Source organism: Streptomyces sp. NPDC127100 (genome assembly GCF_042724095.1).
GTDB lineage: Bacteria > Actinomycetota > Actinomycetes > Streptomycetales > Streptomycetaceae > Streptomyces.
Genome location: NZ_JBHXFL010000027.1, coordinates 1 through 98,008, shown reverse-complemented (window position 1 = coordinate 98,008; position 98,008 = coordinate 1). Strand labels below are relative to the sequence as shown.

Here is a 98,008-nt window from a genome sequence, read left to right as displayed (position 1 = left end):
CCCCGCGGCCGGCCCGGGGGCGCGGGCCGCCCCCGACGGGGCGGGGGGGGGGGGGGGCGGCCCGCGGGCCGGGGGGGGGGGGGGGGGCCCCGCCCCCCCCCCCGCCCCCCCCCCGCCGCGCTGGGCAACGCGTTGCGCGCCCGGTACGGCCTGACCGGCGATCCCGCCGATCTGGACGCCGCGATCGCGCATCTGTCCGCCGTGGCGGCCTTCGCCATGGAGGAGCCGACACCCCGCGCCGCGTCGCGGCTGCTCGCGCCCGCGATGGCCCTGCACGCCCGCTACCGGCTCGACCCCGACGGCAACCGCGCGGACCTGGCCGAGGCCCTCGCGCTGCTGCGGCGGGCCGAGGGTCTGCTGCCGCCGGGTCACCCGGAGCGGCCCGTGGCCCTCTGCGACCTCGGGCTGGTGCTGAGCGACCGTCACGAGCACAGCGGCCGCCCGTCGGACCTCAACGAGGCGATCGAGGCGCTGCGGGAGGGCGTGGCGCTCACCCCGGAGGGGCACGAGGTGCTCGGCGTGCGGCTGCTCAACCTGGGGATGGCCCTGGGCCTGCGCCACGGCCTGTCGAGTGACGGCGAGGACCTGCGCGAGGCGCAGGAGTGCCGGCGCCGTGCCGGGCAGCTGCCCGGTCTCGGTCCCGCACACCGCGCGACGCTGCTCGGCTCCACCGCGGTCGGCGTGCTGACCGGCTTCGAGCGCGCCCCCGACCCGGACGCCCGGCTCGACGAGGCCGTCGGGCTCTTCCGGCAGTCACTCGCGCTGACCCCGGCGGACGACCCCCGCCTGCCGCGCCGGCGCCACAACCTCGCCATGGCGCTGATGACCCGGTGCGAGAGGGCGCGGCGGCCCGGCGACGCGCGCGAGGCACGCCGGCTGGCCGACGCGGTGATCGCGGCGCTGCCCGACGACTCGCCCGAGCTGCCCGCCGCCCTGACGGTGGCCGCCGAGTCCCGCCTGGCGGGCCTGGGTTCCCTGGTGTCGCCGGGCGCCCGGAGCGAGGCGATGGCACTGCTGCGCCGGGCGGTCGAGCTCACCCCGCCCGGTCACGCGAGGCGCGCGCTGCGGCTGACGAACCTGGGCGTCGTCCTGCGCGACCGGAGCACCGGCCGGCGCCGCGACGCCGACCCGGCGGAGGCGGCCGAGTTGTTCCGGACGGCCGCCATGGAGCAGCAGTGCCCGCCGTCGGAGCGGCTGAACGCCGCGCGGGCCTGCGGTGACCTCTGGGCGGAACGCGGCGTGTGGGACCGTGCGGTGGACGGCTATGTGCGGGCGGTCGACCTGCTGCACTCCGTCGCGCCGCGCCACCTGCTGCGCGACGACCAGGAGTTGCTGCTCGGCCGGACCGTCGGTCTGGGCGCCGCCGCGGCCGCCTGTGCGGTGCGCCGCGGCCGGCCCGGGCTCGCGGTCGGGCTCCTCGAGCAGGCCAGGGGCGTCCTGCTGTCCCAGGCCTTCGACGCGGACAGCGACCTCACCCGGCTCCGGGAGAGCGCACCCGAGCTGGCCGACCGGTTCGAGGAGCTCCGGGCGGCCCTCGACACGGCCACCGAGGAACAGGGGGAACTGAGCGCGGAACTCGTGGACGGCCTCCCGGACGGCGCGGTCCGCCCGTCCGGCGCCGCCGACGCGCGGGCCGACCGGCGCCAGCGGCTGGCCGCCGAGTGGCAGGAACTCACGCACCGCATCCGTACCGGACATCCGGGCCTGGGCCTGCTGCGCCCCGTGCGCGAGTGGGACGAGAGCGAACTGCGGGCGACGGCCGCGGCCGGCCCGGTGGTCCTCGTCAACGTCTCCCCCCACGGCAGCGACGCCCTGGTCGTCACCGGGCGTTCCGTCGACGCCGTGCCGCTGCCCGGCCTCGATCCGCGGACGACGGCGGCACGCCGGGCGGCGTTCGAGGAGGCACTCGTGCGCATCGGGGCGCCCGGTACCCCGCGCGCGCAGGCACGGCGCGCCCAGGAGGTCGTCCGGGCCACGCTCGATTGGCTGTGGCGGACGGTCACCGGCCCCGTCCTGGACCACCTGGGCCTGCCGGCCCGGCCCTGCGGACCGTGGCCCCGCGTGTGGTGGTCGCCCGGCGGCGCCCTGGGCACGCTGCCGCTGCACGCGGCGGCCCCCGCCGACGGCTCCCCCGGCGCGCTCGACCGGGTGACGTCCTCGTACACACCGACGCTGCGGGCCCTGCACCACGCCCGGCAGCGCGTCGCGCGCCCCGCGGGCACCACGGCGCTCGTGATCGGCGTCGCGGAGGCCGCCGGCGCCGCTCCCCTGCCCGGCGCGCGCCGGGAGACGGAGCACCTGGCCGGGCTGCTGCCCGGGGCCGCGGTGCTGACGGACGCGGCCGCCACGCGTTCGGCCGTCGTCTCCGCCCTGCCCCGTCACGCCCACGTCCACTTCGCCTGCCACGCCCTCAGCGACCTGGCACGGCCGTCCGAGAGCCGGCTGGTGCTGCACGACGCCACCGAGCGTCCGCTGACCGTCCGCGACCTCGCCCGGCTCCGGCTGCCCTCGGCCCGGCTGGCGTACCTGTCCGCCTGCGACACCCTGCGCAGCAGCCCGGAGCTCGCCGACGAGGCCGTCCACATCGTCAGTGCCCTCCAGATGGCGGGATTTCCGCACGTCGTGGGCTCCCTGTGGCACGTCGTGGACGCCGTCGGCGCCGAGGTCGCGCGGGGCGTGTACGAGGAGCTGCGCACGGGCGGCGGCGCGCTGGACGTGTCCCGTACGGCCGGGGCCCTGCACACGGCGGTGCGCGCGCTGCGGGACCGGTACCCCGGGACGCCCAGCCTGTGGGCCTGCCAGGTGCACGCCGGTCCCTAGGACCTGCTCGCCCCGCACCGAGACGCACCGTCTCTCTGCGGCCCGGCCCTGGGCCCCGCGCCCCGCATACCCTGTCCCCGTGTCAGCCCCCCGTCTGCGTCGCGTCGCCGTCCTCGTGCTCGAGGGCGCCAAGCCGCTCGACGTCGGCATCCCCGCACAGGTGTTCACGACCCGCGCCAGCATGCCGTACGAGGTGCGGGTGTGCGGCGCGGTGCCCGGTCTGGTGACCGGCGGCGACGGCCTGTCGTACCACGTCGCCCACGGCCTCGACGCGCTCGCCTGGGCCGACGTCGTCTTCCTTCCCGGCTACCGGTTCCCGGACCGCGAGGACCCGCCGCCGGCCGTCCTCGACGCGCTGGTCGCCGCCCACGACCGGGGCGCGCGGCTCGCGGCCATCTCGACGGGCGCCTTCGCGCTCGCCGCCACGGGCCTGCTCGACGGCAGGCGGGCCACGACGCACTGGCACTACACGCGGGCCCTGGCGGCCAGGCATCCGCTGGTCCGGGTCGACGAGAACGTCCTGTTCGTCGACGAGGGCCGGGTGCTCACCTCGGCGGGCGCGGCCTCCGGCATCGACCTGTGCCTGCACGTGCTGCGCGGCGACCTCGGGGTGGCCGCGTCGAACCACGCGGCCCGGCGCCTGGTCGCGGCGCCCTACCGCAGCGGGGGCCAGGCGCAGTACGTGCCGCGCAGCGTGCCCGAGCCGCTCGGCGAGCGGTTCGCCGCCACCCGCGAGTGGGCGCTGCACCGGCTGGGTGAGCCCCTCACCCTGGAGACGCTCGCCCGGCACGCGGCCGTGTCGCCGCGCACGCTGTCGCGGCGCTTCGTCGAGGACACGGGGTACACGCCGATGCAGTGGGTCATGCGGGCCCGCGTCGACCTGGCGCGTGAACTGCTCGAACGGTCGCAGCGCAGCGTCGAGCAGATCGCCGACGAGGTCGGCCTCGGCACCGCCACCAATCTGCGGCTGCACTTCCAGCGGATCCTCGGCACCACGCCGACCCAGTACCGGCGCACCTTCGCCCAGGGCGAGTGACGCCCTCCCGCCCTTTGGCGAGATCCTTTCGAACCGTGGCGATCACGCCGCTGTCCCGGAGGTCCACCGCGCGACAGCCTGGGTGGCGAGACGAAGGGACACCACTCATGACTCGCATCGCCATCAACGGATTCGGCCGCATCGGACGCAATGTGCTGCGCGCCCTGCTGGAGCGCGGCAGCGACCTGGAGGTCGTCGCCGTCAACGACCTCACCGAGCCCGCCACGCTGGCGCGACTGCTCGCCTACGACACCACGGCCGGCCGGCTGGGCCGCCCGGTGACCGCCGACGGGGACGCCCTCGTCGTCGACGGCCGCCGGATCAAGGTGCTCGCCGAGCGCGAGCCCGCGCGGCTGCCCTGGGCCGAGCTGGACGTCGACATCGTGCTGGAGGCGACCGGCCGCTTCACGTCGGCCAAGGCCGCCCGCGCCCACCTCGACGCGGGCGCCCGGAAGGTGCTCGTCAGCGCGCCGTCGGACGGCGCCGACGTCACGCTCGCGTACGGGGTCAACACCGATGCCTACGACCCGGACGTGCACACCGTCGTCTCGAACGCCTCGTGCACCACCAACGCGCTCGCGCCGCTGGCCGCCGTGCTCGACGAGCTGGCCGGTATCGAGCACGGCTTCATGACGACGGTGCACGCCTACACGCAGGAGCAGAACCTCCAGGACGGTCCGCACCGGGACGCCCGCCGCGCGCGTGCCGCCGCCGTCAACATCGTGCCGACCACCACGGGCGCGGCCAAGGCGATCGGCCTGGTGCTGCCGAACCTCGACGGCAAGCTGTCGGGCGACTCGATCCGGGTGCCCGTACCGGTCGGGTCGATCGTCGAGCTCAACACCACCGTCTCCCGCGAGGTGACGCGCGAGGACGTGCTGGCGGCCTACCGTGCCGCGGCCGAGGGCCCGCTGGCCGGTGTCCTGGAGTACTCGGAGGACCCGCTGGTGTCGTCGGACATCACCGGCAACCCGGCCTCGTCGGTCTTCGACGCGGAGCTCACCCGCGTCGACGGACGCCACGTCAAGGTGGTCGCCTGGTACGACAACGAGTGGGGCTTCTCGAACCGCGTGATCGACACGCTGCTGCTGCTCGCCACCCGTTGAGGGGACAGCCGGTTACCGGTCCGCGGACTTCACCCGTCACAATGGTGGGATGAGCAATTCCAAGGTTTTCTTCGACATCGACATCGACGGCAAGGACGCGGGCCGCATCGTCTTCGAGCTCTTCGAGGACGTCACCCCCAAGACCGCCAAGAACTTCATCGAGCTCGCGACCGGCGAGCACGGCTTCGGCTACAAGGGTTCCCCGTTCCACCGGGTCATTCCGCAGTTCATGCTGCAGGGCGGTGACTTCACCGAGGGCAACGGCACCGGCGGCAAGAGCATCTACGGCGAGAAGTTCGCGGACGAGAACTTCCAGCTGAAGCACACCGGCCCGTACCTGCTGTCGATGGCGAACGCGGGTCCGAACTCCAACGGCTCGCAGTTCTTCATCACCACCGTCCCCACCCCGTGGCTGGACGGCAAGCACGTCGTCTTCGGCAAGGTCGTCGAGGGCACGGACGTGGTGGACCGGATCGAGGGCTACGGCTCCTCCCCGTCGGGCCGCACCTCCGCGACCATCACGGTGCGGGAGTCGGGCCGGCTCTGAGCCCGCCCCCGGCTGGGCGAGGGCCCGCCGGACACGGCGCCCGCCGCACTCGGTGCGGCGGGCGCCGTCCCGTTCCCGCCGTCCGCTCGCCGCCCGCGTGGTGAGGGGCGCCCCGCGGTGCGACGCTGGGGTGGAGAGGCGTCCGAGGAAGGGAACCGGGAGGGCCGATGGGGCGTGACGTCCCGGCGCTGGTCTTCACCCGCGAGGACCGCCGCCGGTACCGGATCAAGATGCAGGAGTGCCTGGAGGCCTTCGCGCAGATGCTGCGCGAGTCGCGGTTCGAGACCGAGCGGCCCCAGGTCGGGCTGGAGATCGAGCTCAACCTGGTCGACGACCGGGCCGAACCGGCGATGCGCAACAGCGACGCCCTGGAGGCCATCGCGGATCCCGCCTGGTCCACCGAGCTGGGCCGGTTCAACCTGGAGATCAACGTCCCGCCCCGCCGGCTGACCGCGGGCGGTCCCGACGCCTGGGAGACCGAGATCCGCGCCGCCCTGAACCACGCCGAGGACCGGGCGAAGTCCGTCGGCGCGCATCTGATCATGATCGGCATCCTGCCCACGCTGCGGCAGTCGGACGTCGGCGAGGCGGCACTGTCGGAGAATCCGCGGTACCGGATGCTCAACGACCAGGTGTTCGCCGCCCGGGGCGAGGACCTGCACATCGAGGTGGACGGGGTCGACCGGCTGCGGACCTATGCGGACACGATCACTCCGGAGGCCGCGTGCACCAGCACCCAGTTCCACCTCCAGGTGGCGCCGGAGGAGTTCGCCGGCTACTGGAACGCCGCGCAGGCGATCGCCGGGGTGCAGGTCGCCCTCGCGGCGAACTCGCCGTTCCTGCTCGGCAAGGAACTGTGGCACGAGAGCCGCATACCGCTGTTCGAACAGGCGACCGACACCCGGCCGCAGGAGATCAAGGCGCAGGGCGTACGGCCGCGGGTGTGGTTCGGCGAGCGGTGGATCAACAGCGTCTTCGACCTGTTCGAGGAGAACCTGCGCTACTTCCCCGCTTTGCTGCCGCTGTGCGAGGAGCAGAACCCGGCGGAGACGCTGGACCGCGGTGACATCCCCGAGCTCGGAGAGCTCACCCTCCACAACGGCACCATCTACCGCTGGAACCGCCCGGTCTACGCCGTCGCCCACGACAAGCCGCACGTCCGGGTGGAGAACCGGGTGCTGCCCGCCGGGCCGACCGTCGCCGACACCCTCGCCAACGGCGCCTTCTACTACGGGCTCACGCGCGCCCTGGTGCAGGAGGACCGGCCGGTGTGGTCGCGGATGTCGTTCTCGGTCGCCGAGGACAACCTGCACACCGCGGCCCGCAACGGCATCGAGTCGCTGCTGTACTGGCCCGGCATGGGCGAGGTGCCCGTGGCCGAGCTCGTGCTGCGGCGGCTGCTGCCGCTGGCGCACCTGGGGCTTGAGCTGTCCGGCATGGACGCGGCCTGGCGGGAGCCGCTGCTCGGCATCATCGAGCAGCGGTGCGTCACGGGGCGCAACGGCGCGGTCTGGCAGAAGGAGACGTTCCATCACATCGACGACTCCACGCACGTCGGCCGGCACGAGGCCCTGCGGCGGATGACCCTGCAGTACATGGACTACATGCATCTCAACGCCCCGGTCCACACCTGGCCGGTCGACTGACCAGGGAGGCGGCAGACGATGTGCCGATGGCTGGCCTACTCGGGCGCGCCGGTGCTGCTCGAGACCCTCCTGTACAGGCCGGAGCACTCGCTGATCGACCAGAGCCTGCACTCCCGGATGGGGGTGGAGACCACGAACGGGGACGGGTTCGGCGTCGGCTGGTTCGGTCCGGAGATGCGGACACCCGCGATCGTGCGGGAGACCGGCCCGGCGTGGAGCAACCGCAATCTGCGGGAGATCGCCGGGCACGTCCGTTCGTCGCTGTTCTTCGCGCACATCCGGGCCTCGACCGGCAGCGCGGTCCAGCAGACCAACTGCCATCCGTTCCGGCACGGCCGCTGGATGTGGATGCACAACGGAGCGATCGCCGAGTTCCACCGGATCCGGCGGGACCTCGCCCTCGCCGTGGACCCGCGGCTCTTCCTCGACATCGAGGGGTCGACGGACTCGGAGATGATGTTCTTCCTGGCCCTCACGCTCGGTCTGCGGGACGATCCGCCGGGGGCGGTGGCGCGGATGGCGGGGCTGGTGGAGGAGATCGGTCACGAGCACGGCGTGGAGCATCCGCTCCAGATGACGGTCGCCGTGACGGACGGGCGCCGGCTGTGGGCGTTCCGCTACTCCAGCCAGGGGGACTCACGGTCGCTGTACTACAGCTCCCGGGTGGAGACGCTGCGCGCGCTGCATCCCGGGATGCCGTTCCTGCGGGAGGCGTCCGACGAGACCCGGCTCATCGTCTCGGAGCCCCTGGGCGACCTGCCCGGCGTCTGGAACGAGGTTCCCGAGGGCAGCTGCGGGGTCGTCCGGCCCGAGGGCGACGACCTGCTCCCGTTCGCGCCGCGGGCCGCCTGACGCCGGCAGCCGGGCGGGCGGGCACGCCCGCCCTCACCGGGTCCAGTCGCGCGGGCCGCCGCCGCGCCACTCGATCCACTCCGCGGCCTCCACGTCCGACGCCTCCACGTCCTCCATCCCGGCGCGGCGCAGGAACTCCGCGATGTCGACGAGCGTGTAGGCCAGCCCGATGAAGGCACCGTCGAAACGGACGCGCCGGCCCCCGTCCCGGGCGGGCGGGTAGATGACGAGGGCGGGGTCACTGGGCATGCTCCCAGGGTGTGGCGGATGCCGTCCGGGCGCACCCGGGGACCGCCGGTGGGGCCGGCGCGCGGAGCCGGGGCGCACGGCCGGTCAGTGCTCCCCCTCCTCGAACGGCCGTTTGCGGGCCGACTCCCCCGCGGACAGGTGCTGCAGGGCCTCGACCAGTTCCTGGCAGGCGCGCTCCACCGAACGCCGGGTGTTGCGCTGTTCGGTGATCACCGCCGACAGCAGCAGCGCGGTCAGACCCATGACCCCGTTGAAGGCCTGGAGTTTGGTCATCACCTCGATGTCGGTCAGCCGCGCGAAGGAGCCCGACCGGTCCGTGGCGGCGACGGTGGCCGTGACGGAGGCGAAGAGCGCGCACGGCAGGCTGCCCGCCAGCTGGAACCGCAGCGCCGCCCAGATCAGCAGCGGGAAGACCAGGAACTGGAGGCCGGCCGGGCTCTGGGTGATCGGCGGCACCGCGGCGCCGACGACGAGGACCAGTGCCGCCGCCTCCGGCCACCGGGCGCGCGAGGGCGGCCAACGGGCCTCGTACAGGAGCAGGATCAGCGGGGTGACGAGGACGACGCCCATCGCGTCGCCCGCCCACCAGGCCAGCCAGACGGGCCAGAAGCGGTCCGAGGCGAGGTCGCCGGTGAGGACCGCCATGCCGACGCCGACGCCGGCGCTGATGAGCATGGCGGTGAGAGCGCCGAGGAAGACCAGCGACAGGCCGTCGCGCAGCCGGCTCAGGTCGGTGCGGAAACCCACCGCGCGCAGCAGCAGGTACGCGCAGACGGGGGCGGCGGTGTTGCCGGCGACGATGCCGAGCGCCGAGGGCTGCAGCGGGGAGAGGGACACGACGACCAGGAGGGCGCCCAGGGCGATGCCGGGCACGCAGCGCGGCCCGAGGATCAGCAGGCAGGCCACCGCGACGCCGGTGGGAGGCCACATGGGGGACACCACCGCGCCCTCCACGACCAGGTGCCGCAGCAGCCCGAGCCGTCCCGCCGCGTAGTAGCAGCCCGCGACGAGCAGTGTCTCCATGACCCGGACGAGCGGGCGCGGCCAACCAGCGATACCCACCACAGCAGCCATCAGACACCGGCGCCGCCGCGTCGGCGAGGCGAGCGGCGCACCGCCCGTCCTACGGCTGAGCGGCCCGCCCGTCGTGGCCCACGACGAGCACGGCCGCGTCGTCCTCGTGTCCGACCAGTGCCGCGTTCTTGATCACGGCGGCCGCCAGCGAGGCGGCCTCCATGCCCGCGACGGCCGCGATGCCGGCGAGCCGCACGACCCGTTCGAGGCCCTCGTCGACCGGCAGTGAGGGGCCCTCGACCACACCGTCCGTGAGCAGCAGGAAGACGCCGCCCGTGGTGAGCCGGTAGCGGGTCACCGGGTACTCCATGCCCTCCAGGACTCCCAGCGGCGGGCCTCCCTCGTCCTCGGAGACCCCGGACTTCCCGTCCGCCGTGGCCCACACGCAGGGGATGTGCCCGGCCCGCGCGCTCTCCAGCGTGCCGGTGCCGGGGTCGAAGCGCATGAAGGTGCAGGTGGCGAAGAGATCGGTGCCCAGCGTCAGGAGCAGGTCGTTCGTACAGGCGAGCAGTTCGCCGGGCTCGCTCGTGACGGAGGCCAGTGCGCGCAGGGCGACGCGGATCTGTCCCATGAAGGCCGCCGCGTCGATGGTGTGGCCCTGCACGTCCCCGACGGACAGGCCTATGCGCCCGTCGGGCAGCGTGAAGGCGTCGTACCAGTCGCCGCCGACGTTGAGCCCGGCATAGGCGGGCGCGTAGCGGGCGGCCAGGTGGAAGCCGGGGACCTCGGGCATGTCGGCCGGGAGCATGCCGCGTTGCAGGGCGATGGCCAGTTCCACCCGGGAGCGCTGGAGCTCCGCTAGCTCGCGCGCCTGTGCGGTCAGCGATCCGAGCCTGGCCAGCAGCTCGTCGCCGTCGTGTACGGGGCGCTTGCGGAACATCGACCGCTCCAGCTCCAGAGGATGAGCCCGCGGGGGACACGTATCACTATGGCACCGTTCGTCCCCCCTGCGCGGCGGGAGGGAGTCGCCGGGCGGTCCCCCGCGATCGGCGGCGACGGGTGCGCGCGGGCCGGAACGCGGCGCCGCGGGCCGGGAGGCCGCTTGGGCGGGGAGTGGGCCGTCCGGGTGGGACGGGCCGCGGCGGAGTGCCGCGGGGCCGGCGGGGCGGGACGGCACGGTGGCCGGCGAGCCAACAAATGGTATTCCATTTACCGCGAACCTCTTGACGGTGCCGTTTGGCGAAAACTACGTTCTGGGACACGGAATCCCGGTTCCACTTCATGGAAACCGCCAACTCCCCCTGCACCCCGACCAGGAGTCCCCGCATGACTGCCCTGGAAGACCGCCGTGCGTCCGCACCGACGGACGACACCGCCACCAGCTCCGGCCTCTACACCTACGACCTGGCCCCGACGAAGCGGGAGGGGCGCCGCTGGGGCGCCTACAACGTCTTCACGCTCTGGGCCAACGACGTGCACAGCCTGGGCAATTACGCGTTCGCCATCGGACTGTTCGCCCTGGGGCTGAACGTCTGGGGCATCCTGGCCGCCTTCGCGCTCGCCTCCGTCCTGCTCTTCCTCCTGCTCACCCTGTCCGGGTTCATGGGACACAAGACGGGCGTCCCGTTCCCCGTGATGAGCCGTATCGCGTTCGGCATCAAGGGAGCGAAGATCCCGGCCGCCGTGCGCGGCGCCGTCGCCATCGCCTGGTTTGGTATCCAGACCTATCTCGCCTCGGCCGTACTCAGCGCTCTGCTGGTGGCGCTGTTCCCGGATCTGAGCCGGCTGGACACCGACTCCCTGCTCGGCCAGTCGACGCTCGGCTGGATCACTTTCCTGGTGCTGTGGGCGCTCCAGGTGCTCATCGTGAGCTACGGGATGCAGATGATCCGGCGGTACATGGCCTTCGCGGCACCCGTCACGCTGCTCACCATGTGCGCGCTCGCCGTCTGGATGTTCGTCCGCGCGGACGGTTCGGTCTCCCTGTCCGACGGCGATCCGCTCACCGGCGGCGCGATGTGGCTCCAGGTCCTCCAGGCGGCCGCGCTGTGGGTGGTGATCTACGGGACGTTCGTCCTGAACTTCTGCGACTTCACCCGTTCCGCCAGGGACCGGGGCTCCATCGTCCGGGGCAACGTGATCGGCATCCCGGTGAACATGCTCTTCTTCGCCTGCATCGTCGCGGTGCTCAGCGGGGCCCAGTTCAGCCTCGACGGACGCGTCATCACCAGCCCGACCGACATCGTCAGGTCCGTGCCCAACATGTTCCTGCTGGCGGTCGCCTCGCTCGCCCTCATCGCCCTGACGGTCGCGGTCAACCTGCTGGCCAACTTCGTGGCGCCGATCTACGCCCTGGTCAACCTCTTCCCCCGCCGGCTCGACTTCCGCCGGGCCGGTCTGGTGAGCGCCGTGCTGGGCCTGGTCATCACGCCCTGGAACCTCTACAACAGCCCGGTCGTCGTGAACTACTTCCTCGGCGGGCTCGGCGCCCTGCTCGGCCCGCTCTTCGGCGTGATCATGGCGGACTACTGGCTGCTGCGGAAGGCCCGGGTCAACGTGCCCGCCCTCTACACCGAGGACGCGGACGCCGAGTACCACTACCGGCGGGGCTACAACCCGCGGGCCGTCGCCGCCTTCCTGCCGAGTGCCGCGATCGCCGTCGTGGTCGCCCTCGTGCCCTTCTTCCACGCCGCGGCCGGGTTCTCCCGGTTCGTCGGCGCTCTCGTCGCCGCCGCCCTGTACGCGGCGGTCGCCGACCGTGCCGCACCGATCCGCGACGTGGACGGCGAGGCCATCGCCGTCGCCGCCGAATGACCGACTCGAACCGAAGGCCCCACCCCATGCGCATCCTCGTGGTCAACGTCAACACCACACGGTCCATCACGGACGCGATCGGCAGGCAGGCGACGGGCGCCGCCTCACCGGGGACCAAGATCGTCCCCCTCACCCCCTCCTTCGGTGCCGAGTCCGTCGAGGGGAACTACGAGAGCTACCTCGCAGCGGTGGCCGTCATGGAGACCGTCCGCGCCCACCCCGAGCCGTTCGACGCGGTGATCCAGGCCGGATACGGCGAGCACGGGCGGGAGGGACTGCAGGAACTGCTCGACGTCCCCGTCGTCGACATCACCGAGGCCGCGGCGAGCACCGCGCAGTTCCTCGGCCGCCGCTACTCCGTCGTCACCACCCTCGACCGCACGGTGCCCCTCATCGAGGAGCGGCTGGCGGCGGCGGGGCTGAGTGCCCGGTGCGCGTCCGTGCGGGCCAGCGGACTCGCCGTCCTGGAACTCGAGCGCGACGAACGGTCGGCCGTGGACGCCATCGCCGAACAGGCCGCCCGGGCGGTGGAGGACGACCGGGCCGAGGTGATCTGCCTCGGCTGCGGGGGGATGGCCGGCCTCGCGGAACGCGTCGAGGAGCGCACCGGGGTTCCCGTCGTCGACGGGGTGACCGCCGCCGTGACCGTCGCGGAGTCCCTGGTCCGTCTCGGCCTGTCCACGTCCAAGGTCCGCACGTACGCGGCGCCGCGCCCCAAGCGGATCGTCAACTGGCCCCCGGCGACCGGCTGACGGCCCGCGTCGTCCCGCCTCCGTCCGGGCCGCCCGCAGCGGTCCGGACCGCTGGCCGCACCGGCCGCGCGGTATCCTGACGGGCCGCTCCGCTGCCGCGCCGCACCGCCGCAGCCGGTGCGCCGTGGAACGGGACGAACGACGAAGGACGGCGATGACCGCGGCAGGGGAATTCACGCCCGAGTCCGAGCGGGTGACCCGGCAGTTGCGCGACGAGATCCTGGACGGGGTGCGACGGCCGGGGAGCAGACTCGTCGAGCGGGAGCTGGCCGAGGCACTCGGTGTGAGCCGGCTGCCCGTCCGCGAGGCCCTGCGGACCCTCGTGTCCGAGGGGCTGGTGACACCCAGGCCACGGACATGGGCGGTGGTACGCGAGTTCACCGCGAGCGACATCGCCGATCTCGACGAAGTCCGCTCGGGCCTGGAGACCCTCGCCTTCCGGCTCGCCGCGCAACGGCACACCCGCGCCGGGCTGGAGAAACTGCGCACGATCGTGGACACCGAGCTGGCGGCGGCCCGGGCCGGCGACGCGGTACGGGCCCACCGGGCGGCGGCCGACTTCCACCAGACCGTCATCTCCCTCGCCGCCAACGAACTGCTCAACGAGCTGGAAGGCGTTCTGCGCAGCCGGCTGCGGTGGCTCATGGGCCGGCACGACGACCTCGAGGGCGTCGCGCTGGAACACGAGGCCCTCTGCCGGGCGATCGCGGAACGCGACGTCGACCGGGTGCAGGAGCTCGTCCTGGCCCACCTCGCCACGAGCCGCAGCGCCGCCCTGGGCCACCACGCCCGGCAGGACGGGGAGCAGGAGCGGACCTGACGACCGCCGGCGCCCGGCCGCCGGGGGCACCGCCGCGCGCCGGTCCGCCGGACGTCACAAGGTCACGTCGGACCACTGGTCGAGCGGGTCGGCGTCGTCGGAGAACCCTCCGGGACCGCCGTCCCGGCGGTCCAGCGTCTGCTCGGTCCAGATGACCTTGCCCGTGGGGGTGTACCGGGTTCCCCAGCGTTCGGCGTACCGGGCGACGAGGAACAGGCCGCGTCCGCCCTCGTCCGTGGCGGCCGCGTGGCGCAGGTGCGGGGAGGTGCTGCTGCCGTCGGCCACCTCGCAGATCAGACCGCGGTCGCGCAGCAGGCGGACGTTGATGGGTGCGCTGCCGTAGCGGATGGCGTTGGTGACCAGTTCGCTGAGGATGAGCTCGGTGGTGAAACCGGCCTCCGCCAGGCCCCAGGTCTCCAGCTGCCGGCCTACGTCGGCGCGGACCGCGGAGACGGCCGCGGTGTCGCGGGGCACGTCCCATTCGGCGACCTGCCCGGGGTCGAGCACCCGGGTGCGGGCGACCAGGAGCGCGATGTCGTCGCGCGCGTGGTCCGGCGGGAGGGCCTGGAGCACCGCGCGGCAGGTCTGCTCGGGGGGCCGGTCGGGGTGGGACAGCGCGGCGCGCAGGATGTCGAGGCCGACGTCCAGGTCCCGGTCGCGGTCCTCGACGAGCCCGTCGGTGTAGAGGACGAGCTGGCTTCCCTCGGGCACCTGGAACTCGGTGCTCTCGAAGGGCAGGCCGCCCAGGCCCAGCGGCGGGCCGGCCGGCAGGTCGGGGAAGGACACGGTGCCGTCCGGGAGGACGAGGGCGAGGGGCGGGTGTCCCGCCCGGGCCGGACAGCAGGTGCCGGCGACCGGGTCGTAGACGACGTAGAGGCAGGTGGCGCCGATGAGTCCCTCGTCCTCCCCCTGGGCCGCCCGCTCCCGGTCGAGCCGGGCGACCAGGTCGTCCAGGCGGGCCAGCAGTTCGTCGGGGGCCAGGTCGAGGGTGGCGAAGTTGTGCACCGCGGTACGCAGCCGTCCCATGGTGGCCGCCGCGTGCAGCCCGTGTCCCACCACGTCCCCGACCACCAGCGCCACCCGGGCGCCGGACAGCTCGATCACGTCGAACCAGTCGCCGCCCACCCCCGCCTGGGCCGGCAGGTAGCGGTGGGCCAGTTCCAGGGCGCTCGGTTCCGGCAGGTCACGGGGCAGCAGGCTGCGTTGCAGGGTGACCGCCATGGCGTGCTCACGGGCGTAGCGGCGGGCGTTGTCGAGCGCGACGGCGGCACGGGCGGCCAGTTCCTCGGCGAACGGCACGTCCTCCTCGTCGAACGGCTCCGACCGGCCCGCGCGCCAGAAGCTCACCACGCCGAGCACGGCGCCGCGGGCACGCAGCGGCACCGTGATCAGGGCGTGGACGTCGTGGTCCGGCGGGGGCGCCGTGTCTGCGCCGTCCGGCGCGAGTCCCGCGCCGGCCGCGCTCAGGTCCGTCTCCAGTACCGCCCGGCCGCTCGCCACGCACCGTGCCTGGGGTGTGGAGTCGGCGAAGCGGACCGCACGGCCCACCGGCAGGGGTACCGGCCCGGTGCCGCTCCCGCTCACGGCGGCACGGCGCATGTCGGTGGCCATGGCCACCGGTTCCCTGCCGCTCAGCACCTCCTCGGTCAGTTCGACGGTGACGAGGTCGGCGAAGCGCGGCACCGCCACCTCGGCCAGCTCCCGTGCGGTGCGCTCCACGTCCAGGGTGGAGCCGACGCGTACCCCGGCGTCGTAGAGCAGTGTCAGGCGCTCGCGCGCCACCTCTGCCCGCCCGGTCAGGGCGCGCAGCTCGGTGGTGTCCCTGAGCGACACCACGCTCCCGGCGTACGCGCCGTCGGGGGCCGTGGGGCGCTTGTTGACCGCGAGCAACCGGTCGGCGGTCAGGTGCACCTCGTCGGTGGCCGTCCGGTCCGACGTCAGCAGGTCGGTGATGCCCGCGTCCAGGCCCAGGTCGGTGATGCGCGGCCGGTCGAGATCGGGCGGCAGGTCGAGCAGGCGCCGCGCCTCGTCGTTGGCCAGCAGCAGTCGCCCGTCGCCTCCCGTGATCAGCACGCCTTCGCGGACCGCGTGCAGCACCGCGTCGTGGTGGTCGTACATGCGGGTCATCTCCACCGGGCCGAGGCCGTGGGTCTGGCGCAGCAGCCGGCGGCTCACCAGTGCCGTGCCGCCCGCGCACACGACCAGTGCCCCGGCCGTGGCGCCGAGGAGGATCGGCAGCTGCCCGGCCGCCATGTCCGCCACCTTGCGGACCGTGATGCCGACCGTCACCGCTCCGACGGCGGTACCGTCGGCCCTGGTCACGGCGACGGTGGAGACGACCGAGAGCCCCACGCTCGTTTGGGCGGTCCGTGTCTCGGGCCGGTTCGGCGGTGCGGCCGGACCGCTGGCGAGCTCGCCGATCCGGGCGGGGTCGGGGTGGGTGAAGCGGACCCCTTCCCGCGACTTCACGACGATGAGGTCGACGCCGGTGTCGTGTCTGATCCTCTCCGTGATGGGCTGCAGTACCGCGGTGGGGTCGGATCCGGTGATCGCGGCCTGTGTGCCGGGCGCGTGCGCGAGTGTGCTGGCGATGTCCAGGGACCGGTGCCGGGCCTCCTGGGTGCTGTCGTTCCGGGACTGGAGCACGAGGGCCAGGAGTGCGGCGGCCACGGTGAGGACGACGACGATCACCTGGAACAGGAGGACCTGGCCGGCGACGCTGCGTACGTCGAACAGGGACCGCAGCCGTCCCCCGGGACGCGTCGGCCGGAAACCGTCACCGCGCCGCCGGGACTCCCGGTGCCGGCCGGTGGCGGTGCGCGGAGGCCGCTCGTCGGCGGGGCGGGGGGACGGGGCCCGGGGGCGACCGGGGTGTGCGCTCACGCTCCGTGTTCCTCCCTCCCAAGTGTCCGGCCCTGGGTGGGGTGCCTCCGTTTCACGGCCGGGGAGCCGCCGGGGGCGCTCGCCGCGCGGAGCGGGTGACGTCGCGGCGGTCGCCTGCCGGGTCACTTTCCAGGATGCTCGTCGCATTCCTCACGAATGAGTCAACCGTACCCGCTCGGGCCTCACGGCGCGGTGCGTCGAGGGCCGCCCGGCACAGCACACGGCGCCCGGAAGCGTGAGGCTTCCGGGCGCCGTGGTGGGTTCAACGCGTCCCGGTCAGGCGGGGGTGATGTTCTCCGCCTGCGGGCCCTTCTGGCCCTGGGTGATGTCGAAGGTCACGGCCTGGCCTTCCTGGAGCTCGCGGTACCCGCTGGCGTTGATGTTGGAGTAGTGCGCGAAGACGTCGGGGCCGCCGCCGTCCTGCGCGATGAAGCCGAAGCCCTTTTCCGAGTTGAACCACTTGACGGTACCGCTGGCCATGCCTTTGCCTTTCAGCCGATATCGGATCCGCACCGCGCGGACCCGGAGGTGGTCGTCCTGGTCCAAGGCACTGCACAGCAGACCGCCCGCACCACGGTGCGGGCGGTCGGGTCGAACCACGACATCTGACGATGACGCTACACGGCATGTCCGCGCCCCACCAGTGAGTAAGGCCCTCGAGAGCGAACGGTGTTGCGCCCGCGGGGCCCCGCCGCACCGGTGCGCCCCCGTCCGGCGGACGCCGCGGTGTCCTCTTCCGTCACTCCCCGCGCACGGCGTCGTCCGTGCGCCATACGGGCGAGACCCGGGGCATCGGCACGACCCGGCCGCGCGGGTGGTCAACCAATGAGGTGCCCACCTACCGAACCGGAGGTTGAGATGAGCGTCAGGAAAGCCCTGGCCCTGGTGATCGGCGCGGTGTTGTGCACCGTTCTGCTGGGAACGGGCTGCTCCACGCGGACGCCCGACGGGCCCCCCGCACGACCGGCGCCCCCGCGCCCCGCCCCGGCGGTCCCGACCGCCCGCCCGCTGCCCGGGCTGGGACCCGCCGTCCGGGCACTCGTGCCCGCCGCCACCCGGCAGGCCCTGGTGGTCCGGGGTGAGACACCGGACTCCAACCGGGCCCAGGTGGTGCTCTACGAACGGCACCCCGCACGGGGCTGGCAGGCCGTGGCCGGCCCCTGGTCGGCCCACAACGGGCTGCTCGGCTGGACGGAGGACCACACCGCGGGCGACCTGCGCACGCCCGTCGGCGTCTTCCGGATCGGCGACGCGGGGGGCCGGCTGCCCGATCCGGGGACCCGGCTCCCCTACGACCAGGACCCCGAGTTCGCCCTCTCGGGCACCGGCCACCTGGGTGAGGACCTGGAGGGCTCGTTCGACCACGTGATCGCCGTCGACTACAACCGGGTGCCCGGCACCACCCCGCTGGACAAGACACGGCCGCTGGGCGAGGACAAGGGCGGCGGGGTGTGGATCCACGTGGATCACGGCGGGCCGACCAACGCCTGCGTGTCCCTGGACGAGGAGCACCTGGTCGCGCTGCTGCGCGCCCTGGACCCCGACCTGAGACCGGTCGTCGTCATGGGGCCCGCCTCGGCACTGGCGCGGTAGCGGGCGCGGCGGCAGCGGTCCCGCCGCGGCCCGGTACGGGTGCCGTGGCGGGACCGGTGGGTGCGCGCCGGGTCAGCTGGGCGTGGCCCGCCAGCGCTGCCGGGCTCCGCCGTCGTCGGTGGACTGGACGACGAGGCCGTCGGCGGTGGCGGTGAGGGACTGCCCGCTGTGCCGTGCCGTCAGCATGAGCGTCCCGTCCCGCGAGGTGACGGTCCACCGCTGGTTGGCGGTGCCGGTGCAGGTGAACTGGACCACCGCGGCTCCGGCGGCCTGCGAACTGCCGGCCACGTCGGCGCAGAGGCCGCTGCCGGCGTTCTTCAGCTCGTAGGTGCCGTCGTCGCCGCGCGTCACGTTCCACTTCTGCGACGGCGACGTGGAGGCCGCGCCGACCCGCAGCGGGCCGGCCTCGCCGTCCCCGGGCGCCTCGAGCCGTTCGTCGCCGCCGGTGTGGGCCAGGGCGTACTGGCCGTCCGGGATCGGCGGGGGAACGACGTCCTCGTTGCCCACGTCCAGCGCGAAGACGTGCACGGCGCTGTTGGCCGGCAGGGTGACGGCGGCGACGTCCTTGCCGGGATCGATACGCAGCGTCGTGGTGTAGAGGCGGTAGTCGACGGTGTCGTAGGCGGGCCCGGACGGGGTGTTCTTGCCCTTGGTGGTGATCGCGGTCCTCGCCCCGTACCGGTCGGTGGGCAGGCAGCACCAGTTGGGGAAGCCCAGCTCGGCCTCGGTGGTCGTGCCGTCGGTGTAGTGGACGGTCGCCGTGCCCTCGGCGCTGGCGCTGGTCCCGGTGCCGAGGAAGGCCAGCGCGTTGCCCTTCTCGCCGCCGGATACCTGGACGGTCTGGCCCTTGCCCGTGACGTTGTCGGGGGTGCCCGGTGCCGCGGCCGGCCAGGTGAAGGAGAAGCCGTTCGCCTCCACGGTGGCGCCCGGGGAGGCGCCCTGCCGGGCGAGGCGTTCGGCGATGAAGCTGGAGCCGCCCCCGTCGATGTCGCCCGGCGCGGGATCGTCCTGGGCCGTCACGCCGACGTTGTCGGCCGCCGAGGCGAGCGACGGGTGCGCCAGTGTGGTGTCGGTCCGGGTCCTCACGGAGTAGGTGCGGTGCTGCCGCGCGGTGTAGGACGCCTCGGCGGAGATGCCGTAGCTGCCCGGCGCGGCGTCCTTCGGGGGCGTCACGGTGAAGCGCGCCGTGAAGGTGCCGCCGTCCGGCAGGGCCCGGGTGCTTGTCGGCCCGGTCGCGGCCACCCGCCAGCCCTCGGGGGCGGCGACGGCCGCTCCGGTCACCGCGACCGGCTTGCCGGTGCTGTTGGTGACCGCGACGTCGACCTGCTGGGACGTGCCGACGGTGCCGACGGCCGCGGTGCGGGCGTCGAGGCCGACGGCACGGTCCTCGGGGTGCGTGCCGCCCACGGAGCCGGCTCCGTCGACGCGCACCGTCACCGGCCGGTCCGAGGACACCTGGGCGGTCCTGACGTGGACGACGCCGGTTCCTGCGTCGTAGTACCAGCCGGACGGGGCCGCCTCCAGTTCGCGTGCGGACGCCACCTCCCGCAGCCGCTGCCCTGCGGCCCGGACGCCGGACGGGTCGGTGTCCGTGTGCACGGTCAGGCCGTAGCGCCGCTGTGCGGGCTTGCCGTCGTACGCGCCCCGGAGCGCGCCGATGCGGATGTCCACGGGTCCGCGGTCGCGGGCGTCCGGCGCGGTCACCTCGATGCGCTGCGTGGCCGACTCGCCGTCGGCGTGGGCGCGGGTACGGCCGTCGTCCTCGTAGAGGGTGAAGGCGGAGTCGCCCTCGGGGTAGATGTCGAGGTCGAGACGGCCCGCCTTCTTGCCCTGCGCCCAGTCGGTCGTGCCCTCGGGGAACATGGGCACGATCGCGCCGGCGCGCACGAACAGCGGGAGCGTGTCCAGCGGGGCCCTGTAGCCGTCCAGGGTCCGTCCGCCCTCGTGGACACGGCCGGTCCAGTAGTCGACCCAGCGGCCCTCGGGCAGGTGGATGCCGTCGCGGACGTCGCTGTCCTCGTGGACGGGGGCGACCAGGAGGTCGTCCCCGGCCAGGAACTCGTACTTCGCCTCGTCACCCCAGGTGGCCGGGTCGTCGGGGTAGTTGAGGTACAGGGGTCGGGTGGGACCGACGCCCGTCCTCGTGGCGTTCGCCAGGTGTGTGTAGAGGTAGGGCAGCAGCCGCTCGTGCAGCAGCAGGTACTTCTTGTTGATCTCGGTGTACGGCGCGCCGTACCGCCAGGGCTGCTTGTCGCTCGCCGCCCAGCCGCTCATGGCGTAGGTCGTCGGCAGGAGCATCTTCCACTGCAGGTCGCGCACGTAGGTCTCGGCGCTGCCGCCGAAGATGCCGTCGACGTCGCCGGTGGTGACCGGCTGGCCCGACATGGTGGAACCGGCGTAGGTGGGGATCTGCCAGCGGATGTAGTCCCACGAGCCCGACTGGTCGCCGCTCCACAGGGCGCCGCAGCGCTGGGTGCCGGCCCAGCCCTCGATGGTGAGCACGGTCGCGCGGTCGGCGCTGTGCTCCTCGATGCCGTCCCGCGCCTTCTCGCAGGCGTCCAGGGCGAAGCGGTAACCGGGGCCGACCCAGGCGACGTCGGTCTTGCGCACCCGCACCCCGGCGGCGACCTCGGCCTGCTGCCCGGTCAGGTCCGCCTCGGTCCACAGCCCGAGTTCGGCGCCGTTTCCGTGCAGCATGGCGCCGGTTTCGGGGAGGTCCTCATAGCCGCAGCCGTAGCCGTCGTTGACGAGCATCCAGCCGAGCGGCATGCCCTGCCGGGCGTAGCCGTCGGCGATCTCGCGGGAGTCGCGCAGCGTCCGGCGTTCACCGCGGTTGGCATTGTGGAGGTAGCAGTCGGCGTCGCCGAGTTCCATGGCGTACATCGGCAGCAGGGCGGGGCGGCCGGTGAGCTCGGTGTAGCCGTCGATGACCTGCTTGGCGTCGCCGACGAAGTAGTAGGCGTCGAAGCGCTGCTCCTGGTGGGTGGTGCGCACCGGTGCGCCGAAGTCGTAGCGCCCGGGGGCGAAGGTGTTGCGCAGGACGCCGTAGCCGTTGCTGGAGAGGTAGAACGGCGCCGCGTTCGGGTTGCCGCCGTCGTTCCAGTCGTAGTCGCGGCTGATGTCGATGCTCCGGCCGCGGTGGCTGAAGCGGCCGTTCTGCATGCCGCCGCCGAAGAACTGCTCCCGCGCGCCCTGTCCGAGGGTCTGCGCTGTTCCGTCGGCGGACCAGGACAGCGGTGCGGTCTCCCGCCACAGCTGTCTGCCGTGCTCGTCGGCGAGGGCCAGGGTGACGGGCGACTTGGTGACCGTCAGGGTCGCCGCGTCGGTGCGGACGACGTACGCGTCGTTGGTCTCGGTGTGCGTCGAGTGGGCGCCCTGGTAGTCGGTCTTGACGACGATGTCCGCGTCGGGGGCGGAGGGGTCGGCGGGGTCGTCGTTCGCCGGGTCGGTGAAGTGCCCGTCCGGGGCGAGGCGGACGCGCAGGAGGTCGTCGTCGGGGAAGCTGAGGCGGAGTTTCGCGTCGCCCGAGGTGACGGTGTAGGTGTCGCCGTCCGCGGTGAAGCCGGTGGCCTCGCCGAGCCGGCCGCCGGTGGCGGCGGGCGCGTCACGGGTGCCCGCGTACGACGGCACCGCGACCGCGAGCAGCGCAGCGGCCAGGGCGGCGGCGAGCAGGCGCGCTCGGGACTGACCGGTCATGGTGCCCTCCGGGATCGGTCGGCGCTGCGGCCGCGTGCGCGTCGGTGGCGGCGGTTGCGCGCCGGGAGGACGGGCCGGACGCAGCGGGCATGTCGGGCATGACGGCAACGCCCCCCCAGCGGGCTGTCCGCGTCACAGCAGGAGCACTGTCGGTGCACGACTCTGGCGGGCCCGGCCCGGACATGTCAATACGTGCTCGATGCAAAGCTGTTTCGAGCAGTTCCGAGCACGATAGCTCGACTCGACGGGCTGGACCGCGCCGGGCGCGGCCGATACTCCGTCGGCACCCGACAAAGGCGGTGCGGTTGCTGTCGGGTGACCGGGGCGGGGTCGCCGCACGATGGAGGGCATGGACGACACGCTCTTGGTATCCCGCTTCCTCCGCGACGGCTTCGTGAAGCTGGAGGGCGCCGTCGCGCCGCGCGTGGCCGTGGACTGCGCGCGGCTGCTGTGGCGGGAGACGGGCTGCGACCCGGACGATCCGGCGACGTGGACGCGGCCGGTGCACTGGGTGCCCGGCATGGGGCAGGGGCCGTTCGCCGCCGCACCCAACTCCCCGGCCCTGCACCGCGCGTACGACCTGCTCGTAGGCGCGGGGCGGTGGGAGCCGCGCTACTCGCTGGGCACGTTCCCGTTGCGCTTCCCGCACGAGGAGGAGCCCGACGACGCGGGCTGGCACATCGAGGGCAGCTATCTGCCGGAGGGCGAGAGCTGGTACTTCACGAATCTGCTCTCCCGGGGCCGGGCGCTGCTGATGCTGTTCCTGTTCAGCGAGGTCGGTGAGGAGGACGCCCCGACCCGGATCCGGATCGGCTCGCACCTCGACGTGCCGAAGGTGCTGGAGAAGTACGGGGAGGACGGGGCGAGCGGGTTGACTCTCGCACCCGATCTGGCGGCGGTGTCCGGCGACCGGCCCGTCGCCCTCGCCACCGGGTCCCCGGGCGACGTCTTCCTGTGCCACCCGTTCCTGGTGCACGCGGCGCAACCGCACCACGGGGTGCGGCCGCGCTTCATGGCCCAGCCGCCGCTGATGCCGGCCGCGCCGTACGAACTGGAGCGAGCCGACGGCGCCTACTCACCGGTGGAGATCACGATCCGCCGGGGACTCGGACGGGCCACCCCCTGTCCGGACGGGGACGGCACCGACCGCAGCGCCGGCTAGGCATCCCTCCGCAGGACGTTCAGTGTGCTGCCGCGTCCAGCCACGGCTGGTGTCCCGGTCCGGTCGGATGGGTGCCCGTGACCCCCATGACCAGGGAGTAGAGGCTGGTCTCCGCGGTGATGAAGAGTCGGTTGCGCTTGGCGCCGCCCCAGGCGATGTTGGAGACCGCCTCGGGCACGTCGAGCCGCCCGATGAGCGTGCCGTCGGGGTCGTAGCAGTGCACTCCGTCGTTCATCGCGGCAGCCCAGAGCCGGCCCCCGTCGTCGAAGCGGAGATTGTCGAAGCGGGCGTTCGTGCGGCCGGCGGCGTCGGCGAAGACCTTGCCCTCGGACAGCGTGCCGTTCTCGCGCACGTCGAAGACCCGGATGCAGCCGGCCCGGGTGTCGGAGACGAAGAGCTGCTGCTCGTCGGCCGAGAAGACCAGGCCGTTCGGGGCTGCGAAGCAGTCGGCGACCAGGCGCACTTCGCCGCTGTCCGGGTCGACGCGGTAGACGTTGTTGGCGCCGATCTCGCTCTCGGCACGGTGGCCCTCGTAGTCGCTGGTGATACCGAAATCCGGGTCGGAGAACCAGATCGAGCCGTCGGACTTCACGGCCGCGTCGTTCGGGCTGTTCAGACGCTTGCCCTGCCAGCGATCGGCCAGCACGGTGCGGCTGCCGTCGTGTTCGGTCCTGGTCACCCGGCGGTTGCCCTGTTCACAGGTGATCAGCCGGCCCTGCCGGTCGAGGGTGTTGCCGTTGGTGTGCCCGGCGGAGCGGCGGAAGACGCCGACCTCGCCGGTCTCCTCGTCCCAGCGCAGCATCCGGTCATTGGGGATGTCGCTCCAGACCAACTGCCGCCAGGCGGGCACGTAGACCGGCCCTTCGGCCCACCGGCAACCGGTCGCCAGCACCTCGAGGCCGGCGTCACCGTTCATGCATCTCCCGGTACGGAACCGGTCGTCGAACATCTCGTACAGCTCGTCGGCCACGACTCTCCCCTTGTCCTCGCCAGCACCGAATCATATGCGGCACATCGGCAAGATTGCTGGATCGGATATGGTCTGATCAAGCAGAAGCCGAATGGAGAGTCGTGGATCACATCGATCGTGTCCTGCTGGAGCTGCTCCAGCAGGACGCCACCCAGTCCTACGCCGTTCTGAGCCGGGCAGTCGGCCTGTCGGCGGGAGCCGCCCACGAACGCGTGCGCAAGCTGCGCTCGCGCGGCGTCATCCGGCGCACCGTCGCCGAGGTGGACCCGGCGACGGTCGGCGGCGGTGTCCTGGCCTATGTGACGGTCGACTCGACCGCGTGGATGGGTGATTCCTCGGAGGGCTTCGCCGCGATCCCCGAGATACTCGAGGCGCACATCACGGCCGGCAGTGCCTCGGTGCTGGTGAAGGTCAGGACCGCGACCACCGAGCAACTGCAGGACGTGCTCCGCCGGATCTACGCGATCGACGGCGTCAGCGGGACGCAGGCCACCGTCGTCCTGGAGACCTTCTTCGAGCGGGCTGTCTCCCCCAGAGCCACCGAACAGCCCTGATTCTCGGGCCGTGCCGTCCCGGCGCTCCCGGAACTCCCAGGCGTCCGGTGCGGTCCGGCAGCAGGCCACGGCCGCGACGCGGCAGACCGTAGAGGCGGCCGTGTTGCACGTCGATGCCGGGCAGGCGGCGGCCGAGCAGGTCAGGACCTTCGCCGAAGTCGTAGCGGATGCCGAAGGCGGTGATCTTCTCGATGAGATGGCGGTTCACCTCGTCGAGGTCCATCAGCTCGGTCAGCAGCCTGCCCCGTGATCATGGCTCCCGGGTCAGAACAGGCGTTCCTGCGCGCCAGTCGGTCTGGCCCGCGGCCGGTCCCGGCGCGGGGTGGTCCGCTCGGGTGCCGTGTCCCCGAACAGGGGGGCCGTGCCGTACTCGTCCGGCTCGGCCGGAACGGTGGTGGGACCGGTGCGCACGTTCAGCCGCAGCGGGGCCTCCACGTCGAAGTCCCCCGGGGTCATAGCGGTCCACTCCCGGTCCTGCCGCTCACCCACGCACCGACCCCTCTCGAACCGCGAGCGGCGGTGGTCGCCGCTCGGCCTGTTGTGAGGGATTCTGCCCGTTCCGCGTCCCGCCTCACCGGGCACGTCGACCGTCGCGAGGCTCCGGCCGTCGGTGTGGCCCCGCGCACGGGGGAGAACGCGGGGCCACGCGAGAAAGCTATCGGAGTGGTCCGCCGCCCACCAGACCCGCCCCCGTGCCGCCGCCCGTGGCCACCGCGGGGCCCCTCACCCGGACGGCGGACGACCGCGGACGCCGGCCGGGGCCCTGCCGCCCGGCGTCCCGCGTTCCCGGCCACGGGGGCACACACTGGAGACATGGACCATCCCGATCCGCCGGAGGCCGTGTCACAGCGCTTTTCCGGGGAGCCGCGGAGCGCCGCGGCGGCTCGAGGGTTCGTGCGCGCGGCGCTCGAGCGCGTCGCGCCGGACCTGAGCGACACCGCCCAGCTCCTCACCGGCGAGCTGGTCACCAACGCGGTGCTGCACACCGGCACCGGGATCGAGGTGGAGGTCCGCGTGCACGACGGCCGGGTACGCGTGGCGGTCGGCGACCGCCGGCCCCTTCGCGGTCCCGTACCGCGCAACTCACCGCCGTACGCCGGTACGGGGCAAGGGCTGCCGCTGGTCGAGCAGTTGGCGTCGCGGCACGGGACCGACGCGGGTGACGCGGACAAGACCGTGTGGTTCGAGCTGTGGCCCGACGGTCCGCCGCCGCCGTCGCCCGGGTGGGAGGCCGACGCCCCGCCGGATCCGCACGGGAGGACGGTGAGCCTCGTCGACGTGCCCAGCGCCCTGTGCTCGGCGGCGCAGCAGCACCGGCACGCCCTGCTGCACGAGCTGACCCTCGCCGCGTTCGCCGGGGACCACCTCGACGTGCGGCCGCGGGACCTCGCCACCGCCCACGACACCAACAACCTGATCAGCGCCGGTCTGACGGCCACCCCGGCCCAGCCGGCCGCCGACGCGGACCTGCGCTCCGTGTTCCTGGCACTCCCGGCCGACGCGGCACCGGCGGTGCGCACACTGCGCCGCGTGCTCGAGACGGCCGAGGAGGCGGCCCGGGGGGAGCGTCTGCTGACCCTGCCCGCGCTGCCGCGCGGACGCGCCTTCCAGGACTGGCTGTTCGACGAGATCGCCGGTCAGCTCGCCGGGGACCGGCCGACCGCGTGGACCGTGCTCCCCCGCGAGCCGGAGGTCACCTCCTCGGACCTGCTGCCGTGGGACGTCTCCCACGTGCGGGCCGGCCGGCTCCCGACCATCGCAGCCGACGAGACCAACCGCATCATCGCGGCGAACGGGCCGGCGGCGGACCTGCTCGGCTGGAGCCCGGACGATCTGGTCGGACGCAAGCTCACCACCCTCATCCCCGAGCACCTGCGTGAACGGCACACCGCGGCCTTCACGTCCATGCTGCTCACCGGACGCACCCGCATCGTGGGCCGGTCCGTGCCGCTTCCGGCGCTGCACCGCGACGGCCGGCTGCTTCCGGTCCGGCTGTACATCCAGACGCAGGAGACGGCCGACGGCCGCACCGTCTTCGTGGGCCAGCTCTCCCCGCGGGCCACGACGTCGCTCGACTCGCCGGGGCGGGTGCACGGACACCGGCGGGCCCCGCTGCCGGACCCGGGCAGGGACCGCTCGCCGGCCGCTCCCCCGCGCGCCCGGCCGCCGCAGGGCGCCGGTCACGCCATGACGGCGTTGGACCGGCTGTCCCTGCTGGCCGACACGGCGGCCGAACTCTCCAACACCCTGGACCTGGACGAGGGCCTGCGGCGCGTCGGCGGGCTGCTCACGCGGCGGATGGCCGACTGGTGCGCGGTGGACCTGTTCACCGAGCACGCCCAGGTGGACCGGGTCTGTGTCGTCCACCGGGACGCGCGCGGGCTGCGTCCCGAGGCGTGCGAGGGCCGGCTGCCGCCGGTGTCCGAGGTCTCGCGCGGCCCGCTGGCCCGGGCGCTGCGCGGGGCGGGACCCCTGCTGCTCACCGGGCCCCCGACCCCCGGGCAGGCCGTGAGCGAACTCGACCGGGACTACGCCGACCTGTTCCGGCGGCTCGGCGCGGGCAGCGCCGTCGTCGCCCCGCTGCGGGCCCGCCGGGACATCTTCGGCGCGCTGACGGTCACCCGGACCGGCGGCGCCCCGCCCTTCGGCGAGGAGGACCTGTCCCTCGTCGACGACCTGGTGCACAGCCTGGCCCTGGGCGTGGACAACGTCCGGCTGTACCAGCGGACCCGCAGCATCGCCGAACGGCTGCAGCTCTCCCTGCTGCCCGTGCTGCCCGACGTCGGGCATCTTCAGATGGCCGCCCGCTACGCCGCCTCCTCCACCACCGCGCAGGTCGGCGGTGACTGGTACGACAGCTTCGTCGTGCCCAGCGGGGACACCGCCGTGGTCATCGGCGACGTCACGGGGCACAACCTCGACGCGGCCATCGCCATGAGCCAGCTGCGGAGCATGCTCCGGGGCATCGCCGTGGACCGCCGGGAACCGCCCGCGGAGGTGCTGCACCGGCTGGACCTGGCGAACCACAGCCTCCACCGGGAGGCCACCGCCACCTGCGTCTACGGCATCGTCAAGGGCCCCGCCGAGGGCCCCTGGGAGCTGCACCACTCCTCCGCCGGTCATCTGCCGCCCCTGCTCACCACCCGGGACGGCGGGACCCGCTACCTCGAGCAGGGCGCGGGCCTGCTCCTCGGCATGGATGCCGACGTGGCCCGCCGGACGGCGTCCGACGCGCTGCCGGCCCACTCGACGCTGCTGCTGTACACCGACGGTCTGGTCGAGCGCCGCGACGAGGTCCTCGACGTCGCCCTGGACCGGCTGAGCCGGTACGCCGCCGCCCTGGCCCGCGAGCCCCTCGACACGTTCTGCGACGAGCTGCTGATCGGGCTGGGCGCCGACAGTGCCGACGACATCGCGGTCCTCGCCGTCCGTCCCGTCCCGCCCGCCTGATCCGGGGATGCCGGGAGGGCGGGTGGGTCGATCACGGCGTGACGACGGCGAAGCGGGGGTCGGGACGCTCCATGAGGCCGGCCAGGGTGGTCAGGGCGGTGAGGTCGCCGTCCGTGGTGATCGTCCCGGCCTTGACGGCCTCGGGGAACGTGGTGGCGCGGCCGACGACCGCGTCGAGGGTGGCGCGGGTCAGGCGCAGGGTGAGGTGCGGCGCCTCGCCGCGCGGGGCGTCTCCGGGCATCGGGGTGAGGGCGCCGTTGGACAGCAGCAGTGACCACACCTCGGCGGAGGCGCCCGGCGCGGGGTCGTCACCGGTGATCTCCCAGCGCAGCATGAGCCGTCCGGCCGCGGCGGCGCGGAGGCCGTCGATGCGGACGGCCAGGGACTGGAAGATCTGCTCGACGGTCAGCGCGGCGGTGATGCCCGACGACGCGCCGCGGCCGGGCGGGGTCAGGACGCCGTCGCGCAGTTCGGCGGCGCCGGTCAGGTAGAAGTTGCGCCAGGGGCCGCACTCGGAGCCGTGTCCGAGCCGTTCGAACGTCTGGGCCTGGAGGGCGCGGGCCCCGGCGTGTCCGGGGTCGGCGAACAGGACGTGGTTCAGCACCTCGGCGACCCAGCGCAGGTCACCGCCGTCGAAGGACGCGCGTGCCCTGGCGACCACGGCGTCCGCTCCGCCCATGTACTCGGTGTAGCGCAGGGCGGCTTCGCGGGGCGGGTGCTGCCACAGGTGCGCCGGGTTGCCGTCGAACCAGCCCATGTAGCGCTGGTAGACGGCCTTGGCGTTGTGGCTGAGGGAGCCGTAGTGGCCGCCGATGTGCGCGCGTGCCTCCAGCGCGGGCGGGAAGCGCAGTTCCTCCGCGATCTCGGCGCCGGTGTGTCCGGCGTTGATGAGGCGCACGCACTGGTCGTGGAGGTAGGCGTAGGCGTCGCGCTGTTCCTCCAGGAAGCGCAGGGCACGGTCCTGTCCCCAGGTGGGCCAGTGGTGGGAGGCGAAGACGACGTCCGTAGTGTCGGCGAAGAGGCGGAGCGTCTCGGTGAGGTACCGGGCCCAGGCGCTGGGGTCGCGGACCAGGGCGCCGCGCAGGGTGAGGACGTTGTGCAGGGTGTGGCAGGCGTTCTCCGCCACGCACAGCAGCCGCAGGTCGGGGAAGTGGATGTTCATCTCGGCCGGTGCCTCGGTGCCCGGGGTGAGCTGGAAGACCATGCGGACGCCGTCGACGGTCTCGCCCTGTCCGGTGCGGTGCACGTCGAGGGTGGGGGCGATGAGGCCGACGCGGCCCAGGGACGTGGTCTGGCCGAGGCCGCAGCCGATCTGGCCGTCGGGCGCCTTGGGCAGGGCGGTGCCGTACATGTAGACGGAGCGGCGGGCCATCGCGGGGCCGGTGACGACGTTCTCGCCGGCCGCGTGCTCGAGGAATCCGGCGGGGGCGATCACCGGGAGCCGTCCGGCCGCGGCGTCCGCGGGGTCGGCGACGCCGAGGACGCCGCCGAAGTGGTCGATGTGCGAGTGGGTGTAGAGGACGCCGGTGACCGGGCGGTCGCCGCGGTGCTCCCGGTACAGGGCGAGCGCGGCGGCCGCGACCTCGGCGCTGATCAGCGGGTCGATCACGAGGACGCCCCGGTCGCCCTCGACGAAGGTGATGTTCGACAGGTCCAGGCCGCGGACCTGGTAGACCCCGGGTACGACCTCGTACAGGCCCTGGCGGGCCGTCAGGCGGCTCTGTCGCCACAGGGAGGGGTTCGCGGTGGGCGGGCAGTCGCCGTCGAGGAAGGCGTAGGCGTCCGCGTCCCAGACCGTGCGGCCGGCCGCGTCCCGCACCACGCCCGGCCGCAGCCGGGCGACGAATCCGCGGTCGGCGTCGGCGAGGTCCTGGTCGTCGTCGGCCGGTCGGTGGGCGGGGGCGGGCGTGGTGCCGGGCATGCGGTCTTCCTCTGGTCGGGGTACGGGACGGTCGGCGGGCGGGGCGGGGCGGGTCAGGCCAGGGTCGCCAGTCCCTTGGCGATGCCGTTGCGCTGGATCTCCGAGGTGCCGGTCAGCACCCGGAACATGCGCAGTTTGCGGAAGAGGTACTCGATCTCGTTGCCCTGGGTGAGCCCCTCCTTGCCGTGGATCTGCACCGCCTCGTCGAGGAGCCGGAAGGCCGACTCGGCCACGAAGAGCTTGCACATGAACGCCTCGGTCCGCACGTCCTCGCCGCGGTCCAGGGCGGCCAGCGCGGCGTAGGTCATGGAGCGTGCCGCGTACAGGCCGGCGGCCATGTCGGCGAGCTTGTGCTGGATGGTCTGGAGGGCGAGCAGGGGCTTGCCGTTCACGGTCCGGGTGAGGGCGCGGTCCCGGGAGAGCTGGAGGGCGCGGCGGGCGGCGCCGACGGCCGACGGGCAGTGCAGGAGGCGGTTGACGGTCACGCGGCCCAGCGCGATGCGCAGACCCTTGCCCTCCTCGCCCAGCAGGTTGGCGGCGGGGACCCGGCAGTCCTCGAGGACGATGTCGCTCTCGATGTGCTCGCCGGACATGGGGGTGGCGCCCTCGGCGACCGTGCATCCGGGGCTGTCCAGGTCGACGAGGAAGGCGGAGTAGGACTCCTCGGTGTCCGCCATGCGTGCCACGACGACGGCGAAGTCCGCGAAGGGCCCGGCGGAGCTGAACACCTTGTGTCCGGTGAGCCGGTAGCCGTCGCCGTCCCGGACGGCGGTGGTGCGCATGGCACGCACGTCGGACCCGGCGTCCGCCTCGGTGAGGGAGAAGCAGCAGGCGCGTTCGCCGCGGACGAGGGGCAGCAGGTAGGTGTCCAGCTGGTGGGGGGTGGCGTGACGGAGGATGTCGCCGGCGCGCAGCGGGCCGCCCATGTCGCCGAGGACGCTGTGGCCGAGTACGCGCCCGCTCGCCGCGACCTCCTCCTTGAGGACGGCCAGTTCGGTGTAGGTCAGGGCCTGGCCGCCGTACTCCTCGGGGAGGTGGATGCCGTAGAAGCCGAGTTCCCGGCAGCGTTTCCACACCGGTTCCAGGTCGGCACGGGTGAGGCGGGAGGTGTGGGTGATGCCGTTGTCGTGTTCGTACTGGGCGAGTTCGCCGTCCAGGTAGGCGCGCAGGCGGGTGACGAGGCCGGCGAGCCGGGGTTCGTCGGGGACGGGACGGAAGGAGAAGGTCATGGCGGGGTGCTCCGGGTCTTCGGTTCGGTTCAGTGCACGCGGCGGGTGGCGTGCGCCCAGTACGGTTCGCGGACGGCCTTGCGGTCGAGCTTGCCGTTGCGGTTGTGCGGGAGTTCGCCGACGAAGTCGACCGACCGCGGCTTCTTGAAGCGGTCCAGGCGCCGGGCGCAGAAGTCGGCCAGTTCGTCGGAGGTGACCTGCGCGCCGGGTTGGGTCACGACGACGGCCTTGACCGCCTCGCCCCACTTCTCGTCCGGGACACCGACCACGCAGGCCTCCTGGACGGCGGGGTGCTCGTACAGGACGGTCTCGACCTCGGTGCTGTAGATGTTGAACCCGCCGGAGATGATCATGTCCTTCTTGCGGTCGACGAGGAACAGGTAGCCGTCCTCGCGCATCCAGGCGAGGTCGCCGGTGTGCACCCAGCCGTCGCGGAAGGTCTGGGCGGACAGTTCCGGTGCGCGCCAGTACCGGCGTACGCAGTCGGGGCCGCGCACGATGATCTCGCCGACCTCGCGGGGCGGGAGGGTGCTCCCCCGCTCGTCGACGATCCTGACCTCGGTGTCGTAGGCGGCCCTGCCGCAGGACTGGAGGAGTTCGGGGTCCTCGGTGACGGCCCGGGCGATGTCGGCGCCGGAGAGGCCGGCGACCACACTGGTGGTTTCGGCCAGGCCGTAGCCCTGGGCCACGACGGGGCCGAACAGGGCGACGGCGTCGCGCAGCCGCTGCGGGGAGACGGGCGCTCCGCCGACGCGGACGCTTGTGAGGCTGGACAGGTCGCGGTCGGCGGCGCCGGGGTGGGCGAGCACCGTGTTGAGCATCGCCGGGACCAGGAAGGTCGCGGTGATGCGCTCGCGTTCCACGGTGTCGAGGAACGTTTGCGGGCTCCAGTTCGGCAGAACGTGCGTGGTGGAACCGCCGAAGACGCCGGCCAGCAGGACCATGCCGGTGGCGTGCGTGATGGGGCCGCAGGCCAGGTAGCGGGTGTCGGGGCGGGGGCGCGACTCGTCGTTCATGAGGGTCTTGCGCATGTTGGCGAGCCGGTTGCCGACGGTCTGCACCGCCGCCTTGAGCGAACCCGTCGATCCCGAGGTGAAGTTGAGGACGGCGGGCGTGTCCTCGGTGACGTCGACGGCCACGGGGGCGGCGTCGCCCTCGGCGAGCAGGTCCTCGTACGGCAGGGGTTCGCCGTCGGTCCCGCCCGTGCCCTTCTCGCCGTCCAGCGCGACCGCTACGCAGTCGGTGCCCGCCGCCGCCAGGGCCGCCAGGGCGTCCTCGCGGTGGGCCTCGTCGAAGACCAGGACGCGTACGGGGGCGTCGAGCAGGATGTGCTCGATCTCGCCCCGGCCGAGGCGGGCGTTGACCGGGACCCTGATCAGTCCGGCCTTGTACAGGGCGAACTCGACCTCGACCAGTTCGCCCCGGTTCCAGCCGAGGCAGGCCACGGCGTCGTCGGGGCCCAGACCGCGCCGTACGAGCGCGGAGGCCAGCCGGTTGGCGCGCTCCTCCAGGTGGGCGTAGGTCCACATGCGGTCGTCGCAAATCAGAGCGGGGTGTTCGGGCCAGTGCCGGGCGCTGCGGGTGAGGTAGATGCCGAGGTTCACCGACGGACTCCTGTGCGGGTGGGGGCGGTTGGCGGTCCGGGGCGGGTGGGCGCCTCACCCATTGGACTCGATGTTTGTTTCCAGACACATTGTTCGGTAACGCATCGCTTGTCAAGAGTCCGTAGACTGACTGCCGCTCGGCCGGACTGGCGCCGCCGGGCCGCACGGGACCGGCTGGGGTCTGTCATTTGGATCAGACCGGCTGTGACGGACGGCGCGTCCCGGGCGACGCCGGCCTGATCCGAACGACAGGCCCTAGGGAGACGGACGACGGGGATGGCCGAGGACAGACGCATCCGCAAGACACGCAGGGCGCTGCGCGACGCCCTGGTGCAGCTCGTGCTGGAGAGGGGGTTCACGGCGCTGAGCGTCGAGGACATCACCCAGCGCGCGGACGTGGCGCGCGCGACCTTCTACAGCCACTTCCGTGACAAGGACGAGTTGTTCGCCCGGGTCACCCGCGATCTGCTCGACGAGCTCGACGAGCGGCTGCGTCCGGCGGTGACGGAGAGCGCCGTGGGCTTCACCGGCAAGCCGGTGCTGGAGATGCTGCGCCATGCCCGGCAGGAGCGCGACCTGTACCGGATCGTGCTGCGGGGCGAGGGGGACGGCAAGCCGCTGCGGATGTTCACGCAGGCGTGCGCACGGGTCGCCGCCGAGGAGTTCCGCGGCCGGTCCGAGCGCAACGACGTCAAGCCGCGCATCGACGCCGAGCTGCTGGCCCGGGTCTGGGTGGGCGAGCAGGTGTCCGTGCTCCAGTGGTGGGTGGAGCACGAGGCCCCGCCGATGCCGGCCGAGGAGGTCGTCCGCATGCTGCTCGACCTCGCCCTCCGCGGCCGCTACTGGGCCACGGGCTTCGACCGGCCGACCTGAACCGACGCGGTGCGCGTGCGCGCGGTGCGCGTGCGCGCGGTGCGCGTGCGCGCGGCGGGGCGGGAGGGACACGGCGCGAGGGCGTGCGGCACGAGCCCGGACGGGGCGGGACCGGCCTGGCACGGGACGCGGCCGACCCCGGGTGGCGCCCGGGGGCGGTCGACCGTCGTCGGTCGTTCAGCCCTCCCCGCCGAGGGTCCGGGCGTCGCGTGCCGGGCGGATCATGGCCATGGCCGCCACACCGCATCCGGCCAGCACGACCGCGGAGAGCAGGAAGGCCGCCGAGTACCCCGCGGCCTCGGAGACCGCGCCGTCCACCATGTGGCCGGTGAGGAAGGGCACGAACATGCCCGGCAGGGTGCCGGTCGCAGCCACCACCCCGAAGACCGCACCGCGCCGGGCCGCGGGCACGACGGCCGCCGTGGTCACGTAGTGCAGGGGCAGGGCGACCGAGTGGCAGCCGAACGCCACCGCGATCAGGGCAAGTTGCGTCGGCCGCTGGTCCGCGAAGGGCAGCAGGACCAGCGCCGCGGCGGAGACCAGTACCGCCAGACCCTGGGCGAGACCGTCGGTGGCCCGTCCCGCGCGGCCCCGCCGCTTGCGCCGGTCGACCAGCGCCGGCACGGTCAGCAGCAGGACCAGGCTCAGCGCCGACACGGCACTGATGGCGGCCGACGCGCCCGTCGCGCCGAAGCCGAGTTCGGTCTGGAGGTAGACCGGCAGCCAGGCGTTGGACAGTGCCAGCGCCCAGTGCGAGCCGAAGGCGCTGAGGACACCTCCCACGACGGTGCCGCTGAGCAGCAGCCGCCACAGCGCGGGCGGGGCGGCCGCCGCCGGCCGGGCGTCGTCCCGGTCGGCGGCCTCGGGGGCCGTCCGGGGCTCCGGGGCGGCACCGCCGTAGGGGCCGTCCCGGCCGACGGCGTACCAGACGACGCACCAGGTGGCGCTGGTGACCGCCAGGGCGATGAAGGCCGAGCGCCAGCCCAGGTGCACGATGAACCAGGTCAGCACGGGGGCCGAGACGGCGGTGCCGAGGGCCGCACCGCCGATCTGCAGGGCCGAGGGCATCCCGCGCCGGCCCGGCGGAAACCAGGCGTAGAGGGCGTGCATCGACATGGACGCGGCCGGCCCTTCCGCGGCCCCCAGCAGCAGCCGCCCCGCGATCAGCGCGGGCACGGTGGCCACCAGGACCGGCAGTTGGGCCACGGCCCACAGGGCGGCCATGGCGAGCAGCAGGGCGCGCGTCGACCAGCGGGCGGACAGGAGTCCGACCACCAGGCCGGAGACGCTGAACAGCGCGTAGAAAGCGCTGGAGACCAGCCCGTAGGTGCTCTTGTCCATGCCCAGTTCGTCCATGAGGGGCACGGCGGCGAGGCCCAGGACGGACTTGTCCGCGTAGTTGATCATCATGAAGGCGACGACCATCACGAGGACCAGCCAGGCACGCGGCCGGTCGAACGCCGGCGGCTCCGGGGCCGGTGCGGGCGAGGAGCGTCGGGACGGGAGGGGACGGACGACCACAGCGGCTCCATGGCTCGGTTCGCGTTACTGAACTACTTGTCCATTAACTATCTCGTAGTTCGGCAACGTACTTCCCGTCCTCTCCTGGGTCAACGGTCGCGACGGACCGTCACGTGAACGCGAGGCGGGCGCAGGCATGGGCGCAGGCATGGGCGCAGACACGGGCGCGGGAAAGCACATGCGCAGACACGCGCACAGGCGCAGGCGCAGGCGGCAGCGCGTCCGCACGCGGGACAGGGCGCGGGCCCTGTTGAAGAACGGCGGCGACCCCGTCGAGGCGGTCGCCGGCCGGTGACGTTTCCGGGTGCGTCAGGCCGCGCGCACCCGGGGCCGCAGCGCGCGGACGGGCGCCAGCGGGGTGCGGGCGGCGCTGACCCGGTAGGTCGTCCGGGCCGGGTCGGTCACGGGGTCGCCGAGCGTGATGCGGCCGGCGGCGTGCAGCGCGTCGCACTCGGCGGTCGGCAGTGCGACGTAGCACCCGCCCTTGCCCGTCGTGGAGTCCAGCGGCCGCCAGTAGCTGTACCTGCGGCGCCCGCCCTCCCGGACGGTGACGAACACGGGGGTGCGCGCGTCGGAGACGATGCGCAGGACGTCGGACTCCGCGGGGCTGAGGGGGCCGCCCGGGCGGGTCCGCCGGCGCCCCTGGGCGGGCACTGCCGCAAGGGGAGGGACGGCAGCGAGCTGGGCGGGGCGGCCGGTCGCGCGGGAGTCGGCGGTCTGCGGGAGCAGGGCGGTGGGCGGCATCGGCTGTGGCCTTTCCAGTCAGTGACTCGAGACCGCCTACCCGGTCCGGCCGGTGTTGATCTCGCTTGTGCCCGCATTCTTCAACAGGGCACTGACAATTCCGAGGCGGCGCTCCCGGTACGCCGCCTCAGCCGTGGGCCGACGCGGCGTCAACCCTCCCCAGCGGATGGGGGTTGAGGCGGGCGAATCCCTCCTGCCGCTCGTAGGGGAAGTAGGGGTAGGGGGCGTCCTTGGCGCTCGCGGCGTCGAGGCGGGCCACCTGTTCCTCGGTCAGGGACCAGCCGACGGCGCCCAGGTTCTGCCGGAGCTGCTCCTCGTTGCGCGCGCCGACGAGGACCGAGGAGACGGTCGGGCGCCGCAGCAGCCAGTTGATGGCGATCTGGGGGACCGTCCGGCCCGTCTCCTCGGCCACGGCGTCGAGGGCGTCCACCACCCGGTAGAGGTGGTCGTCGGCGACGGGCGGGCCGTAGTCGGCCGTGGCGTGGAGCCGGCTGCCCGCGGGAAGCGGCCGGCCGCGGCGGATCCGGCCCGTCAGCCGCCCCCAGCCCAGGGGGCTCCAGACGACCGCTCCGACCCCCTGGTCGAGCCCCAGCGGCATGAGCTCCCACTCGTAGTCCCGGCCGACGAGGGAGTAGTAGACCTGGTGCGCAGCGTACCGCTGGTAGCCGTGCCGGTCGGCGTCGGCCAGCGACTTCATCAGCTGCCAGCCACTGAAGTTGGACACGCCGGTGTACCGGATCTTCCCGGCCCGCACGAGATCGTCGAGGGTGGACAGCACCTCGTGCACGGGGGTCCGGGCGTCGTAGGCGTGCAGCTGGAAGAGGTCGATGTAGTCCGTGCCCAGCCGGCGCAGGGCCAGGTCCACCGCCCTGATCAGCCGCGCCCGCGAGGTGCCCGCGTCCGCCGGCCCGTCGCCGGTCGGGAGGCCGGCCTTCGTCGAGAGGAGCACCTGGTCCCGGCGTCCCTTGACGGCGGCACCGAGCACTTCCTCCGACGCTCCGCCGGAGTAGACGTCGGCGGTGTCGAACATGGTCACCCCCGCCTCCAGGCAGATGTCGACCAGCCGGCGCGCCTGCGCCTCGTCCGTGTCGCCCCACGCCCCGAAGAGCTCTCCTCGTCCGCCGAAGGTGCCGGCGCCGAAGCTCAGCGCCGGGACCATGAGCCCGGACGCGCCCAGTCTCCTGTATTCCACAACCGCATCCCCTCGTCCGGCCGCCCCGTCGGCCTAGCGACGAGACGGCAACCACTTAACGGGACGTGCGTTCCGTTAAGATGTCCACAGACTAACACCGCACGAGCACCTAATGGAACCGGAGTCCCGTTATGACGTCTGACAGCGTGGAGCCAGGCACGGTCCGCCCGGGTGGCCGCACGGCCCGGGTGCGGGCCGCGGTACTGCGGGCCGCCGGTGACGCACTGGCCGAGCACGGGCTGGCCGGCCTGGACCTGGCGGACGTGGCCCGGCGTGCCGAGGTCGGCCGCACCACCGTCTACCGCCGCTGGGGCACCCCGGCCAACCTGGTCGCCGACCTGCTCACGGACATGGCCGAGCAGTCCCTCCCCCGCACGGAGACGGGCAGCCTGCCCGGCGATCTGCGCGCCAACGCCCGGCTCGTGCAGCGCACCCTGGCCGACGCGCGACAGGGCGCGCTGTTCAAGGCGATGATCGCCGCCGCCACCTGTGACGCGCAGGCGGCGGCCGCCCTCCGCCGCTTCTACGACACCCGCGTCGCCGAATGGGAGCCCTGCGTCCGGCAGGCCGTCGAGCGCGGTGAGCTGCCCGAGGGGACCGACACGCGCGAAGTGGTGCGCGCCGTCTCCGCCCCGCTGTACTACCGCCTGCTGACCACCGGCGAGCCGCTCGACGAGGCGGCGGCGGACCGTGCCGCGGAGGCCGCGGTGGCGGCGGCACGGGCGGGAGTCTTCGCGCCGACCGGGCACTGAGAGGGGACCCGTCCGCGGGGCGACCGTGGCACCCGCGGGCTTTTCTCTCGTCCAAAGCCTTGCCCGATCAATGCCTCACCACTTAAATCACAGCTTGAACTAAGCGGCGCTGCGCAGCCGTTCGCCTCGACCGCCGCTCCCGGCAGCCGGCCGGGAAGGCCGGTCCCCCCTGTCCGCACCCGCAGAAAGCTCCCGCATGAGACTCAGATCCCTGGGTGTCGCGCTCGTCGCCACGGCGGCGCTCGTCACCCTCCCCGCACCGGTGACGGCATCCGCGGCCGACACCCCTCTGTCCCAGGGCCGCACGGTCACGGCCTCCTCCACCGAGAACGCCGGGACGGCCCCCGGCAACGCCGTCGACGGCGACACGGCCACGCGGTGGTCGTCGGCCGCGAGCGACGACCAGTGGCTCCAGGTCGACCTCGGCGCCACGGCCTCCGTCACCCGCGTCGTCCTCGACTGGGAGGCCGCGTACGGCAAGGACTACCGGATCCAGCTCTCCCCGGACGGCAGCACATGGACCGACGTGAGGACGGTGACCGGCGGCGACGGCGGCACCGACACCCTGGACGTCTCGGGGCAGGGCCGTTACGTCCGGATGCAGGGCGTGCACCGGGCCACCCCGTGGGGCTACTCCCTGTGGGAGTTCCAGGTCTTCGGCACCACCGGGGGCACCGCGCCCGGTTCCTGCGGCACCGACAACGCCGCCCGCGGCAGGCCGGCCACCGCCTCCTCCGTGGAGAACGCCGGGACCCCGGCGTCCGCCGCCTTCGACGGTGACGGCGGCACCCGCTGGTCCAGCCAGTCGTCCGACCCGCAGTGGGTCCAGGTCGACCTGGGGTCGGTACGCGACCTGTGCAAGGTGGACCTGAACTGGGAGGCCGCCTACGCCAGGGAGTTCCGGATCGAGGCCTCCCCGGACGGGCAGAACTGGCACACGCTCAAGAGCGTGACGGGAGGGACCGGGGGCAAGGCCTCCTACGACGTCAGCGGCTCGGGCCGCTACGTCCGCGTCCAGGGCACGGTCCGCGCGACCGGCTACGGCTACTCGCTGTGGGAGGTCGCCGTCCACACCGGCACGACCGGCACACCCCCGGTCGAGGGCGGCGGCGACCTGGGACCGAACGTCATCGTCGTGGACCCCTCCACCCCGAACCTCCAGCAGAAGTTCGACCAGGTCTTCGCCCAGCAGGAGTCGAACCAGTTCGGCAGCGGGCGCTACCAGTTCCTGATGAAGCCGGGCACCTACAACGGCATCAACGCCCAGCTCGGCTTCTACACCTCCGTCTCCGGACTCGGCCTCAACCCGGACGACACACAGATCAACGGCGACATCACCGTGGACGCGGGCTGGTTCAACGGCAACGCCACCCAGAACTTCTGGCGTTCGGCGGAGAACCTCGCCATCACGCCGTCCAACGGCACCGACCGCTGGGCGGTCGCCCAGGCCGCCCCGTTCCGCCGCATCCACGTCAAGGGCGGCCTCAACCTCGCCCCCAACGGCTACGGATGGGCCTCCGGCGGCTACATCGCCGACTCGAGGATCGACGGCACGGTCGGTCCCTACTCGCAGCAGCAGTGGTACACCCGGGACAGCTCGGTCGGCGGCTGGACCAACGGCGTCTGGAACATGACCTTCACCGGCGTCGAGGGCGCACCGGCGAGCAACTTCGAGACCGGTCCGTACACCACGCTCGACACCACCCCGGTGTCGCGCGAGAAGCCGTTCCTCTACCTGGACGGCGACGCCTACAGGGTGTTCGTACCCGCCAAGCGCACCAACGCCCGCGGCGTGTCCTGGCCCGCCAACGCAGGCGGCACGTCCCTGCCCCTCAGCCAGTTCTACGTCGTCAAGCCCGGCGCGACGGCCGCGACCATCAACGCCGCCCTCGCCCAGGGGCTCAACCTGCTGTTCACGCCCGGTGTCTACCACCTCGACCGGACCATCGAGGTGAACCGGGCGAACACGGTCGTGCTGGGACTCGGGCTCGCCACCATCGTCCCAGACGGCGGCGTCGACGCCCTGCACGTCGCCGACGTCGACGGTGTGCGGCTCGCCGGCTTCCTGATCGACGCCGGTCCGGTGAGGTCCGACGCGCTGCTGCGGATCGGGACACCGGGCGGCAACGCGGACCACTCCGCCAACCCCACCACCATGCAGGACGTGTTCATCCGGGTCGGCGGCGCGGGCCCGGGCCTTGCCACCGACTCCGTCGTGATCGACAGCGACGACGTGATCGTCGACCACACCTGGATCTGGCGCGCCGACCACGGTCAGGGCGTCGGCTGGGAGACCAACCGGGCCGACTACGGACTGCGCGTCAACGGCGACGACGTCCTCGCCACGGGACTGTTCGTGGAGCACTTCAACAAGTACGACGTGTACTGGAGCGGAGAGCGCGGCCGCACGATCTTCTTCCAGAACGAGAAGGCGTACGACGCCCCGAACGAGGCCGCCATCACCCACGACGGCATCGTCAGCTACGCCGCCTACAAGGTCGCCGACTCGGTGAACCAGCACGACGCGGTGGCGCTCGGCAGTTACTGCAACTTCACCGCGGACGACACGATCGTCCAGCACCACGGGTTCCAGGTGCCGGTCCGGCCGGGCATCAGGATGCGCCACCTGATGGTGATCTCCCTGGGCGGCAAGGGCCAGTACGCGCACGTGATCAACGACACCGGCGCGCCCACGTCGGGGACGGACACGGTGCCGTCCAAGGTCACCCAGTTCCCGTGACGGACGGGTGAGCCGCGTGCTCGTGCGCCCGGGGGACGGTGTGTCCCGGGCGCACGGGCCGCCGGCGCGGGCACGCGGAATCCGCCATTGCCGCCGGTACGCCGGCGCAGCCGGGCGGCCGGGCGCGGTTCCCGGCGGGTCCGGCGCCCGTACGGCGCTGTCGTGCGGGAACACCGCCCGACACGGGTTGTGACGGTTCCGTCACAGCTCCTTCACGGGACGCACACTTCCAGCCGAGCCGCTTTCCCGCTGTTCCCGGCGGTGCAGACGGTGCGCGGGGGCCGTGCCTAGTCTCCCGGGCCATGCGATCCACACGAACGAGACGCTTCGGTCTCGCCACGATCATCGCCCTCGCCCTCGCCCTGTTCGGCCTGGCGCCCTCCGCGAGCGCCGCCGACCCGGCCCCGGCCGAGCTGACGTTCAGCACCGACGCGGCGACCACGCAGCCGGGCGGCACGGTGAACCTGTCGATGACCATCAAGAACAACAAGACCTACGACATCTGGTTCGTCTACCAGACGATCGACCCGACCTGGCTGACCACCCAGCGCCCCGACCTCAAGTACAGCTTCACCGGCTGCAGTCTGGCGTCGGCCAACGGAGCCGTCCCGTGCAGCGGGACCGGGCCGGCCAACCTGGGCACCAACTACGGCGCCACCATCCCGCCCGGCCAGAGCCGCACCGTCACACTGACGCTGCAGGTCGCCGCCGACTCCGGGTGCAACGGCAACATCGGCTTCTACTCGTACTACTACGCCGAGTTCAGCGACAGCACGAGCGTCAACGGCGGGCCGGCCTACACGCCGGAGACCCGAGTCCTGTGCGCCTGACCGCACCTCCTCCCGCCCACTGAAGCCCGGCGGCGGGCCGCCCTGAAGGGCCGCCCGCCGCCGGCCTCCGGATCACGCGTGACCTGATCCGACACCTGGGCCCGAGGGGGCATTGGTAGAGACCTCTGACACCGCGAATCGACGGAACGCGATGTTCCGCGGCCGCCGGATTCCGTTTCACAGCAGTACACGGGCCTGGTGACGGGCCCGACCCCGCACGCTGCGCCCATCGATCCACACCGGGCGCCGCTCCGGCCGCGGCCCAATGGACACATGTGCTTTTCCGTCAAGTTCCGCAGCAGGCACACAAAAGCTCCACACAGACCTCACTATGTGACGCGACGGATGCGTTGACGACCGGCGTCTCAGGGGAGCGACGGCGTTGTCATGGGGTGGGGGCTCCGAGAGGGGCGGCCCACCCCTGCCCGGGGGAGGGAATCTCACCGCATGAAGCGGACCATTCGCACCACAGCGCTCACAGTCGGCGCCCTGATAGCCTCGCTCGCCCTGCCGGCGGGCACGGCCCGGGCGGACGCCCCGGCACCGCGTGTCGACCTGCGCGTGCTGGTGGTGAGCGACGGAGGACCGGCCACCGACGCCATCGCCGCCGAGCTGGAGACCGCGGGAACGCCGTACACGAAGGTCGATCTCGGGGCCGCGAACCGGCCGTCGATCGACGCCGGCTTCCTGGCGGACACGGTGGACGGCCGTCCCCGCGCCAGGTTCCAGGCCGTCGTCCTGCCCAACGACAACCCCTTCCCGGCCAACTCCGCCGAGATGTCGGCCCTGGTGGCCTACGAGAAGGCCTACGGAATCCCGCAGGTCGACGCGTACACCTACGCGCGTCCCGAGGTCGGGCTCCAGTACGCGGTCGGCACGGGGTACGCCGGCAGCCTGGACGGCGTACGCGCCGAGGTCACGCAGGCCGGGCTGGCCGGTCCCTTCGGCTACCTGGACGGGGCCGTCCCCTTCGAGGACAACTCCCCCACCGTGGGCGAGTCCTACGCCTACCTGTCGACGCCCGCGGCCGGCGCGGACTTCGTCCCCTACGTCCAGGCGGCGATCCCCGGGCGGCCGACGAAGGGCTCGCTGGTGGGCGAATACCGGCACGACGGGCGGCGCGAACTGGTCGTCACCTTCGTCTACAACCAGTACCAGCAGCAGTTCCGGCTGCTGGCCCGGGGCATCGTGGAGTGGATGACCGGCGGGGTCCACCTGGGCGCCGACCGCAACTACTTCGCGGTGCACGTCGACGACGTGTTCGCGGCCGACGACCGCTGGGACACCGTGCTCAACTGCACGCCCGGCGACGTGGACTGCGCGCCCGGCGAGGGGACGCCCAACCCGATCCGCATGGTCCCAGCCGACGTCGACCACGCCACCGCCTGGCAGAACAGCAGGAACTTCACCCTCGACCTGGCCTACAACGGCTCCGGCAGCGTCGACCACCGCCAGGACAACAACGGCGCCGACCCGCTCGCCGACAAGCTGATCGCCGACCGCGGCCGGTTCCGCTGGGTCAACCACACGTACACGCACGCCTTCCTCGGCTGCGTCCAGGACGTCAGCGTCGTTCCGTGGAAGTGCGCCACGAACGCCGACGGCAGCACCCGGTGGGTCTCCCGCAACGAGATCTCGGACGAGATCGCCACCAACCGCGTCTGGGGCCAGGCCGCCGGACTGCCTCTGGACAACGACGAGTTGGTGACCGGTGAGCACTCGGGCCTGAAGGTGACCCCGCAACAGCCGGCCGACAACCCGAACCTGGGCCCCGCCGTCACGGACAACGGCGTCGCCTGGCTCGGTTCGGACAACTCCCGCGACCCCGTCCAGCGCCGGGTCGGCAGCGCCACCACGGTCTCCCGCTACCCGATGAACGTCTTCTACAACGCCGGGCGGGCGGCCGAGCAGGTCGACGAGTACAACTGGATCTACACCAGCCGCGCCCAGGGCGGCAGCGGCATCTGCGAGGACAACCCGGCCACGTCCACGTGCCTGCCCGCGCCCCTGGACACCGCCACCGGCTACACCGGCCACATCGTGCCGCTGGAGACGCGCATCGCACTCGGCCACGTCCTCGCCAACGACCCCAAGCCACACTTCATCCACCAGTCGAACCTGGCCGAGGACCGCATCGCCTACCCCGTCCTCGACGGGGTCCTGGACGGCTACGCCGGGCTGTTCGCCGACAACACCCCCGTGGTGAACCTGCGCATGGCGGACATCGGCGTCGAACTCCAGCGCCGGGCGGCCTGGCGCGCCGCGGTCGACGCCGGTCAGGTCACCGCGTACCGCGTCGGTGACACCGTCACCGTCCAGGCGCCCGGCGGTGTCGCGGTCACGGCGACCATGCCCGCCGGCACCCGGCGCGGGGGCACCGGTTTCGGCGACGCCTACGCCGGGGCGGTGTCCGGCTGGACGACGCTCCCGGCCGGGACCGCCCTCTCCCTCACCCTGCCGTCGTCGGCCACCGCTCCCCAGGCGGCCGCCGGCACCGGCGACACGGCCACCACGACGCCGACCGCTCCGCGCACCCGCGTACCGGCCGGCGTGAGCGAACCGGTGCCCTACGGCACGGAGCGCTGAGCGCCCACCGCACCGCAGGTCCCACCACCCCACTTCACGGCCGTGGAGCTCGAATGCACGTTCCCCACGGCGCGCGGCGCCCCGGCGCGCCGCGCGTCACCCTGCTCACCGAAGGCACCTATCCGCACAGTCACGGCGGAGTGAGCGTCTGGTGCGACCAGCTCGTCACCGGCATGCCCGACCTGAACTTCGACGTCGTCGCCGTCACCGGCACCGGACGCGAGCCGGTCGTCTGGGACGTCCCCGGGCATGTCGGCCGGGTCGTCTCCGTCCCCATGTGGGGGCCCGCCCCGCAGGGTCGTCTCCCGCGCGGGCGTGAGCGCAACCGGCTCGAGGCGGCCTACGAGCGGTTCGTGACCGCGCTGCTCGATCCGCGGGCCGAGGACGGGTTCGGGCCCGCCCTGTACCGGCTGGCGCGGGCCGCCGCGGACGGCCGGCTGAGTCCGTTCCTGCGCGGCGACCGGGCGATCGCCGTCCTGACCGCCGTCTGGAACCGGCCGGGCCGCGCGGTGCGCGAGGCCCGGCCCACCCTGCACGACGCGGTGACCGCGACCGCCCTGCTGGAGCACGCCCTGCGCCCGCTGGCCGCCCCGGTCCCCGAGCGGGGCGTGGCGCACGCGGTCAGCGGCGGCGTGGCGGTGCTGCCGGGGCTGGCCGCGCTGGACCGGCACGGCGTACCGCTGCTGCTGACGGAGCACGGGGTCTATCTGCGCGAGCGCTACCTCGGCTACCGCACCGCTCCCTACCGCTGGCCGGTGAAGGCACTGGTGCTGGGCTTCTTCCGGCTGCTGGCCGAGGAGACGTACCGCCGGGCCGCCCTGATCACCCCGGGCAACCGCTACAACCGGCTGTGGGAGGAACAGGGCGGTGCCGCCCCGGAGTCCATACGCACGGTCTACAACGGCGTGGATCCGGCCGCGTTCCCGCCCGCCGGTCCGGAACCCGCGGAGCCCGTGCTCAGCTGGGCGGGCCGGGTCGACCCGATCAAGGACCTGGAGACCCTGATCCGCGCGTTCGCGCTGGTGCGGGACGCGGTGCCCGCGGCGCGGCTGCGGCTGTTCGGCGGCACCCCGCGCGGCGGCGAGGCCTACCGGGAGCGCTGCGAGGCGCTGGCGGCAGAGCTCGGTCACGGGGACGCCGTCACCTTCGAGGGCCGGGTCGAGGACATCAAGGACGCGTACGCCGCCGGGAACGTGGTGATGCTGTCCAGCATCAGCGAGGGCTTCCCCTTCACCCTGATCGAGGCCATGTCCTGCGGCCGGGCGACCGTCTCCACGGACGTCGGCGGCGTCCGGGAGGCCGTCGGCGACACCGGTCTCGTCGTACCACCGCGCGACCCGGCCGCCATGGCCGCCGCGGCCCTGGAACTGCTGGGTGACGCGGGGCGGCGCCGGGCGATGGGCGAGGCGGCCCGGCTGCGGGTGATCGAGCAGTTCACGCTCCGGCAGACCATCGACACCTTCCGGTCCATCTACCTGGAGCTGTCGGCGTTCGGCTCCGCGGCCACGCCCGCGGCGGCCGACGACGTCCCCCTCTCCGCGGTGGGCGCGGCACCGGTGAGGAGTGCGACCGGATGAGCGGCCCCATGGCGCTGGAGCCCGGTGGCGCGGAGCAGGACACGCTGGCGCTGCGCCTCGCCGTCCCCCGTACGCCCGCACCGGGCGGGTCCGACCACCACACGCTGGCCCTGGTCCGGCCCGGTCACGGTGTGCGGAGCGCGGCGGTGGACCGGCTGGCCGCCGAACTCGCGGACCGCATCGCCCCGGCCGTCCACCCCTACGAGGTGGCCGCGCTGCTCGAGTCCGAGGGACTGACCGGCGAGGTCATCGAGGAACGGTACGGGCACCGCGACATCTTCTCGCTGGCCACGGCCTTGTACGAGCGCGTACCGCGCACCTTTCCGCAGCCGCCGCGGCCCGCCGACCCCTGGCGGCCCGACCACGTGCGCTGTGCGCTGCGCGGTGCCCTGTTCGCGCTGCCCGGCCTCGGCTACGCGCTCGCCGGGCGCCTGCTTCCGAACGGCGGCACGGTGACGGCGCTGGTGGTGGCGGGGCTGGTGTCCTGGGCCTGGAACCAGGCGCTGGGCCACCGGGCGTACCTGCGCCTGGCCACCGGCCGCCGGGAGGCCGGCGGCACCCTGCTGAAGGGGGCGCCGCTGGGTGCCGTCGCCGCGGCCTCCGCGGGGGCCGCGCTCGCCGGTTCCGGCGCGGCGGTCGCGGCCGTGACGGTCCAGTCGGCGTATCTCGCCGCGGCCGGTGTGCTGCTGGTGCTGGGCCGGGAGCGGCTGCTGCTGGCCGCACTGGTTCCGGTGGTCGCCGGAGCGGCGGTGCTGCCCTGGTGGGAGCCCGGAAACCTGCTGCGGGCGGGCCTGCCGTCGCTGTCGCTGTGCGGCGCGGTCGCGGCGGCCGGCTGGGCGCTGCGCGGCACCCTGGCGGCCGCGCCCGTGGCGGGAGCCGTGCGTCCGCGGCCGTGGCGGTCGCTGCCGTACGGCCTGTTCGGGCTGGCCGCCGGGGTGCTGGTGTTCCTGGCGGGCCGGGAGCAGCCGTGGGCGGTGGTGGTGCTGACCGTGAGCATGGGCCCGGCGGAGTGGCTGCTGTACCGCTACCGCGGTCTGTCGGTGGCGGCACTGCGGGCCACCGCCACCCCGGCGGCGTTCCGGGTGCGTTCGGCCGCCGTCCTGGCCGGCTGCCTGCTGGTGTACGCCGGGCCGCTGGTGCCGGCGGCCCTGCTGGTGGACGCCGACCCGGTGGCGACGGCGCTGCTCGCGGTGGTCCTGTGGTCCTCGCTGCTCCTCCAGGCCTTCGGCGTGGCCTGGCCGCCTGCCGCCCTCTGTCTCGCGACGGCCGCGGGCGCCGGTGCCGTCGCCCTGTACGGCGGGCCGCCCGGCACGGCGGCCCTGTCCCTGGGCTGCGGTACCGCCGCGCTCTGTCTCACCGGGTGCGCGCTGCGGCTGCTGGGCCGGCCGGCCGCCCATGCCTGACACGTCCCCGCCCGGCGCGGGGCCCGGGTCCCTCCAGGACCGCCCGCCCCGCATCACCGACCCGTCGACCTGCCCCGCCCACCTACCGGAAGGACCCCGCGTGACCGCCACACCGCTCGTCGCCGTCACCGGAGCCGAGGGATTCATCGGCTCCCACCTCACCGAGGCGCTCGTGGCCTCCGGACACCGGGTGAGGGCCATGGCGCAGTACAACTCCTTCTCCAGCTACGGCTGGCTGGAGACCCTCGCCCCCGACGTCCTCGACCAGGTCGAGATCGTCCTCGGCGACGTCCGGGACCCGGGCTCCGTCCGGCACCTGGTGGAGGGCGCCGACTGCGTGTACCACCTGGCCGCGCTCATCGCGATCCCCTACTCCTACCGGGCGCCCCACAGCTATGTGGACACCAATGTCACCGGCACCCTGAACGTGCTGGAGGCGGTGCGCGCCGCGGGCACGCCCCGGCTGGTGCACACGTCCACCAGCGAGACGTACGGCACCGCGCGGACCGTGCCGATCACGGAGGACCACCCGATCAACACCCAGTCGCCGTACGCCGCGTCGAAGGCGGGCGGAGACCGGCTGGCCGACAGCTACCACGCCAGCTTCGACACCCCCGTGGTGACGCTGCGGCCCTTCAACACCTACGGTCCCCGGCAGTCCATGCGGGCGGTGATCCCCACCGTCATCGGCCAGGTGGCGGCCGGGGAGCGGACCATCCCCCTCGGGGACCTGCGTCCCACCCGGGACTTCACCTTCGTCAAGGACACCGCGCAGGCGTTCCTCGCGGTGGGCACCGCGCCCGCCGAGCGGGTCGTGGGCCGTACCTTCAACGCCGGCACCGGCGGCGAGATCTCGGTCGGCGACCTGGTGGCGCTGATCGGCAAGGTGATGGACAGCGCCCTCGACGTGCGGGAGGACGCCCAGCGGCTGCGTCCCGCGAACTCCGAGGTGATGCGCCTGGTCGCGGACGCGAGCCGACTGCGGGAGGCGACCGGCTGGGGGCCGGCGCACGACCTGGAGCAGGGGCTCGCGCGCACGGTGGAGTTCTTCCGCGACCCGGCCAACCTGGCCCGCTACAAGACCGGCATCTACAACATCTGACCACGACCGGCACGTTGACGAGGGGGAACCTCATGCACGCAGTGATCCTGGCCGGGGGCAAGGGCGTCCGGCTGCGGCCCTACACCACCGCGCTGCCCAAGCCGCTCGTGCCCATCGGCGACCAGCACGCCATCCTCGAGATCGTCCTGCGGCAGCTCGCCTCGGCCGGGTTCACCGGCTGCACGATCGCCATAGGCCACCTCGGTGAGATCATCCGCGCCTATGTCGGCGACGGCTCCCAGTGGGGCCTGACCGTGGACTACTCCACGGAGGAGAGCCCGCTGGGCACGATGGGGCCGCTGCTGACGATGCGCGAGCGCCTGCCGGAGAACTTCCTGGTGATGAACGGCGACATCCTCACCGATCTCGACTACGCCGACGTGCTGCGCCGGCACGAGGCCTCCGGTGCCCCGCTGACGATCGCCACGTACGCCCGCAAGGTGCACATCGACTTCGGGGTACTGACCACCGACGCCAGCAAGGTCGTCGCGTTCACCGAGAAGCCCAGCATGGACTACCGCGTCTCCATGGGCGTGTACGGGCTGTCCCGGTCGACCCTCGACGGCTACACGGCAGGCCTGCCCCTGGGCTTCGACGAGCTGGTGCTGGACCTGTTGCGGGCCGGCGACCCGCCGCACGCCTACGAGTTCGACGGCTACTGGCTCGACATCGGCCGCCCGGACGACTACGACCGCGCCAACGCGGAGTTCACCAGCCGCAAGTCCCTGCTGCTCAAGGGAGCCTGAGCACCGCATGCGCATCCTCGTTGTGGGCTTCACCGGCTATCTGGGCGCCCATGTCGCCGAGCGGCTCCGTGCCCTGCCGGGCACGCGGGTCCTCGGCGCCGGCCGCTCACCGGCCGCCGACGTGCCGGTCGACCTCGCCACCGACCCGGTCGACCGGCTCGCCCGGACCCTGGCGTCGGCGGCTCCCGACGCCGTCGTGAACTGCGCGGGCGCCACCGGCGGCGACGCGGTGACGCTCGCCGAGCTCAACGCCCGTGGCCCCGCCGTCCTGTGCGAGGCGCTGCGCCGGGCGCGCCCCGCGGCCCGCCTGGTCCATCTCGGCTCGGCCGCCGAGTACGGGCCGGGCGCGCCGCACGTCAAGGTGCCGGAGTCGGCGCCCACCCGCCCCCTCACCGCCTACGGGGCCACCAAGCTGGCGGGGACGGTCACGGTCGGCGCGTCCGGCCTGGACGCGGTGGTCCTGCGGGTCGGCAACCCGGTGGGGCCCGGCGCCCCGCCGACCGGTCTGCCCGGCCGGGTCGCCGCGCTGCTGCGCGAGGCGGGCCCGGGCCCGGACGCGGTGCTCCGGCTCGGCGACCTGTCGGCGTACCGGGACTTCGTCGACGTCCGCGACGTCGCGGGGGCGGCCGAACGGGCGGTGACCGCGACCGGCCCGTTGCCCGGGGTGCTCAACGTCGGCGGCGGGGACGCCGTGCCGGTGCGCGAAATGGTGCGGCTGCTGGCGCGGCGGGCCGGTTTCCGCGGGCGGATCGTGGAGCAGGGTGCCGGGTCCGTCCGTTCCGGGCAGGTGTCCTGGCAGTGCTCCGACATCTCCGCCGCGCGGGCCGCGCTCGGCTGGGAACCGTCGTACACCCTCGGTGACTCCCTGTCCGCGCTGTGGTCGGGCGGCTCACCGGCACCGTCCCTCCGCGCCGAAAGTGACGTCCCGTCGTGAGCCTGCTGATCCCGCTGTACGTCCACCCCGCCGAGGACCCGGGCGCCTGGCACCGCCTGATCACGGCGGCCGACCGCACGTACGGTGTCGTCCTGAACCCGGCGGACGGGCCGGGCGAGGCGCCCGACCCGGCGTTCACCGCGGCGGCCGGGGCGCTGCGCGCGGCGGGCGCCCGGCTGCTCGGCTACGTCGACACGGACTACGGCACCCGTCCCGCGGCGGAGGTCGTCGAGGACGCCCGGCGGCACCGGGAGTGGTACGCGGCCGACGGGTGCTTCCTGGACCGGGTGAGTGCCGCGAGGAGCGAACTGCCCGCCCACAAGGCACTGGTGCGCGTGCTGCGGCGGCAGGGCACGACGTGCGTCGTGCTGAACCCGGGGGTCCATCCGGCGCCCGGCTATGCCCGGCTCGCCGACCTGGTCGTCACCTTCGAGGGCCCCTGGTCCACCTACGTGTCGGCGTTCAGCCGGCCCGACTGGACGCGCCGGCACCCGCCCGAGCGGTTCTGCCACCTGGTGTACGGCGTGCCCGAGGCCCTCGCCCCGCTCGCCGTGCGCACCGCCCGCGAGCGGGGCGCCGCGGTCAGCGGGCCCGTGACGGGCGAGCCGCCCAACCCGTGGGCCCGGCTGACGCCCGTACTGACCGGGGCACGGCGATGAGGCGGGGGCCGGCCGCGCTGCTGACGGCCCTGCTCCTCGCGGTGGTGGCCGGCTGTGCGGGCGGCGGGGGCGGCGAGGACCGCGGGCCGGCGCCCGCGCCCCGCGGGGAACGGTGGCAGCCGCGCCCCGGGCTGGCCTGGCAGTGGCAGCTCGACGGCAGGGTGGATCCCTCGGCCGACGTACCGGTCTACGACATCGACGGCTTCGAGAACGACGCGGCGGACGTGGCCCGGCTCCACCGCGCCGGCCGCAAGGTGATCTGCTACGTCAACGTGGGCGCCTGGGAGAGCTTCCGCCCGGACAGGGACGACTTCCCCCGGGCGGTGCTGGGCGCGCCCAACGGCTGGCAGGGCGAGCGGTGGCTCGACATCCGCCGCATCCGGGTGCTCCGGCCGATCATGGAGCGGCGGTTCGACATGTGCCGGGACAAGGGGTTCGACGCGGTGGAGCCCGATCTGGTGGAGGGCTTCGGCAACGAGACCGGTTTCCCGCTCACGGCGCGGGACCAGCTCGCGTACAACCGCATGATCGCGGAGATCGCCCACGAGCGGGGCCTGTCCGTCGGCCTGAAGAACGACCTGCCGCAGATCCCGCAACTGGTGCACGACTTCGACTTCGCGGTCAACGAGGAGTGCGCGCAGTACGGCGAGTGCGAGCGGCTCACGCCGTTCATCGAGGCCGGCAAGGCGGTCTTCCACGTCGAGTACGCCGAGCCGACCGGCCGCTTCTGCCCGCAGTCGCGCCGGCTGGGGCTGTCCTCGATGCTGAAGAAACCGGAGCTCGGGGTCTGGCGCCGGGCCTGCTGACCACGGGGTGCGGCAGGATGGAGCCATGAGCGTAGTCAAGATCAACGTACTGACCGTGCCGGCCGAGCAGCGCGAGACGCTGGAGAAGCGCTTCGCCTCGCGTGCCCACGCCGTGGAGAACTCCGACGGCTTCGAGTGGTTCGAGCTCCTGCGCCCCGTCGAGGGCACCGACACCTACCTCGTCTACACGCGGTGGCGCGACGAGGCGTCCTTCCAGGCCTGGATGGAGGGCCCCATGAAGACGGCGCACCAGGGCGGCGCGGAGGGCGGCGAGCGTCCCCGGCCGGCGGCGAGCGGCTCCACCCTGTGGTCGTTCGAGGTGGTGCAGCAGGCGGCTCCGAAGGGCGCGTGACCGCGGCGCCGGCGCCCGCGACCGGATTCGGCCGCGGGTGCCGGCGCCGTCGCGTCAGCCCAGCTCGACGAGGAGGTCGCCGCCCTCCACCTGCTGGATGCGGTTGATGGCGAGCCTGCCGACGGTGCCGGACCTGGGCGCGGTGATGGTGGCCTCCATCTTCATCGCCTCGATCGTGGCCACGGTGGCACCGGCCTCCACCGCGTCGCCCTCCGCGACGGCGAGGGTCACCACGCCGGCGAACGGCGCCGCCACATGGCCGGGGTTGGCCCGGTCGGCCTTCTCGGTGACCGGGACGTCGGAGGCCGCCGCGCGGTCGCGGACCTGGATGGGCCGCAGCTGGCCGTTGAGGGTCGACATCACGGTGCGCATGCCCCGTTCGTCGGCGTCGCCGATGGCCTGCAGCTCGATGAGCAGACGGACGCCCGGGTCGAGGTCGACCGTGTACTCCTTGCCCGGGCGCAGCCCGAAGAAGAAGTTCTTGCTGTCCAGGACGCTGGTGTCGCCGAAGGTGCCGCGGTGGGCGTCGAACTCGCGCGCCGGGCCGGGGAAAAGCAGCCGGTTGAGCGTCGCCCGGCGGTCCTTGGCCAGCCCGGTGCGGTCGTCGGCGCCCAGCTCGGCCACCGGCTTCGCCTCGGCGCGGCCCCGCAGCGCCTTGCTGCGGAACGGTTCGGGCCAGCCGCCGGGCGGGGTGCCGAGCTCGCCGCGCAGGAACCCGATGACGGAGTCGGGAATGTCGAAGCGGTCGGGGTCCGCCTCGAAGTCCGCCGGGGAGACACCGGCGCCCACCAGGTGGAGGGCCAGGTCGCCGACCACCTTGGAGGAGGGCGTGACCTTCACCAGCCGGCCCAGCATGCGGTCGGCGGCGGCGTACATCGCCTCGATGTCCTCGAAGCGGTCGCCGAGACCCAGTGCGATGGCCTGCGTGCGCAGGTTGGAGAGCTGGCCGCCGGGGATCTCGTGGTGGTAGACGCGGCCGGTCGGCGAGGCCAGGCCCGCCTCGAAGGGTGCGTAGACCTTGCGGACGCTCTCCCAGTAGGGCTCCAGGTCGCCGACGGCCTGGAGGTCGAGGCCGGTGGGCCGCTCGGTGTGGTCGGTGGCGGCGACGATCGCCGACAGCGAGGGCTGCGAGGTGGTGCCCGCCATGGACGCCACCGCCCCGTCCACCGCGTCGGCGCCCGCCTGGATCGCGGCGAGGTAGGTGGCGAGCTGGCCGCCGGTGGTGTCGTGGGTGTGCAGGTGCACCGGCAGGTCGAACTCGCGGCGCAGCGCGGACACCAGGGTGGCGGCTGCCGGTGCGCGCAGCAGGCCGGCCATGTCCTTGACGGCCAGCACGTGGGCGCCCGCGTCCACGATCTTCTCGGCGAGCCGCAGGTAGTAGTCGAGGGTGTAGAGCCGCTCCGACGGGTCGGACAGGTCGGCGGTGTAGCACAGGGCCACCTCCGCGATCGACGTGCCGGTCTCGCGTACGGCGTCGATGGCGGGCCGCATCTGGTCGACGTCGTTGAGGGCGTCGAAGATGCGGAAGATGTCGATGCCGGTGGCCGCCGCCTCCTGTACGAAGGCGTCGGTGACCTCGGTCGGGTACGGGGTGTAGCCCACGGTGTTGCGTCCGCGCAGCAGCATCTGGAGGCAGATGTTCGGCACCGCCTCGCGCAGGGCTGCCAGCCGCTCCCACGGGTCCTCGGCGAGGAAGCGCAGGGCGACGTCGTAGGTGGCGCCGCCCCAGCACTCCAGGGACAGCAGCTGCGGCAGGGTGCGGGCGACCACGGGGGCGACGGCGAGCATGTCCTTGGTGCGCACCCGGGTGGCGAGCAGCGACTGGTGGGCGTCGCGGAACGTGGTGTCGGTGACGCCGATGGCGGGCGATTCGCGCAGCCGGCGGGCGAAGCCCTCGGGGCCGAGCTCGGTGAGCAGCTGCCGGGAACCGGCCGGGGGTTCACCGGCGGGCAGCGGCGGCAGCTTGGTCAGCGGGTCGGGCAGTTCGGGGCGTTCGCCGTGCGGCTTGTTGACCGTGACGTCGGCGAGGTAGGTCAGCAGCTTCGTGCCGCGGTCGGCGGAGTGCCGGGCGGTGAGCAGGTGCGGGCGCTGCTCGATGAACGACGTGGTGACCTGCCCGGCCTGGAAGTCGGGGTCGTCCAGCACCGCCTGGAGGAAGGGGATGTTGGTGGCGACGCCCCGGATGCGGAACTCGGCCACGGCCCGCCGGGCGCGGTTCACGGCGGTGGCGAAGTCCCGGCCCCGGCAGGAGAGCTTGACCAGCATCGAGTCGAAGTGCGCGCTGATCTCCGTACCGGCGTGGGTGGTGCCGCCGTCGAGGCGGATGCCCGAGCCGCCGGGCGAGCGGTAGGCGCTGATCGTGCCGGTGTCCGGGCGGAAGCCGTTGGCGGGGTCCTCGGTGGTGATGCGGCACTGGAGGGCGGCGCCCCGCAGGGTGATGTCCTCCTGGGCGAGACCGAGGTCGGCCAGCGTCTCCCCGGCGGCGATGCGCAGCTGGGACTGGACGAGGTCGACGTCGGTGACCTCCTCGGTCACGGTGTGCTCGACCTGGATGCGCGGGTTCATCTCGATGAAGACGTGGTTGCCGTCCCGGTCGACGAGGAACTCCACGGTGCCGGCGTTGCGGTAGCCGATCTGCCGCGCGAAGTTCACGGCGTCCGCGCAGATCCGCTCGCGCAGCCGCGGGTCGAGGTTGGGGGCGGGCGCCAGCTCGATCACCTTCTGGTGGCGGCGCTGCACCGAGCAGTCCCGCTCGAACAGGTGGATGACTTCGCCCTGGCCGTCGGCGAGGATCTGGACCTCGATGTGCCGGGGTTCGACGACCGCCTTCTCCAGGAAGACCGTGGAGTCGCCGAAGGCGGACGCGGCCTCGCGGGACGCGGCCTCGATGGCCTCGCGCAGCTGCGCCGGTTCCTCGACGCGGCGCATGCCTCGTCCGCCGCCGCCCGCCACGGCCTTGACGAACACGGGGAAGCCGATGCCGTCGGCGGCGCGGACGAGTTCGTCGACGTCGGTGGAGGGGGCGGAGGAACCCAGGACCGGCACTCCGGCCTCGCGGGCGGCGGCCACGGCGCGGGCCTTGTTCCCGGTCAGCTCCAGGATCTGCGCGCTCGGGCCGACGAACGTGATGCCCGCCTCCTCGCACGCCCGGGCCAGCTCGGGATTCTCGGACAGGAACCCGTAGCCCGGATAGACCGCGTCCGCCCCCGCGCGGCGTGCCGCGCGGACGATCTCGTCGACGGAGAGGTAGGCGCGCACCGGGTGCCCCGGTTCGCCGATCTCGTACGCCTCGTCGGCCTTCAGCCGGTGCAGCGAGTTGCGGTCCTCGTGGGGGAAGACCGCGACGGTGCGCGCGCCCAGCTCATAGCCGGCGCGGAACGCGCGGATCGCGATCTCGCCGCGGTTGGCGACCAGCACCTTGCGGAACATGGTGGATCCCTTCGACCTGCCGGTGACAAAAGACCATGGTGTCGGTGGCACCGCCGGTACGCCATGTGAGCCGGGCCACTCCGGATCCTCGTCCGGCGCTCCGGTTTCCTCAGCGGACTCTGTCGGCTTTCTTAAGGCTTCTTGAAGATGACCTTCGAGGTGCCGTATCGGCACCGTGCCCGCCCTAGGCTCTCGGCAACCCCCCACAGTCCCGGTGGGCGCCCAGGCGCCCACCGGGGTCTCCTACGCCGACCGACAAGCCGAGGTGTCCTGCGCATGGGTTCCCGCCGAGCCGCCCGCCCCGCCCGTTCCCACGCACGTCCCCACCGCGGACTGCGGAAGCGCGGCACCGTGCTGGTGCTCGGCGTCGCCGTCACGGCGGGGGTCGGGATCACGCTGGCCGTCTCCGGCGGCGACGACGGCAGGCCGGCGGACCGGGTCACGACGAGCGCCGCCGGTGAGGGGCCGAACGTCGAGGAGGCGGCGGGGGGCGCGGCGGCGCCGGTCTCCCCGTCGGCGAGCCCGGGCGTCACGGCGAGCGCCTCGCCCCGGGTGAGTGCCACGCCCGGCGGCGAGCCGTCGGGGACGGCGAGCCCGTCCGCCGGGCGGACGAAGAAGACCGGCCCCGTGTCCACCGCTCCGGCCCGGACCACGGTGAAGAGCGGCTCCGGTCATGCCGCCGGCGGAGGCGCCGGCACGGGGTCCGGCAGCGGCTCGGGGTCGGGCTCGGGGTCGGGCTCGGGGTCGGGAGCCGGTTCGGGCTCGGGCTCGGGTTCCGGCGGGGCGGGCGGGGCCGAGGCGCAGGTCCTCGCGCTCGTCAACGAGGAGCGGGCCTCGGCCGGCTGCTCGCCGGTCACCGCGAACGACCGGCTGACCCGGGCCGCCGACGACTACAGCGACGTCATGGCCGCGAGCGGGGTGATGTCCCACACCGGTCCGGACGGCTCCACCATGACGAGCCGCGTCGAGGCGGCCGGCTACGCGTGGTCCACGCTGGGCGAGAACATAGCCAGGGGGCAGTCCGACGCCGCCTCGGTGATGGAGTCCTGGATGAACAGCCCCGGGCACCGGGCGAACATACTCAACTGCTCCTTCAAGGAGCTGGGGGTCGGCGTGCACTTCGGCGACGGCGGTCCCTGGTGGACGCAGGACTTCGGCGCGGGCCGCTGACGCCGGTCAGCGGCCCCCTCCGGCGAGCACGAACGACACCCGCACCCTGGCGCCGCCGAGCGGTGCGCGGGTGATCGTCAGCTCGCCGTCCGCCGCGCGGGCCGCCCGGGCCACGATGTCCAGGCCCAGTCCGGTGGAACCGCCGACACTGACGCCCCGGGTGAGCGCGGCCCCGGGATCCGCGACGCCCGGGCCGGCGTCGTCCACGGTGAGGAGCACGTGACGGTCGGCGCGTTCCACTCGGACCGCGAAGCCGGTGCCCTCGGGGGTGTGCCGGAAGACGTTGCCGATCAGGGCGTCGACGACGGCCGCCAGGTCGTCCTCGGGGAAGGCGACCGGCGTGGGGCGCGGGGTCAGGGAACGCTCGTAGGGGCGGCCCTGCTGGGTGGCGAGGACCGACCAGAAGTCCAGGCGCATCGCGACCACCTCGGCCGCGTCGCAGGGTTTCGCCGTGCCGGTTCCGCGGCCGGGCTGCGCGGCGGCCAGGGGCGTGCGGGCGGCGGCGATGATCGAGTCGAGTTCGCTCTCCAGCTGGCCGGCCGCCTCGGCGACCCGCCGGGCACCGGCCGTCGCGCCCATCCGGTCGGCCTCCAGGTACAGCGCGGTCAGCGGGGTGCGCAGCCGGTGGGAGAGGTCGGCGACCAGTTCGCGTTCGACGGCCAGCAGGTCGACGACCCGGTCGGCCATGGTGTTGAACGCCACGCCGGCCTCCTGCAGCTCGGGCGGGCCGTCCGGTTCCACGCGGACCTCCAGGTCGCCCGATCCGAGGGCCAGCGAGGCTCGCTTCAGGCTCCGGGAGGACCGGACGACGCGGGCGCCGAGCCGGTCGGCGACCAGCACCGAGCCACCGACCAGGCCGAGCGCGAGCAGCGCCATCACGCCCCAGGAGGCGGCCACGCCGCGGGTGAGGTCCGCCGACGGCACGTGGGCCTCCACGACGGCGACCCGGTCGCCGCGCAGGACGACGGGCTGGAGGTAGACCCAGCCGTCGGCGGTGTCCACGGCGAGTGTCTCGCGGCCGCTCACGGCCCGGTCGAGCGCCTCCTCGGGCGCGTGCGGGGTACCGACGAAGTTGCCGTCGGGCAGCCGCACGGCCAGCTGGTCGGAGGAGTCGAGTTCGGTGACGGCCTGCTGCACGTCCGCGCGCCGGGTGGTGAGGGCGAGCACCGGGGAGAGTGCGGCGGCCCGCTGCTCGGCGGCGGTGGTGACGCGGTCGCGGGCCTGTTCACGGACGAGGAGCGCGAGCGGGACGAGGAAGGACAGGGCCACCATCGAGGTGACGGCGAGGGCGATACCGGCGAGGGCGCGTCTCATGGCGAGCTGACCAGTTTGATGCCGATGCCGCGCACGGTCTGCAGGTAGCGGGGCTTGCGGGCCTTCTCGCCCATCTTGCGGCGGAGGGCGGAGAGGTGGACGTCGACCGTCTGGTCCTCCAGATACGGCTGCTGCCACACCTCGGTGAGTATCCGCTGTCTCGAGATGACCTGGTCGGCGTGGGCGGCCAGGTAGGAGAGCAGGTCGAACTCACGGCGGGTCAGGGGAAGTTCGCGGTCCGCGAGATGGGCGGTGCGGGCGGTGGGGTCGATGCGCAGGTCGGCGATCCGCAGGACGGGCGGCGGCGCGGCGCGGTTGCCGGCGGGCGCCGACCGGCGGAGCACGGCGGCGAGGCGGGCCGCGAGCTGGCCGCCCGAGAACGGCTTCACCAGGTAGTCGTCGGCGCCGGCGTTGAGCAGCCGGATGATCTCGGTCTCGTCGTCCCGCGCGGTGGCGACCAGCACGGGGACGCGGGAGATGCCCCGGATCATACGGAGCACGTCCAGGCCGTCGAGATCGGGCAGCCCCAGATCGAGGACCACGATGTCCGGCGGAGTCCGGGTGATCTCGCGCAGCGCCTCGAAACCCTGGTGAGCGGTCTTGACCGCGTAGCCGTGTCCGGTCAGCACCTCTATCAGCGCGGTCCGGATCACGGGGTCGTCCTCGACGACGAGTACACAGGCCATGGGCAGGCACGTTAGCCGGTCCGTCACTATGGTGTCGTGTCCCGCCTCCTGCGCTACCTGATCATCTGGCTGTCGTGCACGGCCGCCAGCATCACGGCCGTCATCATCACGATCCACTTCGTGGTGGGCTCGACCCGGCCCACCGCGCCGGTGGCGCAGTCGGCGCCGCAGGACCTTCCGGTGCCGCCGCGGCCGACGCCGTCGCCGAGCGCCAAGCCCTCCCCCAGTCCTTCGCCCACCGTGGAGAAACCCCGCCCGGCCCCCTCCCGTACCCGCGAGGAGCCGCGCGAGCCGAGCCCCGCGCCGACGACGCCGACCGCCCCCGCGACCACCCGGCAGCCCCCGGCGGGCGGGGGCGAGCGGGGGTGCGAGGAGGACGGTTCGGGCGTCTACACGGTGCCGTCGGAGGGCGGCAGGGTGACCGTGCGCTTCGGCAGCGGCGGGGTGTGCCTGGTGTCGGCGGTGCCGGAGCAGGGATTCACGGTCAGCACGAGCCAGAGCGCGGCCGAGACGCTGACGGTGACCTTCTCGGCGAGCCGCCACCGGTCGGAGATCACCGCGACGACCGAGCCGCGCAGCCAGGCCAGTGTGCGCGAGGTCTCGTTCTGACCTGTCGCGCGCGTTCGGTGCCGGCCGGCCGGCCGGAGGGGGGCCTCCGGACGGCCGGGGAGGGCGGGTCCGGTCAGGCGGTGGCGCAGGCCCCGCCGTTGAGGCTGAACGCGGTCGGGGCGGTGTTCGCGGCGCCCTTGCGGGCGGTGAACCCGAGGGTGACGGTCCCGCCTGCGGGGATGGTGGAGGTGTAGGAGGCGGGGGCGACGCTCACCGCGCCGGCGTTCTGGGTGGGAGTGCCTCCCCACATGTTGGTGATGCTCTGGCCGTCGGCGAAGGCGAAGGCGAGCGTCCAGGTGCCGAGGGGTGCGGCGCCGGTGTTGCGGATGGCGATCTCGCCCTGGAAGCCGCCCGGCCACTCGCCCACGACGCGGTATCCGACCGAGCAGGTGGCGCCGGGGGTGCCGCCCCCGTTCGTCGTGACGTCCACGGTCGCGGAGCGGGCCGAGCGGTTGCCCGCCGCGTCGCGGGCGCGGACGGCGAAGGAGTAGGCGGTGCCCGGGGTGAGGCCGGTCAGGGTGGCGGTGCCGGTGGTGCTCGTGGCGACCGTGGTCTCGGTGCCGCCGGCGACGCGGACCACCTCGTAGCCGGTGACGCCGACGTCGTCGGTGGCCGCGGTCCAGGCGAGGGTGACGGACGTGCCCGTCACGGAGGCCACGGTCGGGGTGCCGGGGGCGGTGGGGGCCTGGGTGTCCTCCGGGGCGCCGTCGCCGTAGACGGTCGCTTCCTTCGCGGTCCGTGCTATGCCGTCGGCGCCGTGGAAGACGCGCTCGCCCCAGGCGCTGAGGCGGCCGGGGTCGAAGCCGGTCGCGAGGTCGAGGACCGGGTCGGTGTTGCCGCTCCAGGACCAGGCGAGGTAACCGAGGCCCAGTTGCTCGGCGGTGGCCATCATGGTGTCCTCGTCGGGGTCGCCGTACTGGTCGGCGGGGCCGCCGAACTCGCCGATGACCAGGGGCAGTCCGGCGTCGGTGAAGGCGTGCAGGTAGTCGGTGATCTCCTGGGCGGTGTCGAAGACGCTGTACATGTGGATGGAGAAGAGCAGGTTGCCGGTGGGATCGGCGTCGCGGACGGTGCGGGCGTTGTCCCGCATGACGCCCTGCCAGTCCTGGCCCCAGTTGGGCGCGTCCACCATGATCGTGTGCTCGAGGCCGGCGGCGCGCAGCTTCTTGACGGCCGCGACGGTGGGCGCGGTCCAGCCGGCCGGATCGGTGTTGCCCCAGGGCTCGTTGCCGATGTTGACGACGACGTGGCCCTCCTCGCCGGCGAGCACGTCCTTCAGCCCGATCCAGTAGTCGGCGGCGTGATCGAGCGTGCCGGCCGCCGCGTCCTCGCCGTAGCCGGTGGTGTCGTGCACCTCCAGGACGCAGATCAGCCGGTTGGCCTTGCACTGGCCGATGACGGCCGCCACGTCCGCCGGGCCGTTCTCGCTCCAGCGGTGGCCGTCGGACAGGACGACCCGGACGGTGTTGGCGCCGAGCGCCTTGATGTCGGCCAGCGACCGGGTCTCTCCCGGGTACCAGGTGTGGGCGTGGTTGACCCCGCGCATGACGAAGTCGTTGCCGTCGGCCTCCAGCAGCCGGCCGCCGCTGATGTGCAGACCGGCGGTGACGGGGGCCGGGGGCGGGGCGGCCTGCGCGACGGCGGGGCACAGGGCACCGACGACGGCGATACCGACCAGGGCCGCCAGTGCGGCCCAGAGGCGGGGCACGGGGTTGCTGCGGAGAGCGGTTCCTGTTGTTCTCACGGCGACTCCAGGGGCGTGAGGGAAGGGTGACGCGGACACAGCCATATGGGAGCGCTCCCATAAACGCATTGGGTCGCGTACACGTCAAGACGTCGTGCGTACGGCGCCCCGTCCGGTCACTTCCTCCACGGCACCTGCCACGGCCCCGCGGACGGGCGCGTCCCCGGTCCACCGGGCCGTGGCGCGGCGCTTCACGGCCGCAGGTGCTCCAGTACCGCGCTCATCGCCCGGCGGACGGCGTCGCGCGACTCGTCGGTCGGGTCCCGCGTCTCGAAGCCGTGGTGGCCGTGCGGCACGTCGACCACCTCCACGCGGGCCCCGCAGTCCCGGGCCGCGGCCAGGAACTCCTCGACGCCGGCGGCGATCTCGGGCATCTCCAGGCCCACCCGGGTGAGGACCACGGGCAGCCCGCCGGCCTTCGTCACCGCGCGCACCGGGTGGAACCGGGTGCCGGACATCCCCCAGTTCGGCAGGGGAGCCAGGACCGGGTAAGTGGCCGCGAGGCAGCGCAGCCAGGGCGGGGGCGCGTCCAGCCAGTCGGCGGTGATGAGCCCGCCGCCCGAGAGGAACCACAGCGCGACGCGGTCCGCGTCCACCCGGGGGTCGGCCCGGATCCGCTCCACCGCGCCGGCCACGTCCGCGGCGGCCCGCTCGTAGTCGGCGAGGTCGTGCAGCCGGTGGGCGACGACCGCGCCCACCACTCCGTTGACGGCCGCGAACCCGGCGTACCCGGTCAGCGCGGGCCAGTCCCTCGGGCCCGGCCGGGCGTCGGCGGGTACCGGGCCGCCGTGCACGAACACCACCGCGGGGCGCGGACCGTCGGCGTCGGGCAGGTAGAGGTCGACGTTCCCCGTCCGCTCCGCGGTGACCACGGGCAGGTCCAGCAGGAACGGCCTCAGGTGGGCGGGCGGTTCGGCCGGGCCGGCCGGCTCCAGTCGGTGTCCCTCGCCGGCGGCGGCCCGCAGCAGCACGTCCGCCAGGCGGTCGGGGCAGGACAGCATCGGCCAGTGCCCGGTGGCGAGTTCGAAGAAGGTCACCCGGGGATCGACGAGGGCTCGCAGGGCGGGATCGCCCATGCCCGCCAGCATCCGGACCATCTCGATGCTCGCGCCGTTGCCGGTGCACAGGACGCCGGTGGTGGGCACCCCGGTCACCGCGCCGGTCAGCCGGAGCGGCTGGAGCAGGGTGCCGAGCGGCTGCGGGGCGGCGAGGGCGGTGAGCCGGTCCAGCGCGGCGTCGGCGAGGCCCGCCGTGCTGCCCCAGCGCTCCCACTCGTCCCGGGCCGGAGCCGGCAACTCCCCCTCGGGGTCCGCTCCCCCGCCCCCGGCACGCGCGGCCAGCCGCTCGCGCAGCGCCCCGTCGGGTACGGCGGCCAGGGCCGGGACGCCGTCCCGCGGCATCGCCGAGTCCAGGTACACGATCCGGTCGATCCGCTCCGCCCGCCGGCCGGCGGCACCGAGCGCGGGGTGGATGCCGTAGTCGTGGCCGACCAGCACGATCCGCCCCCCGTCTTCCTGCCCGCCGTCCCCCGTCGCTCCGTTCTCCGGTCCGACCGCGTCGATCACCGCGAGGACGTCCGCGATGTGCGTCTCCAGGTCGGTGCCGGCCGCCGCGCCGCCGGGCGGCCCGTCGAGGCCGGTGAGGGGCACCGGATACGCCCCGGCGCCCGCGGCGGTCAGGTGCGCCACGGTCTCCTCCCACACGTGTGTGCCGGTGAACATGCCCGGCACGAGGACGAACGCGGTCATGGTGTCTCCTCCGTACGCGATCGCGCGGACCGCGGTCCGCTGCTCGTCCGCGGACCGGCCCGGCCGGCCGTCCGCGCCCGCCGGTACGGTAGGAACTCCCCCTGAGGGAGGTTCAAGTGTTCACTTCGCGCGACGGACTGTGCGGCATCGGCGAGCTCGCCGAACGGGCGGGCGTCTCGGTCAAGACCGTCCGCTTCTACTCCGACCGCGGCCTGCTGCCGGAGGCCTCCCGCAGTGCCGGCGGGCACCGGCGGTACGGCCCGGAGGCGCTCGGCCGGCTGCGCCTCATCCGCTCGCTGCGCGCCCTCGGACTGGCCGTGCCGGAGGTGCGCCGCGTGCTCGACGAGGAGGACGGGGCGAGCGGCGTACTGGAGGACGCCGTCGCCGGACGGCTGCGGGAAGTAGGCTCCGAGCTCAGGGCGTTGCGCTGGCGGGAGGCCGCGCTGCGGCTGGTGCAGGAGTGTCCGCCCGGGGAGCGGGCCGACCGGCTGCGGCTGGTCGGCGCGGTGGCCGCTCCACCGAGCACGGCGCCGCTGGTCCGCTTCTGGCGCGGCTGGCTGCCGCCGCGGATGCCTGCGCGGTCGACCGCCGCGTTCCTGGAGGTGGCGGTGCCCCAGCCGCCCGACGACCCGGCCCCCGCCCAGGTCCTCGCCTTCGCCCGGCTCAACGCCCTCACGCTCGCCCCCTGCCAGGGCACCGCCCAGCCGCAGCCCGAGGCGCACCGGGCCTCCGGGACAGGCGGTGCCGCGGTGCTGTACGCGGGACTGGCCGAGGCCTACGAGCTGGCGGGGGTACGGCTGCGCCGGGGCGCCGGCCCGCACGCGGGTGAGGCCCTGGACTGCTTCGTGAGCGCCTACACGAGCGCGTACGGCGTCCGCGACACCCCGGACTTCCGCCGTCTGCTGGCCCGGCAGCTCGCCTCGGACCCGCGCATCGACCGCTACTGGGAGCTGGTGGCCGAGGTGATCACCCGGCCGGGCGCCCGGCCGGAGCCGACGCCCGGTGCCGCGCACGACTGGCTGCTGGCCGCTCTGGAGGCGCAGACCGCGACCGCGGCGGCCTGAGCGGCCGGCCCGTGTGAGGTCCGGTCAGGGGACGTCGCCCCGCCAGTCGAAGCGGCGGGGGTCGCCCGGCCTGGGCCCGTAGGCGGACCGGCCTCCCGGACCGTAGCGGCCTATCTCCGTCGCCAGGGTGACGCCCCGGCCGCGCTCGTCCTCGGCGAGGTCCGTGACGTCCAGCAGCAGACCGTCCAGCGGGCCGCCGACCAGCTGCGCGTACGCGCGTCCCGGCCGCGGCCCGGGGCTCTCGTGGTCGGCGCCGTAGACCCGGCCTCGCATGAACTCCACCTCATCCATGACGAGCAGCCTCGCATCCGCCACTGACAACGCGCGACGCCCGGGCCGGCGGAAGGCCGGCCCGGGCGTCGCGGTCGTCAGACCAGGTCGAAGCGGTCGAGGTTCATGACCTTGACCCAGGCGGCGACGAAGTCGTGCACGAACTTCTCCTTCGCGTCGTCGCAGGCGTAGACCTCCGCGAGGGCGCGCAGCTCGGAGTTGGATCCGAAGACCAGGTCGGCGCGGCTGCCGGCCCACTTGACCTCGCCGGTGACCGCGTCACGGCCCTCGAACGCGGTCTGGTCCTCGGACGTCGCCTTCCACGTCGTGCCCAGGTCGAGCAGGTTGACGAAGAAGTCGTTGGTGAGCGAGCCGGGCGTCCGGGTGAAGGCACCGAGCTGGGACTGCTGGTGGTTGGCGCCCAGGACCCGCAGGCCACCGACCAGGACGGTCATCTCGGGCGCGCTCAGGGTGAGCAGGTTGGCCCGGTCGAGCAGCAGGTACTCGGCCGGCAGCCGGTTGCCCTTGCCGTAGTAGTTGCGGAAGCCGTCGGCGGTCGGCTCGAGCGCCTCGAAGGACTCGGCGTCGGTGTGCTCCTCCGTGGCGTCCACACGGCCCGCGGCGAACGGCACCTCCACCTGGAACCCGGCCTCCTTCGCGGCCTTCTCGACGGCGGCGGAGCCGCCCAGGACGATCAGGTCGGCCAGGGAGACCTTCCTGGCGCCGGAGTTGAACTCCCGCTGGACGCCCTCCAGGACCCGCAGGACCTGCGCCAGCTCGTCGGGCTCGTTGACCTCCCAGCCGCGCTGCGGCGCCAGGCGGATGCGGGCGCCGTTGGCCCCGCCGCGCTTGTCGCTGCCGCGGAAGGTGGACGCCGAGGCCCACGCGGTGGACACCAGCTGCGAGACGGACAGACCGGACTCGAGGAGCTTGGTCTTCAGGGTCGCGACGTCCTCGGCGCCGATGGTCTCGCCCTCGGCCTCGGGCAGCGGGTCCTGCCACAGCAGGGTCTCCTCGGGGACCTCCGGGCCGAGGTAGAGGGACTTCGGTCCCATGTCGCGGTGGGTCAGCTTGTACCAGGCGCGGGCGAAGGCGTCCGCGAACTCCCCGGGGTTCTCGTAGAAGCGGCGGGAGATCGGCTCGTAGACCGGGTCGAAGCGCAGCGACAGGTCGGTGGTGAGCATCCTCGGACGGTGCTTCTTCGACGGGTCGTGCGCGTCGGGGACGATCTCCGGGGCGTCCTTGGCCACCCACTGGTTGGCGCCGGCCGGGCTCTGCTCGAGCTCGTACTCGTACTCGAAGAGGTTCTTGAAGAACCCGTCGCCCCACTGGGTCGGGGTCGTGGTCCAGGTGACCTCCAGGCCGGAGGTGATGGCGTCCGCGCCCTTGCCCGTGCCGTGGGTGCTCCGCCAGCCCAGACCCTGCTCCTCCATGGAGGCGGCCTCGGGGTCGGCGCCGACGGCGTCGGCCGGACCGGCGCCGTGGGTCTTGCCGAAGGTGTGTCCGCCGGCGATCAGCGCGACGGTCTCCTCGTCGTTCATCGCCATGCGGCGGAACGTCTCACGGATGTCGCGGGCGGCGGCGAGCGGGTCCGGGTTGCCGTTGGGGCCCTCCGGGTTGACGTAGATCAGGCCCATCTGGACCGCGCCCAGCGGATTCTCCAGCTCGCGGTCGCCGGTGTAGCGGCGGTCGTCGAGCCAGGTGGTCTCGGGGCCCCAGTAGACGTCCTCCTCCGCCTCCCAGACGTCGGCGCGGCCGCCGGCGAAACCGAAGGTCTCGAAGCCCATCTGCTCCAGGGCGACGTTGCCGGTGAGGACCAGCAGGTCGGCCCAGGAGATGCTCTGGCCGTACTTCTTCTTGACCGGCCACAGCAGGCGGCGGGCCTTGTCGAGGTTGCCGTTGTCGGGCCAGCTGTTGAGCGGGGCGAAGCGCTGCTGGCCAGCCCCGGCGCCCCCGCGGCCGTCGCTGATGCGGTAGGTGCCCGCGCTGTGCCAGGCCATCCGGACCATCAGCGGGCCGTAGTTGCCGAAGTCGGCGGGCCACCAGTCCTGCGAGGTGGTCAGCACCTCGGCGATGTCGCGTTTTACGGCGGCCAGGTCGAGGGCCTTGAACGCCTCGGCGTAGTCGAACTCCTCGCCCAGCGGGTTGGCCACGGCGGGGTTCTTCGCGAGGATCTTCAGATTGAGCCGCTCCGGCCACCACTGACGGTTCCCGCCGCCCTGGGTCGGGTGGGCGGCGCGGTTGTGGGCGACCGGACAGCCACCCGACTCCTCGGTCTTGGCGTCGGTCACGATGGCGTCGTGGTTCTCGGACATGGGTTCCTTCCGAACGGGGCGGTTCACGGTGCGGGGGACGTACGGGGGGTGGAGCAGTCGGGGCACAGGCCCCGGTAGACGACCTCGGCCTCGTCGATCGCGAAGCCGTGGTCGTCGGACGCGGTCAGGCAGGGTGCCTCGCCGACGGCGCAGTCGACGTCGGCGAGGGCACCGCACGACCGGCACACGACGTGGTGGTGGTTGTCCCCGACACGCCCTTCGAACAGGGCCGGGCTGCCGGGCGGTTGGATGCGCCGGACTAGCCCGGCCGCGGCGAGGGCGTGCAGGGCCTCGTACACGGCCTGGAGGGACACGTGGCCCACCCGGTCGCGCACCCCGGAGGCGAGCGCCTCCACGCCGAGGTGATCGCCCGCCCGGACGGTCTCGAGCAGCGCGACACGGGCGGCGGTCACCCGCAGTCCTGCCCCGCGCAGTTCCTCGGCTGTGGCCGTGCTCCGGGAGGCGGTCATGGCGGTGAACCTACTCCGGTAAACCGGAGGTCCTCAAGGAAACGAACGATTCCATTCGGAGGACGGCCGCGAAGGGGCTGCCCGGAGAACGGGGAACGGACCGCGGGTGGCGACGCGGCCGTCCCTTGCCGCGCCGCCATGCCCCGCACCATCCCGCGTGGGCGGGTACCCGCGGACCGCCCCGCCCACGCATCCACCGTGAGGGCGGACGATCGTGGTAGACAACGTGCGTGGTGGGCACTGGCTCAGGACATGCCGCGACCGGCACAGCGCGACGACAGGAATGAGTGGCCCGTGCTTTTGAAAACGTTCCGCTGGGCGTTCGCCGTCACTGCCCTCGGCCTCGCCGCGGGGGTCCTCTACGACGGCTGGACCGCCCTCGGCCTGGTGGCCATCCTGGCCGTCCTGGAGATCTCGTTGTCCTTCGACAACGCGGTGATCAACGCCGGGATCCTGAAGAAGATGAACGCCTTCTGGCAGAAGATCTTCCTCACCGTCGGCATCCTGATCGCCGTCTTCGGCATGCGCCTGGTCTTTCCGGTCGTCATCGTGGCCATCAGCGCCCGGCTGAGTCCATGGAACGCCGTCCACCTCGCGCTCACCGACAAGGACCGCTACCAGCAGCTGGTCACGGACGCCCACCCGTCGATCGCCGCGTTCGGCGGCATGTTCCTGCTGATGATCTTCCTGGACTTCATCCTGGAGGACCGGGACATCAAGTGGCTGGGCGCCCTCGAACGGCCGCTGGCGAAGCTCGGCAGGGTCGACATGCTCTCGGTCTGCGTCGCCCTGATCGTGCTGCTGGTCTCCTCCATGACCTTCGCCGCGCACGCCCACCAGCACGGTGGCACCCATGCCGACAAGGCGCAGACGGTGCTGGTCTCCGGGATCGCCGGTCTGATCACCTACATGGTCGTCCGCGGCCTCTCCGGGTACTTCGAGAACCGGCTCGAGGCGGAGGAGGAACGCGAGCACGAGGCCGAGGAGGAGGCCGAGCGCTCCGGCGGGGCCCGCCCGGCGGTCGCCCTGACCGGCAAGGCCGCGTTCTTCATGTTCCTCTACCTGGAGGTCCTGGACGCGTCGTTCTCCTTCGACGGTGTCATCGGCGCCTTCGCCATCACCAACGACATCGTCCTGATGGCCCTCGGCCTCGGCATCGGCGCCATGTACGTGCGGTCCCTGACCGTCTACCTGGTCCGTCAGGGCACGCTGGACGACTACGTCTACCTGGAGCACGGCGCGCACTACGCCATCGGCGCCCTCGCCGTGATCCTCCTCGTGACCATCCAGTACCAGATCAGTGAGATCGTCACCGGTCTCATCGGCGTGGTTCTGATCGGCTGGTCCTTCTGGTCCTCCGTGCGCCGCAACAAGGCGCTCGCCGACGCGGGCTGACGGCGTACTGCGTTCTCGCGGTGCCGGCGGTCGTCCCGGCGTCCGTCGCCCGGCGCCCGCGCCCGCGCCGTTCAGGAGACGGTGGCCGGCGGCGGGGTCCAGCGGTGGGTGCGGGGCGCACCGCGGACGCCGTACTCCTTCTTCAGCTGCTCGGGGATCGCGTAGTGCATGACGCGTCCGCGGGTGAGGGAGGACAGTTCGAGGACCGTGGTGAGGTGACCGAGCCGGTCCAGTGCCCAGGCGCCGAGCGGTGAGCGGTCCTCGATCGTCTCCAGCACGCCGAGGAGGTGCGGGGCCGCCTTGACGAGGGTGTCCCACGGGGTGCGGGGCACCTCGAGCCAGTCGGCGCAGGTGTCGCCGACGAGGTGGCGGATCAGGGCGGAGACGACCGGGTCGAAGAGGGTGCCGGGGACGACCTCCTCGTAGAGGTCGATGAGCTGCCGGGTCAGGTGCGTGCCCTCCTCGGAGGGGCCCATGTGGCGCACCATGTACAGGTCGAGGAACTGCCGTGCCTCCTCGAGCGTGCGGGGCACGGCGTCCTGGTCGACGCCGAGGATGGCGCCGACCACCCGCCAGGCGTAGAAGTAGGCGTCGGCTCCCTCCTCGGACAGGTGGATGCCGAGTCGGTGCAGGCTGTCCAGGACGAGCAGGGAGAAGAACATCTGCCCGCCGATCATGTCCTCCTGGCAGATCGGCACGCCGAGGGTGTCGGAGTCCCAGCGGTTCTCCCGCTTCAGGTGGTGGCGGATCGCGGCGTGCAGCAGGCGGACCTTCTGGGCGGCCGGGATGAAGCGGCCGCCCGCCTCGAAGGCGTCGGGCTGCATCAGGTACACGGTGAACTGGCCGGTCTCCGCCATCCGTTTGGAGGGATAGCTCAGCCCGTGGGTGGCCGACAGCAGCCTGGCCACGTGCGGGACGAGGTAGCAGGCGGGCATGGACGCGAAGGACAGGGCGGTGGAGATGTGCACGTTGTTGTCGATGAAGAACAGCCGGGCCTTCTCCATCTCGGCCCAGTCCACCCAGTCCGGCGGGGTGCCGGTCACCCGGAGGTACTCCCGGGCCACTCCGGGAAGTCCGGCGGGCAGTTCCTGGCCCGCGGTGGAGACGTAGCGCATCAGGGAGTTGAACTTGCCGACCTCGCCGCGTTCGAAGAGGGTGGCGACGACGGCGTCGGCCAGTTCGTCGCCGTGGCGGCGCAGGGCGTCCATCGACGTCTCGGTGAAGGTCATCACGGTCTCCTCGGCTCGGTGCGGCTCGGCTCGGCGTGGCAGGGGGTGAGGGACGGCAGGCCGTCGGGCGGGTCAGTGGACGCGGTCGGTCGCCCGCCGGGCGAGGTCGTGCAGGGCCCGGCGCGCACCCGGTGACACTTCGACGTCGTCCAGGGCACGGGTGGCCGCTTCCACCCGGGTGAGGATCATCCGCTCGATGCGCTGCGGGGCCCCCAGTTCCCGCATGAGGTCGCGGACGTCCTCCAGGTGGCTCCCGTCCAGGTCGCGCCGGCCCAGCACCCGGCGCAGCCGTTCCCGCTGGGCGGTGTCGGCGGACCGCCAGGTCTCGGCGAGCAGCGCGGTGGGCCGGTGGGTGCGCAGGTCGTCCAGGGCGGCCTTGCCGGTGCGGTCCGGGTCGCCGAACAGGCCCAGCAGGTCGTCGCGGAGCTGGAAGGCCTCGCCGAGCGGCAGACCGTAGGCGGAGTAGCCGTCGCGCAGTGCCCGGGAGGCGCCGGCGAGCAGTCCGCCGAGGAGCAGCGGGTGCTCGACGGTGTACTTGGCGGTCTTGTAGCGGACGACCTTCAGGGAGGTACCCGTGTCCGGCCGGCCGCCGGTGTGCAGGATCTCCAGGCACTCGCCGGCGACGAGTTCGCGGGCGAGCCCGGCCCACAGGCCCCGGGCGCGGGCGAGGTAGGCGGCAGGCAGGCCGCAGTCGGTGAAGAGCCGGCCCGCGAGGGCCATCAGGTGGTCCCCGACCAGCAGGGCCAGGGAGCGGGCGGCGGAGCGGACCCGGTCGCGGTCGTCACCGGCTCCCCGCGCGGTGGTGCCGAGGGACGTCTCCAGGGCGACGTGGGCCGTGGGCCGGCCGTGGCGCAGGGCACTGTCGTCGATGAGGTCGTCGTGGACGACGGCCGCGGCGTGCACCAGTTCCATGGAGGCCGCCGCACGCAGCAGGGCGTCGCTGTCGGGCTGGCCGGCCGCACGCCAGCCCCAGTAGCAGAAGGCGGCACGCAGCCGTTTGCCGTGTCCGGCCGCGACGCGCAGTTGTCCGGCCACGGGAGCGAGGGCCTCGTCGATCGCCATGAGCTCGTCCGCCTCCTGCGCGAGGAAGCCGCGCAGCACGCCGTCGACGCGTGTCCGGAAGGCGGCCGGGTCCCAGCGGTCAGACATCGACGTCCTCGGCGGCGCGCCGCGCCAGCACGTGCCGGGCCAGCACCTCGAGGTGGGCGGGCGGCACGCCGGTGCAGCGGTCCAGGGCCAGCCTGCCCCGCGCCCGCAGGTCCCGGTCCGCCTCCCGCACCAGGTCGGCGGTGTCGGAGCGGCGCAGCAGCCCTCGCAGCGCGCCCATCGCCGAGCCCGCCGTGCTCACCGCCAGATCCGCGATTCCGGCGACCAGCAGCACCGCCTGGTCCTCCCGGTCCGAGCCGCGCGGCGTCGCGTGCGTCATGGTTCTCCCCCAGTGGTGGCGTCTTCATGGATGTGCCTGGTCGGCGGCGCATCCGTTCCGATCATGACGGCGGCCCCGGGGCCGGGGGTCCCCGAATCCTCCTACGAGGGACACGGGGAACAGGTGTCAGGGGCGGGCGGCGAGGGCCGGGCCGGTCACCTGTCCCGCTCGATGCTCCACAGCGGCAGCCGCTCGAAGAAGGCGACCGCCTCCTCGCGCCGGCGCGGGCGCCAGCCGGACGCCACGAGCGCGGCCTGCTCCGCGCAGCGCCGCATGTCCGCCCGCATGCCGTCGGCCACTCCGTGGCGTTCGCCGATCTCCCGGACGGCGGCGACGGTCCGGGGTGTGCAGTCCGGGTCGCCGAGCGCCTCCGCCACCACCGCGCGCTCCGTGCCGCTCACGGCGGACAGCAGGCGGGCGACGGTGTAACTGCGCCTCCCCTCGCGGAGGTCGGTGCCGGTCGGCTTGCCCATGACCGCCGCGTCGCCGAACAGGTCGAGGTAGTCGTCGCGCATCTGCCCGCAGATGCCGACCAGCCGCGCGTAGCGGCGCAACTCGGCGTCGTCGGCGTCCGGTTGTTCGCCCGCGGCCAGGAGTCCGAGGCGCAGCGGGGCGAGGACCGAGTAGCGGGCCGACTTGTGGTCGGCGACGTCGTGCAGAACCTCCTCGTCGGGCTCCGCGGGGCCGAAGTCGCGTTCCAGGTCGGCGATCTGGCCGACGAAGGTGTCGGTCGCGGCCCGGACCTGGACCTCGGTCATGGCCCGGCGCAGCCCGGCCGGGAGCCCGGCGTCGAGGAGCACCCGCAGCGAGAGGGCGAGTGCGAGGTCGCCGGCGAGGACGGTGAGCCCGAGCGCGGCCCGCGGGTGGCGGGGGAACCGCTCCCGGTAGGCGTAGTAAGTGGAGGGGCCGCCCCGGCGGGTGGCGCTGTCGTCGATGAGGTCGTCGTGCACCAGGCCGTGCGTCTGGAGCAGTTCGATGCTCAGTGCGGCGGCGTTCAGCGCCTCGGCCGGCGTGTCGTCGCGTACCAGACGCGCGGCCTCGTGCAGCAGCACGACCCGCATCCGCTTGCCGCCGCGCAGGGACAGGTCGCGCAGGAGTTCCAGGCAGTCCGGGGTGAAGCGGCTGAAGGCCGGCGTGTCCAGTGTCGTGCCCAGTGTGTCGAAGAACTCCGCGAAGAGCGTGCTGAACTCGCGCTCGTACCGTGCGGCGCGGTCCAGTGGCTGCTCGGTCATGGCGAAGTCCTCCGTGTGGGTTCGGTGCGAAAGCGACATGCGCGCGACCGGGGTCGGCAACACGCCGGTCATTGTCCGTCACTTGCGGTCGGCCGGTGCACGGGCGGGTACCGACGGCCGGGTTCCGCCTTACCGTTCAAGGGTGTCGGTGCCGGCCTCGACGGCTGGTCGGGGCGTCCGGGCCGGCGCCGGACCGACCGGGGGGTCGCCATGGGTGAGGTGTCTGGGACGGACGCGTCGGCGACGGTCGTCGACCGCGTCACGGGGATCGTCGGGTCGGCCGCCCGGGAGGACGGGGCCCCGTGGCTGTTCGCCCGCTGTCTGGTCCACGCGAGCCGGTACGAGGCGTCCGGCCGGGACGGTGACATCGACCTGGCGCTGGCGGACTTCCAGGCCCTGCCGGCCGGCGCGCCGGGCCGGGCCAAGCTGGCGGCGGTCCTCGCGGAGCTGATGCTGGGGTCGGGCACGCTGTTCGGCTCCCCGCGGCTGTCCTGGGCGGTGGCGCTGGCGGACGCGGCCGACGAGGACCCCGCGCCGATGCCGCACTGGCCCCTGACGTGTGCCGCACTGCGCGCGGGCGACCTGCTGGTCGCCGCGCAGGAGAGCCGGCCCGGTTTCGACCCCCGGGCGGCGCTGCGCAAGCTGGAGGGCTACGCGGCGCTCGTCGACGGCACACCCCCGTACGCCGACGCGGTCGAATCGGCTCGCCTCGCGGTGCGCCACCTGATCGTCCAGGAGGACCCCAGCGCGTCCGAGGCGCGGCGGGTGACCGAGGACATGCGCCGTTTCACCGACCGGCTCGGTGCTCCGGATCCGGGGCGCCGACAGGACGCGCGGGACGGCCGCGATCCGCTGCGCGAACGGGGCGAGACCATGCGGCTGATGCAGGAGATGCACGCCTGCACGGTGCGCGGTGACCTTCCGGCCATGGCCCGGCGCATGGGGGAACTGCGCGACTTCGCACTGCGGCTGCCGTCCGGCGATCCGCTGCGCGCGCAACTGGACCAGGCGCTGGCCACGGTCGGCCCCTTCCTCTCCATGCTCGGCGCGGACGGCACCGGTCAGGGCGGCCCGGGCGGGTGGACACCGCCCGAGGGGGCCGACGCGCTGAAGGTCTTCGAGGACCTGGCCGCCCGTCCCGGGCTCTCCGGCATCGACCGCGCCTTCCAGCTGAGCCAGCTCGCCCTGGCCGAACTGGCCCTGGGCACAGCCGAGTCGGTGGACGACGCCATCGGCCATCTCACCGAGACCCTCGCGCTCAGTCCCCCGCACGACCAGCGCCGGACCTACTACCGGTTCCTCGCCGGCACCGCGCACCTGCGCCGGGTCGAACTGAGCGGGGACACCCGGGCGCTGCGGACCGGCACCGAACTGCTCGAACAGGCCCGGGACGCGGCCGCGTCGACCGCCCACACGATGTGGAAGGACATCTCGATGCCGCTCGCCCACGCCTACCGGCTCGCGAACCGCCGGGAGCTGAGCCGGGCGACCGCGCTGCGCGGTCTGCGGGGGCATGCCTGGAGCGTGCTGCTGGAGTCCACGCCTGACGAGGTGCAGGCCATGGCCCGGCACGCCGCCGAGGACGCCCTCGAGACCGCCCGGTGGTGCCTGTCGGACGACGCCGCGGAGGACGCCGCGACCGCCCTGGACGCCGGACGCGGTCTCATCCTGTACGCCGCGGCCGAGACCCGGGACCTCGCCGCCCGCCTGACCGCCGCGGGCCATGCCGGGCTCGCCGCACGGTGGCAGGCGGCCCGGTCGGCGGACCCGGCCGGCGAGGTCCCGGTCGACCTGCGGCGCACCGTCGTGGCGGCCCTTGCCGGTGTGCCCCTGCGGGACGACGGCACACCCGCGGCCGGCCCCGGAGAGGGCACCTCGCGGCTGCTGGACCCGCCCGACGCCCACGAGAGGAGGGCGGCACTCCAGACGCTCGGTGCCGACGCCCTCGTCTACCTGATGCCGGGTGACGAACTCGACGGGGCGGCGGTCGTCGTCCCCGCCCGCGCCCCCGCGACCTGGCTGCGCCTGCCCCACCTGAACACGTCACGGGCCGCCGCCCTCGACGGCTTCCTCACCGACGCGGCCCGGGGTACGACGGCACGCGACGCGGCCGACCGCGACAGCGCTCTGCGGGACGCCCGGATCAAGGTGCCCCGGGTCCTGGACGACCTCTGCGAGTGGGCCTGGGACGCGGTGATCGGCCCTCTTCTCGCCGACAGCCGGCTGGAGTTGCCCCGGGACCGTCCGGCGCGCCTGGTGCTCATTCCCGTACGGGAGCTGGTCCGGGTGCCGTGGCACGCGGCACGTACCCGTGCGGCGGACGGCACCTGGCTGTACGCGATGGAGCGCGCGGTGTTCTCGTACGCGCCGTCCGCGCGGCTGCTGTGCGAGACGGCCTGGCTCGGTCCCGTCCCGCTGACCGACGGCGGGCTGGTGGTCGGCGACCCCGACACGGCGGGCGCCGCCCGCGAGTTGCCGGCGGCACGGCTGGAGGCATTGGCGGTCAGGGACCGCTTCTACCCGCGGGCACGCTACGTGGGCCGGATGCCCGACGGGGGCCCCGGTCCGCAGGGGCACGGGACCGGCGAGGAGGTGCTGCGCTGGTTCGCCGACCCGGACGGCGGGCCCGTGGTCCACCTGGCGTGCCACGGAATCGTCGACGAGAGCACGGAGCCGGGCGACAGTTCCTACCTGCTGCTGCACGACGGGGAGCACCTGGCCGCCGAGCGGGTGCTGGACGTCCTGGTGCAGGGCTCCGGGCGCGACATCGCCCTCGCCGTGCTGGCGGCGTGCAGCACCGGACGGTCCGGGCGGGGACACGACGAGGCGTTCAGCCTGAGCACCACGCTGCTGGCCGGGCGGGTCCGTTCGGTGGTGAGCGCCACCTGGAGCGTGCCGGACACGGCGACCTCCGTGCTGATGTTCCTCTTCCACCACTTCCTCAGGGAGCGGGGCATGGGGCCGGCCGACGCGCTGCACGAGGCCCAGTTGTGCATGATCGGCCGCCGGGAGAAGCCGACGGCGATGCCCCGTCAGCTGCGGGAGCGACTGCGTTCCCCGCAGGTGTCGGACATCGCCTCCTGGGCCGGTTTCGTGCACATCGGACGGTGAGCGCGGGCACCGGACCGCGCGCCCGCCGGCCGGCTCAGGCGCCGGGGACGTGGACGACGACCGGCAGGACGGTGGTGGTCCACTCCCCCGCCACCGCCCGCGCGGGCCGGGCGTCCCGGTGCAGCGCGGCCGTGCCCAGCCGGTCGAGCACGCCCTGGTATCCGGCCGCCCCGGTGCGGTCGGCCGCCTGCCCGGGCTCGCCGAGCCGGCCGAGGACGAACCCCGCGGTGTCGAACGGCGTCTCGGCCACGAGGAGCTTCAGCCAGTCCGTTCCCGTGGCGCCGGGCACCACCGGTCGGCCCGGTGGCAGGCACATGGCCACCGCCCCGCCCCAGGCCGCCGACGCGGCGTGCCCGGGCGCGACCCAGTCGCCGGAGAACAGCTGGGGGTGGATCCGGAACCGGTCCGTGAGGTCGAGCAGGGCGCAGTACAGCCGGTGCGGCGAGGTGTTGCGCAGCCGGATGTGCACCTCGGGCTCCTCCCAGCCGTCCGGCCCCCCGCGGTAGTACAGGTGGACGGCACCGTCGGCACCCGGGCGCAGCGCCGGACGGTTTCCGTCGTCGTAGGCGTCCGCGCGGGCCGCGGGCACCACCTCGACGGCGACGGCGCCCGCGAGGGAGGAGAGCGGGTTGTGCAGGTCCTTGACCCGGCGCCAGCGGGCCACGTGCTCCAGGTCGCCGGCCACGCGGGCCGCCTCGCCCGGTGTCGCGCACGGGGCGTCGGGGACGAGCGGGGCGCCGTCGCTCGCGCAGATCCGCGCGATGCCGGGCCGGGGCACGTGGACCCGCAGGTCGGGCAGCCGCCCGCCCTCCCCGGCCCCGGTGGCACGGACGTGGGGCGACGGCCCTCCTCCCGGTCCGGCCCGGTCCAGTGCCGCCGCGATCAGGCCCGTGACCGCGGCGCCGGTCCCGCTGTCGTCGGCCAGCTCCACCGTGCCCGCCGGGAGGGGGACGCCCGTCAGGACGACGGCGTACCGCCGGCCCGGGTCGGGCGTCCAGCCGAGCGGCTCGACGATGCTGCGGTCGGTCAGCACCCGCGTCACGGCGACCTCCGCGAGGGGGTCCGAGCCGTGCACGGCGAACCGTACCGGGTCGTCCTCCTCCCCCGGCGGAACACCGTGGCAGGCACCGGCGTCGATCTCCCACCGCCCGCGCAACCGCCGCAGCGTCACCGGAGAGCCCGCGGCCCGCACGCGCCCGCCGATCAGCGGCCGGTCGGCCACGGCGTCGGCCGCCGGGGACAGCACCGGGACCTGGGCGCCGGCGGTGTCCTCGACCCGGCAGCGGGCGCCGGTCATCAGTTCCCGGGAGGTCGCCGCGAGCCCGAGGGTCTCGATCTCCTCCAGCAGGGCCAGGCTGAACAGGCCCCGGTGTCCGCCGGGGGCGGGGACCTCGACGGCGTACTGGTCGGAGTGGCAGGCCGCGAGCAGGACGTGCGGGGCGACGGGACCCGCCGCCTCCGGCCCGGCACCGGTGCGGAGCTCCGCCAGCAAGGCGGCGAGGGGCGGCGGTGCGGCAGGCGCCGGGTGGCGGCGGACCCGCAGCGGGGGCTGCCCGTCGGGCGCGGGCAGATGGGCGGCGAGGGGTGCCCGGGTACCGCTGTCGGCGTGGCAGCAGTCGAGTACGGCGACGGTGTGGGCGCCGCGTGCGGTGATCTCGCCGATAAGCACGGCGAGTTCCTTGTCGTACAGGTCGGGCACGCCGTCGCGGCGGCTGTCGGCGCACACCAGGGTCTGCAGCAGGGCGGTCGGTTCGAGCCGGGCGAGTTCCGGGGGGACGGGGGCCTGCGAGCCGTGGCCGCTGAACCAGAAGAGCACGCTGTCCGCCGCCCCAGCCCGGCCCAGGTGGTGCCGGAACCCGTCGATCACCGCCGCCCGGGTGGCCCGCGCGTCCGTCAGGCTCCTGATCGCCGGCTCACCCTCCGGCAGGTGGGTGCGGAGCATGCCGGCGACGGCGTCCACGTCGTTGCGGCAGCCGCGCAGGGGTCTGACCGGTGCCTGGTAGGCGTCGATGCCCACCAGGAGGGCGTACAGGGTCACGCGGGTACCTGCTTTCCGTGCGCGGAGGACCGGGGCCGATGTCCCGGTCCCGTCCCGTCAGTTGAGCCAGTCGCCCCGGGAGGGCGCCGGAAGGCCGTTCCCGGCCGCCGTCGGGTGGGTCCGGGGGGAGGTCGCGAACCTGGCGAGACCGGCCAGGACGTCGTCGTGGCAGACCGGCAGGGCCTCCTCGAACCGGCCCCTTCTCAGCGCGGACAGCCGTGCCTCGCGAGCGGCCATGGCGATGCCGGCGCCGGACATGCCGTCCGCCCTGCGCGCGTACTCCGCGAGGTGCTCGTCCACCGTGCCCGGCGGCAGGTAGAGGGCGAACAGGGCCTGCCGGCCGGCCAGGTCGGGCAGCGGCACCTCGATGTGCAGCCCGAGGCGGCCGGGCCGCAGCAGGGCGGGGTCGATGCGCTCGTGGTTGTTGGTGGCGGCGACCACGGTGACCTGGCCCAGGTCCTCCAGGCCGTCCAGCTCCGCGAGGAGCTGGTTGACGACGCGATTGGCGGCACCGCCGTCGCCGGTGCCGTTGGTGCGCCGCGGGGCGAGCGCGTCGACCTCGTCGAAGAAGAGGATGCTGGGCGCGAGGTGCCGGGCCCGTTCGAACAGGTCGCGCACCGCCCGCTCCGACTCCCCGAACCACTGGCTGAGCAGTTCGGGACCGCGGACCGACAGGAAGCGCCGCCCGCACTCGTGGGCGAGGGCCCGGGCCAGCAGCGTCTTGCCGGTGCCCGGCGGGCCGTGGAACAGGACCCCCCGCTCCACCCGGACGCCGGCCTCAGCGAACAGGCCGGGGTCGCGCAGCGGCAGGATCAGCCGTTCGCGCAGCTGGGTGACCGTGTCGTCCAGGCCGACCACGTCGGCGAAGCCGGTGTCCGGCAGTTCCGGCACGACGCCGCCGATGGCGGAGGGGGTGACGAGGGTGAGGGCGGCCGTCCAGTCCGCCTCCTGGATCCGCAGCGCGCAGACCGGTTCCAGAGCCCCGGCCGGCGTGTCGGGACGCGTTCCGTCCCCGGGGCCGCCCGGGCCCTCGACCGCGGCGCCGCCGCCGTCCGGGCCGGTGTCCAGCAGCTCCAGCGGGAAGGCGCGGCGCAGCGCCACCCGGCCCGCCTCGTGGCACAGCGCGGCCAGGTCTGCGCCGACGAATCCGGACGTACGGGCCGCCAGGTCGCGCAGCAGCGCGGCCCTGGCCGCCTCGTCCCCGGCCGCCAGGGAGAGGTCGCGGGTGTGGATGGCGAGGATCGCCCGGCGGTCGTCCTCGGAGGGCAGCGGCATGCGGATGCCCTGCCCGAGCCGGCCGAGCCGCCGGATCGCCGCGTCCACGTCGTCCGGGCGGCTGGTCGTGGCGATGATCACCGGCCGGTCCGGCCGGTCGAGCAGTTCGTGCAGCAGGCCGAGCAGGGAACCGCCCACCACGGGTGTGTCGCGGGCCGGCGCCAGGTAGTCCACGTCCTCGAGTACCACCAGCCGGGGTGGATCGCCCTCGGCCACCGGGTGCAGGGCCGCGCGCAGAGCCGCCTCCGCGTCCTCGCGCTGCTGGGTGACCAGGGCCGGACCGCGCAGCACGACGGTGTCCACGCCGTCCTGGGCGCACCGGGTGCTCACGGCGCGGGCCAGCGTGGTCTTGCCGGTTCCGGGCGGGCCGTGCAGCAGGATGCCCGCCGGTGCCTGCACGCCGAGGCGGCGCAGGTCCTCCGCGCGGCGCAGCGGGACCTCGATCTCCCGCCGCAGCAGCCCCACGACGTCGTCGATGCCGCCGAGGTCCTCGTAGCCGGGCCGGACGGCGCGCAGGGCCGGGGAACGCCGGACCACGACCTCCAGCAGGCGTCCGACCTCGGCGACGGGGACGTCCGCGGCGCCGGCCACGACCCGCTCCACGACGTACTCGCCGTAGCCGTCGGCGCCGTCCCCGGCGGCGCCCAGCGGACGGTGGCAGAACCGCAGGCCCGGGTAGAGCGGGTAGCGTCCCACGGCGAGGAAGTCGCGCAGCTCGGGGCCGGACGCCGCGGTGCCGCGCAGCAGGTCGAGCCGTATCCCGGTGGCCTCGGGCACCGGTCCGTCCTCCCTCTCGACGGACACCGGGGCGCCGTGCGCCGCGCCCAGCGCCGCGCGCTGCCAGCGGTCGAGGGCGATCTCCGCCGTCGCGCCGAAGCGGTCGGTCAGGTCCCACGCGACCCGGCAGTGCACGGTGGCGTGGGGCGACGTCACGCGCAGCAGGTCGCCGGCGGCGGCGCCGGGCGCGTTGGTGTAGCAGTGTCCGTGGATGACCTCGTCGTCGGCGAGGGCCCGGACCGTCATGTCCTCGGTCACCGTGTCTCCTCCGTACGGTGGTGGGCCGCCCGCCGCCGGGAGACGCGCACCGAGACGACCGCGCCGCAGCCGACGACGTCCCACAGCCCGCCCTGGCCGGGCCGGGCGTATCCGCTGAGCACGTCGGCGAGTTTGGCGCCCTGGTTCAGCATCAGGGCCTCCCGGTCGTCGCCCAGCACCAGTCTGCGGGGCGCACACGCGCGTCCCCAGCCCGCGATGTGGTTGTCGGGGGCGAACGGATCGGCTACCAGGGCGACGGCGGCGGCGTCCAGGTCGGTCCAGGTGGTGAGCGTCCGCTGGTCCTGCGCGGAGAGGAAGACGCCCATGTGCGGGTGGCTGTGCACCCAGCCGAGCACCGTGGCCGCGTACGGGCCGAGCCGGGTCTCCTCCACGGCCTTCAGGGTGTCGTTCACGCCCTCGATCACCGCGGTGTCGAAGGAGCAGCGGACCGGGGTGGCGACCTGCTGCGGCGGGAACACCGCGGCGGTGATCTCGACCCGGCCGGCGGAGCGTTTCCCGACCAGCACGCCGCCGCGCTCGGCGGGGAAGCGGGCGAAGTACGCGAGGAGCGTGGCGCCCCACTCCCGGTCGAGGGCTATGTCGTCTCCGGTCAGGTCCGGGCTCTTCCCGCGGCGCGGTGACCTCGGCATCGTTCGTCCCTCGGGTGCTGGGGGTGCGGGCGGTGAGTGCGGCGCGGTCATGTGCGGTACGGTTCCGCGCCGACGAGCACGAGGGGCAGGGGCCCGCCCGTCCTGCGATAGCGTTCGAGCACGGCGTTCCTGATGGCACCGGCCGTCCCGGCGGGCAGTACGTCGTCGACCAGTCCGATGGGCAGGGCCGCGCCCCGCGCGTCGAACACCCCGATGCGGTCGCCGAGTTCCTTCTTGGTGACGTCGACGACCACGGGACGGAAGTCGGGGTCCAGTGCCCGCCACTTCGCCGAGGTGTCGTGGTCGGTGGACGACAGGAACACGGACAGGCCGGGGTGGGTGTGCAGCCAGGTGATGCGGACGGCGTCCCGGTGGTCGGGGCCGAGGGAGTCCAGCGCGTCGCGGACCCGCTCGACCTCCAGGACGGAGAACTCGCAGCGCACCGCGTTCGCCCACGTCTGCTGCGGCAGTACGGCGCCGACGATGGTCCACATGCCGTCGTCCGTCCGCGCGGTGAGCGCGACGCCGCCCTGCTCCTCGCGCCGCTCGGCGGGTTCGGCGAGCACCTCGGCGAGGTTGCGCCACAGCTCCGCGTCGATGCCGACCTCCGGGCGGCGCGCGGACCGGCCGGGTTCACCGTCCTCGTCCGGGGCCGGTTCGCCGTCGGCGCCCGGCGGAGTGGGGCCGGCGGTGTCCGGTGCCGCGGTCGCGGGGAGCGGAGGGCGTTCCGGGCGGGTCGCTCCGTCATCGGGGGCCTTCGCCGGTGCGCCGGGGTCGCCGGCCGGGACTCCGGGCTCCTCTCCCCGTTCGCCGGGATCGTCGGTCCGTTCGCCGGGCTCCTCCCCCGGATCGCCGGAGCCGGCCGCCGGGTCGCCCGGGTCCTCCGTGGGTGTGCCGGGAGGCGTCGCGGGACCGTCGGAGGCCGGACCGGACACCCTGCCGCCGGGGCCGGCAGGCCGGTCCGGGCCGGAGTCCGCCGCGGGACGGCCCGACCGGAGCAGGACGCCGGCCTGGATCAGCGCCACCACGGGGATCAGGGCCCAGACGCCCGCGGAGTCGCCCCGGTGCAGCAGGGCCACCGACAGGGCGAGGAGGACCGCGCAGGGCAGCGCCGCCGCGGCCAGGGCGGTGCCCGCGCCGGACCCGGTACGGCGGCCGGCCGGATGCCCGGCGAGCCACTCGGTGGAGGCGAGCCAGGCGGTCACGGTGGCCGCGAGCCCGACCACCGCCGCGCGGCAGCCGCTCGGCACGTCCCAGCCGACGGACAGGAGGTAGGAGGAGAGGAAGAAGGCGGGGCCTAGGAGCGCGAGCGGCAGCACGAGCCGCAGGCTCGGCGCGCCGTGGTCAACGTGCCGGACTGTCATGATTCTCCGTGTTCAGAAGCTGTTTGACGTATTCGAGCGCGGCACCGAGGGTCCGGTGCGACTGCCGGGCGTCCGCCCATGCCTGGGTGTACGTGAACCAGCACAGGTGCGGCAGTCGCACACCCAGCGCCGGGCACCACGCGGCCTCCCCGTCCGAGCGCCAGATGTTGACGTGCCGGATCTGCGCGTCGTCCGGCGCGGTGATCCACACGTCGGGCAGCCGCCGGTGCAAGGCACCGACGTCCATGACCAGGTGGTAGTCCCGCCGGATCCGGGAACCGCCCCCGACGATGCCCCGGACGCGGGTGCCGACGGCCGTCACGTCCGGTTGCCCGCCCGGCGTCCGCGTCGCGAACATGGCCCGCCAGCGTGCCACGAGGAGCGCGCCCTGCCGGGTCTCGCGGGCCAGGACACGGAGGTCCGGGTACTCGGACCTGAGCCCACGCACCTCCTCCTCGGTGACCGGCATCAGCGCGCCCGGCTGTTCATGTTGGCCTCGGCGAGGACCTGGCGCGCCGCCTCCAGGAAGTTGGAGAGGGAGCGGTTGGCGCGCGGGATGTGCTGCCACGCCGAGCCGGTCGTCCCCCAGCACAGGAGGGGCAGCCTCGATCCGGTGAAGGGGCAGGTCTCCCGGCTCCGGAAGATGTTGACGTGCTGGATGGCGTCGTCCGACGGGGAGAACACCCACACGGCCGGCAGCTCCTCGCGCAGCCGGTCGACGGCGACGAGCAGGCGGTAGTCCTGCGGGCGTTCGCGCAGGGCGCTGTTCGGTGAGCCGAGGATGCCGCGCAGCGTCACCGCGACGCTCGTGACCCAGGCGTCCTGGTCGGTGGCGAGCGGTTCCAGGTCGAAGAACTGGGCCTTCGCCTCGAGGAACTCATGCGGGGGAACGGCCACGGTCGTACTCCTTGTCGCTCGTGCCGGGCAGGGGGTCGCCCAGGTGGGCCGGGCACTCGGCGAAGTCCCGTTCCCCGGCCCGGTGTCCGGTGAGGGAGGTGCCGGCGCCGTCCCAGACGTGGAACCGTCCGATGCGGTCCGCGCCCCCGGCCAGGGTCGCGAGGAGCGCCGCCGCCTGGGCGGCGCCGACGACCGCGGCGCTGGTGACGAGGGACTGGATCGGCACCCCGTCGACGACGTCCGTGCACGAGTGCCGGACCGGGTCGTCGGCGATGGACGTGCCGAGCCAGCACACCAGGCACATGCTGGAGGTGCCGGGGTCGCACACGTGCACCCGGCCGGTCAGGCCGTCCACCGCTCCGTTGACGAGCGGCAGCTTGTGCCGCTCGGTGAGCACGTTCAGCGTCCAGCGGGTCTGCTGGTTGTCGGGGCAGGACAGCACCGCCGCGGCCCCGTGCAGCGCCTCTTCCAGCCGGGTGCGCAGACGGGCGGTCTCCATCACCCGCGCGTGCAGCTCGGGGGCGCCGGCGAGCGCGGCGGCGTTGATGCCGGAGGGCCCGGTGAGCAGTTCGGGGCCGATCGTCGTCGCCAGTGCCTCGACCTGGAGTTCCGGGTCGATCTCCCGGAGCCGGGCGGCGGTGCGTTCGGCCTTCGCGGCGCCGATGTCGCCGTCGCGGAAGAGGATCTGCCGGTTGAGGTTGTGGCGTTCGACCCGGTCGTCCATGTCGACGACGGTGAGGTGTCCGACGGCGCCGCTCGCGGCCAGGACGCCCGCGGCCCAGCCACCGAGCGCTCCCGCGCCGCACATCACCACCCGGGCTTCACGGCTCGGCACCGGCTCCCAGTCCTCCGGCAGCCGGCCGCCGTCCTCGGGGGACACGCCGTCCAGCGGGGACCAGAAGCACACCGGGGTGCGCCGCGGCGGCCTGCGCGCGGGGACGACGGCCAGCGGCGATCGGGTCCGGCCCGGTTCCCGCACGACGACGGAGGCGAGGACGTGGTCCTCGTCCACGACCGTCGTCACCCGGGGTCGCACCGCCAGGCCGTCCAGGTGCACGGTGAAGGCGCCGGACTGGTCCGCGGTGGCCACCCGCTCCAGCACGCCCTGCAGGTACGGCTGCGGGTTGCCGCCGCTCATCAGGCGTTCGGTGGCGCTCCCGATGCCGGGCGCGTGCACCATGAGCCGTTCCTCGGACCACTGGGAGACCACCGCGGGACCGTCCACGAGGGCGCCCAGTTCACCGAGGGCCGCCTGGGCCAGCAGGCCTCCGCAGACGGCGCCGAGCGCGGCGGTCAGCAGGCCCGACGGCTCCGACGCGTCCGGCAGGGCGTCCGGGCCGATCCTGACGGCGGCCGGCAGGACCTGCCCCCACACGTCCACCGTGCAGCGGGCGGCGGTGGACTCCGTCTCGGCGGCGCGCGGCACGGCGAGGACCAGTTCCCGGCCGTCGGGCGGCGTGTCGTCGCCGGCCACCCGGACCGTGGGGTTCAACTCCTGGGCGCGCAGGGCGAGGGCCTGGTCCAGGGGCTCGCCCAGATCGTCGCGGTGCAGCAGGAACTGGTGGGCGAGGTCCGCCTCACGGACCGGCCTCGCCATGCCGACGAGCCTGACCCACCCGTGCCGGCTGCCCACACCCAGCAGGGTCAGACACTGGATCAGGTAGGGCAGGGCCGTGCCGGTGCCGAGCACGGCGACGCGTGCGTCGGCGACGAGGTCCTGGGCGACCAGGCCGCTCTGCCGGGCGTAGCGCTCAACGGGCATGGTGGTTCCCGGCGGTGTCGTCGTTCCCGCGCCCGCCGACGACGCCGTCGCCGGGCAGGCCCACGGACAGGACGGTGTTGGCGTACTCCTCCACCGGCCGGTCGTCGACGACCTGCCCGTTCTTGTCCCGCACGCTGAAGTTGCTGCCCGCCGCGATGAATCCGCTGTTGTCGACGGCCTGACGCACCGTCTGACCCGACTCGATGTTGATGTCCTGGCGCGCGTTGGAGATCGCGTTGCGCAGGGTAACCGTCGTCGTGCTCATGGAGATCTCTTTCTCTGCGTGGAGATCGGCGCGAGGCGCGAAGGCACGATGCGGGTGGCATTCCGGCAGGGCTGCTGTCGCCGACGGCACGGCGCACGACACAGGCGTGCGCGGATACCCGTTAGAAGACGATGTTCCCCCGCCGAAGATTCCCCCGAATTCGGCCAGACCCCCCTGTCACCCTCGGGCAGCCAAGTATGAACCGGCCACAGCACCCCCGTGAAGACGATGCGAAAAATGCGTCGGCATATTCCGTTTCCGGCACCCGAAAACCGATCAGCTATTCGAGAATGCACCCCGAAAGGAGAGCTGTTGGGACAAGCGTTCCAGTAATTCACCCTGTCATGCGGGAAAGGGGGTTTTGTTGCGCGGGCGGAGAGAGGAGTGAATGCTGTGAAAGGCGTGACGGAAAGGGGTGAGTTCCAGCCCCACGCGGAACGGCCCGGCTCCGCTTTCGCGGAACCGGGCCGGGCGGAGCGGTCCGGCGCTCAGCAGTCCTGCCAGAGGCGCGTCATGACGCGCACCCCGAAGCGCAGACCGTCCAGCGGCACCCGCTCGTCGACGCCGTGGAAGAGGCGGCCGTAGTCGAGGTCGGCCGGCAGCTTGAGGCCCTTGAAGCCGAAGCAGCGGATGCCGAGCCCGGTGAAGGCCTTCGCGTCGGTGCCGCCCGGGTTGCAGTACGGGACCGGGTGGCCGTCGGGGTCCTCGGCGCGTACCGCGGCGCACATGGCGTCGACGAGCGGGCCGTCGAAGGCGGTCTCCATCGCGATGTCGTGGTTGACCCACTCCCGGGACACCGAGGGCAGGAGCAGCGCGTCGATCGTGTCGATCAGCTCCTGCTCGTGGCCGGGCAGGAAGCGGCCGTCGACCCGGGCCGTCGCCCGTCCCGGGATGACGTTGGTCTGGTAACCGGCCGTGAACATGGTCGGGTTGGCCGAGTTGCGGAGCACGACCTGCATGAAGTCGGCCACGTGGCCGAGCTTGGACAGTTCGGCGTCCAGGTCCTCCGCGTCGAGGTCGATGTCGACGCCCTGGAGACGGGCGGCCTCGGCGAGCAGGGCGCGCACCGGCTCGATCAGGCGGACCGGGAAGGTGTGGCGGCCGATGCGGGTGAGGGACTCGGCGAGGTCGGTGACGGCGTTCTCGTCGTTCGGCGAGGAGCCGTGCCCGGCGCGGCCGGTGGCCGTCAGCTCCATCCAGGCCATGCCGCGCTGGGCGTTCTCGATCGGGTACAGGCGGCGGGTGTCGTCCAGGGCGTAGCTGAAGCCGCCGCCCTCGCCGATGGCCTCGGTGACCCCGGCGAACAGCTCGGGCCGGTGCTCGACCAGCCAGTGGGCGCCGAACTTCCCGCCGGCCTCCTCGTCGGCGAGGAAGGCGAGGACGATCTCGCGGGCGGGCCGGGTGCCGGTGCGGGCGAAGTGGCGGGCGGTGGCCAGCATGACGGCCACCGTGTCCTTCATGTCGATGGCGCCGCGCCCCCACAGGTAGCCGTCACGGATCTCGCCGGAGAACGGCGGTACCCGCCACTCGGCCGCGTCGGCGGGGACCACGTCGAGGTGGCCGTGGACCAGCAGGGCGCCGCGCTGCGGATCGGTGCCGGGGATGCGGGCGACGACGTTGGCCCGGCCGGGGGCGCTCTCCACCAGCTGGGAGTCGATGCCCACCTCGGCGAGCCGCGCCACGACCCACTCGGCGCAGGCCCGCTCGTCACTGGTCGGGTTGGAGGTGTCGAAGCGGATCAGCTCCGCGCACAGGTCGACGACTTCGCGCTGTGCTTCGCCGGAAGCCGGGATGGGGGTGCTCATGGTGCTCCTACGGGGGCCGTGCCGGAGGCGGCCGACGGCTCGGTGGATTCTGCGGGGCGGTCGTCCAGGGTGGTGGTGCCGTACGTCCTGATCCAGCCGGCGAGGCCGAGGACGCAGTAGAGGACGAACGCGGTGAGCAGGGAGTTCAGGGCGGGGATGCCACCGTCGTAGAACTTGCCGACGCAGAAGGCGGCCGCCCAGATGACCAGGGACATGGGGACCCAGGTCGGCGAGGTGGTGGGCAGGGTCCCGGCCTCGCGGGTGGCGTCCAGGGGCGCGCGCATGCGGCGCACCACCCAGTACTCGGCGACGATGATGCCGCCCACCGGCGGGATGGCGACGCCCAGCACGGACAGGAAGTCGGTGAAGTGGGTCATGATGCCGACGGCGGACAGGACGGTGCCGGCGATGCCCAGGGCGATGGTGACGGCGCCGCGGTGCAGGCGCTTGCCGAAGACGACCTGGAAGAAGTTGACGACGCCGAGCGAGGAGCCGTAGAGGTTCCAGTCGTTGATCTTGGCGGTGGACATCAGGACGACGAGCACGCCGAAGACGCCGGAGGTGGAGAGCACGATCTGGGAGACCTGGCCGCTGCCGACCATGTGGCCGAGCAGGACACCGGTCAGGCCGACGATGTACTCGGAGAGGATCATCGAGGCGGCGCTCTGGAGGAAGACGTGGCCGCCCTTGCGGTTGTAGCGGGTCATCTCCGGGGAGACGATCGCTCCGGTCATGAACCCGCCCGCGATGGCGGTGGCGGCGACCGCGAGCGGGATCGGCTGGCCGGGCGCCGGGGAGTGGATCAGCTCGGACAGCGAGTGCTCGCCGAGCGCGTCGGTGACGGACCAGGCGACCATGGCGAAGAACAGCGGGGTGACGATCTTCGCGAAGACGGCCATGTACCGGAAGCCGAAGATCACCAGGACGGTGATGCCGGCGCCCGCGACCAGGCACCACAGCCAGGACGGCCCGCCGACGAGCGAGGAGACGCTGTCGCCGAAGATGGTGTTCTGGACGCCGAACCAGCCGACGAGGCTGATGGAGATGACCAGGCTGACCAGGGCGGAGCCGTTGCGGCCGAAGCCGGCCCAGCGGGTCAGCAGGGGCGTCGCCAGTCCCTCGCGCATGCCGGCCAGGCCGATCGCGAAGATCACCACTTCGAGGATGACGGCGCCGAGCGTGAAGGCCCAGAAGGCGTCGCCGAAGGACATGCCGACGCCGATGGTGGCGCCGAGGGTGAACTGCGAGATGGATCCCGACTGGGCGAGCCACTGGAGCAGCATCGTCCAGAAGCCGAGGCGCTTGTCGCGCGGGACGCGGGAGAGGGCGTAGTCGTCGCTGCCGACGGTTCTGGCGCCGCCCGTCTCCGGGGCCGCGGCGGTGTTCTCGTGCGCGGCCATGATCAGGACTCCTTGGGGACGCGGCCGAAGGTCTGCAGGTGGGCCAGTGAGCCGTAGCGGGACACCAGCGAGGCGAACTCCACCTCGTCGTGGAACTCCAGGCGTCCGCCGCCGTAGGCCTTCGCGGTCTCGACGGCGAACCGGGCCGCCGCCGCGATGTCGGTCTCGTGGCTGGCGCCCGTCTGGCAGCCGGGCACCGCCGCCGCGGAGGTGATGGCGAGGCCGACGACCGGAGCGGGCGTCGCCGTGGCCGGCTGCAGGATCGAATTGATGTGGTGTACACCGTTACCGTACGGGGTGATGTCCTGGGTGGTCACCGGGTACGTGGCCAACGGCTCACCGCTCACCACCGCCAGCAGTTCGCCGAGCTGCTCGCTCACCTTGAGCACCCAGCCCTCCTTGACGGTGGGCGACAGGGCGAGGCCCTTGTGGTTGATGATCCGGTTGCCCTTGGTGGTGTCGATGGAGAGCACCGCCTCCATCTCGCCGGTGACCTCGTGCCGGTTCATGGTCGCGATGTCGACCGGCGAGTCCATGAAGGGCACCGGGTCGTGCGGCGCGGTCGGGGCGTCCGGGCAGATGTGCGTCGCGACGATCACGTCGCCGTCGAGCACGTCGCCGCGGCGGCGCATGTCCAGCAGCTTGGCGGCGGTCGCCAGGGCCGCGACGGCGCCGTCGGCGTCGGAGACCAGGCCGGTCGCCTCGGGCCGCGCCCCGACGCCGCCGAGCCTGCCCACCACCCCGAGGGTGCGGGCCGGGCCGCCGCCGGTGCGGCCGTCGCGGCCCGGGATCCGGACGAGCACGAAGTCCGTCGAGCCGCGCTCGCCGGTGACGGTGGTGACCTCGGCGCCGGAACCCTCGGGGCCCGCGACGGAGTCGAGGTGGGCGGCGACGCGCTTGCCGTCGACGGCGGGATCGTCCAGCAGGTCCACGAGGTCCAGGACGTACTTCAACATGGGCAGTTCTCCTGATCCGCACCCAGGGGCGGTGCTGACAGCAGGTTCCGGATCCACTAACGTTCTCCGCAACTGTTTCCCGCTATCTGCAATTGCCGTCTGAATGGCGAGATGACGCGGGAGACCGTCGAATGAGCGAGAGGAGCTGCCGTGACGGGTCGGCACGACGACCGGAGGACACCGGCCGGAGCCCTGCAGACCGTCGACCGCGCCCTGCTGGTGCTGCTGGCGTTCGAGCGCTCGCGGCCCGACTGGGGCGTGACGGAGGTCGCCACCGAGTTCGGCTGGGACACGTCGGTGGCCCAGCGGCTGCTCTCCACGCTCGCGGGACGCGGCTTCCTGGTCTCGGACCCGGCGACCCGGCGGTACCGGATCGGCCCGGCCGCGCTGCGCCTGGGCCGGCTCTGGGAGCGCTCCGGCTCCCTGGAACTGCTCGCGGAGCCGGTGCTCCAGGAGCTGCGGGCCGCGACCGGCGACACGGTGCTGTTCTGCCTGCCCGACAGCTTCCACATGCGCTGTGTGGCGGCCGTCGAGGGCGAGGAGGGGCCGCTGCGCTACTACCCGCTGGTCGGCGAGCTGTATCCGGCGCACGCCGGCGCCACCAGCAAGTCGTTCTACGCCTTCCTGGCCGACGACCAGCGCCACCGGCTGTTCCGGGACCGTCCCATGGCGCGCTTCACCGAGCGCACGGTCACCGATCCCGACCAGCTCGAGCGCGAGTTCCGCCAGGTGCGCGCGCAGGGGTACGCCTGGACGGTCGGCGAGTACGACGCGGGCATCGGCACCGTCGCCGTGCCGGTCTTCCTCGGTTCCGAGCCGTACGGCAGCCTGAGCCTCGGCGCCGCGAAGGAGCGCTTCCCGGAGGGGCCCGAGGACCGGCTCGACGTGCTGCGCCGGGCCGCCCGGCTGCTGGAGCTGCGCCTGACGCATCCGCCGCAACCGCACCGCCGGCCCCGTTCCCGCACCGCCCGGCCCACCGATCCACCGATCCACCCCCCGAAGAGGTCGACCCCGTGAATCTGCTGCTCCTGTCCAACTCCACCCAGTACGGCCGCGGCTACCTGGAACACGCCCTCGGCACCGTCACCGGCTTCCTGCCCGCCGGAGCCCGGCTGGCCTTCGTGCCCTACGCCCTCGCCGACCACGACGCCTACACGGCCAAGGTGCGCGGCGCCCTCGCCGGCGCGGGCATCGACGTGCGGGGCGTGCACGAGGGTGGCGACCCGGTCGCCGGGCTGGGCCGGGCGGACGCGGTGTTCGTCGGCGGCGGCAACTCGTTCCGGCTGTTGAGCGCCCTGCACCGCACGGGGCTGCGGGAGGCCCTGATCGAGGCGGTGACGGGCGGGCTGCCGTACATGGGGGCCAGCGCGGGCACCAACATGGCCGCGCCGTCGCTGCGGACCACCAACGACATGCCGATCGTCGAGCCCCCGTCCTTCGAGGCGCTCGGCCTGGTCCCGTTCCAGATCAACCCGCACTACCTCGACCCGGACCCGGCCTCGACGCACAAGGGCGAGACCCGGGAGGAGCGGCTGACGGAGTTCCTGGAGGAGAACGACGTGCCGGTGCTGGGCCTGCGGGAGGGGTCCTGGCTGCGGGTCGAGGGCGACCGGGCGGTGCTCGGCGGCGAGCGCGACGCCCGGCTGTTCCGGCGCGGCACGGCGCCGCGCGAGCTGGCGACGGGCTCGGACGTGTCCGACCTGCTGCGCGTACGCGCCGCGTTCGACACCCCCGCCTGACCTCGACGGCGCCGGAGGCCCGTGCGGGTCTCCGGCGTCACCTTCCGGGCGGGTCGGCGCCCGGCGAGCGCTCGATCAGCGCTTGATCTCCTTGATCTTCAGCATGCGCGTGATGACCTTGTCCAGCTCCTCGTCCTCGAAGACCTTCTTCCAGTCGTCGCGGACGATCGACTCGCGGCCGTAGTCCATGGCGATCAGGCAGGCGTCCGAGAAGGGGTTGGATCCCTTGAGGGTGTTGGCCAGGGCGACCTGGGTGTGGCCGAGCAGCATGGCGCGGGCGGCCTTCTCCGGCACGCCGACGGTGTGGACCGTCTCGTGCAGCGCCTCGGTGAGCAGGGCGCCGACCATGCAGGCGATGGTCTCGACGAGGGTGGGCTCCAGCACGGCGAGCTGCTTGACGGTGACCCAGTGGACGTCGACCACGGGCGCGTACATCACGCGGATGACGGCGTCGGCCAGTTCCTGCTTGGCGGCGTCCCCGCCCTCGTAGGCGGCGACGACCTCCTGCGGGGCGGCGATCCCGCCGAAGGTGTCCTGCCACTCCTCCTTGGTGGTGCGCTCCAGGAACACCGACGGGTGGCAGGGGTGGGCACAGGCGTAGTGGATGTCGTCGCGGGCGAGGAGCAGGCCGGCGTAGGCGGCGGCCGGGTCGAGGGTGAGGACGACGGTGCCCGGCTTCATCAGCGGCACGAGCTGCTCGGAGACCGTGCCCAGGACGACGTCGGGCACGGCGAGGATGACGACGTCCGCCTCGGCGGCGGCGGCCTCGGAGTCGGTCAGTTCACGGCCCAGGTCGCGGATGAGCTCCTGACCCTTGGGCGACGCCTCGCTGAACAGCACCCGGAAGTCGCTCTTCACCAGGTTGTTGGAGACGCGCTGGCCCATCTTGCCGGCGGCCCCGATGACGGCGACGGTCCTGACGTCGGCCCGGGTCTGGATCTCGGTGGCCATTACTTGCTCCTCAGGAGGGTGTTGATGCTGTGCTGCGTCCACTGGTGTTCGAGCCGGGCGGTGGCGTCGTAGCCCTCGTCCTGCCACGGGAGCCAGTGCTCCACGATCTGGTTGACGCCGTGGTCCCCCGGCCGGGCCGCGCGCACGGCGGCGATCATGCCGTCGTGGTCCAGGAGGCCCTCGCCGAGCGGGCAGCCGGCGTAGGTGAAGCCGACCCAGCCGTCGCGGCGGGTGAAGGCGAAGTCCTTGACGTGGATGTTGACCACGTGCGCCGCGGTGGCGGCCACGACGTCGACGGGGCGCTCCAGCCGGGCGACGCTGTTGCCCGGGTCCAGGACGACGCCCAGGTGCGGGCTGTCGACGGCGCGCACGACGGTCATCAGGTCGTCGGTGGCGACCTGCTCGTAGGTCTCCAGGCCGAGCGTCACGCCCGCGTCGGCGTAGCGGGGCACGGCCTCGCCGAGCAGGGCCACGGCCTCGGCGGTGCCCGGCCGGTGGTCGGCCGTGTTGAGCATGGAGCGGACCAGGGTGACGCCCAGCTCGCCGGCCATGTCGAGGTACCTCTGCAGGTGGCCGGGGCGGATGCCGCGGGTGCCGAGTTCGAGGGTCAGGCCGAGGCCGTCGGCGGTGGCGCGGACGTCGGCGAGCCGCGCGGCGTCGTAGGACTCGATGGGGGCGTAGTCGCAGATCTGGAAGACCCGGCCGCCGAGTTCCGCCGTGTCCTGGAGCATCGCCGTCAGGGACATCGGCTCGGGGGCCCGGCCGGAGATGCGCCAGAAGTAGGCGTAGGTGCTGATGCCGTACGCCATCACGCCACCGCCGCCGGGGCGCGGACCTCGTCGAGGATCGCCTCGACGTTCGCCGGGTCGTGGGCGAACCGGCCGAGGAACAGCCCTTCGGCGGCACCGTCCAGAGCGGTGAGGAGGCCGGGGCCCGCGCTGCCGCCGTAGATGACGGTGGAGCCGGCGTGCCGCGGCCTGGTCGCGAGCCAGGCCCGCAGGGCGGTGCAGACGGCCGCGATGTGGCCGGCCGAGGCGGGTTCGGGGGCGCCGATGGCCCACTGGGGCTCGTAGGCGAGGACGACCGCGCCGTCCAGGCCGTGCAGCAGGCGTTCCGCCTCGGCGACGGTGCGGGCCGCGGCGTCGGCCGGGTCGGACCGGTCGCGTTCGCCGACGCACAGCACCGGGGTGAGGCCGTTGCGCAGGGCGGCGGCGGTCTTGGCGGCGACGACGGTGTCGCCCTCGCCGTAGAGGCGGCGGCGCTCGGCGTGGCCGACCTCGGCGTAGCGGCAGCCGATCTCCTTCAGGGCGGGGCCGCCGACCTCGCCGGTGTAGGGGCCGGTGTCCTCGGTGGCGACGTCCTGGGCGCCGACGGCTACGCCGTACGGGGTGAGGATGCCGGCGGCGGGGACGAGGGCCGGGAAGGCCGGGAGGACGAAGAGGCGGGCGGCGCCGGAGGTGACGGCGGGGTGGCGGTCGGCCAGGGCGGCGATCCGGCGGGCCCAGTTCAGGGTCTGGTGGTGGCCGAAGTACATCTTCAGGCTCACCCCCAGCAGGACGGGCGAGGGGGCGGGTGCGGACATCAGGCGGCGGCCCCGTCGCTCGCGGCGGTCTCGTAGTCGCACATCAGCTGGACCTTGGCGGCGGACGCGGAGGACTCGTCGAAGCGGTAGGTGAGCCACTCGGCGGCCAGGCGGCGGGCCAGTTCCAGGCCGACGACGCGCTGGCCGAAGGTGAGGATCTGCGCGTTGTTGGAGAGGACCGCGCGCTCGACGGAGAAGGAGTCGTGGGCGGTGACGGCGCGGATGCCCCTGACCTTGTTGGCGGCGATGGCCACCCCGAGGCCGGTGCCGCAGACCAGCAGGGCGCGGTCGGCGTCGCCGCGGGCGACCATCTCGGCGGCGGCGATGGCCACCTTCGGGTAGGCGGTGTGGCCGTCGGCGTCGACACCGACGTCGGTGACCTCGGCGACCAGGGCGCTGCTGCGCAGGTCCTGCTTGAGGGCTTCCTTGTACTGGTAACCGGCGTCGTCGGATCCGACGACGATGCGGAGCTTGTCGGTCATCTCGGCTTCCTCAGTGGTGGTCGAGCAGTACGCCGTGGACGGCGCGGGTGATCAGGGCGAGCGAGTGGGCGCCCGCGTCGGGGGTGCCGAGGGACTTCTCGGCGTGCGGGCGGGCCCTGCCCTTGCGGGGCAGCAGGCCGGCGGTGGCGGCGGCCGCGTCGGTGGCCCGGTCCGCTGCGCGGTCCCAGGCGGCGGCGAGGGCCTGGCCCTCGGACACGGTCCCGGCGAGGGTGTCGGCGAAGGGCACCAGGACGTCGACCATGGTCTTGTCGCCGACCTCGGCCCCGCCCAGCCGGCGCACCGCGGCGGACGCCTCGGTGACTCCGGCGGCGACGCGGGCGGCGTCCGGGGCGTCCCGGTCGCCCAGCGCCGTGCCGAGGGAGCGCAGGATCGTGCCCCACAGGGCGCCGGAGGTGCCGCCCGCCTTGTCGGCCCAGGCGTCGGCGGCGCGGTGCAGGACGGTGCCGGCGCCCGCGCCCAGGGCGGCGGCCTCGGTGGCGGCCGACCGGGCGGCGGTGGAGCCGCGCTGCATGCCGATGCCGTGGTCGCCGTCGCCGGCCACGGCGTCGATGCGGCCGAGCTCGTCCACGTGCGCGTCGACGGTGGCGGCGACGGCGTCCAGGGCGGCCAGGACGGTGCGGGCGGCGTTCCGGGAGGCGTCGGAGGCGGGGGCCACGGCGGTGTCGGGGAGGTCCTCGGCCACGAGGTCCCGGTCGTCCGGTCCGGGCGCGTCCAGGGCGCCCTTGCGGTAGGCGGGGGTGTCGGCCGGGGCCCGCCACAGCTCCTCCAGGCGGTCGTCCAGCCAGGTCAGCGTGAGGGAGACGCCGGCCATGTCGAAGCTGGTGACGAGTTCGCCGACCTCGGGGTCCACGATCTCCACGCCGGCCTCCTCGAGGAGGGCCGCGACCTTGCGGTAGACGACGAACAGCTCCTCGTACTTGACCGAGCCGAGTCCGTTGAGGATCACGGCGGCGCGCTGTCCGGCGGTGCCGTCGACGTCCTCGGGGAGTTCCGCGAGCAGCGTGCGGACCAGGAGATGGGCCGCCTCGTCGGCGGTGGGCAGCGCCTCCTCGCCGATGCCGGGCTCCCCGTGGATGCCGAGGCCGACGGCCATGCGGGCCTCGGGCACGGTGAACAGGGGGTGGTCGGCGCCGGGGAGGGTGCAGCCGGAGAAGGCGATGCCGAAGGAGCGGGTGCGGGCGCCGGCCCGTTCGGCGACGCTCAGCACCTCGTCCAGCGTCAGCCCCTGCTCTGCCGCTGCCGCCGCCGCCTTGAAGACGGGAAGGTCGCCGGCGATGCCGCGCCGCTGGGCGGACTCGTCCCGGCCCGCGCTGGAGATGTCGTCGGCGACGGCGAACGTCCGGGCCTCGATGCCGTCGGCGGCGAGCCGTTCGGCGGCCTGCCCGAAGTGCAGCACGTCGCCGGCGTAGTTGCCGTACATCAGCAGCACCCCGGCGCCGCCGTGCGCGGCCCTGGCCACCGAGCGGATCTGCTGCGCGGAGGGCGAGGCGAAGACGTTGCCGACGGCCGCGCCGTGCGCCATCCCCCGGCCGACCAGGCCGGAGAAGGCGGGGTAGTGACCCGAGCCGCCGCCGATCACCACGGCGACCTGTCCGGCCGGGGTGGCCGTGGCCCGGACGACGCCGCCGGTGACGGGCCGGACCCAGCGCCGGTGCGCCGCGGCGAAGCCCTCCAGGGCCTCGTCGGCGAAGGCGGCGGGGTCGTTGAACAGGCGGGTCATCGAAGGGCCTCCAGGGACTCGGGCGCGGGCTCGGGGGCCGGTTCGTCGGTGCGGTGGCGGGCGGAGAGCCGGACCATCAGGGCGGCGGAGAGCAGCATGAAGAAGCCGACGAGGTAGAGCGGTACGTAGTAGGCGCCGGTCCAGTCCTTGAGCCAGCCGGTGATGTAGCTGGAGGCGAACCCGGCGATGTTGCCGGCCGTGTTGATCAGGGCGATGCCGGCCGCGGCGGCGGCTCCGGTCAGGAAGCGGGAGGGCACCGACCAGAAGACGGGCAGGGCGGCGAAGATGGCGCAGGCGGTCACGGTGATCACGGCGACCGTGGCGGCCGGGGAGCCCATGTAGAGGGCGAGGGGGATGGACAGGCCGCCGACGACCGCCGGGCCGGCGATGTGCCAGGTGCGGGTGCCGTGGCGGGTGGCGTGCCGGGTCCAGAGGAAGAGCACGATCGCCGCGGGCAGGTACGGGATGGCGGTGATCCAGGCCTTGTCCATCACGCTGAACGTGGTGTCGTACTGGTCCTGGAAGCCGTTGATGATCGTCGGCAGGAAGAAGGCGAGGGCGTACAGGCCGTAGACGAAGCCGAAGTAGACGACGGCGAGGGTCCAGACGCGTCCGCTGCCGAAGGCCCTCCTGAGGTCGCCCTTGGCGTGCTTGCTCTCGTGGCCGGTCTTCTGCGCGTTCTCGGCGGCGAGTTCCGAGGTCAGCCAGTCGCGCTCGGCCGGGGTGAGCCACTTGGCGTCGGCGGGCCTGTCGATCAGGTAGAACCAGGCGACGACGCCGAGGACGATCGCGGGCAGCGAGACGAACAGGAACATCACGCGCCAGCCCTCGAGGCCGAACAGTCCGTGCCGGCCGATGAGCCAGCCCGCCAGCGGGGCACCGAACACGGTGGTCAGCGGCTGGGCGAGGTAGAACAGGCCGAGGATCTTGGTGCGGTGCCGGGAGGGCACCCACTGGCTCAGGAAGAGGATCGCGCCCGGGAAGAAGCCCGCCTCGGCGACGCCGAGCAGGAAGCGCAGGGTGTAGAGCTGACCGCTGCTGCTGACCCAGGTGAACAGGAGGGACACGATGCCCCAGGTCACCATGATCCGGGCCAGCCAGCGGCGGGCCCCGAAGCGGTGCAGGGCCATGTTGCTGGGGACCTCGAGCACGATGTAGCCGAGGAAGAAGATCCCGGACGCGAAGCCGAACTGGGCGGCGGTCAGGGCCAGGTCCTGGCCCATGCCGTTCGGTTCGGCGAACGAGACGGCCGTGCGGTCCAGGTAGTTCACGAAGAACATCAGCGCCACGAACGGCACGAGACGGGCTGAGACCTTCTTGATGGCAGTTCTCTCGACTGCCGCGGATGGCGCGTGGGCACCCATTGGCGACTCCTCGGCTCGCCCGGACAGCTCCGTCCGGGGTGGGTCACGCCGGACGGTCCGCCACGGGGGGGGGCGGCCGACCGGTTCGTTGTCACGCTATGCCTCGGATCCAAATTGGTCACCAATTTACCAGTGTGGCGACCGTCATAGCCGCGACGACGGACGAACTCTTGACAAACCGCACCCATGGGATTGATGAACTGGCCGGTCAGTCGCCTTCCGGCGGCGTCTGGTTGACTGGTGACCGTGACCAGTCAGCCTGATCAGCACAGCTCCGCCGACTCGCCCGACCTCGCACAGTTGCTGCGGCCCGTGGTGCGCGAGTCCTCCGTCAGCGAGGTCGCCAAGCGGCTTCTCGACCACCTCTCGGCCGGCGACATCCGGCCCGGTACGCGGCTGCCCGCGGAGCGCCAGCTGGCCGAGGCCCTGGGCGTCGCGCGCTCCAGCGTGCGCGGCGCGCTGTCCGCCCTGGACGTCCTCGGCATCATCGAGATCCGGCCGGGCTCCGGCTCCTACGTGCGCGAGGGCACCTCGGAGTTCCTGCCCCGGGCGATCAACTGGGGCCTGATGCTGGGGCAGCGGCGCACCCGGGACCTCGTCGAGGTGCGCACGTACATGGAGGGCGTCTCGGCGCGCCTGGCGGCGGAGCGTGCGACCGACGCGGACGTGGCGCTGCTGGAGGAGCACCTCCGGCGCATGCGCGACGCGGGCGGCGACGTCACCGCCTTCATCGACGCCGACATCGCCTTCCACCTGGAGACGGCCAGGATCGCGCGCAACACCGTCCTCAGCGACATCCTGCACAGCATCCGGGCGCTGCTGCAGGTGTGGATGGAGCGGGTGAGCGACATCGAGGGCACGGTCGGCGGCACCCTGTGCGAGCACGACGCGGTGCTGCGGGCGATCCGCGCCCGCGACCCGGAGGCGGCGGACCGGGCCATGGCCGAGCACATGCGGATGGCCAGCGCGCGACTGCGCGCCTCCGTCGACGGCGACGGCTGAGCCGCCCGTACGCGTGGAGCGCTGACGCCGTCCGGGTGAGCGTGGGATGCGGTGCGGCCCGGCAGCGGATCGGATGGGACGCATGCGCAGACCCATAGCCGTGGCTTCCCGCCACTCACGCCTGCTCACGTCAGGCGTCGCCCTCGCCATCCCGTCCCTCCTCCTCGCCCTGTGCGCCGCGCCCGCCTCGGCCGACGCGTCCGGCGGAACTCCCGTCCGCGGTACGGCCTACATGGGCCGTGGCGTGCTGGCCCACGAGGGAGTGCAGGGACGGCCCACCGACACCAGGGCCAGTCAGACGGAGGGCGTGGACGTCTCCAGCCATCAGGGCAACGTCTCGTGGTCCACCCTCTGGAACAGCGGAGTGCGGTGGGCCTATGTGAAGGCCACCGAGGGCACGTCCTACCGCAATCCCTACTACGCCCAGCAGTACGGCGGTTCGTACGACACCGGCATGATCCGCGGCGCGTACCACTTCGCGACGCCGGACACCGCCGGCGGAGCCGCCCAGGCCGACTACTTCGTCGACCACGGCGGCGGCTGGTCCAAGGACGGCAGGACGCTGCCGGGCGTCCTGGACATCGAGTACAACCCGTACGGCGACACCTGCTACGGCCGGACGGCGACTCAGATGGTCAACTGGGTCCGGGACTTCCTCGACCGGTACAAGGCACGCACCGGCCGGAACGCCGTCGTCTACACCTCCACCAACTGGTGGAAGCAGTGCACCGGCAACTACAGCGGCTTCGCCTCCAGCACACCGCTGTGGATCGCCCGGTACGCCTCGTCGGTGGGCGAACTGCCCGCCGGCTGGGGCTTCCACACCATGTGGCAGTACACCTCGACCGGACCGACCGTCGGGGACCACGACAAGTTCAACGGCGCGGTGGACCGCGTCCAGGCGCTCGCCAACGGCTGAGTCCGGCGGCGGATCCGGCCGGCCGCGGCGTCAG

General features: G+C 73.5%; 78 protein-coding genes and 1 pseudogene. 35 read left to right on the top strand and 44 right to left on the bottom strand.

Going from position 1 to position 98,008, the window contains the following annotated elements; translation table 11 throughout:
• Nucleotides 1-132 precede the first annotated feature (132 nt).
• The 6 genes from ACFWJB_RS23160 to ACFWJB_RS23135 all read left to right on the top strand — a co-directional run bounded on the left by ACFWJB_RS23160 (nt 133) and on the right by ACFWJB_RS23135 (nt 8,007).
• Nucleotides 133-2,820, top strand: a complete 2,688-nt coding sequence (locus ACFWJB_RS23160; RefSeq protein WP_386924485.1) for a CHAT domain-containing protein — start codon at nt 133-135, stop codon at nt 2,818-2,820.
• 79 nt (nt 2,821-2,899) lie between these two features.
• A complete protein-coding gene (locus ACFWJB_RS23155) occupies nt 2,900-3,856 on the top strand; it encodes a GlxA family transcriptional regulator (RefSeq protein ID WP_385473248.1) in 957 nt (318 codons plus the stop codon).
• Nucleotides 3,857-3,963: 107 nt separating this feature from the next.
• Nucleotides 3,964-4,962 carry a type I glyceraldehyde-3-phosphate dehydrogenase gene (gene gap / locus ACFWJB_RS23150; RefSeq protein ID WP_386924482.1) on the top strand — a complete coding sequence of 333 codons (999 nt, stop codon included), beginning with the start codon at nt 3,964-3,966 and terminating at the stop codon, nt 4,960-4,962.
• Nucleotides 4,963-5,011: 49 nt separating this feature from the next.
• A complete protein-coding gene (locus tag ACFWJB_RS23145; protein ID WP_386924480.1) occupies nt 5,012-5,509 on the top strand; it encodes a peptidylprolyl isomerase in 498 nt (165 codons plus the stop codon).
• Nucleotides 5,510-5,676: 167 nt separating this feature from the next.
• Nucleotides 5,677-7,155 (top strand): glutamate-cysteine ligase family protein, encoded by a 1,479-nt coding sequence (locus tag ACFWJB_RS23140; RefSeq protein ID WP_385470299.1) that lies wholly within the window; start codon nt 5,677-5,679, stop codon nt 7,153-7,155.
• 18 nt (nt 7,156-7,173) lie between these two features.
• Complete coding sequence (locus ACFWJB_RS23135; protein WP_386924478.1) at nt 7,174-8,007, top strand: class II glutamine amidotransferase; 834 nt, start codon at nt 7,174-7,176, stop codon at nt 8,005-8,007.
• A gap of 33 nt (nt 8,008-8,040) precedes the next feature.
• On the opposite strand, the gene ACFWJB_RS23130 is transcribed toward ACFWJB_RS23135, so the two are convergent.
• The 3 genes from ACFWJB_RS23130 to ACFWJB_RS23120 all read right to left on the bottom strand — a co-directional run bounded on the left by ACFWJB_RS23130 (nt 8,041) and on the right by ACFWJB_RS23120 (nt 10,210).
• Nucleotides 8,041-8,256: a hypothetical protein gene (locus tag ACFWJB_RS23130; RefSeq protein ID WP_385470303.1), complete on the bottom strand. Its 216-nt coding sequence runs from the start codon at nt 8,254-8,256 to the stop codon at nt 8,041-8,043.
• 84 nt (nt 8,257-8,340) lie between these two features.
• Entirely contained in the window at nt 8,341-9,330 is a 990-nt protein-coding gene (locus ACFWJB_RS23125; protein ID WP_386924475.1) for an MASE1 domain-containing protein, read from the bottom strand.
• Nucleotides 9,331-9,379: 49 nt separating this feature from the next.
• The gene (locus ACFWJB_RS23120; protein WP_385470306.1) at nt 9,380-10,210 is read right to left on the bottom strand and encodes a PP2C family protein-serine/threonine phosphatase; all 831 of its coding nucleotides are present in this window, start codon (nt 10,208-10,210) and stop codon (nt 9,380-9,382) included.
• A gap of 386 nt (nt 10,211-10,596) precedes the next feature.
• Here ACFWJB_RS23120 and ACFWJB_RS23115 point away from each other — a divergent pair, with 386 nt between their 5' ends.
• The 3 genes from ACFWJB_RS23115 (at nt 10,597) to ACFWJB_RS23105 (ending at nt 13,656) form a co-directional block, all read left to right on the top strand.
• Nucleotides 10,597-12,084 carry an NCS1 family nucleobase:cation symporter-1 gene (locus ACFWJB_RS23115; protein WP_386924473.1) on the top strand — a complete coding sequence of 496 codons (1,488 nt, stop codon included), beginning with the start codon at nt 10,597-10,599 and terminating at the stop codon, nt 12,082-12,084.
• Nucleotides 12,085-12,110: 26 nt separating this feature from the next.
• Nucleotides 12,111-12,836, top strand: coding sequence for an aspartate/glutamate racemase family protein (locus ACFWJB_RS23110; RefSeq protein WP_385470310.1), 726 nt, complete (start codon nt 12,111-12,113; stop codon nt 12,834-12,836).
• 154 nt (nt 12,837-12,990) lie between these two features.
• A complete protein-coding gene (locus ACFWJB_RS23105; RefSeq protein ID WP_385470312.1) occupies nt 12,991-13,656 on the top strand; it encodes a GntR family transcriptional regulator in 666 nt (221 codons plus the stop codon).
• A gap of 54 nt (nt 13,657-13,710) precedes the next feature.
• Here ACFWJB_RS23105 and ACFWJB_RS23100 read toward each other — a convergent pair whose 3' ends face one another.
• Nucleotides 13,711-16,539, bottom strand: a complete 2,829-nt coding sequence (locus ACFWJB_RS23100) for a SpoIIE family protein phosphatase (RefSeq protein ID WP_386924470.1) — start codon at nt 16,537-16,539, stop codon at nt 13,711-13,713.
• 276 nt (nt 16,540-16,815) lie between these two features.
• The gene (locus ACFWJB_RS23095; RefSeq protein WP_028964611.1) at nt 16,816-17,019 is read right to left on the bottom strand and encodes a cold-shock protein; all 204 of its coding nucleotides are present in this window, start codon (nt 17,017-17,019) and stop codon (nt 16,816-16,818) included.
• Nucleotides 17,020-17,397: 378 nt separating this feature from the next.
• Between ACFWJB_RS23095 and ACFWJB_RS23090 the strand changes: the two genes are divergently transcribed.
• Nucleotides 17,398-18,132 carry a L,D-transpeptidase family protein gene (locus ACFWJB_RS23090; RefSeq protein WP_385470316.1) on the top strand — a complete coding sequence of 245 codons (735 nt, stop codon included), beginning with the start codon at nt 17,398-17,400 and terminating at the stop codon, nt 18,130-18,132.
• Nucleotides 18,133-18,204: 72 nt separating this feature from the next.
• Here ACFWJB_RS23090 and ACFWJB_RS23085 read toward each other — a convergent pair whose 3' ends face one another.
• Nucleotides 18,205-21,828: a TIM-barrel domain-containing protein gene (locus ACFWJB_RS23085; RefSeq protein ID WP_386924467.1), complete on the bottom strand. Its 3,624-nt coding sequence runs from the start codon at nt 21,826-21,828 to the stop codon at nt 18,205-18,207.
• A 349-nt stretch (nt 21,829-22,177) separates the two neighbouring features.
• Between ACFWJB_RS23085 and ACFWJB_RS23080 the strand changes: the two genes are divergently transcribed.
• On the top strand, nt 22,178-22,990 hold the full coding sequence (locus ACFWJB_RS23080) for a phytanoyl-CoA dioxygenase family protein (RefSeq protein WP_385470319.1): 813 nt from the start codon (nt 22,178-22,180) through the stop codon (nt 22,988-22,990).
• Between the two features lie 19 nt (nt 22,991-23,009).
• Here the strand turns inward: ACFWJB_RS23080 and ACFWJB_RS23075 are convergent, their stop codons facing one another.
• Entirely contained in the window at nt 23,010-23,939 is a 930-nt protein-coding gene (locus ACFWJB_RS23075; RefSeq protein WP_386924487.1) for an SMP-30/gluconolactonase/LRE family protein, read from the bottom strand.
• Nucleotides 23,940-24,061: 122 nt separating this feature from the next.
• On the opposite strand from ACFWJB_RS23075, the gene ACFWJB_RS23070 reads away from it, so the two are divergent.
• The gene (locus ACFWJB_RS23070; RefSeq protein WP_386924465.1) at nt 24,062-24,514 is read left to right on the top strand and encodes an Lrp/AsnC family transcriptional regulator; all 453 of its coding nucleotides are present in this window, start codon (nt 24,062-24,064) and stop codon (nt 24,512-24,514) included.
• A gap of 25 nt (nt 24,515-24,539) precedes the next feature.
• On the opposite strand, the pseudogene ACFWJB_RS23065 reads toward ACFWJB_RS23070, so the two are convergent.
• Together ACFWJB_RS23065 and ACFWJB_RS23060 are read right to left on the bottom strand one after the other, a co-directional pair.
• Nucleotides 24,540-24,755 (bottom strand): annotated as a pseudogene (locus ACFWJB_RS23065) (monooxygenase); the annotation flags it as partial.
• Between the two features lie 23 nt (nt 24,756-24,778).
• Nucleotides 24,779-25,003 (bottom strand): hypothetical protein, encoded by a 225-nt coding sequence (locus tag ACFWJB_RS23060; RefSeq protein ID WP_385470061.1) that lies wholly within the window; start codon nt 25,001-25,003, stop codon nt 24,779-24,781.
• A gap of 324 nt (nt 25,004-25,327) precedes the next feature.
• On the opposite strand from ACFWJB_RS23060, the gene ACFWJB_RS23055 reads away from it, so the two are divergent.
• Nucleotides 25,328-27,964 carry a SpoIIE family protein phosphatase gene (locus tag ACFWJB_RS23055; RefSeq protein WP_385470063.1) on the top strand — a complete coding sequence of 879 codons (2,637 nt, stop codon included), beginning with the start codon at nt 25,328-25,330 and terminating at the stop codon, nt 27,962-27,964.
• Between the two features lie 31 nt (nt 27,965-27,995).
• On the opposite strand, the gene ACFWJB_RS23050 is transcribed toward ACFWJB_RS23055, so the two are convergent.
• Genes ACFWJB_RS23050 through ACFWJB_RS23040 form a run of 3 tightly spaced genes read right to left on the bottom strand, consistent with a single transcriptional unit; the run spans nt 27,996 to nt 32,718 of the window.
• Entirely contained in the window at nt 27,996-29,885 is a 1,890-nt protein-coding gene (locus ACFWJB_RS23050) for an alkyl/aryl-sulfatase (RefSeq protein ID WP_386924462.1), read from the bottom strand.
• A 53-nt stretch (nt 29,886-29,938) separates the two neighbouring features.
• Complete coding sequence (locus ACFWJB_RS23045; RefSeq protein WP_386924460.1) at nt 29,939-31,114, bottom strand: acyl-CoA dehydrogenase family protein; 1,176 nt, start codon at nt 31,112-31,114, stop codon at nt 29,939-29,941.
• 29 nt (nt 31,115-31,143) lie between these two features.
• The gene (locus tag ACFWJB_RS23040) at nt 31,144-32,718 is read right to left on the bottom strand and encodes a class I adenylate-forming enzyme family protein (RefSeq protein ID WP_386924458.1); all 1,575 of its coding nucleotides are present in this window, start codon (nt 32,716-32,718) and stop codon (nt 31,144-31,146) included.
• Nucleotides 32,719-32,994: 276 nt separating this feature from the next.
• Here ACFWJB_RS23040 and ACFWJB_RS23035 point away from each other — a divergent pair, with 276 nt between their 5' ends.
• Nucleotides 32,995-33,591, top strand: coding sequence for a TetR/AcrR family transcriptional regulator (locus tag ACFWJB_RS23035; protein ID WP_385470070.1), 597 nt, complete (start codon nt 32,995-32,997; stop codon nt 33,589-33,591).
• Nucleotides 33,592-33,768: 177 nt separating this feature from the next.
• On the opposite strand, the gene ACFWJB_RS23030 is transcribed toward ACFWJB_RS23035, so the two are convergent.
• The 3 genes from ACFWJB_RS23030 to ACFWJB_RS23020 all read right to left on the bottom strand — a co-directional run bounded on the left by ACFWJB_RS23030 (nt 33,769) and on the right by ACFWJB_RS23020 (nt 37,048).
• Nucleotides 33,769-35,112, bottom strand: coding sequence for an MFS transporter (locus ACFWJB_RS23030; RefSeq protein WP_386924456.1), 1,344 nt, complete (start codon nt 35,110-35,112; stop codon nt 33,769-33,771).
• Between the two features lie 309 nt (nt 35,113-35,421).
• Nucleotides 35,422-35,856, bottom strand: a complete 435-nt coding sequence (locus tag ACFWJB_RS23025) for a hypothetical protein (RefSeq protein ID WP_385470074.1) — start codon at nt 35,854-35,856, stop codon at nt 35,422-35,424.
• Between the two features lie 127 nt (nt 35,857-35,983).
• On the bottom strand, nt 35,984-37,048 hold the full coding sequence (locus ACFWJB_RS23020) for an aldo/keto reductase (RefSeq protein ID WP_386924453.1): 1,065 nt from the start codon (nt 37,046-37,048) through the stop codon (nt 35,984-35,986).
• 131 nt (nt 37,049-37,179) lie between these two features.
• On the opposite strand from ACFWJB_RS23020, the gene ACFWJB_RS23015 reads away from it, so the two are divergent.
• The 12 genes from ACFWJB_RS23015 (at nt 37,180) to ACFWJB_RS22960 (ending at nt 51,535) form a co-directional block, all read left to right on the top strand.
• On the top strand, nt 37,180-37,800 hold the full coding sequence (locus tag ACFWJB_RS23015) for a TetR/AcrR family transcriptional regulator (protein ID WP_386924451.1): 621 nt from the start codon (nt 37,180-37,182) through the stop codon (nt 37,798-37,800).
• Nucleotides 37,801-37,996: 196 nt separating this feature from the next.
• A complete protein-coding gene (locus tag ACFWJB_RS23010; protein WP_386924449.1) occupies nt 37,997-40,540 on the top strand; it encodes a discoidin domain-containing protein in 2,544 nt (847 codons plus the stop codon).
• A gap of 302 nt (nt 40,541-40,842) precedes the next feature.
• The gene (locus ACFWJB_RS23005; RefSeq protein WP_385470082.1) at nt 40,843-41,370 is read left to right on the top strand and encodes a hypothetical protein; all 528 of its coding nucleotides are present in this window, start codon (nt 40,843-40,845) and stop codon (nt 41,368-41,370) included.
• Nucleotides 41,371-41,817: 447 nt separating this feature from the next.
• Complete coding sequence (locus ACFWJB_RS23000; RefSeq protein ID WP_386924447.1) at nt 41,818-43,956, top strand: hypothetical protein; 2,139 nt, start codon at nt 41,818-41,820, stop codon at nt 43,954-43,956.
• Between the two features lie 53 nt (nt 43,957-44,009).
• On the top strand, nt 44,010-45,533 hold the full coding sequence (gene pelF / locus ACFWJB_RS22995) for a GT4 family glycosyltransferase PelF (protein WP_386924445.1): 1,524 nt from the start codon (nt 44,010-44,012) through the stop codon (nt 45,531-45,533).
• Entirely contained in the window at nt 45,530-46,936 is a 1,407-nt protein-coding gene (locus ACFWJB_RS22990; protein ID WP_385473237.1) for a hypothetical protein, read from the top strand. Before pelF ends, ACFWJB_RS22990 begins: the two co-directional genes overlap by 4 nt.
• Before the next feature lie 100 nt (nt 46,937-47,036).
• The gene (locus tag ACFWJB_RS22985) at nt 47,037-48,038 is read left to right on the top strand and encodes an SDR family NAD(P)-dependent oxidoreductase (protein ID WP_386924443.1); all 1,002 of its coding nucleotides are present in this window, start codon (nt 47,037-47,039) and stop codon (nt 48,036-48,038) included.
• A gap of 32 nt (nt 48,039-48,070) precedes the next feature.
• A complete protein-coding gene (locus tag ACFWJB_RS22980; protein WP_385473231.1) occupies nt 48,071-48,784 on the top strand; it encodes an NDP-sugar synthase in 714 nt (237 codons plus the stop codon).
• A 7-nt stretch (nt 48,785-48,791) separates the two neighbouring features.
• Nucleotides 48,792-49,718: an NAD-dependent epimerase/dehydratase family protein gene (locus ACFWJB_RS22975; RefSeq protein WP_386924441.1), complete on the top strand. Its 927-nt coding sequence runs from the start codon at nt 48,792-48,794 to the stop codon at nt 49,716-49,718.
• Complete coding sequence (locus ACFWJB_RS22970) at nt 49,715-50,377, top strand: spherulation-specific family 4 protein (RefSeq protein WP_385473601.1); 663 nt, start codon at nt 49,715-49,717, stop codon at nt 50,375-50,377. The genes ACFWJB_RS22975 and ACFWJB_RS22970 overlap by 4 nt, the downstream gene beginning before the upstream one ends.
• Nucleotides 50,374-51,183: an endo alpha-1,4 polygalactosaminidase gene (locus tag ACFWJB_RS22965; protein ID WP_385473603.1), complete on the top strand. Its 810-nt coding sequence runs from the start codon at nt 50,374-50,376 to the stop codon at nt 51,181-51,183. The genes ACFWJB_RS22970 and ACFWJB_RS22965 overlap by 4 nt, the downstream gene beginning before the upstream one ends.
• 25 nt (nt 51,184-51,208) lie before the next feature.
• Complete coding sequence (locus ACFWJB_RS22960) at nt 51,209-51,535, top strand: antibiotic biosynthesis monooxygenase family protein (protein ID WP_385473605.1); 327 nt, start codon at nt 51,209-51,211, stop codon at nt 51,533-51,535.
• Between the two features lie 54 nt (nt 51,536-51,589).
• Here ACFWJB_RS22960 and ACFWJB_RS22955 read toward each other — a convergent pair whose 3' ends face one another.
• Nucleotides 51,590-54,964, bottom strand: coding sequence for a pyruvate carboxylase (locus tag ACFWJB_RS22955; RefSeq protein WP_386924438.1), 3,375 nt, complete (start codon nt 54,962-54,964; stop codon nt 51,590-51,592).
• Between the two features lie 276 nt (nt 54,965-55,240).
• On the opposite strand from ACFWJB_RS22955, the gene ACFWJB_RS22950 reads away from it, so the two are divergent.
• Nucleotides 55,241-56,134: a CAP domain-containing protein gene (locus ACFWJB_RS22950; protein WP_386924436.1), complete on the top strand. Its 894-nt coding sequence runs from the start codon at nt 55,241-55,243 to the stop codon at nt 56,132-56,134.
• A 6-nt stretch (nt 56,135-56,140) separates the two neighbouring features.
• On the opposite strand, the gene ACFWJB_RS22945 is transcribed toward ACFWJB_RS22950, so the two are convergent.
• A complete protein-coding gene (locus ACFWJB_RS22945; RefSeq protein ID WP_386924434.1) occupies nt 56,141-57,448 on the bottom strand; it encodes an ATP-binding protein in 1,308 nt (435 codons plus the stop codon).
• Entirely contained in the window at nt 57,445-58,134 is a 690-nt protein-coding gene (locus ACFWJB_RS22940; RefSeq protein ID WP_385472934.1) for a response regulator transcription factor, read from the bottom strand. Before ACFWJB_RS22940 ends, ACFWJB_RS22945 begins: the two co-directional genes overlap by 4 nt.
• A 36-nt stretch (nt 58,135-58,170) precedes the next feature.
• Between ACFWJB_RS22940 and ACFWJB_RS22935 the strand changes: the two genes are divergently transcribed.
• Nucleotides 58,171-58,743 (top strand): hypothetical protein, encoded by a 573-nt coding sequence (locus tag ACFWJB_RS22935; RefSeq protein WP_386924432.1) that lies wholly within the window; start codon nt 58,171-58,173, stop codon nt 58,741-58,743.
• A 73-nt stretch (nt 58,744-58,816) separates the two neighbouring features.
• On the opposite strand, the gene ACFWJB_RS22930 is transcribed toward ACFWJB_RS22935, so the two are convergent.
• Both ACFWJB_RS22930 and ACFWJB_RS22925 read right to left on the bottom strand, forming a co-directional pair.
• Nucleotides 58,817-60,487 (bottom strand): cellulase family glycosylhydrolase, encoded by a 1,671-nt coding sequence (locus tag ACFWJB_RS22930; RefSeq protein WP_386924430.1) that lies wholly within the window; start codon nt 60,485-60,487, stop codon nt 58,817-58,819.
• A gap of 191 nt (nt 60,488-60,678) precedes the next feature.
• Nucleotides 60,679-62,235, bottom strand: coding sequence for an alpha/beta fold hydrolase (locus tag ACFWJB_RS22925; protein WP_386924428.1), 1,557 nt, complete (start codon nt 62,233-62,235; stop codon nt 60,679-60,681).
• Between the two features lie 116 nt (nt 62,236-62,351).
• Here ACFWJB_RS22925 and ACFWJB_RS22920 point away from each other — a divergent pair, with 116 nt between their 5' ends.
• Nucleotides 62,352-63,299 (top strand): MerR family transcriptional regulator, encoded by a 948-nt coding sequence (locus ACFWJB_RS22920; protein ID WP_386924426.1) that lies wholly within the window; start codon nt 62,352-62,354, stop codon nt 63,297-63,299.
• Nucleotides 63,300-63,323: 24 nt separating this feature from the next.
• On the opposite strand, the gene ACFWJB_RS22915 is transcribed toward ACFWJB_RS22920, so the two are convergent.
• The 3 genes from ACFWJB_RS22915 to ACFWJB_RS22905 all read right to left on the bottom strand — a co-directional run bounded on the left by ACFWJB_RS22915 (nt 63,324) and on the right by ACFWJB_RS22905 (nt 66,354).
• Complete coding sequence (locus tag ACFWJB_RS22915; RefSeq protein WP_385472940.1) at nt 63,324-63,590, bottom strand: hypothetical protein; 267 nt, start codon at nt 63,588-63,590, stop codon at nt 63,324-63,326.
• A gap of 77 nt (nt 63,591-63,667) precedes the next feature.
• Nucleotides 63,668-65,884 carry a catalase/peroxidase HPI gene (gene katG, locus ACFWJB_RS22910; protein ID WP_386924424.1) on the bottom strand — a complete coding sequence of 739 codons (2,217 nt, stop codon included), beginning with the start codon at nt 65,882-65,884 and terminating at the stop codon, nt 63,668-63,670.
• Between the two features lie 23 nt (nt 65,885-65,907).
• A complete protein-coding gene (locus ACFWJB_RS22905) occupies nt 65,908-66,354 on the bottom strand; it encodes a Fur family transcriptional regulator (RefSeq protein ID WP_385472330.1) in 447 nt (148 codons plus the stop codon).
• A gap of 294 nt (nt 66,355-66,648) precedes the next feature.
• Here ACFWJB_RS22905 and ACFWJB_RS22900 point away from each other — a divergent pair, with 294 nt between their 5' ends.
• Nucleotides 66,649-67,749 carry a DUF475 domain-containing protein gene (locus ACFWJB_RS22900; protein WP_385472327.1) on the top strand — a complete coding sequence of 367 codons (1,101 nt, stop codon included), beginning with the start codon at nt 66,649-66,651 and terminating at the stop codon, nt 67,747-67,749.
• A gap of 71 nt (nt 67,750-67,820) precedes the next feature.
• Here ACFWJB_RS22900 and ACFWJB_RS22895 read toward each other — a convergent pair whose 3' ends face one another.
• From ACFWJB_RS22895 to ACFWJB_RS22880, 4 genes are all read right to left on the bottom strand, one after another.
• Nucleotides 67,821-68,978, bottom strand: a complete 1,158-nt coding sequence (locus ACFWJB_RS22895; protein WP_385472324.1) for an oxygenase MpaB family protein — start codon at nt 68,976-68,978, stop codon at nt 67,821-67,823.
• Between the two features lie 72 nt (nt 68,979-69,050).
• Nucleotides 69,051-70,127 (bottom strand): polyprenyl synthetase family protein, encoded by a 1,077-nt coding sequence (locus tag ACFWJB_RS22890; RefSeq protein WP_386924421.1) that lies wholly within the window; start codon nt 70,125-70,127, stop codon nt 69,051-69,053.
• On the bottom strand, nt 70,120-70,404 hold the full coding sequence (locus tag ACFWJB_RS22885; protein ID WP_386924419.1) for a polyprenyl synthetase: 285 nt from the start codon (nt 70,402-70,404) through the stop codon (nt 70,120-70,122). The genes ACFWJB_RS22890 and ACFWJB_RS22885 overlap by 8 nt, the downstream gene beginning before the upstream one ends.
• Before the next feature lie 155 nt (nt 70,405-70,559).
• Nucleotides 70,560-71,636: a polyprenyl synthetase family protein gene (locus ACFWJB_RS22880; RefSeq protein WP_386924417.1), complete on the bottom strand. Its 1,077-nt coding sequence runs from the start codon at nt 71,634-71,636 to the stop codon at nt 70,560-70,562.
• Between the two features lie 210 nt (nt 71,637-71,846).
• Between ACFWJB_RS22880 and ACFWJB_RS22875 the strand changes: the two genes are divergently transcribed.
• Entirely contained in the window at nt 71,847-74,747 is a 2,901-nt protein-coding gene (locus ACFWJB_RS22875) for a CHAT domain-containing protein (RefSeq protein WP_386924415.1), read from the top strand.
• A gap of 34 nt (nt 74,748-74,781) precedes the next feature.
• Here ACFWJB_RS22875 and ACFWJB_RS22870 read toward each other — a convergent pair whose 3' ends face one another.
• From ACFWJB_RS22870 to ACFWJB_RS22820, 11 genes are all read right to left on the bottom strand, one after another.
• Complete coding sequence (locus tag ACFWJB_RS22870) at nt 74,782-76,785, bottom strand: caspase domain-containing protein (RefSeq protein WP_386924413.1); 2,004 nt, start codon at nt 76,783-76,785, stop codon at nt 74,782-74,784.
• Between the two features lie 57 nt (nt 76,786-76,842).
• The gene (locus ACFWJB_RS22865; protein ID WP_386924411.1) at nt 76,843-79,095 is read right to left on the bottom strand and encodes an AAA family ATPase; all 2,253 of its coding nucleotides are present in this window, start codon (nt 79,093-79,095) and stop codon (nt 76,843-76,845) included.
• Nucleotides 79,092-79,745, bottom strand: coding sequence for a Mov34/MPN/PAD-1 family protein (locus tag ACFWJB_RS22860; RefSeq protein ID WP_385469222.1), 654 nt, complete (start codon nt 79,743-79,745; stop codon nt 79,092-79,094). The genes ACFWJB_RS22865 and ACFWJB_RS22860 overlap by 4 nt, the downstream gene beginning before the upstream one ends.
• Nucleotides 79,746-79,792: 47 nt before the next feature.
• Nucleotides 79,793-81,109, bottom strand: a complete 1,317-nt coding sequence (locus ACFWJB_RS22855; protein ID WP_386924408.1) for a hypothetical protein — start codon at nt 81,107-81,109, stop codon at nt 79,793-79,795.
• Nucleotides 81,090-81,578: a hypothetical protein gene (locus ACFWJB_RS22850; protein ID WP_386924406.1), complete on the bottom strand. Its 489-nt coding sequence runs from the start codon at nt 81,576-81,578 to the stop codon at nt 81,090-81,092. Before ACFWJB_RS22850 ends, ACFWJB_RS22855 begins: the two co-directional genes overlap by 20 nt.
• Nucleotides 81,578-82,006: a hypothetical protein gene (locus tag ACFWJB_RS22845; RefSeq protein ID WP_385469216.1), complete on the bottom strand. Its 429-nt coding sequence runs from the start codon at nt 82,004-82,006 to the stop codon at nt 81,578-81,580. Before ACFWJB_RS22845 ends, ACFWJB_RS22850 begins: the two co-directional genes overlap by 1 nt.
• Entirely contained in the window at nt 81,987-83,768 is a 1,782-nt protein-coding gene (locus ACFWJB_RS22840) for a ThiF family adenylyltransferase (RefSeq protein WP_386924404.1), read from the bottom strand. Before ACFWJB_RS22840 ends, ACFWJB_RS22845 begins: the two co-directional genes overlap by 20 nt.
• Nucleotides 83,758-84,033, bottom strand: a complete 276-nt coding sequence (locus tag ACFWJB_RS22835; protein WP_385469212.1) for a hypothetical protein — start codon at nt 84,031-84,033, stop codon at nt 83,758-83,760. Before ACFWJB_RS22835 ends, ACFWJB_RS22840 begins: the two co-directional genes overlap by 11 nt.
• A 488-nt stretch (nt 84,034-84,521) precedes the next feature.
• Entirely contained in the window at nt 84,522-85,838 is a 1,317-nt protein-coding gene (locus ACFWJB_RS22830) for a M20/M25/M40 family metallo-hydrolase (protein ID WP_386924402.1), read from the bottom strand.
• On the bottom strand, nt 85,835-87,238 hold the full coding sequence (locus ACFWJB_RS22825) for a cytosine permease (protein ID WP_386924401.1): 1,404 nt from the start codon (nt 87,236-87,238) through the stop codon (nt 85,835-85,837). Before ACFWJB_RS22825 ends, ACFWJB_RS22830 begins: the two co-directional genes overlap by 4 nt.
• A 2-nt stretch (nt 87,239-87,240) precedes the next feature.
• On the bottom strand, nt 87,241-88,194 hold the full coding sequence (locus ACFWJB_RS22820) for a DUF1177 domain-containing protein (RefSeq protein WP_386924399.1): 954 nt from the start codon (nt 88,192-88,194) through the stop codon (nt 87,241-87,243).
• Between the two features lie 150 nt (nt 88,195-88,344).
• Here ACFWJB_RS22820 and ACFWJB_RS22815 point away from each other — a divergent pair, with 150 nt between their 5' ends.
• Both ACFWJB_RS22815 and pepE read left to right on the top strand, forming a co-directional pair.
• Nucleotides 88,345-89,211: an IclR family transcriptional regulator gene (locus tag ACFWJB_RS22815; RefSeq protein WP_386924397.1), complete on the top strand. Its 867-nt coding sequence runs from the start codon at nt 88,345-88,347 to the stop codon at nt 89,209-89,211.
• On the top strand, nt 89,208-89,933 hold the full coding sequence (gene pepE, locus ACFWJB_RS22810; RefSeq protein ID WP_386924395.1) for a dipeptidase PepE: 726 nt from the start codon (nt 89,208-89,210) through the stop codon (nt 89,931-89,933). Before ACFWJB_RS22815 ends, pepE begins: the two co-directional genes overlap by 4 nt.
• Nucleotides 89,934-90,008: 75 nt before the next feature.
• Here the strand turns inward: pepE and ACFWJB_RS22805 are convergent, their stop codons facing one another.
• Genes ACFWJB_RS22805 through ACFWJB_RS22780 form a run of 6 tightly spaced genes read right to left on the bottom strand, consistent with a single transcriptional unit; the run spans nt 90,009 to nt 96,053 of the window.
• Nucleotides 90,009-90,884, bottom strand: coding sequence for a phosphogluconate dehydrogenase C-terminal domain-containing protein (locus tag ACFWJB_RS22805; protein ID WP_385469201.1), 876 nt, complete (start codon nt 90,882-90,884; stop codon nt 90,009-90,011).
• Entirely contained in the window at nt 90,884-91,693 is an 810-nt protein-coding gene (locus ACFWJB_RS22800) for a sugar phosphate isomerase/epimerase family protein (RefSeq protein ID WP_386924393.1), read from the bottom strand. Before ACFWJB_RS22800 ends, ACFWJB_RS22805 begins: the two co-directional genes overlap by 1 nt.
• Nucleotides 91,693-92,466: a triose-phosphate isomerase gene (locus ACFWJB_RS22795; RefSeq protein WP_386924391.1), complete on the bottom strand. Its 774-nt coding sequence runs from the start codon at nt 92,464-92,466 to the stop codon at nt 91,693-91,695. Before ACFWJB_RS22795 ends, ACFWJB_RS22800 begins: the two co-directional genes overlap by 1 nt.
• On the bottom strand, nt 92,466-92,948 hold the full coding sequence (locus tag ACFWJB_RS22790; RefSeq protein ID WP_385469195.1) for a ribose-5-phosphate isomerase: 483 nt from the start codon (nt 92,946-92,948) through the stop codon (nt 92,466-92,468). The genes ACFWJB_RS22795 and ACFWJB_RS22790 overlap by 1 nt, the downstream gene beginning before the upstream one ends.
• A gap of 10 nt (nt 92,949-92,958) precedes the next feature.
• Entirely contained in the window at nt 92,959-94,689 is a 1,731-nt protein-coding gene (locus ACFWJB_RS22785; protein WP_386924390.1) for a dihydroxyacetone kinase family protein, read from the bottom strand.
• The gene (locus ACFWJB_RS22780; protein ID WP_385469191.1) at nt 94,686-96,053 is read right to left on the bottom strand and encodes an MFS transporter; all 1,368 of its coding nucleotides are present in this window, start codon (nt 96,051-96,053) and stop codon (nt 94,686-94,688) included. Before ACFWJB_RS22780 ends, ACFWJB_RS22785 begins: the two co-directional genes overlap by 4 nt.
• A 240-nt stretch (nt 96,054-96,293) precedes the next feature.
• On the opposite strand from ACFWJB_RS22780, the gene ACFWJB_RS22775 reads away from it, so the two are divergent.
• Nucleotides 96,294-97,055 (top strand): FadR/GntR family transcriptional regulator, encoded by a 762-nt coding sequence (locus ACFWJB_RS22775; protein ID WP_385469189.1) that lies wholly within the window; start codon nt 96,294-96,296, stop codon nt 97,053-97,055.
• 82 nt (nt 97,056-97,137) lie between these two features.
• Entirely contained in the window at nt 97,138-97,974 is an 837-nt protein-coding gene (locus ACFWJB_RS22770) for a lysozyme (protein ID WP_385469187.1), read from the top strand.
• The last annotated feature ends 34 nt before the right edge of the window (nt 97,975-98,008 follow it).

What these genes read in the sequence shown, in the direction of transcription:
- ACFWJB_RS23145 (WP_386924480.1), top strand. Translation starts at nt 5,012, where the DNA reads ATGAGCAATTCCAAGGTTTTCTTCGACATCGACATCGACGGCAAGGAC.
- ACFWJB_RS22945 (WP_386924434.1), bottom strand. Translation starts at nt 57,448, where the DNA reads ATGAGACGCGCCCTCGCCGGTATCGCCCTCGCCGTCACCTCGATGGTG.
- ACFWJB_RS22860 (WP_385469222.1), bottom strand. Translation starts at nt 79,745, where the DNA reads ATGCCGAGGTCACCGCGCCGCGGGAAGAGCCCGGACCTGACCGGAGAC.
- pelF (WP_386924445.1), top strand. Translation starts at nt 44,010, where the DNA reads ATGCACGTTCCCCACGGCGCGCGGCGCCCCGGCGCGCCGCGCGTCACC.
- ACFWJB_RS22835 (WP_385469212.1), bottom strand. Translation starts at nt 84,033, where the DNA reads ATGAGCACGACGACGGTTACCCTGCGCAACGCGATCTCCAACGCGCGC.
- ACFWJB_RS22790 (WP_385469195.1), bottom strand. Translation starts at nt 92,948, where the DNA reads ATGACCGACAAGCTCCGCATCGTCGTCGGATCCGACGACGCCGGTTAC.
- ACFWJB_RS22975 (WP_386924441.1), top strand. Translation starts at nt 48,792, where the DNA reads ATGCGCATCCTCGTTGTGGGCTTCACCGGCTATCTGGGCGCCCATGTC.
- ACFWJB_RS22895 (WP_385472324.1), bottom strand. Translation starts at nt 68,978, where the DNA reads ATGACCTTCACCGAGACGTCGATGGACGCCCTGCGCCGCCACGGCGAC.
- ACFWJB_RS22855 (WP_386924408.1), bottom strand. Translation starts at nt 81,109, where the DNA reads ATGACAGTCCGGCACGTTGACCACGGCGCGCCGAGCCTGCGGCTCGTG.
- ACFWJB_RS23045 (WP_386924460.1), bottom strand. Translation starts at nt 31,114, where the DNA reads ATGACCTTCTCCTTCCGTCCCGTCCCCGACGAACCCCGGCTCGCCGGC.
- ACFWJB_RS23015 (WP_386924451.1), top strand. Translation starts at nt 37,180, where the DNA reads ATGACGTCTGACAGCGTGGAGCCAGGCACGGTCCGCCCGGGTGGCCGC.
- ACFWJB_RS23120 (WP_385470306.1), bottom strand. Translation starts at nt 10,210, where the DNA reads ATGTTCCGCAAGCGCCCCGTACACGACGGCGACGAGCTGCTGGCCAGG.
- ACFWJB_RS22950 (WP_386924436.1), top strand. Translation starts at nt 55,241, where the DNA reads ATGGGTTCCCGCCGAGCCGCCCGCCCCGCCCGTTCCCACGCACGTCCC.
- ACFWJB_RS22800 (WP_386924393.1), bottom strand. Translation starts at nt 91,693, where the DNA reads ATGGCGTACGGCATCAGCACCTACGCCTACTTCTGGCGCATCTCCGGC.
- ACFWJB_RS22990 (WP_385473237.1), top strand. Translation starts at nt 45,530, where the DNA reads ATGAGCGGCCCCATGGCGCTGGAGCCCGGTGGCGCGGAGCAGGACACG.
- ACFWJB_RS23135 (WP_386924478.1), top strand. Translation starts at nt 7,174, where the DNA reads ATGTGCCGATGGCTGGCCTACTCGGGCGCGCCGGTGCTGCTCGAGACC.
- ACFWJB_RS22980 (WP_385473231.1), top strand. Translation starts at nt 48,071, where the DNA reads ATGCACGCAGTGATCCTGGCCGGGGGCAAGGGCGTCCGGCTGCGGCCC.
- ACFWJB_RS23025 (WP_385470074.1), bottom strand. Translation starts at nt 35,856, where the DNA reads ATGCCGCCCACCGCCCTGCTCCCGCAGACCGCCGACTCCCGCGCGACC.
- ACFWJB_RS23110 (WP_385470310.1), top strand. Translation starts at nt 12,111, where the DNA reads ATGCGCATCCTCGTGGTCAACGTCAACACCACACGGTCCATCACGGAC.
- ACFWJB_RS22960 (WP_385473605.1), top strand. Translation starts at nt 51,209, where the DNA reads ATGAGCGTAGTCAAGATCAACGTACTGACCGTGCCGGCCGAGCAGCGC.
- ACFWJB_RS23050 (WP_386924462.1), bottom strand. Translation starts at nt 29,885, where the DNA reads ATGCCCGGCACCACGCCCGCCCCCGCCCACCGACCGGCCGACGACGAC.
- ACFWJB_RS22940 (WP_385472934.1), bottom strand. Translation starts at nt 58,134, where the DNA reads ATGGCCTGTGTACTCGTCGTCGAGGACGACCCCGTGATCCGGACCGCG.
- ACFWJB_RS22905 (WP_385472330.1), bottom strand. Translation starts at nt 66,354, where the DNA reads ATGACCGCCTCCCGGAGCACGGCCACAGCCGAGGAACTGCGCGGGGCA.
- ACFWJB_RS22795 (WP_386924391.1), bottom strand. Translation starts at nt 92,466, where the DNA reads ATGTCCGCACCCGCCCCCTCGCCCGTCCTGCTGGGGGTGAGCCTGAAG.
- ACFWJB_RS23080 (WP_385470319.1), top strand. Translation starts at nt 22,178, where the DNA reads ATGGACGACACGCTCTTGGTATCCCGCTTCCTCCGCGACGGCTTCGTG.
- ACFWJB_RS22885 (WP_386924419.1), bottom strand. Translation starts at nt 70,404, where the DNA reads ATGACGCACGCGACGCCGCGCGGCTCGGACCGGGAGGACCAGGCGGTG.
- ACFWJB_RS22890 (WP_386924421.1), bottom strand. Translation starts at nt 70,127, where the DNA reads ATGTCTGACCGCTGGGACCCGGCCGCCTTCCGGACACGCGTCGACGGC.
- ACFWJB_RS23095 (WP_028964611.1), bottom strand. Translation starts at nt 17,019, where the DNA reads ATGGCCAGCGGTACCGTCAAGTGGTTCAACTCGGAAAAGGGCTTCGGC.
- ACFWJB_RS23075 (WP_386924487.1), bottom strand. Translation starts at nt 23,939, where the DNA reads ATGTTCGACGACCGGTTCCGTACCGGGAGATGCATGAACGGTGACGCC.
- katG (WP_386924424.1), bottom strand. Translation starts at nt 65,884, where the DNA reads ATGTCCGAGAACCACGACGCCATCGTGACCGACGCCAAGACCGAGGAG.
- ACFWJB_RS22965 (WP_385473603.1), top strand. Translation starts at nt 50,374, where the DNA reads ATGAGGCGGGGGCCGGCCGCGCTGCTGACGGCCCTGCTCCTCGCGGTG.
- ACFWJB_RS23125 (WP_386924475.1), bottom strand. Translation starts at nt 9,330, where the DNA reads ATGGCTGCTGTGGTGGGTATCGCTGGTTGGCCGCGCCCGCTCGTCCGG.
- ACFWJB_RS23035 (WP_385470070.1), top strand. Translation starts at nt 32,995, where the DNA reads ATGGCCGAGGACAGACGCATCCGCAAGACACGCAGGGCGCTGCGCGAC.
- ACFWJB_RS23130 (WP_385470303.1), bottom strand. Translation starts at nt 8,256, where the DNA reads ATGCCCAGTGACCCCGCCCTCGTCATCTACCCGCCCGCCCGGGACGGG.
- ACFWJB_RS23000 (WP_386924447.1), top strand. Translation starts at nt 41,818, where the DNA reads ATGAAGCGGACCATTCGCACCACAGCGCTCACAGTCGGCGCCCTGATA.
- ACFWJB_RS23140 (WP_385470299.1), top strand. Translation starts at nt 5,677, where the DNA reads ATGGGGCGTGACGTCCCGGCGCTGGTCTTCACCCGCGAGGACCGCCGC.
- ACFWJB_RS22925 (WP_386924428.1), bottom strand. Translation starts at nt 62,235, where the DNA reads ATGACCGCGTTCGTCCTCGTGCCGGGCATGTTCACCGGCACACACGTG.
- ACFWJB_RS22785 (WP_386924390.1), bottom strand. Translation starts at nt 94,689, where the DNA reads ATGACCCGCCTGTTCAACGACCCCGCCGCCTTCGCCGACGAGGCCCTG.
- ACFWJB_RS22955 (WP_386924438.1), bottom strand. Translation starts at nt 54,964, where the DNA reads ATGTTCCGCAAGGTGCTGGTCGCCAACCGCGGCGAGATCGCGATCCGC.
- ACFWJB_RS23055 (WP_385470063.1), top strand. Translation starts at nt 25,328, where the DNA reads ATGGACCATCCCGATCCGCCGGAGGCCGTGTCACAGCGCTTTTCCGGG.
- ACFWJB_RS22830 (WP_386924402.1), bottom strand. Translation starts at nt 85,838, where the DNA reads ATGAGCACCCCCATCCCGGCTTCCGGCGAAGCACAGCGCGAAGTCGTC.
- ACFWJB_RS22770 (WP_385469187.1), top strand. Translation starts at nt 97,138, where the DNA reads ATGCGCAGACCCATAGCCGTGGCTTCCCGCCACTCACGCCTGCTCACG.
- gap (WP_386924482.1), top strand. Translation starts at nt 3,964, where the DNA reads ATGACTCGCATCGCCATCAACGGATTCGGCCGCATCGGACGCAATGTG.
- ACFWJB_RS23115 (WP_386924473.1), top strand. Translation starts at nt 10,597, where the DNA reads ATGACTGCCCTGGAAGACCGCCGTGCGTCCGCACCGACGGACGACACC.
- ACFWJB_RS22780 (WP_385469191.1), bottom strand. Translation starts at nt 96,053, where the DNA reads ATGGGTGCCCACGCGCCATCCGCGGCAGTCGAGAGAACTGCCATCAAG.
- ACFWJB_RS22840 (WP_386924404.1), bottom strand. Translation starts at nt 83,768, where the DNA reads ATGCCCGTTGAGCGCTACGCCCGGCAGAGCGGCCTGGTCGCCCAGGAC.
- ACFWJB_RS22915 (WP_385472940.1), bottom strand. Translation starts at nt 63,590, where the DNA reads ATGGATGAGGTGGAGTTCATGCGAGGCCGGGTCTACGGCGCCGACCAC.
- ACFWJB_RS23085 (WP_386924467.1), bottom strand. Translation starts at nt 21,828, where the DNA reads ATGACCGGTCAGTCCCGAGCGCGCCTGCTCGCCGCCGCCCTGGCCGCT.
- ACFWJB_RS22825 (WP_386924401.1), bottom strand. Translation starts at nt 87,238, where the DNA reads ATGGCCGCGCACGAGAACACCGCCGCGGCCCCGGAGACGGGCGGCGCC.
- ACFWJB_RS23105 (WP_385470312.1), top strand. Translation starts at nt 12,991, where the DNA reads ATGACCGCGGCAGGGGAATTCACGCCCGAGTCCGAGCGGGTGACCCGG.
- ACFWJB_RS23005 (WP_385470082.1), top strand. Translation starts at nt 40,843, where the DNA reads ATGCGATCCACACGAACGAGACGCTTCGGTCTCGCCACGATCATCGCC.
- ACFWJB_RS23090 (WP_385470316.1), top strand. Translation starts at nt 17,398, where the DNA reads ATGAGCGTCAGGAAAGCCCTGGCCCTGGTGATCGGCGCGGTGTTGTGC.
- ACFWJB_RS22820 (WP_386924399.1), bottom strand. Translation starts at nt 88,194, where the DNA reads ATGTTGAAGTACGTCCTGGACCTCGTGGACCTGCTGGACGATCCCGCC.
- ACFWJB_RS22805 (WP_385469201.1), bottom strand. Translation starts at nt 90,884, where the DNA reads ATGGCCACCGAGATCCAGACCCGGGCCGACGTCAGGACCGTCGCCGTC.
- ACFWJB_RS22880 (WP_386924417.1), bottom strand. Translation starts at nt 71,636, where the DNA reads ATGACCGAGCAGCCACTGGACCGCGCCGCACGGTACGAGCGCGAGTTC.
- ACFWJB_RS22850 (WP_386924406.1), bottom strand. Translation starts at nt 81,578, where the DNA reads ATGCCGGTCACCGAGGAGGAGGTGCGTGGGCTCAGGTCCGAGTACCCG.
- ACFWJB_RS22875 (WP_386924415.1), top strand. Translation starts at nt 71,847, where the DNA reads ATGGGTGAGGTGTCTGGGACGGACGCGTCGGCGACGGTCGTCGACCGC.
- ACFWJB_RS23010 (WP_386924449.1), top strand. Translation starts at nt 37,997, where the DNA reads ATGAGACTCAGATCCCTGGGTGTCGCGCTCGTCGCCACGGCGGCGCTC.